The sequence below is a fragment of the Rhodanobacteraceae bacterium genome, assembly GCA_024234055.1.
Taxonomy (GTDB): Bacteria; Pseudomonadota; Gammaproteobacteria; order Xanthomonadales; family SZUA-5; genus JADKFD01.
In genome coordinates, this window is sequence record JACKOW010000003.1 from 1 (window position 1) to 115,343 (window position 115,343).

At 62.5% G+C, this 115,343-nt stretch carries 85 protein-coding genes, 1 tRNA gene and 2 pseudogenes (1 of these 88 running past the window's edge); 31 read left to right on the forward strand and 57 right to left on the reverse strand.

Going from position 1 to position 115,343, the window contains the following annotated elements:
* The 8 genes from H7A19_07460 to H7A19_07495 all read right to left on the reverse strand — a co-directional run.
* Nucleotides 1-402 (reverse strand): hypothetical protein (locus H7A19_07460; protein MCP5474668.1); only part of this gene is annotated, 402 nt, incomplete at its 3' end.
* Between the two features lie 260 nt (nucleotides 403-662).
* The gene (argC, locus tag H7A19_07465) at nucleotides 663-1,715 is read right to left on the reverse strand and encodes an N-acetyl-gamma-glutamyl-phosphate reductase (GenBank protein MCP5474669.1); all 1,053 of its coding nucleotides are present in this window, start codon (nucleotides 1,713-1,715) and stop codon (nucleotides 663-665) included.
* A gap of 219 nt (nucleotides 1,716-1,934) precedes the next feature.
* A complete protein-coding gene (locus H7A19_07470; GenBank protein MCP5474670.1) occupies nucleotides 1,935-2,984 on the reverse strand; it encodes a hypothetical protein in 1,050 nt (349 codons plus the stop codon).
* A 279-nt stretch (nucleotides 2,985-3,263) separates the two neighbouring features.
* Nucleotides 3,264-4,481, reverse strand: a complete 1,218-nt coding sequence (gene argG / locus H7A19_07475) for an argininosuccinate synthase (protein MCP5474671.1) — start codon at nucleotides 4,479-4,481, stop codon at nucleotides 3,264-3,266.
* 428 nt (nucleotides 4,482-4,909) lie between these two features.
* The gene (gene argH / locus H7A19_07480) at nucleotides 4,910-6,274 is read right to left on the reverse strand and encodes an argininosuccinate lyase (GenBank protein MCP5474672.1); all 1,365 of its coding nucleotides are present in this window, start codon (nucleotides 6,272-6,274) and stop codon (nucleotides 4,910-4,912) included.
* A 121-nt stretch (nucleotides 6,275-6,395) separates the two neighbouring features.
* Nucleotides 6,396-7,295: an acetylglutamate kinase gene (gene argB / locus H7A19_07485; protein ID MCP5474673.1), complete on the reverse strand. Its 900-nt coding sequence runs from the start codon at nucleotides 7,293-7,295 to the stop codon at nucleotides 6,396-6,398.
* Nucleotides 7,296-7,429: 134 nt separating this feature from the next.
* A complete protein-coding gene (locus H7A19_07490) occupies nucleotides 7,430-8,428 on the reverse strand; it encodes an N-acetylornithine carbamoyltransferase (protein MCP5474674.1) in 999 nt (332 codons plus the stop codon).
* A 6-nt stretch (nucleotides 8,429-8,434) separates the two neighbouring features.
* Nucleotides 8,435-9,568 (reverse strand): aspartate aminotransferase family protein, encoded by a 1,134-nt coding sequence (locus tag H7A19_07495; protein ID MCP5474675.1) that lies wholly within the window; start codon nucleotides 9,566-9,568, stop codon nucleotides 8,435-8,437.
* A 65-nt stretch (nucleotides 9,569-9,633) separates the two neighbouring features.
* Between H7A19_07495 and H7A19_07500 the strand changes: the two genes are divergently transcribed.
* Nucleotides 9,634-10,053 carry an arginine repressor gene (locus H7A19_07500; protein ID MCP5474676.1) on the forward strand — a complete coding sequence of 140 codons (420 nt, stop codon included), beginning with the start codon at nucleotides 9,634-9,636 and terminating at the stop codon, nucleotides 10,051-10,053.
* 160 nt (nucleotides 10,054-10,213) lie between these two features.
* Here the strand turns inward: H7A19_07500 and H7A19_07505 are convergent, their stop codons facing one another.
* The 4 genes from H7A19_07505 to H7A19_07520 all read right to left on the reverse strand — a co-directional run bounded on the left by H7A19_07505 (nucleotide 10,214) and on the right by H7A19_07520 (nucleotide 16,891).
* Complete coding sequence (locus H7A19_07505) at nucleotides 10,214-11,194, reverse strand: patatin-like phospholipase family protein (protein ID MCP5474677.1); 981 nt, start codon at nucleotides 11,192-11,194, stop codon at nucleotides 10,214-10,216.
* 98 nt (nucleotides 11,195-11,292) lie between these two features.
* A complete protein-coding gene (locus H7A19_07510) occupies nucleotides 11,293-13,431 on the reverse strand; it encodes an EAL domain-containing protein (GenBank protein ID MCP5474678.1) in 2,139 nt (712 codons plus the stop codon).
* On the reverse strand, nucleotides 13,428-14,303 hold the full coding sequence (locus H7A19_07515; protein MCP5474679.1) for a phosphate/phosphite/phosphonate ABC transporter substrate-binding protein: 876 nt from the start codon (nucleotides 14,301-14,303) through the stop codon (nucleotides 13,428-13,430). Before H7A19_07515 ends, H7A19_07510 begins: the two co-directional genes overlap by 4 nt.
* Before the next feature lie 167 nt (nucleotides 14,304-14,470).
* A complete protein-coding gene (locus H7A19_07520) occupies nucleotides 14,471-16,891 on the reverse strand; it encodes a hypothetical protein (protein MCP5474680.1) in 2,421 nt (806 codons plus the stop codon).
* Between the two features lie 197 nt (nucleotides 16,892-17,088).
* Between H7A19_07520 and kynU the strand changes: the two genes are divergently transcribed.
* From kynU to H7A19_07575, 11 genes are all read left to right on the forward strand, one after another.
* The gene (gene kynU / locus H7A19_07525; protein MCP5474681.1) at nucleotides 17,089-18,351 is read left to right on the forward strand and encodes a kynureninase; all 1,263 of its coding nucleotides are present in this window, start codon (nucleotides 17,089-17,091) and stop codon (nucleotides 18,349-18,351) included.
* Nucleotides 18,348-19,721, forward strand: coding sequence for an FAD-dependent monooxygenase (locus H7A19_07530; GenBank protein MCP5474682.1), 1,374 nt, complete (start codon nucleotides 18,348-18,350; stop codon nucleotides 19,719-19,721). Before kynU ends, H7A19_07530 begins: the two co-directional genes overlap by 4 nt.
* On the forward strand, nucleotides 19,718-20,497 hold the full coding sequence (locus H7A19_07535; protein MCP5474683.1) for an RNA methyltransferase: 780 nt from the start codon (nucleotides 19,718-19,720) through the stop codon (nucleotides 20,495-20,497). The genes H7A19_07530 and H7A19_07535 overlap by 4 nt, the downstream gene beginning before the upstream one ends.
* A gap of 279 nt (nucleotides 20,498-20,776) precedes the next feature.
* Nucleotides 20,777-21,655 carry an acyl-CoA thioesterase II gene (gene tesB / locus H7A19_07540; GenBank protein MCP5474684.1) on the forward strand — a complete coding sequence of 293 codons (879 nt, stop codon included), beginning with the start codon at nucleotides 20,777-20,779 and terminating at the stop codon, nucleotides 21,653-21,655.
* Nucleotides 21,656-21,660: 5 nt separating this feature from the next.
* Complete coding sequence (locus H7A19_07545) at nucleotides 21,661-22,404, forward strand: arginyltransferase (GenBank protein ID MCP5474685.1); 744 nt, start codon at nucleotides 21,661-21,663, stop codon at nucleotides 22,402-22,404.
* Between the two features lie 326 nt (nucleotides 22,405-22,730).
* Nucleotides 22,731-23,276: a GspH/FimT family pseudopilin gene (locus H7A19_07550; protein MCP5474686.1), complete on the forward strand. Its 546-nt coding sequence runs from the start codon at nucleotides 22,731-22,733 to the stop codon at nucleotides 23,274-23,276.
* Between the two features lie 9 nt (nucleotides 23,277-23,285).
* Nucleotides 23,286-23,813: a type IV pilus modification protein PilV gene (gene pilV / locus H7A19_07555; protein MCP5474687.1), complete on the forward strand. Its 528-nt coding sequence runs from the start codon at nucleotides 23,286-23,288 to the stop codon at nucleotides 23,811-23,813.
* Nucleotides 23,814-23,848: 35 nt separating this feature from the next.
* A complete protein-coding gene (locus H7A19_07560; protein ID MCP5474688.1) occupies nucleotides 23,849-25,168 on the forward strand; it encodes a prepilin-type N-terminal cleavage/methylation domain-containing protein in 1,320 nt (439 codons plus the stop codon).
* Between the two features lie 15 nt (nucleotides 25,169-25,183).
* Nucleotides 25,184-25,837, forward strand: coding sequence for a pilus assembly protein (locus tag H7A19_07565; GenBank protein ID MCP5474689.1), 654 nt, complete (start codon nucleotides 25,184-25,186; stop codon nucleotides 25,835-25,837).
* A 34-nt stretch (nucleotides 25,838-25,871) separates the two neighbouring features.
* On the forward strand, nucleotides 25,872-29,660 hold the full coding sequence (locus H7A19_07570; GenBank protein ID MCP5474690.1) for a hypothetical protein: 3,789 nt from the start codon (nucleotides 25,872-25,874) through the stop codon (nucleotides 29,658-29,660).
* A 116-nt stretch (nucleotides 29,661-29,776) separates the two neighbouring features.
* On the forward strand, nucleotides 29,777-30,199 hold the full coding sequence (locus tag H7A19_07575) for a prepilin-type N-terminal cleavage/methylation domain-containing protein (protein ID MCP5474691.1): 423 nt from the start codon (nucleotides 29,777-29,779) through the stop codon (nucleotides 30,197-30,199).
* 174 nt (nucleotides 30,200-30,373) lie between these two features.
* Here the strand turns inward: H7A19_07575 and H7A19_07580 are convergent.
* A tRNA-Thr gene (locus H7A19_07580) sits at nucleotides 30,374-30,449 on the reverse strand.
* 178 nt (nucleotides 30,450-30,627) lie between these two features.
* Here H7A19_07580 and guaB point away from each other — a divergent pair.
* The 5 genes from guaB to orn all read left to right on the forward strand — a co-directional run bounded on the left by guaB (nucleotide 30,628) and on the right by orn (nucleotide 35,398).
* A complete protein-coding gene (gene guaB / locus H7A19_07585) occupies nucleotides 30,628-32,085 on the forward strand; it encodes an IMP dehydrogenase (protein MCP5474692.1) in 1,458 nt (485 codons plus the stop codon).
* Nucleotide 32,086: 1 nt separating this feature from the next.
* Complete coding sequence (locus H7A19_07590; protein MCP5474693.1) at nucleotides 32,087-32,608, forward strand: hypothetical protein; 522 nt, start codon at nucleotides 32,087-32,089, stop codon at nucleotides 32,606-32,608.
* Nucleotides 32,605-34,173: a glutamine-hydrolyzing GMP synthase gene (guaA, locus tag H7A19_07595; protein MCP5474694.1), complete on the forward strand. Its 1,569-nt coding sequence runs from the start codon at nucleotides 32,605-32,607 to the stop codon at nucleotides 34,171-34,173. The genes H7A19_07590 and guaA overlap by 4 nt, the downstream gene beginning before the upstream one ends.
* A 198-nt stretch (nucleotides 34,174-34,371) precedes the next feature.
* Nucleotides 34,372-34,830, forward strand: a complete 459-nt coding sequence (tadA, locus tag H7A19_07600) for a tRNA adenosine(34) deaminase TadA (protein ID MCP5474695.1) — start codon at nucleotides 34,372-34,374, stop codon at nucleotides 34,828-34,830.
* Nucleotides 34,831-34,876: 46 nt separating this feature from the next.
* Nucleotides 34,877-35,398, forward strand: coding sequence for an oligoribonuclease (gene orn, locus H7A19_07605; protein ID MCP5474696.1), 522 nt, complete (start codon nucleotides 34,877-34,879; stop codon nucleotides 35,396-35,398).
* A 566-nt stretch (nucleotides 35,399-35,964) separates the two neighbouring features.
* On the opposite strand, the gene H7A19_07610 is transcribed toward orn, so the two are convergent.
* The 13 genes from H7A19_07610 to yajC form a co-directional block, all read right to left on the reverse strand.
* The gene (locus tag H7A19_07610) at nucleotides 35,965-36,663 is read right to left on the reverse strand and encodes a response regulator (GenBank protein MCP5474697.1); all 699 of its coding nucleotides are present in this window, start codon (nucleotides 36,661-36,663) and stop codon (nucleotides 35,965-35,967) included.
* A complete protein-coding gene (locus H7A19_07615) occupies nucleotides 36,660-38,180 on the reverse strand; it encodes a HAMP domain-containing protein (protein MCP5474698.1) in 1,521 nt (506 codons plus the stop codon). The genes H7A19_07610 and H7A19_07615 overlap by 4 nt, the downstream gene beginning before the upstream one ends.
* Nucleotides 38,181-38,307: 127 nt before the next feature.
* A complete protein-coding gene (gene ptsP / locus H7A19_07620) occupies nucleotides 38,308-40,035 on the reverse strand; it encodes a phosphoenolpyruvate--protein phosphotransferase (protein MCP5474699.1) in 1,728 nt (575 codons plus the stop codon).
* Nucleotides 40,036-40,163: 128 nt separating this feature from the next.
* Nucleotides 40,164-40,433: an HPr family phosphocarrier protein gene (locus H7A19_07625; protein ID MCP5474700.1), complete on the reverse strand. Its 270-nt coding sequence runs from the start codon at nucleotides 40,431-40,433 to the stop codon at nucleotides 40,164-40,166.
* Nucleotides 40,426-40,815 (reverse strand): PTS fructose IIA subunit family protein, encoded by a 390-nt coding sequence (locus H7A19_07630; protein MCP5474701.1) that lies wholly within the window; start codon nucleotides 40,813-40,815, stop codon nucleotides 40,426-40,428. Before H7A19_07630 ends, H7A19_07625 begins: the two co-directional genes overlap by 8 nt.
* Before the next feature lie 10 nt (nucleotides 40,816-40,825).
* Nucleotides 40,826-41,716: an RNase adapter RapZ gene (gene rapZ / locus H7A19_07635; GenBank protein MCP5474702.1), complete on the reverse strand. Its 891-nt coding sequence runs from the start codon at nucleotides 41,714-41,716 to the stop codon at nucleotides 40,826-40,828.
* Nucleotides 41,710-42,663, reverse strand: coding sequence for an HPr(Ser) kinase/phosphatase (gene hprK / locus H7A19_07640; protein MCP5474703.1), 954 nt, complete (start codon nucleotides 42,661-42,663; stop codon nucleotides 41,710-41,712). The genes rapZ and hprK overlap by 7 nt, the downstream gene beginning before the upstream one ends.
* 29 nt (nucleotides 42,664-42,692) lie before the next feature.
* Nucleotides 42,693-43,163 (reverse strand): PTS sugar transporter subunit IIA, encoded by a 471-nt coding sequence (locus H7A19_07645; protein ID MCP5474704.1) that lies wholly within the window; start codon nucleotides 43,161-43,163, stop codon nucleotides 42,693-42,695.
* A gap of 9 nt (nucleotides 43,164-43,172) precedes the next feature.
* Nucleotides 43,173-43,490, reverse strand: a complete 318-nt coding sequence (gene raiA / locus H7A19_07650; protein MCP5474705.1) for a ribosome-associated translation inhibitor RaiA — start codon at nucleotides 43,488-43,490, stop codon at nucleotides 43,173-43,175.
* Between the two features lie 113 nt (nucleotides 43,491-43,603).
* Nucleotides 43,604-45,052 carry an RNA polymerase factor sigma-54 gene (locus H7A19_07655; GenBank protein ID MCP5474706.1) on the reverse strand — a complete coding sequence of 483 codons (1,449 nt, stop codon included), beginning with the start codon at nucleotides 45,050-45,052 and terminating at the stop codon, nucleotides 43,604-43,606.
* Nucleotides 45,053-45,542: 490 nt separating this feature from the next.
* Complete coding sequence (gene secF, locus H7A19_07660) at nucleotides 45,543-46,493, reverse strand: protein translocase subunit SecF (protein MCP5474707.1); 951 nt, start codon at nucleotides 46,491-46,493, stop codon at nucleotides 45,543-45,545.
* Between the two features lie 26 nt (nucleotides 46,494-46,519).
* Complete coding sequence (gene secD / locus H7A19_07665) at nucleotides 46,520-48,376, reverse strand: protein translocase subunit SecD (protein ID MCP5474708.1); 1,857 nt, start codon at nucleotides 48,374-48,376, stop codon at nucleotides 46,520-46,522.
* Between the two features lie 56 nt (nucleotides 48,377-48,432).
* A complete protein-coding gene (gene yajC / locus H7A19_07670; GenBank protein MCP5474709.1) occupies nucleotides 48,433-48,759 on the reverse strand; it encodes a preprotein translocase subunit YajC in 327 nt (108 codons plus the stop codon).
* Between the two features lie 548 nt (nucleotides 48,760-49,307).
* Here yajC and H7A19_07675 point away from each other — a divergent pair.
* From H7A19_07675 to H7A19_07685, 3 genes are all read left to right on the forward strand, one after another.
* Nucleotides 49,308-50,714 carry a wax ester/triacylglycerol synthase family O-acyltransferase gene (locus tag H7A19_07675; protein ID MCP5474710.1) on the forward strand — a complete coding sequence of 469 codons (1,407 nt, stop codon included), beginning with the start codon at nucleotides 49,308-49,310 and terminating at the stop codon, nucleotides 50,712-50,714.
* Complete coding sequence (locus tag H7A19_07680; GenBank protein MCP5474711.1) at nucleotides 50,711-51,520, forward strand: alpha/beta fold hydrolase; 810 nt, start codon at nucleotides 50,711-50,713, stop codon at nucleotides 51,518-51,520. The genes H7A19_07675 and H7A19_07680 overlap by 4 nt, the downstream gene beginning before the upstream one ends.
* A 210-nt stretch (nucleotides 51,521-51,730) precedes the next feature.
* On the forward strand, nucleotides 51,731-52,072 hold the full coding sequence (locus H7A19_07685) for a hypothetical protein (GenBank protein ID MCP5474712.1): 342 nt from the start codon (nucleotides 51,731-51,733) through the stop codon (nucleotides 52,070-52,072).
* Between the two features lie 245 nt (nucleotides 52,073-52,317).
* On the opposite strand, the gene H7A19_07690 is transcribed toward H7A19_07685, so the two are convergent.
* Nucleotides 52,318-53,472 (reverse strand): alkane 1-monooxygenase, encoded by a 1,155-nt coding sequence (locus H7A19_07690; GenBank protein ID MCP5474713.1) that lies wholly within the window; start codon nucleotides 53,470-53,472, stop codon nucleotides 52,318-52,320.
* A gap of 311 nt (nucleotides 53,473-53,783) precedes the next feature.
* Here H7A19_07690 and H7A19_07695 point away from each other — a divergent pair, with 311 nt between their 5' ends.
* The 5 genes from H7A19_07695 (at nucleotide 53,784) to H7A19_07715 (ending at nucleotide 58,896) form a co-directional block, all read left to right on the forward strand.
* Entirely contained in the window at nucleotides 53,784-54,812 is a 1,029-nt protein-coding gene (locus H7A19_07695; protein ID MCP5474714.1) for a helix-turn-helix domain-containing protein, read from the forward strand.
* A gap of 216 nt (nucleotides 54,813-55,028) precedes the next feature.
* Nucleotides 55,029-55,574 carry a porin family protein gene (locus H7A19_07700; protein ID MCP5474715.1) on the forward strand — a complete coding sequence of 182 codons (546 nt, stop codon included), beginning with the start codon at nucleotides 55,029-55,031 and terminating at the stop codon, nucleotides 55,572-55,574.
* Between the two features lie 130 nt (nucleotides 55,575-55,704).
* The gene (locus H7A19_07705; protein MCP5474716.1) at nucleotides 55,705-56,520 is read left to right on the forward strand and encodes a pyrroline-5-carboxylate reductase; all 816 of its coding nucleotides are present in this window, start codon (nucleotides 55,705-55,707) and stop codon (nucleotides 56,518-56,520) included.
* Between the two features lie 4 nt (nucleotides 56,521-56,524).
* Entirely contained in the window at nucleotides 56,525-57,076 is a 552-nt protein-coding gene (locus tag H7A19_07710) for a YggT family protein (protein ID MCP5474717.1), read from the forward strand.
* Nucleotides 57,077-57,207: 131 nt separating this feature from the next.
* Nucleotides 57,208-58,896, forward strand: a complete 1,689-nt coding sequence (locus H7A19_07715) for a hypothetical protein (GenBank protein ID MCP5474718.1) — start codon at nucleotides 57,208-57,210, stop codon at nucleotides 58,894-58,896.
* Between the two features lie 246 nt (nucleotides 58,897-59,142).
* On the opposite strand, the gene greA is transcribed toward H7A19_07715, so the two are convergent.
* The 11 genes and pseudogenes from greA to H7A19_07770 form a co-directional block, all read right to left on the reverse strand.
* On the reverse strand, nucleotides 59,143-59,622 hold the full coding sequence (gene greA / locus H7A19_07720) for a transcription elongation factor GreA (GenBank protein ID MCP5474719.1): 480 nt from the start codon (nucleotides 59,620-59,622) through the stop codon (nucleotides 59,143-59,145).
* Entirely contained in the window at nucleotides 59,619-62,894 is a 3,276-nt protein-coding gene (gene carB, locus H7A19_07725) for a carbamoyl-phosphate synthase large subunit (GenBank protein ID MCP5474720.1), read from the reverse strand. Before carB ends, greA begins: the two co-directional genes overlap by 4 nt.
* 4 nt (nucleotides 62,895-62,898) lie before the next feature.
* Nucleotides 62,899-63,300: a four helix bundle protein gene (locus tag H7A19_07730; protein MCP5474721.1), complete on the reverse strand. Its 402-nt coding sequence runs from the start codon at nucleotides 63,298-63,300 to the stop codon at nucleotides 62,899-62,901.
* Nucleotides 63,297-64,457 (reverse strand): glutamine-hydrolyzing carbamoyl-phosphate synthase small subunit, encoded by a 1,161-nt coding sequence (carA, locus tag H7A19_07735; protein ID MCP5474722.1) that lies wholly within the window; start codon nucleotides 64,455-64,457, stop codon nucleotides 63,297-63,299. Before carA ends, H7A19_07730 begins: the two co-directional genes overlap by 4 nt.
* A 189-nt stretch (nucleotides 64,458-64,646) precedes the next feature.
* On the reverse strand, nucleotides 64,647-64,835 hold the full coding sequence (locus tag H7A19_07740; GenBank protein MCP5474723.1) for a hypothetical protein: 189 nt from the start codon (nucleotides 64,833-64,835) through the stop codon (nucleotides 64,647-64,649).
* A 100-nt stretch (nucleotides 64,836-64,935) separates the two neighbouring features.
* The gene (locus H7A19_07745; GenBank protein ID MCP5474724.1) at nucleotides 64,936-65,271 is read right to left on the reverse strand and encodes a hypothetical protein; all 336 of its coding nucleotides are present in this window, start codon (nucleotides 65,269-65,271) and stop codon (nucleotides 64,936-64,938) included.
* A 318-nt stretch (nucleotides 65,272-65,589) separates the two neighbouring features.
* Complete coding sequence (locus tag H7A19_07750; GenBank protein MCP5474725.1) at nucleotides 65,590-66,912, reverse strand: IS1182 family transposase; 1,323 nt, start codon at nucleotides 66,910-66,912, stop codon at nucleotides 65,590-65,592.
* A 283-nt stretch (nucleotides 66,913-67,195) separates the two neighbouring features.
* Nucleotides 67,196-68,575: pseudogene (locus H7A19_07755) on the reverse strand (IS1380 family transposase).
* A gap of 95 nt (nucleotides 68,576-68,670) precedes the next feature.
* Nucleotides 68,671-69,534 (reverse strand): four helix bundle protein, encoded by an 864-nt coding sequence (locus H7A19_07760; GenBank protein MCP5474726.1) that lies wholly within the window; start codon nucleotides 69,532-69,534, stop codon nucleotides 68,671-68,673.
* Nucleotides 69,534-69,899 carry a hypothetical protein gene (locus tag H7A19_07765; GenBank protein ID MCP5474727.1) on the reverse strand — a complete coding sequence of 122 codons (366 nt, stop codon included), beginning with the start codon at nucleotides 69,897-69,899 and terminating at the stop codon, nucleotides 69,534-69,536. The genes H7A19_07760 and H7A19_07765 overlap by 1 nt, the downstream gene beginning before the upstream one ends.
* A 32-nt stretch (nucleotides 69,900-69,931) precedes the next feature.
* The gene (locus H7A19_07770; protein ID MCP5474728.1) at nucleotides 69,932-70,258 is read right to left on the reverse strand and encodes a hypothetical protein; all 327 of its coding nucleotides are present in this window, start codon (nucleotides 70,256-70,258) and stop codon (nucleotides 69,932-69,934) included.
* Between the two features lie 141 nt (nucleotides 70,259-70,399).
* On the opposite strand from H7A19_07770, the pseudogene H7A19_07775 reads away from it, so the two are divergent.
* Nucleotides 70,400-70,773: pseudogene (locus H7A19_07775) on the forward strand (helix-turn-helix transcriptional regulator).
* Here the strand turns inward: H7A19_07775 and H7A19_07780 are convergent.
* Complete coding sequence (locus tag H7A19_07780; GenBank protein ID MCP5474729.1) at nucleotides 70,767-70,988, reverse strand: hypothetical protein; 222 nt, start codon at nucleotides 70,986-70,988, stop codon at nucleotides 70,767-70,769. The pseudogene H7A19_07775 and the gene H7A19_07780 sit on opposite strands and share 7 nt — an antisense overlap.
* Here H7A19_07780 and H7A19_07785 point away from each other — a divergent pair.
* Nucleotides 70,968-71,609 carry a hypothetical protein gene (locus H7A19_07785; protein ID MCP5474730.1) on the forward strand — a complete coding sequence of 214 codons (642 nt, stop codon included), beginning with the start codon at nucleotides 70,968-70,970 and terminating at the stop codon, nucleotides 71,607-71,609. The genes H7A19_07780 and H7A19_07785 overlap by 21 nt on opposite strands.
* 281 nt (nucleotides 71,610-71,890) lie before the next feature.
* Here the strand turns inward: H7A19_07785 and H7A19_07790 are convergent, their stop codons facing one another.
* The 8 genes from H7A19_07790 to H7A19_07825 all read right to left on the reverse strand — a co-directional run bounded on the left by H7A19_07790 (nucleotide 71,891) and on the right by H7A19_07825 (nucleotide 79,253).
* Entirely contained in the window at nucleotides 71,891-72,472 is a 582-nt protein-coding gene (locus tag H7A19_07790) for a hypothetical protein (GenBank protein MCP5474731.1), read from the reverse strand.
* A gap of 4 nt (nucleotides 72,473-72,476) precedes the next feature.
* Nucleotides 72,477-73,361 carry an RHS repeat-associated core domain-containing protein gene (locus H7A19_07795; protein ID MCP5474732.1) on the reverse strand — a complete coding sequence of 295 codons (885 nt, stop codon included), beginning with the start codon at nucleotides 73,359-73,361 and terminating at the stop codon, nucleotides 72,477-72,479.
* Between the two features lie 916 nt (nucleotides 73,362-74,277).
* Entirely contained in the window at nucleotides 74,278-74,586 is a 309-nt protein-coding gene (locus H7A19_07800; protein MCP5474733.1) for a type II toxin-antitoxin system RelE/ParE family toxin, read from the reverse strand.
* Nucleotides 74,571-74,771 carry a hypothetical protein gene (locus H7A19_07805; GenBank protein MCP5474734.1) on the reverse strand — a complete coding sequence of 67 codons (201 nt, stop codon included), beginning with the start codon at nucleotides 74,769-74,771 and terminating at the stop codon, nucleotides 74,571-74,573. Before H7A19_07805 ends, H7A19_07800 begins: the two co-directional genes overlap by 16 nt.
* 28 nt (nucleotides 74,772-74,799) lie before the next feature.
* Complete coding sequence (xerC, locus tag H7A19_07810; GenBank protein MCP5474735.1) at nucleotides 74,800-75,807, reverse strand: site-specific tyrosine recombinase XerC; 1,008 nt, start codon at nucleotides 75,805-75,807, stop codon at nucleotides 74,800-74,802.
* A gap of 2 nt (nucleotides 75,808-75,809) precedes the next feature.
* Complete coding sequence (locus H7A19_07815) at nucleotides 75,810-77,621, reverse strand: hypothetical protein (protein ID MCP5474736.1); 1,812 nt, start codon at nucleotides 77,619-77,621, stop codon at nucleotides 75,810-75,812.
* Nucleotides 77,622-77,665: 44 nt separating this feature from the next.
* Nucleotides 77,666-78,025 carry a four helix bundle protein gene (locus H7A19_07820; protein MCP5474737.1) on the reverse strand — a complete coding sequence of 120 codons (360 nt, stop codon included), beginning with the start codon at nucleotides 78,023-78,025 and terminating at the stop codon, nucleotides 77,666-77,668.
* On the reverse strand, nucleotides 77,916-79,253 hold the full coding sequence (locus tag H7A19_07825) for a toprim domain-containing protein (protein ID MCP5474738.1): 1,338 nt from the start codon (nucleotides 79,251-79,253) through the stop codon (nucleotides 77,916-77,918). The genes H7A19_07820 and H7A19_07825 overlap by 110 nt, the downstream gene beginning before the upstream one ends.
* 141 nt (nucleotides 79,254-79,394) lie before the next feature.
* Here H7A19_07825 and H7A19_07830 point away from each other — a divergent pair, with 141 nt between their 5' ends.
* Nucleotides 79,395-79,769, forward strand: a complete 375-nt coding sequence (locus tag H7A19_07830; GenBank protein ID MCP5474739.1) for a helix-turn-helix transcriptional regulator — start codon at nucleotides 79,395-79,397, stop codon at nucleotides 79,767-79,769.
* Here the strand turns inward: H7A19_07830 and H7A19_07835 are convergent.
* On the reverse strand, nucleotides 79,763-79,984 hold the full coding sequence (locus tag H7A19_07835) for a hypothetical protein (protein MCP5474740.1): 222 nt from the start codon (nucleotides 79,982-79,984) through the stop codon (nucleotides 79,763-79,765). The genes H7A19_07830 and H7A19_07835 overlap by 7 nt on opposite strands.
* Between H7A19_07835 and H7A19_07840 the strand changes: the two genes are divergently transcribed.
* Nucleotides 79,964-80,605 carry a hypothetical protein gene (locus H7A19_07840; GenBank protein MCP5474741.1) on the forward strand — a complete coding sequence of 214 codons (642 nt, stop codon included), beginning with the start codon at nucleotides 79,964-79,966 and terminating at the stop codon, nucleotides 80,603-80,605. The genes H7A19_07835 and H7A19_07840 overlap by 21 nt on opposite strands.
* A 309-nt stretch (nucleotides 80,606-80,914) precedes the next feature.
* Here the strand turns inward: H7A19_07840 and H7A19_07845 are convergent, their stop codons facing one another.
* From H7A19_07845 to H7A19_07865, 5 genes are all read right to left on the reverse strand, one after another.
* On the reverse strand, nucleotides 80,915-81,511 hold the full coding sequence (locus tag H7A19_07845) for a hypothetical protein (protein MCP5474742.1): 597 nt from the start codon (nucleotides 81,509-81,511) through the stop codon (nucleotides 80,915-80,917).
* 4 nt (nucleotides 81,512-81,515) lie between these two features.
* Complete coding sequence (locus H7A19_07850; GenBank protein ID MCP5474743.1) at nucleotides 81,516-88,310, reverse strand: hypothetical protein; 6,795 nt, start codon at nucleotides 88,308-88,310, stop codon at nucleotides 81,516-81,518.
* A gap of 248 nt (nucleotides 88,311-88,558) precedes the next feature.
* Nucleotides 88,559-96,457 (reverse strand): carboxypeptidase-like regulatory domain-containing protein, encoded by a 7,899-nt coding sequence (locus H7A19_07855; protein MCP5474744.1) that lies wholly within the window; start codon nucleotides 96,455-96,457, stop codon nucleotides 88,559-88,561.
* Nucleotides 96,458-96,627: 170 nt separating this feature from the next.
* The gene (locus tag H7A19_07860) at nucleotides 96,628-102,909 is read right to left on the reverse strand and encodes a tandem-95 repeat protein (protein ID MCP5474745.1); all 6,282 of its coding nucleotides are present in this window, start codon (nucleotides 102,907-102,909) and stop codon (nucleotides 96,628-96,630) included.
* A complete protein-coding gene (locus H7A19_07865; protein MCP5474746.1) occupies nucleotides 102,906-107,321 on the reverse strand; it encodes a hypothetical protein in 4,416 nt (1,471 codons plus the stop codon). The genes H7A19_07860 and H7A19_07865 overlap by 4 nt, the downstream gene beginning before the upstream one ends.
* A gap of 511 nt (nucleotides 107,322-107,832) precedes the next feature.
* Between H7A19_07865 and H7A19_07870 the strand changes: the two genes are divergently transcribed.
* Nucleotides 107,833-108,987 carry a hypothetical protein gene (locus tag H7A19_07870; GenBank protein MCP5474747.1) on the forward strand — a complete coding sequence of 385 codons (1,155 nt, stop codon included), beginning with the start codon at nucleotides 107,833-107,835 and terminating at the stop codon, nucleotides 108,985-108,987.
* Nucleotides 108,988-109,279: 292 nt separating this feature from the next.
* Here H7A19_07870 and H7A19_07875 read toward each other — a convergent pair whose 3' ends face one another.
* From H7A19_07875 to purT, 4 genes are all read right to left on the reverse strand, one after another.
* Nucleotides 109,280-109,648, reverse strand: coding sequence for a hypothetical protein (locus H7A19_07875; protein ID MCP5474748.1), 369 nt, complete (start codon nucleotides 109,646-109,648; stop codon nucleotides 109,280-109,282).
* Nucleotides 109,649-110,149: 501 nt separating this feature from the next.
* The gene (locus tag H7A19_07880; protein MCP5474749.1) at nucleotides 110,150-110,575 is read right to left on the reverse strand and encodes an RNA-binding protein; all 426 of its coding nucleotides are present in this window, start codon (nucleotides 110,573-110,575) and stop codon (nucleotides 110,150-110,152) included.
* A gap of 671 nt (nucleotides 110,576-111,246) precedes the next feature.
* Nucleotides 111,247-113,160 (reverse strand): molecular chaperone HtpG, encoded by a 1,914-nt coding sequence (gene htpG, locus H7A19_07885; protein ID MCP5474750.1) that lies wholly within the window; start codon nucleotides 113,158-113,160, stop codon nucleotides 111,247-111,249.
* 580 nt (nucleotides 113,161-113,740) lie between these two features.
* Complete coding sequence (gene purT / locus H7A19_07890; protein MCP5474751.1) at nucleotides 113,741-114,916, reverse strand: formate-dependent phosphoribosylglycinamide formyltransferase; 1,176 nt, start codon at nucleotides 114,914-114,916, stop codon at nucleotides 113,741-113,743.
* Between the two features lie 140 nt (nucleotides 114,917-115,056).
* On the opposite strand from purT, the gene H7A19_07895 reads away from it, so the two are divergent.
* Nucleotides 115,057-115,343, forward strand: partial view of a transglutaminase domain-containing protein gene (locus H7A19_07895; protein ID MCP5474752.1) — the beginning only. Its footprint extends 1,156 nt past the window's final position; only the first 287 of its 1,443 coding nucleotides appear in the window; the start codon lies at nucleotides 115,057-115,059; its stop codon lies off the right edge, out of view.

Below are 115,343 nucleotides of genomic sequence, written 5' to 3' on the forward strand. Positions count from 1 at the left end.
GCTGTTGCCATCACGGCCAATGCCCAGATAGGTTGCTCCATCAATGACGAAGCCCTTGTACAGGTCGCGAAAGATGTTGACCGCGCTGCGTGGGTACGGCGATACGGTGCCGGTTGAGGTTGCGCCGCCCTTTCGCATCAGCACGCGAAAGAAGGCGGGGATGGGATCAGCGAACTGCGCTTCGTTGGCTGGCAGATAGGCCAGATCCTGCTTGGTCAGGCTGTAGTTGCGGTCGTCCCAGGGGCCAATCGTTGCCAAAGCCGCATAGTTCACCTGCGGATCTACGCCTCTGGATTGAACAATGTTCGGCACCAGCCGCGTTCCGCTTTCCTGGGCTGTCGCAGCCCCCGAACCGACCGCCAGCAACACCACCGCCAGCGCCAGAAAACACACATTTCGCATGAACTTTACTCCAGATCAAATGCCGCACTCGCCGCGACGCACAGCAAAGGTAGCGACGGGCATAGATCCCAAGTTTAGCCTGCATTCAGGCTCAAGAGCCGCAAAGGTGCATACAAGTCTCGATTATTGGCAGCTCAAAGCCGAGACGGATGCCACTGCAGACTCCGGTGATCATTCTTGGATAGGACACCGCGGCGCGCCAATGTCAGTAGGCACACATGGAAAAGCACGGGATAGATCAACTGAGAACAAGGAACTGCTCAGCCGGGATAGACCGGCGCCTGCAGCAAGCCCGTATCCTCCGCCCAACCCTGACCCAGATTCAGATTCTGGATAGCCTGCCCGGCCATCCCTTTGACCAGATTGTCGATGGCCACCAGCACACAGGCGCTGCCACCCGACGCGCTGACCGCGATATCGGCGAAGTTGCTGCCGGCCACCGCAGCGATACGCGGGGTGCTGTCGACCAGGCGGATGAAGCGGCACTGCTGATAGCGCTGTTCGAAAGCGGCGCGCAGATCGGCGCCGGTCAGGTCGGGCGCCTGGAAGGTCAGCGTGGCGAAGATGCCGCGAACCAGCGGGGCGGAATGCGGCACGAAGGCAAAGTCCAGGGCTGTGCCCTGCTCTGCCAGCGTGCGTCGGATCTCGCCTTCGTGCTGGTGGGCCAGCATCTTGTAGGCGCGGAAGTCGTTGGCCCGGGTGGGATGGTGAGTGGTATCGCTGGGACTGGCGCCGGAGCCGGATGAACCAGTGATGGCGGAGACAGCGACCCAGGTCGGCGCGTGCGCACCCAGGTCCGCCAGTGGCAGCAAGCCGAGCTGGATCGCGGTGGCAAAGCAGCCGGGATTGGCGATGCGGCGCGCCCCCACGAGCCGCGCGCGGCGCCATTCGCTCAGGCCGTAGACAAACTCGGCCAAACGCTCCGGGCAAGGATGCTCGCCGCCGTAGCTGCGACTGAAACTGGCGGCATCCGCAAGGCGGAAATCGCCAGAAAGATCAATGACGGTCAGTTTTCGATCCAGGCCATGTTCCTGCCATAGCTGTTCCAGCTGCAGCAGTTGCCGTGCAAACTCGCCATGCGGCATGGCCGCGAAAAGTACCGGACAGTCGCTTTGGGCCAGTGCAGCCCAGTCCGGTGCGGCGACAAATTCGCCGGCCACAATGCCGCGCAGATTGGGGTGCACGGCGCCTATGGGCTTGCCGACGTGCTGGCGCGAGATGCAGCTCAAACTGCGAAGACGCGGGTGGCTGGCCAGCAGTCGCAGCAGCTCGCCGCCGCCGTAGCCTGATGCACCGAGAATCACGACATCCATGTTGGCCTCACTAGCCAGTGGTTAGGATCCCGCCAAGAGCGGCCGACCCTGTAGGAGCGACCTTGCGTCGCGACCGGCGTGGCGACACGGGCGGTGCGTCGTGGAAGGCCGTCGTCGCGCAACCATGAAGCTGCGGGTCGCGACGCAAGGTCGCTCCTACAAGAGAAGCATCGCGACGCGAGGTCGCTCCTACAAAAAACGTTTGGCGCGAATCGGCTCTTACGACCGCGCCTTGAACTTCTGTACCAGATCCAGCGCCAGTTCGCCGAGCGATTTGGGATCGACTCGGGCGTTGCGGGCGGGAATGCCCAGGCGCTCGACGAAACGGGTGCCGACGGCGTTGTCGGTGGCGGGGCCGGCGACCACGTCGACATCGATGCCGAAGCTCTCGCGCAGATACTCGACGCCGCCGGCGACGCCGACCGGATCATTGGCGCAGAACACGAAACAGGCGCATTGGGCGCGCAGGGCTTCGTCGGCCAGGATTGCCTGCACGCCGTATTCGCCCATGACGCCGTCGCCAGTTTCGGCAACGATCACATCCACGCCCTTGGCCGCGATCTCGCTGAGCACCTTGTGGGCGGTTTCCGCCGCGGTCTCCGGGCCCGAGCAGACGATGCCGGCATCGGTGAAATCGGCGATGACCTCGGCGCCGTGATCGTAGAGATGCAGGGTGTCGCGCATCAGCGAGATGCCGGTGAGCTTGGCACCACCAACTTTGTATCCGGCCTGATGAAGAGCGCGTACCATGGCCGAACCGGCCAGGGTCTTGCCTGAGTTCATGCACGTACCGAGGATGAAGATGATCGGCACCTTGGGCGCGGTCGGTACGCCCTGCAGGGCGTTGTGGCGGATATGCGCCGGAATGCCCTGGCGCGACTGGAATTCCGGAAAGATCAACACCTGCCCCAGCACTTCCAGCTGGAAGGGTTTGCCGACTTCGGGGTTGTAGGACACGCATTCGCCGATGACGCCGCCGATGTTGAGCATGTTCAGGGTGTCGCCGATCTTGACCGATTTGGGCATCACGCCCTCATAGCCATGCAGCGCATTGCGCTTGCCCAGCACGCCGACCACCAGATCGCCGTCATGCAGCGTCATCCAGCGCCCGTGGGTGTCTTCCAGCTGATTGTAGGTACGCTTTTCGCCATGCACGCGCACGGCGATGGCCGAGCCCTCCTCCACCAGGATGTCCTCGCCCAGCGTCAAGGTGCGCTGCAGATTGAGGTTCCGGGTGACGCTGGCGATTTTGTCGACGGTCAGGCGCATGAGGATGGTCCCTTGGGGAGGAAAAAGGAAAACGGAAAAAGGAAAAAGGGAGGGCGGCGCGCGGCGAGGCTGGAGCCGCCGCATTCGTAGGTCACGTTGGGCGCGCAGCGACCTGCGTGACATCGTCGGGATTGCCGCGTGCCCGCAGATGCGTCATTGCGAGGAGCGCAGCGACGAAGCAATCCAGTGCCTTGTTGTACGCCCGAACCCTGGATTGCCGCGGCCCGCTGCGCGGGCCTCGCAATGACGCCCTCGAAGGTCCGGGGTGCCAGCATTGCTCTACCCATTTTCCTTTTCCCCTTTTCCTTCTTCCCGAGCTCCCAGAGCCACCTGCTGAGCCACGCCGAACAGCTTGCAATAGCCGCGCGCCTCTTCGCCGGTCCAGGCCTTGGCCCCTTCGCCGTAGCTGGCGACCTTGGATTGCATCAGGCTGTGGCTGGAGCGTACGCCTTCCACCTGGGCCACGCGCGGATACAGCGTCATGCGCACATCGCCGCTGACGGCCGCTTGTGAGGACGCAAGAAAGGCTTCCAGATCGCGGCCCAGCGGGTCGAAATAGTGACCTTCGTGCAGCAGGCTGCCATAGAGATTGCCCAGCGATTCCTTCCAGAACAGCTGCTTGCCACTGAGCACCAGCTTCTCCAGCTCGCGATGGGCCTGGATCAGCAGATGCGCCGCTGGCGCCGAGAAGCCGACCCGGCCCTTGATGCCGAGGATGGTGTCGCCGAGGTGAATGCCGCGACCGATGCCGTATTTCTCACCGAGCGCGTTCAGCGCCTCGACGATGGCGACCGCGCCCAGCGCCTCGCCGTTCAGCGCCACCGGCTCGCCGCGCTTGAATCCCAACTCGATGGTCTGCGGCGCCAGATCGCCAGCAATGACGCCACCGGGATAGGCCGACTCCGGCAGATGCTGCCAGGAATCATGGGTTTCCTTGCCGCCGACCGAGGTGCCCCACATGCCTTCGTTGACCGAATACAGCGTGGTCTTGGCGGGAATCTCGACGCCACGCTCGGCCAACCAGCGGGTCTCGTCCTCGCGCGACAGTGCCAGTTCGCGGATGGGCGTGATCAGCTCCTTGTCCGGGCAGAGCGCCCGGAAAGCCACATCGAAGCGCACCTGATCATTGCCGGCGCCGGTAGAGCCGTGGGCGATGGCGCTGGCCCCGAGCTCATTGGCGGCCTGGGCGACGCGCTTGGCCTGGCAGACGCGCTCGGCCGAGACCGACAGCGGATAGAGCTGGCCGCGCAGCACGTTGCCGAACAGCAGATAACGCAGATAATCGTCCCACAGTTCCTGACGGGCATCGATGGTCAGGTGCTGCGTCACACCCAGGCGACGGGCGGAGGCTTCGATACGGCTCAGTTCCGCCGCATCAAATCCGCCGGTATTGACCGACACGGTGGCCACATCGAAGCCACGCTCGCGCAGATGCAGCACGCAGAAGGAGGTGTCGAGGCCACCGGAGAACGCGAGTACGCACAGAGGTTTGGACATTTGAATGGCTTAGGAAAAAGGGAAAAGGGAAAAGGGAAGAGCTTGAAGCGACGGCGCCTGGCAGAACCCAGCGTCATTGCGAGGAGCGAAGCGACGAAGCAATCCAGCGTTCTTGCGGCTTGCGCCATTCTGGATTGCCACGGCCCGCTGTGCGGGCCTCGCAACGACGCCAATTGAGGAATTACCGCAATCGTAGGTCAGGTTGGGCGCGCAGCGACCTACGTGACAACGGCTTACCCTGACGCGCATGACGCTTCGAATACCCGGTCGGCGAATCGAAGCGGCTTCGAGGAGGGACACGCCCCTGCGCGGCCGCTCTTGATCTCCGGGCAAGGCAAAGCGGCGCCGCAGCGCGGCACCCTCCACGGCAACCGCCTGCGCGATGAAGCCAAGCGAGAAATCGCAGCCAACGTGACCTGCCAAAGCGCTCATTGCGCAAACACCCGCGCTTCGACCGCATCCAGCAGCTGCTGGCGCGACGCGAGCCAGGCCGAACCCTCAGCCAGTTCCTGCGCGGCGATATCCAGGCCGAGCGCTCCGAGCCCACCGGTGTGGGTGGCGCTGAGGGCGGCCCTGTCAGGCACGAACTCGCCGGCCATGACCGCCGTGCCGATCTGCTTGTAGGCATCGCGGAAGGTCTGCCCGCCAGCCACCAGCACATAGGCCTGATGGGCGGCGTAGAGCTCATCGCTCATGGCCGCAGCGCTGCGGTTTGCATCGACTTTGAGCACCGGAATCAATCGGGTCAGCACATCGAGCGTGGCCGCAGCGGCATCCAGGCCGGCCAGCAATGGCCGCTTGTGCAACTGGAAGTCGCGGTGATAGCTGCCGGGCACGCCGGTGACGATCTGGCGATGCCATTCGGCGATGCCGCGCAACTCGCGGCAGCGCCCGCGCGCCAGTTCCAGCACGTCCGGATTGCGCTTCTGCGGCATGATCGAAGAGCCAGTGGTGAAGGCATCGGGCAGACGCACGAAGCCGAATTCCTCGGTCGAGTACAGCAGCAAATCCCAGCACAGTTTCTCCAGCGTGCCGGCCACCGAGACCAGCCAGTCAAGCAGCGCCTGCTCGTGGCGGCCACGCGAATTCATGACATCCACCGGCGAGCGCTGCACGCGCGCAAATCCCAGCAGTTCCGCCACACGCTCACGACGCAACGGCAAGGGCACACCAAAGCCGGCTGCGGCGCCCAGCGGGCAGCGATCCAGCCGTCGCCAGAGGCCATCGGCGGCCTGCATTTCCTCGACCAGCCCTTCGACATAGCCGATGGCCCACTGGCCGATACTGGAGGGCATGGCGCGGCGCAGATGGGTGTATCCGGGCACCGGCACCGCCTCGTGGGAGCGGGCGAAATCGAGCAGCGCATTGGCCAGCGCATGCACCTGCGCCACCAGTCCAAGCAAGCGCGAGCGCAGCAGCAATCGCAAGGCCAGCAGCACCTGATCATTGCGCGAGCGCCCCAGGTGGATACGCTTTCCGGCCTCCCCCACCCGCTCGATCAGCGCATGCTCCAGCGCGGTGTGGCCGTCTTCCTGATCGTCCGAAATCATCAGCTCGCGGCGCTCGGTCACGGGCTTCAGTTCGGCCAGTGCCGCGACCAGCGCCGAGGCATCGGCGGACGACAGCAACCCGGCCTCGCCCAGCATTCGCGCATGCGCGGCCGATCCCTGCACATCGAAGGGCAGCAGGGCAAGATCGAGCTGCGGATCCTCGCCCACGGTAAAGCGGTGGACGGCCGCGTCCAGCGGCAATCCCTTGGCCCACAGTGGGGTGCTGGCGGTTGGGCTTGTCATGATCGGTGATCAGAAACCTCGATGGGGAAGTAGGTCACGTTGCCCGCAACGCGGGCTACGTGACGAGTGGTACGACGCCAACGTCACGTAGGTCGCTGCGCGCCCAACGTGACCTACGACACTATTCCTCGTCCTTGACGATCATGGTGCCGGCACCTTCGTTGGTGAAGATTTCCACCAGCAGGGCGTCGGCCTGCACGCCGGACACCAAGTGCGCGGAATGCACGCCGTTCTTGAGCGCATGACGGATCGAGGCGGCCTTGGGCAACATGCCGCCGGCGAGTTCGCCGCGTGCTTCCATCTCGTCCAGTTTGGCCAGTGTGGCGAAAGTGATGAGCGAGGACGGGTTCTTGACGTCCTTCAGCAGGCCGGACACCTTGAGCACATAGAACAGTTTCTCGGCGCCGAGCGTGGCCGCCAGATGTGAGGCGATGGTATCGGCATTGGTGTTGTAGACACTGCCGTCGGGGCTGCCTGACAGCGGCGCGATCACCGGCACATAGTCCGACTCCAGCAGATGATTGAGCAGCGTGGGATCGATCTGTTCGATATCACCGACCAGCCCGTAGTCGAAGAACTTCGGCTTGCCCTCGTCCTCGCCCATGTACATCGGCGCGCGCTTGCGGGCCTTGATCATGCCGGCGTCGACACCGGTGAGACCGACCGCGGGAACGCCTACGCGGTTCATCTCCGACAGCAGATCGGTATTGGTGACGCCATTGAAGACCATCTTGGCCGCTTCCAGCACCTCGGGCGTGGTGACCCGGCGACCGGCTTGTTTCTCGATCGGCAGATTCAGCTGGGTGCACAACTGGTCCAGCCGCGAGCCACCGCCATGGACCACCACGACGCGGATCGACAGCGTCCACAGCACGCCGATCTGCTCGACCACCTTACGCCGGCTTTCCGGCTCATCGAGCACCTCACCACCGAGCTTGATGACGAAGGTCTTGCCGCGAAACTGACGCAGGTACTTGGACAGTCCTTTGAGAGCGTCGTAGGGATTGGATGCGAAGGGCATTTTGGGAACCTCGGAAACGGGGAAAGAAGAAAGTGCGGGGCACGGGGCACGGGGCACGGGGACTGGACTGGGGATTGTGGCCAAGAGGGCCGGCTTTTCCCGTGCCCCCTGCCCCCTTTCCCCTGCCCCCGCTCCTAGGCCTTGCCAAACAGCCAGGCGAGTGCGGCCATTTGTACCCACAGGCGGTTCTCGGCTTCGTCGATCACCCGCGAGAACTCGGAGTCGAGGACTTCGTCGCTGATCTCGACATTGCGGCGCACCGGCAGGCAGTGCAGAAAGATTGCCTCGGAGGTGCAGTGTTCAAAATGCTTGAGCGTGGGCATCCAGCCGCGCAGCGCAGGCGAGGACACGATGCTGTCTTCGCTGGCACGCGGTTCCGGGCCCCAGGCCTTGGCATAGACCACATGGGCACCGTGCAATGCCTCGCGCTGGTCGTGGGTGTAGCGAATCTTCGCGCCGCTTTCGCCAGCGTAGCGCTGCGCCTGTGCTCGCACGGCCTCGCCAAGTTCGAATCCCGGGGGATGCGCTACCGTGATGTCGCAACCGGCAGCGGCCGCATGCAGCAACACCGAGTTGGGCACGGCCTTGGCCAATGGTTTGACGTGCGGCGCCCAGCTCAGGACCACCTTCACGCCCTGGGTCTGACCGAAACTCTCCTGCACCGTGAGCATGTCGGCCAGTCCCTGGCAGGGATGTTCGCGTGCCGATTCCAGACTGACCATGGGTACCTTGGCATGCCGCCGGAAGGCGTTGATGACGCCATCGATATCGTCGTCGGCCTGGCCCATGCCGCGCGAGAACGCGCGCACACCCAGCGCATCGACGTAGCGCGACAGCACCGGTGCGGCCTCACGCACATGTTCGGCCTTGTCGGCGTTCATGACTGCGCCGTCTTCGGTCTCGACCTTCCAGACGCCGCTGCCTTCTTCCAGCGCCACGGCCTGGCCGCCGAGCTTGAGCATCGCCACTTCGAAGCTGGTGCGGGTGCGCAGCGAGGGATTGAAGAACAGCATGCCGAGCACCTTGCCCTTGAGCAGAGCGCCGGGTTCGTTGCGCTTGAAATCGGCCGCCAGCTTCAGCAATGAGGCTTGCCCTTTTGGGCCGAGATCGTCCAGATGAGTGAAATGGCGCATCGATACTTATCCTTGGAATTGCGAAATGGCGAGCTCGAGTGCGCTGATCGCGTCCTCGCTGACATTGAGACAGGGCATCAGGCGCAGAACCTGCGGATCGGATGAGCCACCGACCAGCAGTCTACGTTCGAATAGATGACGCTTCAGTGTGGCGGCCGGCGCCCGCGTACGCAGGCCCAGCAACAGACCCTCGCCAAGCACGCACTCGACCGCGGGTCCGGGCAAGCTCTGTTTCAGGCGTGCACCAACGGCTTGGGCGTATGCGGCGAGTTCGTCGTCCTGGATGACCTGCAGCGTGGCCACCAGCGCGGCCATCGCCAGCGGCCCGCCACCAAAGGTGCTGCCCAGGTCGCCGCTCTGCACCGCCGCTGCACGCTCGGCGGACAGCAGCGTGGCGCCCACCGGCACACCCGAGGCCAGACCCTTGGCCAGGGTCAGCGCATCGGGGCGCACACCATAGAATTCGGCCGCAGTCGGCGTGCCCAGCCGCCCTACCCCGGTCTGGATCTCATCGAAGATCAGCCAGGTACCCGCGGCTGCCGTCAACTCGCGCAGTCGCGCAAACCAGGCCGGGCTGGCGCAGCGGATCCCGGACATGCTCTGGATGGGTTCGACGATGACGGCGGCCACCGAAGCGAAATCGAAACGCTCCAGCGCAGCGAGATCGGCGAAGGGCAGGCGCTGGCACCGCGGCAAAACCGCCGCGTAAGGATCGGTGATCTTCGGATCGTCCGTGACCGACAGGGCCAGGGTGGTGCGCCCGTGCCAGCCGCCGTCAAAGCTCAGCAAACCACTGCGCCCAGTCTGCTTGATCGCCAGCTTCAGGGCGTTCTCGTTGGCCTCGGCGCCGGAATTGCAGAAGAACACCCGGCTCATGCCCGAGCCGGCCACGAAGGAGATCAGGGCATCAGCTGCCTGCTCGCGGATGCGCAAGCGCGCGGCAGCCGAATAGAACAGCAAACGTCCGGCCTGCTCGGCGATGGCAGCCACCACTCGCGGGTGCGAATGGCCGGTAGCCGTGACACAATGGCCACCGTACCAATCGAGGTACTCGGTCCCGTCCTCGGCATGGACCCGGTCGCCACTGGCGTGGTCGAGCACGAAGGGAAAAGCGGCATAGGTTTCTAGCAGCGCTGACATGAATGATGTTGCATAACATGCGAAGGTAACGCATATTATGCACTTTCCATCGAGCGCACAAGCCCATGGCCCGAACCGCTGCAGATCTTGATCAAACGCTGCTGGAGTTGATCAGCAACGATCGCATCTCTGACCAGTTCGAACTGCAGGCGGCCTTGGCCAAGGCTGGCAAGGTAGTCAGCCAACCCACGCTCTCACGGCATCTCACACGTCTTGGAATTTCCAAGCGCAACGGCCGCTACGCGCCTCCCGGCGACGGCAGCCCGGGCGCCACGGCGGTGCTGTCGGCACCACCCAATCTGATCGTGCTCCGGACCAAGCCGGGATTTGCCAATGCCGTTGCCGCCGTGCTCGATCACCAGCCCCTGCCCGGCCAGGCCGGCACCATCGCCGGCGACGACACCGTATTCATCGCCCTGCGCGAAGGTCATGCCCTGCAGACCTTGATCGACGCCGCCCGGTTGCGCTTCCTGGACGAGCCCTGAGCGCGCCTCGGTGCGGGCAGATTCGGGCCAGCGACTGGCCCGGACGGCAGTCGCGACGCAAGGTCGCTCCTACCAGAAGCACTTCTCGTAGGAGCGACCTTGCGTCGCGAACGGTGACTCTGCCCTTTTCCCGATGGCTGATCGCCCACCAAAGGCCAAGCTATCCCAGACGATCCGGCGCGACCGCGTCTTCGTAACGATCAATCGCCAGCTTGGCGGCCTCACGGCCGATCTCGATCATCTCCCTGGCTTTCCAGAATTCATAGAAGAAACAGGATTGATGGGGAATTCGTACCAGCACATCAGGCGGATCCAGGGCCAATTGGGTCTGGCTGATTCGGGACTGCACGGCGTCAAGCGAGCGCGACATCAGATCCAGCAGCCCAGGCTGCGCCGGTTCCGGGCTGCCACGCTCCATCAAGCCCTCGATCCAGGCTTCGATCCGCGCCCGCAAGCCGTTCCCGTTGTTGTCCTTGTCGCCGGATTCCTTGCGGGATTCGGGCTGCTTGCCCTGCTTGACCGGCAGCAGGTATTGAGAATTGGCATCCACCGCCATCACCAGATCTGCCGAAAACATCCGAGTTGCGGCGATAGGGATGGGAGCCAGCAGACCTCCATCGACCAGTTCCCGGCCGTCAACACGATGCGGAGTGAACACCATGGGAATGGCGATCGAGGCGCGCACTGCGTCGAAGAGCTTGCCGCGGGTCATCCAGACCTCGCGCTGACTGGCCAGATCCGTGGCCACGGCGACAAAGGGTGTCTGCAGTTCCTCGATGCGGTGTTCGCCGACCAGGCGACGCAGCTCAGCGATCACACGGTCGCCCTTGATCAATCCGGGATGCCCGAAAGCGAAGTCAAGCAAGCGCATGACGTCGCCCCGTTCCAGCGCACAGGCCCAGTCACGGTAGTCGGCGAGTTTGCCGGCGGCGCAGATGCCGCCGACCAATGCCCCCATCGACGAACCTGCTATGGCGGCGATGCGGTATCCCCGCTGCTGCAGCACGTCGATGACACCAATGTGCGCCAAACCGCGAGCACCGCCCGCCCCCAGCACCAGGGCCACGCTCGGCCGCTTGCGATCACGGACTTCGGCGTTTTCGTCCTGCCCGGCAGGGTCGTCTTTTGATTCAGCGCTCACGGGCCCTTCCCAATCTGATCTCTATCGCGAAGGCTAGCAGCAGGGAGGCTACCGGATGGCGCCAGCACAGGCTCTCACCCGGCAAGGGGCAACCGTATTCACTCAAGATCGGTTCCCGAATCAACCCTGACCCTGCTTGGCTGCTGCACCAGACGCTCGGGACTAACGGCAACGCTCATCCAGAACCCTTGCGCCTGGTCGCAGCCACGCTCACGCAGCAACTGGTACTGGGCCTCGACTTCCACGCCTTCGGCAATGACCTGCATGCCCAGCGAATGGGCCATGGCGATGATCGCGCTGGCCAGCGCCAGGTCTTCGGGATCACTGAGGATGTCGGTGATGAAGCTGCGATCAATCTTGACCCCATCCACGCGGGCGCGGCGCAGATGGCTCAAGCCGGAAAAGCCGGTCCCGAAATCGTCCAGCCAGACTCGAACCCCGGTCTCGCGCAACTTGCCCAGGGCCTCGAAGGCCAGTTGCTCGTCGTGCAGCAGGCTGGATTCGGTCAGTTCCAAGTGCAACAGCTGCGGTGCCAACTGGTGCTTGTCGAGAATGGCGCTGATCCGCCGACCCAGATCGGCCCGTTGCAGCTGACGACCGGACAAGTTGACCGCTACCGACAATCCCGGGCGCTGCGCCTGCCAATGCGCGGCATCGCGGCAGGCGCGATCGAGCACCCATTCCCCGAGTGCGTCGATCAGGCCGCAGGCTTCGGCCACCGGCACGAAGATCGACGGCGGCACCGAGCCTCGGCGATCGTCGGTCCAGCGCAGCAGAGCCTCGGCGCCCACCAGTACGCCGTCCTTCAGGGCATGGATAGGCTGATAGGCCACGTCCAGACGTCCTTGTTCCAGCGCTTCCCGGAGATCATGCTCCAGCCCCAGACGCTCCTCGGCAGCCTCGGTGAGATGCCCGGCAAAGAAGCGATAGCAATTCTTGCCACGCTGCTTGGCCTGATACATGGCCAGGTCGCCGTGCTTCAGCAGCAACTTCGAGGTGTGGGCGTCATCCGGAAAGACGGTGATGCCGATGCTCGCCCCAACCAGGAGCGAGCGCCCCCCGATCAGGAAGGGTTGCTTGAGACTGTCGAGCAGCGCCGTGGCCGCGTACTCGCTCTTGCGGCGCGCGTCGATGCCGGTGACCACGGCCACGAACTCGTCACCACCCAGCCTTGCGATCACTGGCTGCACAGGCAAATCCGGAGTGACCAGGGTGTGCTTGAGTCGGTTGGCAAACTCAACCAACACCTCGTCGCCGGCATCATGCCCTAGTGTGTCATTGATGCGCTTGAAATCGTCCATGTCGACAAACAGCAGCGCCAGACCCATGCCACTGCCGCGGAATTCGGCGATCGCCTCGTCCAGCAATTCGCGCAGCATCAGCCGGTTGGGGAGTCCGGTCAGGCTGTCGTGATAAGCCAGCTTGCGAATGTCATGATGATGTCGACGCACCGCTTCGCTCATGCGCCCGAATGCCCGGATCAGCTCGCCCAACTCGTCACCGCGATGACTGCTGATGTGCCGCTCGAACCGGCCACGCTCTATCTCCTGCGCCTGTGCCGCCAGACGGCGAATCGGACGCACCAACCCGCGCGCAACCAACCAACCCGCCAGCGCCAGCCACAGCAGCAGTACAAGGAATCCCAACCCGAGCATATGTGCCGGGCCTGAAAAAGCTACTCGGAAGCGTTCGCGGGCGCCGGCCTTCTCGACCGCCAGGGCGCCTTCGGTGCGTGCCAGCGACAAACCTACGCGTACGCCGCCCAGGCGCAGATCGCCAATCTCGATCGGTGCACTGGCATCGATCTGCTGCTCACCCCACTGCACGATGGGCGCGTCGGCACCGATGACGGCAGGGGCCAGGGCATCGTCCATGACCTGACCGAAGCGCGGGATATCCCGACTGCCATCGTGGATCAGGCGGCCCTGATGGTCGTAGACCAGTACATAGTCCACATCGGGCTGATCCAGTGCCGATCGCGCCACCTCACGCACGGTCAGCAGATCGGTGTAGTACACCGGATTGGTCAGGGTTTCAGCCAGAAACGCGGCCAGCTGCACACCGCGATCGGCCAGCGACGCGCGGCCCTGTTCGCGCGAGGCCAGCTCATTCTGCATCAGCACGTCGTCCATCGCCTGGGTGGCACTGCGCCAGCCCATGACCAGCACCACCAGCCACACCAGCGTAGTGCCCAGCAGGCTCAGTACGAACTTGGCGCGCAGTCCTACACGCATCATTCAATCTCAGCGCGAACACGGCGCACGCCGTCCCGGAGGCGGCTCAGCACCTGGGAGGTGGCTTCGTCGATGTCATCAAAGCGCTCGGTTCTGGAATAAGCCTGAAGCGCCGCCCTGGCGGCCGGATCCCTGTGGGCTTTCAGCAGAATCTCGCGCAATCGCGCCTGGATGGCCGGATCCAGCCCTGGACGCACCAGTTCCAGTGCCCTGGGGAAACTGGCGCTCTCGTAGAACACTTTCAGGTCGGCGAACACGGCCGGCTGCTCCCGTTGCAGCTGTGCCCAATCCTGATTGCTGAAGACTGCGGCATCCACGAGCCCCTTGTGGACCCAGGTGATCAGATTGCTTTCCGATCGGGAGAAGACGTAGCCGATGAACGCTGGCGGTGGTCGCTCCAGCGGCGAGGCCTGGATGGCCAGCGGCAGACCCAGGTCGAGCAGGATCGCCGCGGGCGCCAGATAGGCACTGGTGGACAAGGGATGCTGAAAACCTAGCGCCTTGCCGCGCAGATCTGTCAGGTCGTGAATGCCCTGATCCTTCCGGGCGAAGAACACGCTGTGGTAGTCGAACTGGCCACCACGACTGGCGCGCAGGAAGATCCTGGCCTGAGCGCGCTCCTGAAACCCCAGCGCGGCGCCGGAGGTTTCGCTGATCCAGTCGACCTTGCCCTGACGGAGATAGCTGACCATCTGCTGGGCATCTCGCGCCATCAGCACCCGCCCCTCGCGAATGCCCACGTCGCCCATGCGGGCCACGACATAGTCGAGCAACGGCTTCAGCTGTTCATAATGGGCCTTGGGGTCATCGCTGACGCGGCCGAGAACCAAGACCGTCTGCGGCCTGCTGTCGGCCCAGGCCAGACTGCCCTGCATGGCCAGCAAAGGCAGCGCGAGCAGCATCAGGAACTTGGGCAGATTCAGGCTGCGCATGCAGACGCGTCATGACGGACGATACGCGAGTATAGGCGCGAAGCGCGCTGCAAAAGGCCCGCAGCTACGGCGGTGCCCAGCGGACCTCTGTGGCGGCGAGTGCCGGACAGCTACTCGAAGCCGTCGTCAAAGATCCCATCCAGCGGCTGCACATAGGCCGTGCCTTCGAGCGGATTGTCGACGCCACGGCCGGGCGCGCCGATGATCGCCGAGGTGGCGTCCGCCGCTACCGCCCGCCCGAACCCGTCGCCGTCTGACCCTGCGGACGCAAACCATTGCGTCGATTCTCGCCAGCCTGTTGCCTGACGACGAAAGGTCCGCACTGTGCCCTGATTGGCGGTGCTGCCAAGGTCAAAGCCGCTGCCACCCAGCAGCGCCTGATTCCCGGCAATCGCCACCGAAATGCCCAGCCCTTCACCGACCTGCGCCTGCGTGGCCCTGAGCTCACCATCCAGCACCAGGTCGGCCAGCCGATAGACATAGCCAGCCCCTTGAGCCGCGTTGCCCTCCTGAAAGGCGCCGATCAGCATTCGCTCGCTATCGGCAGAGACCGAGAAGCCAAAGGCAGCGTTGGCCTTGGGCACGGGGGCCTGGATTCCAGCGACGGGAACCCAGTTGCTGCCGCTGCGCTCATAGACAAAGACGCCGCCCGCCGAGACCGGCTCGGACTCCTTGGTAAATCCAGGCGCTCCGACAATGGCCTTACCCTCGGTCAGAGCCACGCTGGCTCCGAAGAACGCGAAGGCATCTGGTTCCGGCAGATCGAGTCGAGTCTCTTGCACCCACCCAGACGGGTCATGCCTGAAGACATAGGCAGTGCCCTGGTCCGTGAACGGAATCCGGGCTCCTCGCGCCCCAACCAGGACCCGGTTTCCGTGAATGGCCACGGCAAATCCGAACAAATCGCGCGCGCGGCCATCGCTCGCGGTCAACTTGGCATCGAACAGCCATTGTTCGCCCTCTCTTCGGAAGACATAGGCCGAGCCCTGATCGACATTGCCGTCGATCACATCCCAGTAGGCTCCAATCACCGCGTAGTCACCATCGATGGCGACGGAGATGCCGAATCGATCCTCGATCGACGCATCCGGTGCCTCCAGGCGACCCCGGTAGTGCCATTCCGAACCGCTGCGCTGAAACCAGTGCACCGCGCCAGCCTCGGCACCGGCATCGGTCTGTTCCAGATAGGCCCCGACCATGGCGATATCATCTTGCACCGCCACCGCACTACCGAAGCGATCGAACATGGCGCCATCGCCGCTGTCGAGCCGGCCGGCGGCGAAGACCGAATTGCCTTGGGTCAGATACCAGTGCACTGCGCCCTGGGAACGGTTCGGACCTACCCGATCCAGATCCGCGCCGATCAGGGCCCCGTCTGCCGACAAGGCCAGCGCGACACCAAAGTGGTTGGAAACACCGCCATCAGCGATATCCAATTGAGCTATCTCGATCAGTGTCTGTTCGGTACGCTGGTAGACGCTCACCGCGCCCTCGCCCAGCAGAGCGCCGCCCGCCGAGATCAGCGCACGCGTTTCATCGAGCGCGAGGGCGCTGCCAAATCGATCCGCCGGAAGCCCGCCATCGCGACGCAGCACGGCCAGGGGCTCGGCACCGCCGAGGATCTTCAACACCCTCACCTCGCCGACCCCGACGTTGGCCCCCGGCGATCCGATCAACGCCAATCCTCGGTCGACCGCAATGGCTGCCCCCAACTCGGCACCGATTGTGGCCGACAATGGTAATCGGGCTGCAACCGTCCAACCGCCGCCGCCAAGCTCGCTGCGAAACACGGCGCCGGCGCCATCCGCCTCCGGGGCGCCGATCAGCAAGACGCCGTCGGCTATCGCCAGCGCCGCGCCGAAACGCGCAGCGCCAGAGCCGTCCGTCGGCGTCAGGCTGCCCTCGAACTGGTACTGGCCGTTGCCATCGCGTCGATACAGATCCACCCGACCGGCGCCCGCCTGTGGCGCGCCCACCGCCAAGCGATCCTGCCACAGCGCCAGTGCGGCACCGAAGCGCTGATCCGCGGCCACCACCGGGGGCGTGATCAACTGCCGCAGCACATAGCCCTGAGTCGATCTCCCGTAGATGAACACGCTGCCGACCTCGGGCACCTGGTCCACTCGTCGACGCTGCGCCCCCACGGCCAGAAAGCTATCGGCCATGGCGATGGCCACACCGAAGTTGTCGCCGTCCTCGCCGGTCGGTTGCGGAACAAGCTTCTGGCTCTGCACCCAGCCCGACCCGGAGCGTTCGAAGACATAGGCTGAACCCTCGCCGATACCGAAGGTGGCGCCCGGTGCCGCGATGGAGTCGCCGTAGGCACCGATGACCGCCGTGGTGCCTTCCACCGCCACGGCGATGCCGAAGTTGTCGCCGGAGGCGCCATCGCCGGTCACTGGCGGCGGCAACTCGGTGTCGACCAAGGTCACGGTCTGCGCTGGCAAGGTCATGCAGACCAGCAGGCCGATCGCCAGCAGCAGGCACGCGCGGCGGCATCCAGCCCGGATTCCATGGATTGCGATACTCACTCCCTTCATGCCTCCGACTGAATCCCAACCCGCGTTCGCGCCGATCGGCAGAGGATCGCACGGTGAGACGAAAAAGCGCGTGCACCCGATCTGCCCACCTGCCCCCGCTTCAGGAAGCCTGCACAAGCAGGACCCATGAGATTTTGCCCCCAGGCGCGTAGCATCGCGGGCCCGAGCCGCTGCAGGACAAGCACCCCGTGAGCCTGGATCCATCGCATCTGGACGCCGTCGACCCCTTGCGCAGCTTCAGGGATGAATTCGCAGTACCTTCATTGGCCGGGCGCGAGATCGCCTACTTCTGCGGCAATTCCCTGGGACTGATGCCGCGCGCCACAGCAGCGGCCCTGAACCGGGTCACCGAGCAGTGGCAGACCCAGGCCGTCGAGGCACATTTCACCGATGACGACGCCTGGATGAACTACCACGAACTGGTGCGTGACGGGCTGGCCGAGATAGCCGGCGCCAAGCCGATAGAAGTCGTGGCCATGAACACGCTGACCACCAATCTGCATCTGATGATGGTCAGCTTCTATCGTCCGACCGCGCAACGCCGCAAGATCCTCATCGAGGCGCGGGCCTTTCCCTCCGATCGCCATGCCGTGGCCTCGCAGATCGCCTTTCATGGCGGCGATCCGGCCCAGGACCTGATCGAGCTGGCGCCGCTGCCCGGTGCCCATACGCTGGACATGGCCCAGATCGAAGAAGTGCTGGAGCGCGAAGGCGAGCGGATCGCCCTGATACTCTGGCCCGGCGTGCAATACGCCAGCGGACAGCGCTTTGATCTGCAGCGCATCGCCGCGCTCGGCGCCCGCTTTGGTTGCGCGGTGGGCTTTGATCTGGCCCACGCCATCGGCAACGTACCGGTCGATCTGCACGACAGCGGCGCCGACTTCGCTGTCTGGTGCAGCTACAAGTACCTGAATTCCGGTCCGGGGGCGATTGCTGGCTGTTTTGTCCACGAAAGGCACGCGCACGCCCAATTGCCGCGCTTTGCCGGCTGGTGGGGACATCAGGCCAGCACGCGCTTTCGCATGGGGCCGGAATTCGTACCCACCTCGGGGGCCGACGGCTGGCAGTTGTCGAATCCCTCGATACTGTCGCTGGCCCCGCTGCGGGTGTCGCTGGCCCAGTTTCAGCGTGCCGGCCTGCCAGCGCTGCGCGGCAAGTCCGTCGCCCTGACGGGTTGGCTGGCCGAGAAGCTGCTTGTCCGCCTCGGCGATCACATCGACATCCTGACGCCGGCCGATCCCGAGCAACGCGGCTGCCAGCTCTCCATCCGGGTGCGCGCCGGTCGTCAGGCCGGTCGCGATGCCTTCGAGCATCTGGCAGCTGCCGGCATCCTCTGCGACTGGCGCGAACCCGACGTGATCCGGGCCTCGCCGGTCCCGCTCTACAATCGTTACAGCGACTGCCAGCGACTGGTCGATGCGCTGGACGAATTCTTCAGAGGTCAGGCATGAATACCGAAGAATCTCCGATCCTGATTGCCGGCGCCGGATTGGCCGGTGCCCTGCTCGCGGCGCAGCTTTCCGGGCAAGGTCATCGGGTGACTCTGGTCGAACGCCGCGGCGACATGCGCCGCGAGCAGATTGCGGTGGGCCGATCGATCAATCTGGCCCTGGCCGAACGCGGCTGGGAGGGCCTGCGCAGGGCGGGCGCCGTTGAACTGGTGCGCAGCTACGCCCTGCCGATGCGCGGCCGCATGGTTCATGGCCGCGAGGGCGAATGTCAGTTCCAGGTTTACGGACTCAAGCCGAACGAGGTCATCTGGTCAGTCCACCGTGGCCGGCTGAATCAGACACTGATCGATGTGGCAGCGGATGCTGGCGCCACACTGCGCTTCAATGCGCGACTGGACCACGTTGACTTCGACGGTCGCCGGGCACATTTCGTCGACGAACTCGATGGCAGCCAGTTCGAACTCGAATTCTCGGTACTGATCGGTGCCGATGGCGCCGGCTCGGCGGTGCGCGCTGCCATGGAAGCCGAGCAGCCACTGGGCCAGCGCACCGATTTCCTCGATCACGGTTACAAGGAACTGACCATTCCCGCCCGCGCCGATGGCAGTCCAGCCATGGACGTGGAGGCGCTGCACATCTGGCCACGCGGCAGCTACATGCTGATTGCCCTGCCCAATCCCGATGCCACCTTCACCGCCACGCTGTTCCTGCCCAATGAAGGCGAGCACAGCTTTGCCCGATTTGCCGACGTCGGCGCCGCCCGCCGATTCTTCGAGGCAGAGTTTGCCGACGCGCTGGCACTGATTCCCGATTTCGACGAGCAGTACCAGCGCAATCCGGTCGGCCTGCTGGGCACGCTGCGCTGCCCGCACTGGCATCGCGGTGATCGCGCCCTGCTGATCGGCGATGCTGCCCACGCCATCGTGCCCTTCCATGGCCAGGGCATGAACTGCGCCTTCGAAGACTGCGTGGCCTTGCAGGATCTGATCACGGAGGCATCGGACGGGTCTCAGATCCACTGGCCCGACGTCTTCGAGCGCTTCGACGCCGAACGCCGCCCCAACGCCCATGCCATTGCCGAGATGGCGCTGGAGAACTATCTGGAAATGCGCGACGCCGTCGCCGACCCGCGGTATCAGCTGCGCCGACAGCTGGAACTGGAACTGGCACGGCGCGTGCCGGATCGCTTCATGCCGCGCTACAGCATGGTCATGTTCAGCAGCATTCCCTACGCCCTCGCCCGCGAGCGCGGGGAGCAGCAGCTCGAACTGCTGAAAGAACTGACCGCCGGCAAGGACCGCTTCGACGAGATCGACCTCGACGCAGCCGTCGACCGCGTGCATGAGCGCATGACGCCACTGCCCGCATGAGCGAAGCCGCGGATCCAGCCCTCAGCGCTGAAGCATTGCTGCAGCCCATCGCCAGCGTGCTGATGCAAACCTCGCATCCCGGCAACATCGGCTCGGCGGCGCGCGCCCTGAAGACCATGGGTCTGAGCCAGCTGCGACTGGTGTCGCCCCTGCGCTTTCCCGATCCTGAAGCCAATGCCCTGGCGTCGGGTGCCGAGGACATCCTCGACAACGCGCAGCGCTTCGAGACACTGAACGAGGCCCTGGCTGATGCCCGCATGGTCTTCGGCAGCAGCGATCGGGTGCGCGGTATCCGCATGCTCGAAATCGAGCCGCGCGAGTTCGCCCGATTGGCACTGGACGCCGCCGCCGTCGGGCCGGTGGCCGTGCTCTACGGCACCGAGCGCACCGGTCTGACCAATGAAGAACTCGAACTCTGCCAGTACCTGGTGACCATTCCCGCCAACGCCCAGTACAGCTCACTGAACCTCGCCAGCGCGGTGCAGGTGCTCTCCTACGAGTTGCGCGTGGAGGCCCTGAGCCGCAGCGGCCGGCCGCCAGCTGAAGCCCTGCACGTTCCCGCCCCCAACGAACAGCTGGAGCGCTACTTCACGCACCTGGAACAGGTGCTGGAACTGATCGGCTTCTTCGGCGACCGCTCCTCCACCAAGATCATGCGCCGCCTGCGCCGGCTCTATCAGCGCAGCATGCCCGACGAGCGTGAACTGCAGATCCTGCGTGGCATCCTCACCGAAACCGAAGTCACCATCCGCGGACGCCAGCGCCGAAGCCAGTAGCCCCTGGGATCGCCGAGTTGCACTCGGCCGCTCCTGCCCCGGAATAGCGAAGATCAACAGCGCCGACTGCAAGTCGGCGATCCCGGCCCAGCCCCCTGGGATCGCCGAGTTGCACTCGGCCGCTCCTGCCCCGGAATAGCGAAGATCAACAGCGCCGACTGCAAGTCGGCGATCCCAGCCCAGTCGCTTCTGACTCCGCCCTGGCGAAAGCCGGGGTCCTGCGCAGCAGACTCACGCTCCCTGCCTATACTGGACGCTCCCTTGGCCCTGCCCCCACCTATGCCCAACGCCATCGTCGAAGAACTGATCGATCTGCTGCAATTGGAACGCCTGGAAGAAAACCTGTTCCGCGGCCAGAGCCGCGATATCGGCACTCGCTTCGTCTTTGGCGGCCAGGTGCTGGGGCAGTCACTGGCGGCGGCGCAGCGCACGGTCGAAGGTCGAGATGTGCATTCCATGCATGCCTACTTCCTGCGAGCAGGCGACGTCGAAGCACCGATCGTCTACGAGGTCGACCGCAATCGGGATGGCAAGAGCTTCAGCTCGCGTCGGGTGGTCGCTATCCAGCACGGCCAGCCGATCTTCACCATGGCCGCCTCTTTCCAGGAGCCCGAAGACGGTCTGACCCACCAGATGTCCATGCCGGACGTGCCACAACCCGAAGACCTGGCCGAGCCCGAACCGCTCAGTGCCGAGACCCTGGCCAAGATTCCCCCCAAGCTGCAGCGCTGGGTGATGAGCCGTGGTCCCTTCGAATTCCGTCATGTGTATCCGCGCGACGAATTCAAGCGACCCAAGCGCCCGCCCTTGCAGCATGTGTGGTTCCGGCTGGTCGACCGCATTCCCGACGACGCCCTGTTGCATCGGGCATTGCTGGCCTATGCCTCGGATTTTCATCTGATCGGCACCGCCACCCTGCCCCATGGCATCAGCTACCTGCAGGGCAATGTGCAGATGGCCAGCCTGGATCACGCCATGTGGTTTCACCGCTCGTTCCGGGTTGACGACTGGCTGCTGTATTCCTGCGACAGCCCCACCAGTCAGGGCGCACGCGGGCTGTCGCGCGGCTCCATCTACGAGCGCAGCGGTCGGCTGGTGGCCTCCACCGCCCAGGAAGGCCTGATCCGCTTGCTTGAAGAGAAAGCTGATTCCGCGTAACGGCCATGAGCGAAGACAGCATCCGCCTGTATCGCACCCACCTGCACGCCTGCGGCTACTTCCGCGAGCGCCAGGCCAGCAATCATGTGCTCGATCCCGAATCGCCGCGCCTGGCCTCGGTCTACGGTCAGGCCCTGGCCCAGGGCTTTCGCCGGGCGGGTGACGTGCTCTACCGCACCGCCTGCCCCGGCTGCAGCGCCTGCGTGCCCTATCGCATCCCGGTCTGGCAGTTTGTCCCCAAGCGCAGCCAGAAGCGGGTGCTGGCCCGCAACACCGACATCCAGATCCACTGGCGCCCGGCAGCGCTCGGCGAAGAACACCTCGCGCTCTACCAGCGCTACCTCGGCCACCGCCATCGCGGCGGCGGCATGGACGGCGCCGGCGCCGAGGATTTCAGCCGTTTCCTGCTGAGCACCTGGGCCCAAACCTGGTTCATGGAATTGCGCTTCGCCGACAGACTGATCGGCTGCGCCGTGACCGATCTCTGCAGCGACAGTGCCTCGGCCGTCTACACCTATTTCGATCCCGATCTGTCGACCCGATCGCTCGGCACACTGGCCATCCTCAAGCAGATCGAACACTGCAGAATCAACGCATTGCCACACCTATACCTCGGATTCTGGATCCAGGGCCATCCCAAGATGGATTACAAGCGCCAGTTCGGGCCCGGCCAGCAATACCTGAACCAGCACTGGCAGCCCTTGGGCGATCCAGGTCTTCAGCCTGCGCTGGCGGTCACCCCAGACTGAATACGACGCCACACCTCCGGTACGCCGATCAACCGCGGGCAGCGAAGATCTCGCACTCGCCCGCTTGCAAGACAGAAGCCCGTTCAGACACAGACTCAAAACCTCCGATACCGATCAAAGGCGCCGGACAAATGCGCGACCAAGCACGGCGTGATGAATCCCAGGCCCGTATCGACAAAATGAGACTTGCATCACACCACCCGACCATGCGCGCTTCGCGGCCCGCCATTCGTCCGCTTCTTGATACCTCGCAACTGAGGATGCTTGCCCAGCGCCAGCTCAAGCACTAGCTTGAATGCATTACTCCAAGCACCAGTCAGGATGTCATGACTCCTCGTTGCAACAGGTCGGCTCCAGGGCATCGTCGAGACCAACGCGGCTTTACGCTGCTCGAACTCATCGTGGTGTTGTTCATCGTCATCGTGTTGGCCGCACTGGCAGCTCCGTCCTTGCGGGAAATGAATGTCCGTTCGATCGTCAAGGCCAATACCAATGATCTGGTCACTGCGCTGAATCTGGCGCGTGCGGAAGCCGTCAAGCGCGGTAGTGACGTCGCCGTGGTCGCTCAGGGCGGGGACTGGAACAACGGTTGGGCGATTCAGACTGTGGGTGTTGTTGAAACGCTGGTGACCCACGACGCCATCCAGCCGGATTTCCGCGTCATGGGCGCGGCCACGGGCGGCGGAGCCAATGATCGCGTGGTGTTTACGGCGACGGGCGCTCTGCGACTTGCCACGGGCTACGACTTCAATGTCTGTCGCCCGAGCTACAGCCCTGGAGAAGCTGAATCCCGTCGGATCATTGTCTCGGCCACCGGGTCGGTTCGCTCACGACGTGACACCACCAGCTCGCCCGCCGGCAACTGCTCCTGAGGTGCACTGATGTCGATCGCCCAACGCCAAACCGGTTTCACCCTGATCGAGGTCATGATCGCGGTTCTCATCTTCAGCATCGGCCTGATGGGGATGGCCGCGTTGATGGTGTTATCGGTCAAGACCAACCAGAGCGCCTACCTGCGCACCCAGGCGTCCTTTCTCGCGCAGGGTTTCGCCGATCGCATGCGCGCCAACATGAGCCAGATTCCCAACTACAACGGCACCTACGACGCATCCACCGTCGCTCCGGACCCGTGCAGCGGCGGCGTGGTCTGCATCCCGACCGAAGTCCTGAATCGGGACCGTGCGCTGTTCAGCCAGCAGCTGGTCAACACTTTGCCCAACCCCACCGCAACCGTGAACTGCGTGGGCACCATCCTGGGCGCGGCGGGTCAACCGACGACGCCCTATGCCGGGCAGTGCACCTTGACCATCCAGTGGGACGAAGCGACCTTGTCCAGAGGCACGCTCTCAGCCACGCCGGGAACTGCGGCGGCTGACCTGCAGACCTTCGCCTGGGTATTTCAACCATGAGAGCCAAGATGTCTTTCCACATGCGAGAAACCGGGATGCGCCATTCCAGAGGCTTCACGCTGGTCGAACTGATGATTGCCTTGCTGATTGGTTTGATTGGCACTATCGGCATCGTCAGTCTGTTCAGCGGCACCAGCAAGACCAACCGATTCCAGGAAGCCTTGGCGCGCCTTCAGGAGAACGGTCGCTACGCAACACTTCGCATTGAAAGCGATCTGAGAATGTCAGCCGCTCAGTACTGCTCTGCCTACAAGGGCACCTTGCTCACCGGCACGGTCACTCCCATGGCGACCGAACGCCCACCCGCAGTCTATGCGGCCAATCTGTTTCTCCCGGATTCGGGGAATATGCGCAGCGTTGACGCGGCTGGATACGCCTCAACTTCAAATGCCACCAGTGGCTACGGTCTGAGCCAGCGCTTCTTCATGCAGGGATACACCTGCACCACCGGCACGAGTTGCACACCCGCCTTGCCGAATCCGGCCATGTTCCCGCCGGCAGGTCTTTCCGCTGGCAATCGGGTTCCCAACAGCGACATCCTGACCACGAGATATCAACGCGGCACCGGTTGGCCCGTGGTTGGCCCAGAGGCGGATTGCGTCAGTGGTGGAACGATCGAGATCAGCCCCCAGCCCGGTGATGATCTGGTCAATTTTTCACCAACTCCGCTGGAGTTGGCATATCTGAGCGACTGCAATTCGCCCGCCATCATCCCGATCACCGGTAGATCCGGGAACACCCTGACCCTTGGCACCTTGCTGGGCGGTCCTTATCCCCCAAATTGTGGTGGAGCAAGTGGGCGCGACAAGCGCCTGTTCAATTTCAGCACCGATTTTGTGACCATCACCTACTACCTTGCCTTCAGAGCCGATGACAATCCCGACGCAAGACCGAACAGCGGTGCAGATCGACTAGTGCCGGTGCTGATCCGCCGTGTCAACGGGGTCGAGCAGGAACTCGTGCGCGGTATTGATCGGCTGGATTTCCGCTATGGCGTCAGAGACAACCAGGGAGCGTTGCGATTCCTCAACGCCGAACAAGTCAATAACAACCTGGGCGGGACGATCACCTGCACCCCAAGTCCAGCCAACGTTCCACCGCAAACCGCCGAGAACGCGCCAGGTGTACCAGAACCACAATGCCTCTGGAGATCAGTGCAACGCGTGGAGGCGCACTTGCTGGTAGGTCCGGGTCAGGAAGTACCGTCCATGGACTCGATCTCACGCGGCTATCGCTACCTGGATGTGGAGTACAACCCGGACGAGAACACGCCCTTGCCTTCGGGAATCCTGAGCATGAATGTGCCTCGTCGTGAGTTCATTGCCCACGCCGCCAATCGTAACCGTGTCCTTTGACAGGTCAGAATCGTCATGAACCCGATCCGCAATCATCGCAAACGTCAGAACGGTGCAGTGCTGTTCCTGGCACTGACGTTCCTGCTGTTGTTGACCATCCTCGCGGTCACGGCCAGCAGCACCTCCATCATGCAGGAACGGATGGTCGGCGGTATGCGCAATCGACAACTGGGACTGATGGGCGTGGAGAGCACGCTGAGAGGTGCGGAAGAGACGCTTTGGAACCTGAATTTCAACAACGCCAGACACCCCTTCCCACCGTGCCTTGGACCGACAAGCACCACCCTTTGTGCCATCAAGGTGCGGTCTGACGGTACGCTTCCGCCCTATGCCCAGAACTTCCGCACCAATCGCAGCTGGATCGATCCGAGCAGTGATGGTGCCCAGACCTATGCCCGCGACATGTCCGCCATGACGGGCGATCAAATCACTGCCAATCTGTCAACCCAGCCCCGCTTCATCATTGAGAATCTGGGCGACGTTCTGCCTGACAGCGCCGGCAAGACGGGTGGCGTAATCCAGCCGGCCGGCGGCGGGGCCAGTGCAAGCACTCTGGTGTTTTACCGCATTACCGCGCGCAGCCAAGGCGGTACTGACGCAGTGGTCCGAATCGCCGAGAGCTACTACGCCGCCATTGATCTGGGCAATACCGGCATCAACCCCAACTAGCTGCAATCCATCGACCTCGTCGCAGGGATTTACCATGTCATATTCCATCTTTTCGCCGTCCAGCGCCACATCAGGCCGAGGCCCGCGGGCGCAGCGGGCGCTGTTTCTGGCGCCGTTGTTGGCCTACGCCTCCCTGGGCGCCGCTCAACCCGCGCCCGGCACGGTCGATCTCCTTCCTACCCCGCCGGAGATCACCTCCAGCGTGGCACCCAATCTGATGATCTCCTTCGACGATTCGGGTTCCATGGGCCGAAACTACATGCCCGATCGCCGGCCCTTCGACAACAACGGCTGGGGCGCAGACGACTCGCAGAACTTTCTGGGCTCTGCCGACTACAACAGCGGCCGCCCGTGGCTGTGCGCGGGTGTGATCGATCATCGGGTCACCGATCCGACCGATATTCGCTCACGGCCGATGAATGGCGTCTATTACAATCCGAATGCCGACTACCAGCCGCCCTACAAGGCCGATGGTGTCACCTTGTTCCCCGATGCCTCCTTCAGTGCGGCCTGGGACAACGGCATTACCGCCAATTGGCCCACCAACGGCGCCAACACGGTAACTACCCGAAACTTGGGGACAACCAGCAGAATCTGCGGCAACAGTGCCGGTTACTATCGCCTGAAATCCAATGTGACCCTGAACGTCGATGCCGACGGCAATGTCACCAATACTGGCACGCTTTACACGGCGAACAACTGGGAATGGGTCAGCTTGCCCGCCAGCGAAAGGCAGAACTATGCCAACTGGTATTCCTATTACCACATCCGCTCACTGGCAGCTCGCTCTGCGTTTTCTCGCGCGGTTGCGCCTTTTGATGAGAACATCCGGGTAGCCTGGCAGAATTTCAACAGCAACAGACTGGTCAGTGGCACCGACATTTACAAGTTTGTCGATGTTCCCGCCACCAACAATGTGCGCTCCCGCTTTTACGACTGGCTCTATACGCATCCGGTACGCGGCGGCACGCCCAATCAGGCCACCACAATCCGAGCAGGCGACTTCTTCACCCGGAACAATGGTGCGCGGGACGAAAACCCCTATTGGGATCGCGATCTCAACCGTGAACTCAGTTGCCGCCAGAATTTCCATCTGAATATCACGGACGGTCTCTGGAACGGTGGCACCGTGACAACAACGACGAATGACCGGGTTCCGGCTACACAGACGCTGCCGGACGGGCGCACGTATTCGACGTCTGATAGTCAGTCGCAGATCATGTGGAACGAAGACACGCCGGTCAATCCGACCATGGCCGACCTTGCGTGGCATTATTGGCGAACTGACCTTCGGCCCGACTTCGCAGCGAACGTGGCAACGCGGTTGAAAGTGCCTCCTTTCCTGCCGGATCGATCCACCAATCTGTTTGGGATACCTCTCGGATCGGGGCAGGATTCTCGAGACAACAAGGAGATCTATTGGAATCCCGCAAATGACCCTGCCTCGTGGCCACATCTGGTGCAGTTCTTCATCAGTTTTGGCGCCGACGGCACCGTGCCCAGAAACCCGACCAATTTCCTGCGCTACCGGCAGGGAACGTTGGCTTGGCCGGCGCCCGTCGCCGGCACCGACGATGGCAAGAAGATTGACGATATCTGGCATGCCGCCATCAACAGCAGAGGCAAGTTCTTCTCAACCGCCAATCCCGATGACCTGATCGTGGCGCTCAACGAGATCGTGTCCAGCATCATTGCCCGTCGCGGCGCCTCCACCGCAGTCTCGGTGTCCTTGCCCATCATCACCGACGGCACTACCGGCTACACCGCAGGTTATGACACCGCCGATTGGTCTGGCTTCGTCACTCGCGTGGACCTGGATCCCCAGACCGGCGAACGTCTGGGCATACGCTGGGATGCCGCCTGTCTGCTGACTGGCGGGGCCTGCCCCAGCACCGCCCAGACCAATCTACCCGTGCGCGATCCGAATACCCGAGTCATCGTGACATCCGACGGTGTTCCTGGATCCGGCAAGCCGTTCCGATATACCAACCTCAGCACCCGTCAACGAGACCGCTTGAACGTAGATCCATCCACGATACGTCTGGATCTCGGCACCTGGGCAGCCGATACCTTTGGTTCGGCGCGCGTGGACTATATCCGCGGACGACGTACCAATGAATCAACCTCCAGTCCGCGCTTCCGTGCACGCAGTTCGGTGCTCGGTGCCGTCATTCGCGGACAGCCCGTTTACGTCTCATCGCCAGTTTCCGGCTACGATGACAACTTCCCGGCCGGCAGCCCGGAGGAAGTCGCCAATCAGGCCGGCTTCTCCTATGCCCGCTTCCAGAATGACTACAGTGATCGCCGTCCAACCGTTTATGTCGCTGCCAACGATGGCATGCTGCATGCGTTTGACGCGCAGAATGGACGGGAACTCTTCGCCTACGTGCCCAATGCGGTCATCGAGAACTTCAGACTGACCAAATCGACTCAAGTTGAATCTGGATTCACGCCGTCGGTGGACGACAAGCCGGTATCGGGCGATGTGTTCATCAACGGTCGCTGGCGCACGATCATTCTCGGCTCCATGCGACTGGGCGGACGGGGTGTCTACGCGATCGACGTCACCAATGCACCGTCAGCCACCTCTGCGACCGAAGATACGGAGAAGCTGAAACCGATGTGGGAGTTCACCAATGTGCCGCCGCCGGGAAACACGGCCAGCGACTGTGCACAAGGCGCTCGCCACTGCTCTTCGCTGGGCTACACCTATGAATCGGTGAACTTCGCACGCATCAAGTACCAGGACAAATGGGTGGCTTTCGTCTCCAGCGGCTATTTCCCCAAGGAATCTCTGGATCCAGCCAGTCGCGAGGCGGCTGCAAGCCGAACTTCGCTGTTGGTCATTGACCTTGCGACAGGAACCCTGATCCGCGAGATTCGAACCACTTCCGCGCCACAAACCGCCACCGCGACCTTTGGCTTGTCGCAACCCATCGTCTATGACATTGGCAATAACCAGACCGGCGATGTCGTTGTTGCCGGTGACCTCGCTGGCAATCTGTGGCGCTTCGACGTGTCCTCCGACACGCCGAGCGACTGGAAGGTGGATCTGATGTTCCGCAGCTATGGAAATGGCGGAGCAGCCCAGCCCGGTGACCAACCCATTTCCTCCGGGGCAATTCCGCTGGCAGATCCCTTGACTCGGGGACCGATCTGGATATTTGGCACCGGCAAATTCCTTGGGCTGCCCGATAGAACTGCCGCCATACCCGAGCAAGCCTTTTACGGCGTCCGCGACTACGGCACCTGTCAGACCGGCAATCCCACGGCCTGCGCGCGCTATCCGATCCAGGTCAACCAATTGGTCACTCAGACCCTGGTTCAGGATGGGGATGGCGTACGCCGCGTCACCACCGCCAATCCGGTACCCGAGACGACGACCAGTGCGGGCAGACGTGGCTGGCGCATCCGGCTGAACCTTTCGGCCGAGCCCGGTGAGCGCGCCTTCACCATTCCCTTTGCCTTCTACAGTGCCAATGCCGTGCTGCTGCGCTCAATCATTCCCAAGGGCGTGGACCCTTGCGATCCAGGCGCACGCTACGGCCTGATGTTCGTGAATGCGGCAGACGGCACGGCTTTCGTGGACCTGAACGATGCCAGTCCCTCGCGCGTGGTCGGCGGTGTCGTGAGTACATCCACGCCGCCTGGCGACCCGATTACCGTACGTGGAGGTGGCAAGCTGATCATTCCCGGCGTTCCTCCCAATGATCCAACAGTTGGTTCCGGATCTGTGCTCGACGCGATCCTGAACGGACCAGGCGCGGGGATCGCCAATCCACCCTGGCACCGCGGGGCGTGGCGCGAACTTCAGGATCAATAGTTGCACGATGCCCCGGGGAGAATTCTCTCCGGGGCACGACTCCAGCCAGAGGTTCTGGTGACGTTTTCAGGATCGACCAGACTGATGCCGTCCATCCTTTCCAACATTACAGGGGCATGTCAGTGAAAAACCGGACCCATTCCGGCTTTACCCTCGTTGAACTGGTGGTCGTCATGGCCATTCTGGCAATCATCGCCGCCATCGCGCTGCCCGCTTATCAGAACTATGTGCTACGGGCACGACGCGTAGAGGGACGAGAAATGCTTCAGCGCATCGCCTCGGCCCAGGAACGCTTCTATACGAATCGGAATCGCTACACCGATGATCTGACCACCAACGCCGGATTGAACCTCGCCACCACCACCTCTGAGGGCGGTTACTACGTGGTGGGAGTGTTGGTTGCCGCAGACGGGCAATCGTACACGCTGACGGCGACACCTCAAGGGGCTCAAAGCGTCGATCAGTGTGCCAACCTGACGGTCAATAACGTCGGAGCCAGAGGCTTCTCGGGAAGCCAGACCAACGGCAAGTGCTGGTAGGTAAGCCCCTGGCAGTTTTCAGATGTACTACCGCGACGCGCAGTACACTGACGCTCGCTGTGGTCCGTAAGGTAAATCACGCAAGTTGACAACGCGGACTTCTGAAATCCGCCACCGAGAATTTCGGCGGGAAGGACGACCTGAGAGGCTAAAGAGCAGCGTCTCAGACGATCTTGGTGCCGCTGGCCCGAATCGAACGGGCGACCTACTGATTACGAATCAGTTGCTCTACCAGCTGAGCTACAGCGGCGCGCGCAGAGCCGTACATGTTAGTGCGGTACGCTGGCTTTGACAAGCGCGACGACCTAGGGCGCGGGCGCTGGCTGGCCGCGAATCGGATGGATCAGCTGAACAATCCCGATCCGCCCGCAAAGCGCCCGACCTTCAGCGGTTATACTGCCGCGCCTCGCGACACCTGAGGCAATCCCATGCGTATTGTGGCCGAGGCGCTCACTTTTGATGACGTCTCGTTGGTACCGGCTTATTCCAACGTGCTGCCGCGGGATGTCGATCTCGCCACGCGCTTCTCGCGCCAGCTCAAGCTCAACATCCCCATCGTCTCGGCGGCCATGGACACGGTCACCGAGTCGCGCCTGGCCATCGCCATGGCGCAGATGGGTGGATTGGGCATCGTCCACAAGAACATGACGATCGAGCAACAGGCGGCTGAAGTGCGCATCGTCAAGAAGTTCGAGGCCGGCGTGATCCGTGATCCGATCACGGTGCCGCCGGAAGCCAGCGTGCGCGAGGTGATGAAGCTCACGCGCAAGCACCAGATCTCCGGTGTGCCGGTGGTCGACGGCGCCGAGCTGGTCGGCATTGTCACCAGCCGCGATCTGCGCTTCGAAACCCGCATGGACGAGCCCGTCAGCCGCATCATGACGCCCAAGCCGCGCCTGATCACGGTGCGCGAGGGCGCCAGTGATGACGAGGTACTGGCGCTGCTGCATGAGTACCGCATCGAGAAAGTGCTGGTGGTCAACGATCAGTTCCAGCTGCGCGGCATGATCACGGTCAAGGACATCCAGAAGGCCCGCGACAATCCCAACGCCTGCAAGGACGCCCAGGAGCGCCTGCGCGTGGGTGCCGCCGTGGGCGTGGGTGGCGATACCGAAGCCCGCGTGCATGCGCTGGTCGAAGCGGGTGTGGATGTGATTGTCGTCGACACGGCGCACGGTCATTCCCAGGGCGTGATTGATCGCGTGCGCTGGGTCAAGCAGGCCTTCCCGCAGTTGCAGGTGGTTGGCGGCAATATCACCACGGGCGATGCGGCCATGGCGCTGGTCGACGCTGGCGCCGATGGCGTCAAGGTCGGCGTGGGTCCGGGTTCGATCTGCACCACCCGCATCATTGCCGGCGTGGGCGTGCCGCAGATTACGGCGGTGTCGATGGTGGCCAAGGCCATCGGCGACACCGGCGCGGCGATCATTGCCGATGGCGGCATCCGCTACTCCGGCGATGTCGCCAAGGCGCTGGTGGCCGGCGCCCATTGCGTGATGATCGGCGGCCTTTTTGCCGGCACCGAAGAGGCGCCGGGCGAAGTGGAGCTGTATCAGGGCCGCAGCTACAAGTCCTATCGCGGCATGGGCTCGCTGGGCGCCATGCAACGCGGCTCCAAGGATCGCTATTTCCAGGACGATTCCGACGCCGACAAGCTGGTGCCCGAAGGCATCGAGGGCCGGGTGCCTTATCGCGGTCCGCTGCGCAACATCGTCCATCAGCTGCTGGGCGGTGTGCGCGCCAGCATGGGTTATGTCGGTTGCGCCACGGTGGCGGCCATGCGCACGGAGCCCAGCTTCGTGCGCATCACCAATGCCGGCGTGCGCGAGTCTCACGTCCATGATGTGCAGATCACCAAGGAAGCGCCCAACTACAGGCTCGATTGAGATGCATGGCGACCAGGGCCACGAAGACGAAGAACAACTGCTGACGGTCGAATCCGGGCCCTATGTAGCCGATGCCGGTGGCGTCTACACCCGGGAGCGCGGTTCCGAACAATGGCTGGTTCTGCTGTTGTGCCTGGTCGGTGTAGGCATTCTGGCGCTGTTGCCGATCTCGCTGGAATCACGCATGCAGGCCTCGCTGTCACTGGTGGGTGGCTGTGGCGTGGGCAGCGTGTTGGCCACCTGGTGGCGCCGCCGCCGGCCCTTGCCGCTGGTGCTGCTTCAGGGCGACGTGCTGATGTGCTTTGCCCCCGGATTGGTGCCCAAGTTGCTGGCGCGCTTTCCCACCGAGGCCGTCACCAGCGTGGCCATGTCGCCCTCGCCTGCCGGCATTCAACTGGAATGGCTGTTCCGCGGCGGCGAACAGGGTCGATTCACCCTCAATCCTGATCCGCGCCTGGGGCTGCCCCTGGCCTTCTTCCTGGCTCGACGTTTCGGAACCCGCTTCAAGGATCATCGAACATGAGCGTCAACATTCATCAGGATCGCATCCTGATCCTGGATTTCGGTTCGCAATACACCCAGCTGATCGCCCGCCGCGTCCGCGAGATCGGGGTCTATTGCGAGATCTGGGCCTGGGATCACAAGCCTGAAGACATCGCCGAATTCGCGCCGCGCGGGGTGATCCTGTCGGGTGGTCCGGAGTCCGTGACCGAGGCCGATTCGCCGCGGGCGCCGCAGGCAGTATTCGATCTGGGCGTGCCCATCCTCGGCATCTGCTACGGCATGCAGACCATGGCCGCTCAGCTCGGTGGCCAGGTGGTGCCAGGGGACGAACGCGAGTTCGGCTATGCCGCGGTGCTGCAAACCGCTGCTTGCTCCCTGCTGGACGAGCTCACTGTGGATAACGAGCAGCCGGCACTGGACGTCTGGATGAGTCACGGCGATCGCGTCAGCGCGCTGCCTCCGGGCTTTACGGCGGTTGCGGCGACCCAGAATGTGCCGATCGTGGCCATGGCCGATAGCGAACGTCGCTACTACGGCCTGCAATTCCATCCCGAAGTGACGCATACCCAGCATGGCGAAACCATTCTGCGTCGCTTTGTGGTCGACGAATGCGGCTGCGCCACGCTGTGGACCGCAGCCCTGATCATCGACGACGGCATTGCTCGGGTACGCGAGCAAGTCGGCAAGGACACGGTCTTGCTGGGCCTTTCCGGTGGCGTCGACTCCTCGGTGGTGGCAGCGCTGTTGCACCAGGCCATCGGCCAGCAGCTGTTGTGCATCTTCGTCGATACCGGATTGCTGCGCTTCCAGGAAGGCGACCAGGTGATGGCGCAGTTTGCCGAGCACATGCACCTGCGCGTGATCCGGGTCGATGCCCGCGAACGTTTCTTCGCAGCGCTGGCCGGCGTTGAAGATCCAGAGGCCAAGCGCAAGATCATCGGTGGACTGTTCATCGAAGTGTTCGAGGAAGAAGCCACCCGCCACGGCGATGTGCGCTGGTTGGCCCAGGGCACCATCTATCCGGACGTCATCGAGTCGGCCGGCTCCCGAACCGGCAAGGCCCATGTGATCAAGTCACACCACAATGTCGGCGGCCTGCCTGCGCGCATGCGCATGGGCCTGGTCGAACCGCTGCGCGAGCTGTTCAAGGATGAGGTGCGGCGCATGGGTGTCGCCCTGGGACTGCCGCATTCGATGGTCTATCGCCACCCCTTCCCGGGGCCAGGCCTGGGCGTGCGTGTGCTCGGCGAAGTCAATGCCGCTGCAGTGAATGTGCTGCAGCGGGCCGACCATATCTTCATCGAGGAGCTGCGCCGCGCCGATCTTTACGACAAGGTCAGCCAGGCCTTCGCCGTGTTCCTGCCGGTACGTTCGGTGGGCGTGGTCGGCGACGCCCGCGCCTACGAACCGGTGATCGCCCTGCGCGCCGTCGAGACCATCGATTTCATGACCGCGCACTGGGCCCACCTGCCCTACGCCTTCCTCGACCACGTCGCCCGGCGCATCGTCAACGAAGTCCGCGGCGTCTCCCGCGTGGTCTACGATATTTCCGGCAAGCCGCCGGCGACGATCGAGTGGGAGTGAAGCGGTAAAAGGTCAAACGTAAAACGTCAATTTGCGTTTTCCTCAGACCGTCGTTCCCGCGACAACGGGAGCGACGAGACCCGATCCTCCACTTCCCTTTCACCTTTCACCTTTGACGTTTTGCGTTTTACGTTTCACTCATCAACCCTCCAGCCACGAGTTTCGCGAAACGTGAGTGCAGCCGACCACTCCCTCTGGATGACCGAAGCGCTGGCACTGGCCGACGCTGCCGAAGCCATGGGCGAGGTGCCGGTGGCGGCGTTGGTGGTGCTCGACGGAGTGGTCATCGGCCGCGGCTACAATCGCAATATCGTCGACTGTGACCCGAGCGCGCATGCCGAGATCGTGGCCCTGCGCCAGGCCGGTCAGGCCGTCGGCAATCACCGTCTGGTAGGCGCCAGCCTGTATTGCACGCTGGAGCCGTGCATCATGTGTGCCGGGGCGATCATCCACGCGCGGCTGGCGCAACTGGTGTACGCGGCGGATGATCCGAAGACCGGCGCGGTCGGCAGCGTCTTCGACATCATCGCTGACCCGCGTCACAACCATCGCGTGGAAGTGGTCCGCGGCGTTCTGGCAGACCAGGCCAGCGAGCGCCTGCGGGAGTTTTTCCGGCGCAAACGACAACTGGAAAAGGAACAGCGAAACCGTGACTGAAGCCGTGCAGATCCAAGCGGACCACCTGATCTGGATCGACCTGGAAATGACCGGGCTGGATACCGATCGCGACGGCATCCTCGAGATCGCCACGCTGGTCACGGACAAGCAACTGAACGAACTGGCAGAAGGGCCGGTGCTGGCGATTGCCACGCCGCTGGAACGCCTGCAGGCCATGGACGACTGGAATCGCAACCAGCACGGCAAGAGCGGCTTGTGGCAGCGCGCGCTGGACTCCACCGTCACGCTCGCCGAGGCCGAAGCGCAGACGCTGGCCTTCTTGCGCCAGTGGCTGCCCGAGCGCGCATCCCCGATGTGCGGTAATTCAATCTGCCAGGACCGCCGCTTCCTGCACCGGGAAATGCCGCAGCTGGAGCAATTCTTCCACTACCGCAATCTGGACGTCAGCTCGATCAAGGAGCTGGCCAAACGCTGGGCACCCCAGATCATGAGTGGTTTCCAGAAGTCCGGCGCCCATCTGGCCATGTCCGACATCCGCGATTCCATCGCCGAGTTGCGTCATTACCGCCAGTTCATGGGGGAGCTGGGTGGGAATGTGGTTTTGTAGGTCACGCTGAACGCGCAGCGGTCTACGTGACGCGCGGCCTTCAGACCTCGTAGCCCGATGTGCGGCGCAGCCGCTCACCCGGGCTTTTGGCACCGCGCTCCCGAACCGCGCTGCACGCCGCAGAGCCGTCACGTAGACCCTTCGGGTCAAGGTGAACTACCTCCAATCGTCAAATCAACAAACAACAAACCGCTCTGAAGATCAGGGTTCTGGCTTGATGCAGGAAAGGCGTCCAGACGAGTCTGGACCTACAGAAGCCGGGTGCCCTTCTCCGCGCCCTCCGCGTCTCCGCGTGAGCCCGCTCTCACCAAACATGCCGCAAGTACCTGAATCAAAATATTTTCCGCGAAGGACGCAAAGTAGAGCGATTCCAAGTTGTCAGCCGGTTGTATCGTCAGAGATCGCCGCTCAGCCGACCAAGCTTTGAAATCTTCGCGTCCTTTGCGTCCTTTGCGGACAAAAATGAAACCCTGAGATCGCCGACAGTTTGATGCGCGAATAAGCGCACCGCCAGTGGCGACCGGGACTCCTACCAACAACCGACAACCAACAACCAACAACCGCTCTCAGAGCTCGGGCTCATACTTGTAGCCCACGCCGTAGATGGACTTGATCGGGTCGCTGCCGGCTTCCATGTCCTCGAACTTGCGCCGGAGGTTCTTGATGTGGCTGTCCACGGTGCGGTCCGACACCACGCGGTGATCCATGTAGAGATGCTCCAGCAACTGCGCGCGCGACATGACGTGCCCGGGTCGTTGCACCAGGGCCTTGAGCAGGCGGAATTCCACCGGCGTCAGATCGAGCTTGCGCCCGCGCCAGCGCGCCTCGAAGCGGTCCTCGTCCAGATCGAGTCCGCTCCGGGCACTGTTTCCGGCGGCGCGCTGCCAATCGTGACTGCGCCGCAACAAGGCCCGGGCTCGGGCCAGCACTTCCCTCGGGCTGAAAGGCTTGCAGACATAGTCATCGGCACCCAACTCCAGTCCCAGCAGCCGATCGATCTCCTCCACCCGGGCGGTGATCATGATGACTGGCACCGTGGAAAACTGTCGCAGCTCCTTGCAGATCGTGAGGCCGTCGGTGCCCGGCAGCATCAGATCGAGCAACAGCAGATCCGGCGGATTCAGGCGCAAGGCCGGCAGGGCATCGTCGCCGTGTTCGATCAGCTCAACCACAGCGCCGTCGGCCAGCAGATAGTCGCGAAGCACGGCGGCCAACTTGGGCTCGTCTTCCACGATGAGTACGCGCTTGCCGTGAATCTGAGTCATGACTGCGGCCATAGAATGTGAATGGCAACACCACCCAGCGCCGACGACTCGGCATGGATGCTGGCACCGTGGGCATCGACAATACGCCGGGCGATGGCCAGGCCCAGGCCGGCGCCGCCGGCCGCCCGCGAGCGCGAAGCATCGACGCGATAGAGCGGATCGAACATCAGTTGCAGGGCCTCGGCCGATACACCAGGCGCCGAATCCTCCCAGCACAGCCGCCAATGGCCATCGCTCTGCCGCAGAGATACTCTCACCCGGCCGCCACGATCGGTGTAGCGACAGCTGTTCGCCGCCAGATTGGCCCAGAGCTGCGCCAGGCGGCCGCCATCACCGCGCACCGGCGCGGACTCGGGCAATTCCGACTCCAGGGTCAAGCCCGCCTGGGTGAAAGCCGACTGCTGTGACTGCAAGGCCTGGCGCAGCAGGTCGGCAAGATCGACTGACTCAAAGCGATAGGCCAGCGCTCCGGCATCGGCCAGCGACAGCTGATAGAGATCATCGACCAGCCGCGACAGGCGCTCGGCCTCCGCCGACAGCGACTTCAGGGCCTCGCGATTGACCGGGCGCACGCCGTCTTCCAGGGCATCGAGTTCCGCACGCATCACGGCAATCGGGGTGCGCAATTCGTGGCTGATTTCCGCGGTCCAGCGCTGACGGGCGTTGCGGTTCTGCGCCAGCGCCTCGGCCATGGCGTTGAAATCCCGAGCCAGTTCGCCGATCTCGTCACTGCGATCCATGGACACCCGCGCCGCATAGTCACCACCCGCAATGCGCTGGGCGCTATCGGCCATACCACGCAAGGGCTCAGCCAGGCGCCGCGCAAAGACCATCGAAGCCAGTGATGCCAGCAGCAGCACCAGCAAGGCCGTCACCACGCCGCTGCGCAATTGCGCCTGGGCGAAATCCAGATCGAAGCTGCTTTCCAGCCTGGGCAGGGGTTGATACGCCAGCACGCCGACCTGCTGTTCGTCGACATGAATGGGCAGCAGCACCGAGCCCGGCCAGCGCTGGGGCGGGCCGATCACGGCAGCATTCTGAGCATCGTAGAGCCCGTAACGCGCGACCAGGTCGGCGCCACCGCCGGGACCACGCCCCGGCGGTGGTGGCGGCCGCTCGGGCGGCGGCCGCCGACCCGGCCCTGGACGCTGTCGATCTTCCGGGCCGAAGCCGCGCTCACGGCCCGGCGGTGGACCAGCGCCGCCCGGGCCCCAACGCCCGCCCTCGGGCGGACCTAGGGGTAGCCCGTCTTCCTGCCGCGGCGGCGGTGGCCCGTCCATTCGCGACTCGAGGTTGTCAGGATCAAACAGCTGCCGGAACCGCCGCGGATTACGACGCAGCCGCTCCCATCCACCCTGATCACGGTATTCGGCCGCCAGTGCCGGAATCAGGGCCTCGGCTCGGTCCCGGTTCAATTGGTTGACATAGCCCAGCAAGCCGCTCTGAAAGCTGCGCTGCTGGACCCACAGCAATGCCGACAGGGCGAGCAGAACCGCCACCGCAGTCAAGGCAAACATTCGCTGCCAGAGTCTGATTCGTAGCATGAGTGCAGACGCATTGATCAACGCGCAAACTAACGCGAATGCACGAGGCTCACCACGGCTTTGCCGCGAATCCTCGGATTCTCCACAATCTCACGCCACCCTAGCGCGCCTGCCGCAGTATCTCGGCGACATCCTCGGGTAGCCCGGCATCCAGGATGCGCCGCTTGAGGTTCAACAGCGGCTTGCGCTGGAGCCTCGACAGGGTCTCTTTCAGTTCGAGGATGCCACGCGGGTGCAGGCTGAAATCGCACAGGCCCAGCGCCAGCAGCAGTGCCGTGAAGCGGGTATCGCCGGCCATCTCCCCGCACAGGGTCACTGGCTTGCCGAGCGCGTTGGAGGTGTCGATGACGGCGCTGATCAAGCGCAGCACCGAGGGATGCAAGGGCTGGTACCAACGCGAGACGGCCTGGTTGCCACGGTCGATGGCCAGTGTGTACTGGATCAGGTCATTGGTGCCGATCGACACGAAATCGAGGATCTCGACCATCCGGGGTGCCGCGATCGCCGCCGCCGGGACTTCGATCATACCACCCACCGGCACATGGTCCTGGTAGCGGATGCCGGCGGCGCTCAGTTCCTCCTCGACCTCCCGGATCAGCGCCCGCGCCTGCAAGGCGTCTCCGGGTCCGCCGAGCATCGGCAGCAGCATGTTCACCGGCCCGTAGATGGCCGCACGCAGAATCGCCCGCACCTGGGTCTTGAACAACTCCGGAAACTTCAGACTCAGGCGGATGCCACGCAAGCCCAGCGCCGGATTCGGTTCATCGTGATCCTGTCCCAGCGGCAGTTGCTTGTCGGCGCCTATATCCAGCGTGCGCAAGGTCAGCGGATGCGCATCCATGCGTTTGACGGCCTCGACATAGGCCAGATATTGCTCTTCCTCTTCCGGTGGCGTCTGCCGGTTGAGATAGAGAAATTCGGTGCGGAACAGGCCGATACCGGCAGCGCCGTGCTTCAGCGCCAGATCCAGATCCTTGGGCTGCTCGGCATTGGCCCACAGGCGGATGGCCTGTCCATCACCGGTCAAGGATGCCGCGCCGGCCAGACGCAGCAACTGGGTGGCGCGCCGCTTCAGCTCGTACTGGCGCTCGCGGTAGCGGGTCAGACGTTCGCCATCGGGGTCGATCAGGGCAAAGCCACGGTCGCCGTCAACAATCAGCAACTGGCCTTCATGCACCATCTGCCGGGCGCCGCGCACGCCGACCACACAGGGCACGCCCAGTGAGCGCGCCAGAATCGAGCTGTGCGAGAGCTGACCACCGGTTTCGATGATGAAGGCCGCCAGACCGCGTTCGGCCAGTCCGCTGAGCTCGGCCGGCTCGATGTCGTCAGCGACGATGACGGTGTCATCGAGCGCGTCCTCGTCGGCAAACAGGCTGCGCACCGAGCGATTGGCCAGGGCCGCCTGGATGCGCTTGACCACCTGATCAACATCATCGCGGCGGGCGCGGAAATAGTCGTCCTGCATCTGCTCGAATGCCGCAAACAGCTGGTCGCGGGCCTGTTTCAGGCCCCATTCGGCGTTGCAGGCCCGGGCCCGGATGAACTCCACCGGTGCCTCGACCAGGGCATCGTCCTCGAGCATCATCAGATGCGTACCGATGAAGTCCCGGACTTCGCTGGCCACCTGCGCACCGAGGCGCTCAGCCACCACCGTCAGCTCCACCCGCGCCGCAGCGACAGCCGCCCGGTAACGGTCGATCTCGGCACCAACGTGATCCGGATCGAGCGTGTATTCGGGAATCTCGATGCCGCCGCTTTCGAGCACGCGGGCGCGGCCGATGCCGATGCCCCGGGAAGCGCCCTGCCCGCTCAGGATCAGGGCCATGGCGATCTCCAGCTCGGAGCAGCCAGCGTAGCCCAGACCTTGGCAACGACACAGGCATCACCGATGCGGTCGCTGCTGCGCCGCAGGTCGAAGGTCGCTGCTGGAGCACCTGCGCTGTTCAATGCCTGTCAGTCCGGTTCGTCAAAGCGGCGCTCGAACAGATCGATCACCGCAGCCAGTGCTGCTTCCTCATCATCGCCGTGGGCGCGTACCGCTACTGTGACACCTTTTGCCGCCGCGAGCATCATCACCCCGAGGATGCTCTGGGCGTTGACTTCACGGCCGCGGCAGATCAGCGATACCTTGGAGGCGTAGCGCCCGCTCAGCTGGACCAGCTTGGCGGCTGCACGCGCATGCAGCCCCAGGCGATTGCTCACTACCAGTTCGTGTTCAACCATCGATCACCACTCCCGATCGGCCACCATCGCGGGCCACCTCGGCCAGTTCCTGCAAACCCTTTTCCGGATAGGTGAGCACCCGCAGCAACATCGGCAGATTCAGTCCTGCCACACGCAACAGCGTGCGACCTGGTTCGTGCTCGGCGGCCAGGTTGAACGGCGTGGCGCCGTAAATGTCGGCCAAGACCAGCACCCCCTGTCCCTCGTCCAGATCACGCAATTCCTGGCGCAGGGTTCGCGTGCAGATCACGCCATCGCCCACGTCCCAGGGTACCTCGAACACGCCGACCTTGAGGGGCATGACGCGGATCACCCGACGCGCAGCCGCCAGCATGCAGCTGGCGATGCCCTCATGCGTCACCAACAGCACGCCCACGCTCAAGCGGAAGCCCTCATGCCAACTCGCGGTGAAAACACAACACTTCGCCGCCGAGCTCCCGGAATCGCTCCTGCAGCCGTTCGGCGATGTACACCGACCGATGGCGGCCGCCGGTGCAGCCGATCGCAATCGTCAGATAGCTGCGCTCGGAGGGATCGAAGCGCGGCAGCCAGCGCTTCAGGAAGCGCTCGACGTCATCGATGAACTCACCCACTTCGGGACGGGCCTCGAAAAACTCGCCGACGGCAGCGTCGCGACCGGACAAGGGCCGCAGGCGCGGTTCCCAGTGCGGGTTCGGCAAGGCCCGGGCATCGAACAGGAAATCGGCCTCGTTGGGCACGCCGCGCTTGAAGGCAAAGGACTCGAACATCAGGGATACGCCACTCGCGCTGATTCCCAGCGACTCCAGTATCCGCCGCCGCAGCTGATAGACATTCAATTCGCTGGTGTCGATTTCAGCATCGGCAATCTGCTTGACCGGCTTCAGGACCACACGCTCGCGGGCGATGGCATCGCTGAGCGACATGCCCTCGCAACCCAGGGGATGCCTGCGTCGGGTCTCGCTGAAGCGTTTCAGCAGCACCTCGTCACGGGCATCCAGGAACACCAGAAAGGGCGGCAGCCCCAGCTCTGCCAGTTGCGAGAAGGCCCGAGGCAGTTCGCCGGGGTCGCCACCGGCGGTGCGCGCATCGATACCCACCGCCACGCGCGGATATCGCGCTTCACCGGCGCCCAGCGCATGTTCGGCCAGCGCCGGCAGCAGGCTCGCCGGCAGATTGTCGATGCAATAGAAACCCAGATCCTCCAGCGTGCGCAGTGCCACGCTCTTGCCCGAACCGGAAGTACCGCTGACCACCGCAAGGCGCACCTTGCCGGCCGATGGTGATGTCGGGTGCTCTACCATGTCCGCTGCCGCTTCATCGTGTGTGCCTGACGATCGACAAAAGTCTGGGCCGCGTCGATCCCCTTGCTCTTCAGCACATGGTTGCGTACCGCCGCTTCCACCAGCACTGCCAGGTTGCGGCCCGCGGCCACCGGCAGCACCAGACGCGGCACATCCACCTCGAAGACCTTGATGCTGCTGACGTCACCGTACAAGCGCTTCATCGCATCGTGCTCGCCGTCGTCGACCGTGGGACCGAGGTGCACGATCAGACGCAGGTACTTGTTGCGCTTGACCGCGGTGTCGCCAAACATCTCGCGCACATTGAGCACGCCGAGGCCGCGGACCTCCAGGCAATCGCGCAGGATCTCCGGGCAGGTGCCATCGATGACATCCGGCGCCACCAGCGTGAACTCGGGCGCATCGTCGGCCACCAGGCGATGCCCGCGCGTGATCAGTTCCAGGGCCAGCTCGCTCTTGCCGGCACCGGCGTCGCCGGTGATCAGTACGCCGATGGAATAGACCTCCAGGAACACGCCGTGCAAGGTGGTCTGCGGCGCCAGTGAGCGTGCCAGATGGTATTGCAGATAGGTCAGTACATCGTGGCCGCGCTTGCCGGTGCGCCAGATCGGAATCCGTGATCGCCGGGCTGAGCGCAGCACATCGTCCGGCGGCTCCAGCCCCCGCGCGAACACCAGTGCCGCCGGCTGCAGCTTCATCATCCGCTGCACATTGGTGCGTCGGGCGGTCACGCCGAGCGCATCCAGGAAAGCCAGTTCCTCGGCACCCAGAATCTGGATCTTGTTGGGGTGAATCAGGTTCAGATAGCCCACCAGCGAGGGCCGGCGCTGCTTGCCTTCGGCAATCTCGATCTTGCGATCGGCGCCCACCGACTTGCCGACCCAGTTCAGCTCAAGCCGCGCGCTGACATCGTCAAACAGCTCCTGCGCAGTCAATGAACGCGTCATGGGCGAATTCCGGGCCGGGGCCTTATGACTCAAACCGTGCTGAACTGCAAGGTGCGCTCGCTCAGGCGTTCGAACAGCTGCTGCGAATCGGTGGCCGAGCGCAACTCCTCGCACACTTCCGGGTGACTGAACAACTCGGCCACCTGCGCCAGCAGTGCCAGATGCTGATCGGTGAAATGTTCCGGCACCACCAGCGCCAGCAGCAAATCGACCGCCTCGCCATCCGGCGCATCGAAGTCGATGCCATCCTTCAGCCGCACGAAGGCGGCTGTCGGCTGGATATCGCTGGCGACGCGTCCATGCGGAATGGCCACACCCTGCCCCAGACCGGTGGAGCCCAGATGCTCGCGCGCAATCAGCGCTTCGAAAATGGAACGCTGCACGCCAGCATCATGGTCGGCCGACAGCAGATCGGCCAGTTGTTCCAGCAGCCGCTTCTTGCTGCTGACGCGCAGATCCGCAACAACCCGATCTCGGGCCAGGATATCAATGAGTTGCATGGTCAGTGATCAGAGGTCAAATCCATCGGCCACGGTGCTGCGGTGTTCGCTGACCCGCTCCTTGTGACGAACCAGTTGCCGGTCAAGCTTGTCGACCAGTCCATCGATCGCAGCGTAAGCATCCTGTCCTTCCGCCTTGGCAAACACGGTCTTGCCTCGCAGATTGACCGTGGCCTCGGCATATTGGGCCAGTTTTTCCGTCCCCATGATGACGTGCATGTCGATCACTTTCTCGAAAGGCTCCACCAGACGAAGCATCTTGCTCTGCGCGTAGCTCTTGAGCGCGTCGGTGATGTCCAACTGATGGCCGGAGATGGTGAGGTTCATGGATAGACTCCTCTGCAGATGAGCGGTTTCAGGGACGAAACCGCGGAGGCATGCGCCAGGGCCCGGGCTGGGGTCCCTGTGATCCGAAATCGCCTGGATGCCATGGACTCATGTCAGCCTGACCGCACACGTTCGTTGGATGAGGGAATACGCAGGGCTTCACGATACTTGGCGACGGTACGTCGCGCCACCAGAATGCCACGCCGTTTCAATAATTCCGAAATGCTGCTGTCAGACAAAGGCTTCTGCGGCGGTTCGTCCTCGATGAGCTTCTTGATCATGGCCTGAATCGCGGTACTGGAGGCTTCTCCGCCATCGCGGGTGGCCACATGGCTGGAGAAGAAATACTTGAACTCGAATGTACCGCGCGGCGTGTGCATGTACTTGCGCGTGGTCACACGGCTGACGGTGGATTCATGCATGCCGATCTCCTCGGCCACCTCCCGCAGAACCAGGGGCCGCATCGCCTCAGGACCGCGCTCGAGAAAAGCTTCCTGTCGATCGACAATCACGCGTGCCACCTTGAGCACGGTCTGATCGCGCTGTTCCAGGCTCTTCAGCAACCAGCGAGCTTCCTGCAACTGGCCTTTCAGGGCCGTGCCTTCGTCGCGACCGCACTGGCGCAACAGATTGGCGTAGTGATCGTTCACCCGAAGTTTGGGCGCGGCGCCCGGATTCAGCCCCACCTCCCAGCGACCGCGCAGCTTCTGCACATACACATCGGGCACCACATGTTCGGCGGTCATCGCCGAAAACCGTGAACCGGGCTTGGGTGAGAGCGAGCGAATCAGCGAGATCGCCGCCTCCAGTTGCGCCTCCGAGACGTCCAGATCCCGCGCCAGACGGCCACGGTCCTGTCTCGCCAGCACCTCCAGATGCGTCGCCACCAGACGCAGGGCCAGCGTCTGTGCAGGATGATCCTCGTACTGATGCAACTGCACCGACAGGCACTCACGCAAGTCGCGGCTGGCGACGCCCACCGGATCCAGCTGCTGCACAAAATGCCGCACCGCCGCCACTTCATCGGCACCTACGCGATGCTCCGGCGCCACGGCCGCGATCAGCGCCTCGTCTGGCTCGGTCAGATAGCCATCGTCGTCCAGCCCCTCGACGATGGCGTGAGCGATCGCCAGATCACAGGGGCTGAGGTGCGACAGGTGCAGCTGCCACAGCAGGTGATCGCCGAGATCTGGCACTGCAGCGAAACGCGAATCACCCTGGCCGTCGTCGTCGTGGTCGTTGCGCGAGCCCGAGGCGTATTCGGGCATTTCGAAGTCGGCCTGATCACGCCAGTCTTCCTCGGCCGCGGCCTCGGCGGCGGATTCGGGGCTGTCGCTGTCCGCGGAACTCTCGGCCGGGGCCGCCTCAAATTCAGCGGCGCCTTCCGATTCGTTGCCTCCACCCTCGACATCGTCCCATTCCAGCATGGGATTGCTCTCGATGGCTTGCGACAGCTCGGTTTGCAGTTCCAGCGTCGACAGGGTCAGTAGTCGGATCGCCTGCTTCAGCTGCGGGGTCAACGTCAGCTGTTGGCCGATACGGAGTTGGAGACTTGGCTTCATGCTCTTAGTCTGCGTGCCGCGCGCAGCGGATGCCAGTGGTTGGAGTCCAAAACGTCCGTTTTTGATGCGTCATTGCGAGCCCTCTCTATCGGCCCGATGCTGCCCACGGGCCATGAACCACAAGCTGTTTGTAGGAGCGACCTCGCGTCGCGACCGGCCGACCTCACGTCCGCAGCAGCGGTCGCGCCACAAGGGCGCTCCTACAGGTGGATGAATCCGGCGCTGCGCTCACGCGGACGGCAAATCAATAAATTACGACATGGGTTCATGGAGAGGAGGGCAGCGACCAAGCAATCCAGTGCCCTTGAACCAGAGCGACTGGATTGCTTCCCCCGGATCAAGTCCGGGCTCGCAATGACGCCGGTTCAGGGCCCATGGGCGATGTCAGGACTGGCTCATCGCGACGTCGATGGCGCCGCAAGGACGCTCCGACTGCAACAAAGAAAATGGCGCCACGCAGGCGCCATTTTCAGTCCCGTCAGCTCTGGCGTCAGGGACGCAAAGCCAGCGCCGGATCTTCCTTCTTGACCACCTGCAGGTCGCTCTTGGTGACACCCAGCCACAACAGGATCGGGTTGCAGAAGAAGATAGACGACAGCGTGCCGATGAACACGCCGAAGATCACGGTGATGGCAAAGCCTTCCACCGCCGGACCACCGATCAGATAAAGCGAGAACAGCGCGAAGAAGGTGGTCAGTCCGGTGATGAACGTACGCGACAGCGTGTTGTTCACCGCCTTGTTGATGGTTTCTTCCGGCGGCAGCTTGCGTGCACTGCGGAAAATTTCACGCACGCGGTCAAACACCACCACCTTGTCGTTGATCGAGTAACCGGCCACGGTCAACAAGCCCGCCAGCACGGTCAGATCGAAGTTCAAGCCCAGCAAGCAGACGAAACCCAGACTGATGATGACGTCATGAACTTCACCGGCGATGGCGGCCAAGCCAAAGCGCCATTCGAAACGCATGGCCACGTACAACATGATGGTCAGGATGACAAAAACGACCGCGATGACGCCGCTTTCCGTCAGTTCTTCACCCACCTGCGGCCCGACGAATTCGCTGCGCTTGACGGTGGCTTCGAGCCCGGCGTCATTCAGGGCCTTGCCCACCGATTCCGCCATCTCGCGCTGACGGTCGGCATTGGCCTCACCCTTGGCAATGGGCGGCAGGCGCATGGCGGCTTCCCGGGCGCCGCCGATGCTCTGCACGGTGAAGTTCACGAAACCGGCCTGATCCAGCGCCGAGCGCACCTTGTCGATTTCCACCGGTTGCGCAAACTCGGCTTCGACCAGCGTGCCGCCCGTGAAATCCAGCGCCAGATTCAGGCCGCGCACGCCGAGCAGCACGATCGAGGCGATGAAGAGGAACGCGGAAATCGCCACCGCCACATTGCGCCAACGCATGAACTGGATGTTGGCATTCGGATTGAAAAATTCCATGTTGAGCTCCTGGTGTCGTTCGCGGATCAGACCGAGATCGACGAGACTTTGCGGCGGTTGCCGTAGATCAGCGACATGATCATCTGGGTCACCATGACGGCGCTGAACATCGAGGTCAGGATGCCGGTCAGCAGCGTGACAGCGAAGCCCTTCACCGGACCGGCGCCGAAGGCAAACATCGCCACCGCCGCAAACAGGGTGGTCAAATTGGCGTCCAGAATCGTGCCCCAGGCCTTCTCATAGCCGGCACGCAGCGAGTTGACCGGTGAATTGCCCGAGCGGATTTCCTCGCGGATACGTTCGGCAATCAACACGTTGGCGTCGACCGCCATGCCCAGGGTCAACACGATACCGGCGATACCCGGCATGGTCAGCGTCGCGCCCAGCGCACTCAACACTGCCAACAGCAGCAGCAGATTCACCATTAGCCCGACGACCGCAACCACACCTACCAGCCGATAGTAGATGACCACGAACACGCAGATCAGGACAAAACCGATGACGGTGGCCTCCATGCCGCGCTTGATGTTGTCGGCACCCAGGCTCGGACCAATGATGCGTTCTTCGATGATGTCCACCGGTACGGCCAAGGAACCGGCGCGGAGCAGCAGGGCGAGATCCTTGGCATAGGTGGAGCTTTCGAGCCCAGTGGTCTGGAACTGATTGCTGAAGACGCCGCGAATGGTGGCGACGCTGATGACGGTCTGGGTTTCCTTGGAAGATCGAACCTCCTTGCCATCGACCATCTTGAACTCGGGGATGCGCTCGATGTAGACCACCGCCATTGGTCGGCCGACGTTCTCGCTGGTGAAGTCCAGCATGCGCGAGCCGCCGACACTGTCGAGGCGCACGGAAACCATCGGTGTGCCGCTCTGCTGATCGTAGCCGCTGGTGGCATCGACCAGCTGGTCGCCGGTGGCGATGACTTCCTTCTTCAACAGCACCGGACGGCCGTTCTTCTCGTAGTAGAGCTTGGAATCGGGCGGTACGCGGCCGGTGGTGGCGGCTTCCTCGGCGTTGGCCGTGTCATTGACCGCGCGATACTCCAGCGTTGCCGTGGCACCGAGGATCTTCTTGGCTGCGGCCGTGTCCTGCACGCCGGGCAGCTGCACGACGATACGGGTCTGGCCCTGCTGGGCAATGATCGGCTCGGCCACACCCAATTCGCTGACGCGATTGCGCAAGGTGGTGACGTTCTGCTCGATCGTGTGCTTCTGCGCCTCGGCAATCTTCTCGGGCTTGATCCGTGCCAGCAACAAGGTATCGGAGCTGACCGCTTCTTCCACGAGCAAGTCGGGCGACTTCTCGGCCAGCTCGGTCAGCGCCTTGTCACGATCGGCATTGGTGATCAGTTGAATGGAGAGGCCATCACGGGTCGGCGTGACGCTGCGATAGGCGATCTTGGCCGTCCGCAGGATCTGGTAGACCTCGGTAACGTAACGCTCTTCCAGCTTGGTGCGTGCTGCCACCTGATCCACTTCCATCAGGAAGTGCACGCCACCCTGCAGGTCCAGGCCCTTGGTGACCGGGCGCGCATGGATCGCGCTCAGCCAGCCCGGCACGGTAGAGGCCAGATTCAGGGCCACGATGTAGTTCTGACCCAGATCTTCCTTCAAGGCTGTTGATGCCTTGAGCTGCAGGTCGGCATCGTCAAAACGCACCATCAGGCGATCTTCGGTGCGCTTGACGCCGAAGTAGGGAATTTCCTTGCCCTTGAGCGTGCCTTCGACACGGCCTTCGAGCGCGGCGTCGATGGTCGCACCGCGGCTGGCGGAAATCTGGATGGCCGGTTGCTCAGGAAAAGCGTTGGGCAGCGAATACAGGGCCGCCAGTACGATCAGCACGACCACCAGGCCGAGCTTCCACTTAGGATATTCGAACATCGATCACCCCGATCGAGGCTACAGAAACGTAGGGATGGTTAGGAACCTGGCAGAGCTCAGGCGGATTTGTAGGTGCCCTTGGGCAAGACCGCGCCGAGCGCGTGCTTCTGCACCTTGATGCGCACACCCTGAGCGACTTCCAGGGTCACGAAACTGTCGCCAACCTCTTCGATACGACCGAGAACGCCGCCGGTGGTGACGATTTCATCGCCGCGGCCTAGCGCCTCGACCATCTTCTTGTGGTCGGCCATGCGCTTCTGTTGCGGGCGAATCAGAAGAAAATAGAAGATGGCGAAGAACACCAGCAACATGATGAGACTGGGCCACATGCTGGGCTGTTGCCCGGCGGCCTGCGCGTACGCGGGGGAGATCAAGAAATCCATGAAGTCCTGCTCGTTGGCGATGATGGGGCGCGACAAAGTCACGGAATAGCCGCCTAGTATGCCACAGCCATGGGCTGCGGTTTCAGGCCTGCGGTTGTTAGATCAGGGCGACTCGGGAAACATCAAGAGCCGATGAAGAGAGAAATGCGGCGGCATGCCACCGCTGCAAACAGACACCGTTGGGGGCGGACTCTTGTTGTGGGAGTCCCGGTCGCACCTGGCGGTGCGCTTATTCGCGCAACAAACTGGGGCGAGGGGCAGGGGCCCAAGCTTGCTGCATGGTCAGATCGTGCGGCGTGGTGGGTCCCCTGCCCCTTGCCCCCCGCCCCTATCATGTGACCCTGAAATCAATGTTTCACGGTGTGTTTGGTGAGAGCGGACTTTGTCCGCGATCGGCCTTGCGGCAGTCCCGGTCGCGGACCGAGTCCGCTCCCACTGGGCGCTGAGAACGCCCTTTCCGGGGGCCGAAAAATGCCGCAGCGCACAACAAACACTCGGACGGCGTGGAATATGCTGCGCGTACGCCTGCGCAGAAGGATTCTGATCGAGTGCGACTGAGGAGCTTGAGCGGCCTGGACGCTGGTTTCCTGTACCTGGAGGCCGCTGGCACACCGATGCACGTTGGCAGCCTGATGCTGCTCACACCGCCGAAGAAGCGCGGCTACGATTTCCACAGCGCGGTACAGGCGCTGATTGCCGAGCGCTTGCCCAAGGCCCGCGCCCTCAAGCGGCAACTGGTCGAAGCGCCGCTGGAATTGGCGCATCCGATGTGGAGCGAGGCGAGGCACCTGGATCTCGACGCCCATATCGTGCGCGTGCGCCTGCCGCGCGCTGGCACCGAAGCGCAATTGCTGCGCTGCGTCTCCGAGCTGCACGCCGAACAACTGCCGCGCGATCGGCCCCTGTGGCAACTGGTGGTCATTGACGGTCTGGCCAGTGGCGAAGTGGCGCTGTACTCAAAGATTCACCATGCACTGCTCGATGGCCAGGGCGGCATTGCCCTCGCCCAGGCGCTGCTCGATCTGGAATCGCATATACCCAAGCCGAGAGAGCCGGAGGCCGCATCGGCGGACGACGATGCGGCGCCGCGCAAGCGCGACCGCGCCAACACCGCGGTTCGGGCCACGGTCAGCCAGTTTGCGCGTCTGATCCAGGCTGTCCCGGCGACGCTGAAGATGGCGGGCCACGCACTCAGCGAGGCCGGCAGTCTGGTCGGACGATTGCGTGAGACCGTGCTGCTGGCGCCGAAAACCGCCTTCAATGTTCACATCGGCCCTGATCGGGCCTTTGCCGTCGCCAGTTTCGATCTGGCCCGGATCAAACGCGTCACCAAGGCTTTCGGTGTGAGCCTGAACGATGTGGTGCTGGCCATGGTCGCCCATGCCCTGCGCGAGTACCTGCGCAAGCACGAATCTCTGCCGGACGAGGCGATGGTGGTCGCGATGCCGATCTCGCTGCGCGGCGCCGGTGATGGTGAAGCCAACAATCAGGTTTCCATGGTCCAGTGCCCCCTGCCCACGCACCTCGCCAACGCGTTGCAGCGCTTGCGGTCTATCCATGAATCCACGGCCGGAATCAAGAATCGTGTGGCCGCGGTCAAGGATCTGATTCCCACCGACTTCCCGGGTCTCGCAGCGCCGATCTGGGCCTCCGGGCTGAGTCGACTATGGGCCCGCGGCCGAATTTCCGAGCGCTTGCCGGCCCTGGCCAATCTGGTGGTCTCCAATGTGCCCGGCCCACCGGTTGATCTCTTTCTGGCCGGCGCCCGACTGCGGCACTACTACCCGGTATCGATCGTGACCCACGGTCTGGGCCTGAACATCACCGTCCAGAGTTATGCCGGTCAGCTTGAGTTTGGCCTGATCAGCGCCAGAGATGTCGTGGAGCGACCGGACAACATCGCCCGAGGCCTGTCCCGCGGCCTCGACGCATTGGAGCGGAGCATCAAGGCATGAGTGAAACCAGAACCCGGCAGGTCAGGTCTGCGCAAAGCCCCCAGGCGCCCTCGCGTCTGCTGTTGGCGCTGGAATCGCGCGCCGTATTCGAGTGGGCGTCCTTTGCACTGGCGTGGCCCTGGCTGAAACGTGCACCCAAAGGCGACGGTCACCCGGTACTGGTATTGCCTGGCCTGGTCGCTGGCGACAGCAGCACCTGGCCATTGCGCCGCTTTCTGGAAGAACTCGGCTACGTGGCCTATCCATGGAAACTGGGTGTGAATTTCGGCCCGCGCGGTGAGACGGTGCCCAAATTGCTGACTCGGGTGCGCAACATTCACCGCAAGCACGGTCGCAAGGTCAGCGTCATTGGCTGGTCCCTGGGTGGCGCCATGGCCAGAGCATTGGGCGCACGCATGCCCGATCAGGTGCGCAATGTAGTGACCCTGGGCTCGCCGGTGCAGCCGCATCCGCATGCCACCAATGCCTGGAAGGTCTTTGAAGCCGTGAGCGGCTGGCGCAGCGATGATCCGGAATTGCACGAAATGGCCAGGGCGCACCCGTTGATGCCCAACACCTCGATATTCAGCAAGGCCGACGGCATCGTCTCCTGGCGCGCCTCACTGGCGCCGGACGCGCCGCACAGCGAGAACATTGAAATTGCCGCCAGCCATCTGGGCATCGGCGTCAATCCGCTGGCGCTGTGGGCCATAGCCGATCGGTTGTCGCAGCCCGAAGGCGGCTGGAAACCCTTCGAGCGTGACGGACTGCTGCGCTGGCTGCTGTTCCGGCAGCCGCATCAGTTCCGGTTTGCGCAACTGCTCTGAGCCGCCGCGGCCGCACGCCACCGATCTGGCGCAGCCCTCAGTGCGCGCAGCGCGCCGGGGGCGATGAAGCGCAAGGCGCCAACGCAGCTGTTGAACCCTGGGCGACGCGTTTTCTGCGCCATTTGTTCCCTGCTTCTGCAAACTCGCTCCACAGTTGCCGAGCACACTGTGCTCACTGCCGAAGACACGATCGGCCAATAGGAGATGAGGATGAGCCGTCACTGGATATTGCTTGCAGCACTGCTGTTCGCCCCGATGCTGCAGGCCCAGCCTGCCCCCGAGCGCGACCCCAACCGCTTGCCGCCACCGGTGGAACGGGTGCTGGAACAGCTGTCACTGGACGACGCCACCCGCAGCCAGGTCAGGGAAACACTGCTGCGCCAGCGTGCCGAGCGTGAGCAGGCTGATCGCAGCCTGCGCGAGCGTCACCGAGCCGAACTGGCGGCCTTGCTGACCCCAGACCAGCTGGTCGCCCTGGATGCCGCGCGTCCGCCACCGCCGGGACATCGCGGCGAAGACGGTCGTCGCCCGCCGCCCCCGCGAGCGCCCTGAGGCCAGATCCACGGGCGCAGGGCAGCACACCCTGCCGAGCAAGCTCGGCACTTCAACAGCCTCCCACACTGACGCTCTCGTAGAGCGGAGCTTGCTCCGCTGCTTTGGCTGGGCTTGTACTTTTCGCCTTGAAAGAAAGGCCGAACACCCTGCCGAGCAAGCTCGGCACGTGACAGCCTCGCACACCGTGCCCTCGTGCCCTCGTGCCCTCGTACCCTCGCACACCGTGCCCTCGTGCCCTCACCCTACAACCCATACCGCCGCATCAAATCCTCTCGCCGTGCCGGATCGAAATTGATGCGCTCGATGTCGTCGCCGACCAGATCCAGCAAGCGTCGATCCATGACCTTGAACCATAGCGGTGGAACGTAGGCCAGCAGGAACATGCCGAAATAGCCACTGGGCAACTGCGGCAGATTGTCAAAGGTGCGCAGCGACTGATAGCGCCGGGTGGCATGGGCGTGATGATCGGAATGGCGTTGCAGATGGAACAGCGCCCAGTTCGACACGATGTGGTTGCTGTTCCAGGAATGCTGCGGCTTGCACGGCTCGAATCGACCATCGACCAGCTGCTTGCGGGCGATGCCGTAGTGTTCGATGTAATTGGCGCTGGTGAGCTGGAAGTTGGCCCAGAACGAGGCCAGCAGCAGGAAAGGCAGCACCGCGATGCCCAGCCACAGCATCAGCGTCAGCCACAGCCCGGTGGTGATCAGCGTGGTTTGTACGATGTCGTTGCTGAGGCTCCACCAGGGCTTGCCCAGACTCGCCATGCGCTCGACTTCCAGGGCCCAGCCTCGGCGCCAGGCGCCCGGCATCTCCCGCAACAGGAAGCGATAGATGGTCTCGCCCAGGCGCGACGAGGCCGGATCCGATGGCGTGGCGACATCACGGTGATGGCCGCGATTGTGTTCGACGTAGAAATGACCGTAGCCAGTGGGGGCCAGCACCAGCTTGGCCAGCCAGCGTTCCAGGGCCTCGCGCTTGTGCCCGAGTTCATGGCCGACATTGATGCAGAAGCCGCCGACCACTCCGGTGGCCATGGCCACGGCGAGCCAGCCATGCCAGGGCAGTTCGCGGCTGCTGACAAACCAGGCGGCAAAGATGAACTCGGCCCACAGCATCGGCACCAGCAGCCAGGTGATCACGCGATAGTAGCGATCGGCTTCCAGCGCCGGCACGGCCGATTCCGGCGGGTTGCTCTGATCCACGCCCATCAGGTAGTCGAAGACCGGCAAGAACAGATAGACCAGCACAATCGGCAGCCACAGCAGGCGCGTGTCCGGGAGTGCCAGGTACAGCAACGGACCGGCACCCACCAGTGCCGGCACGGCCAACGACAGCAGCCACGCATAGCGCTTGCGATCCCGGTAGTGCGTGCCGTCGTCCAGTGGCTGAATCATCGTCGTCATCATTCTTCTCTCACCAAATACACGCTAACGCATTGTTTTATAATCATTCAATAGAAGGGGCAGGGGGCAGGGATCCAACCTCGACGCATGATCAGACCGTGCCGCAGCGTGACTCCCCTGCCCCCTGCCCCCCGCCCCCTGTTTGATGCCCGAACTAGAGCACCGCCAGGGGCGACCGAGTGCGAGCCGCTTCGAGCCTGGATACAGCTTGGCGCAGAGGCTGCTACCGAACCACCGCCCGAGCTGGCAGAGAGTCGTCATTTTGTGCCACGATCGGCCATCCCACGACCAGCCAGTCCTTGATGGCGACCAGTCCCGCGCAATCGGCCTTGCACCCGGTCTATGTCAGGCTGCTCGGCGTGCTGCTGGCGCGTCGTGGCATCGACACCCAGGCCTTGCTGAGCGCCGCGCAGATCACCCGCCATGAGCTGCAGAAGGACACGCTGCTGCCCTATGCCCCGATCGAGCGCCTGATCCTGGGCGCGATCGAGGCCAGCGCCTGCCCCTGGCTGGGCCTGGAATTCGGTGCTGCCGCCCAGATTCACACCCACGGACTGGTCGGCAACGCCACCATAGCCAGTGGCACCCTGGATGCCGCCCTGCGTACCCTGTCCCGCTTCGCCAGCCTGCGCACCGGATTGGTTCGCTTCGAGATTTGCCGCGGCGCCCACAGCACCGAGGTGCACATCCTGCCGCAACTGCCGCTGGGAGCTGCAGCACGCTTTGTTCATGACGCCCTGCTGGTGATTCTGGAGCGCATGCTGCAAACCCTGTCGCCGGCGCCATTCCAGATTGCCCGATACACCCTGCCCTTTGCGGCACCGGAATGGGTCGCGCGCTATCGCGACCATCTTTCCGGCGAACTCGCCTTTGTGCCCGCCTCCGTGGCCTGCATGGAATTCGACAACCTGACACTGGACAGCGATTGCCTGACGGCAGACGCACAGGCCTGCGCCCAGGCGACTCTGGAGTGCGCACGGCAACTGGATCTGGCCAACGCCGAGCCCGGACTGGCCAGCCGTATCCGCAGCTGGCTGGCTGCCAGTGATGCCGAGCTGCCGTCGGCCGAGGACATGGCCCGCAAGCTCCACTTGTCGCCACGCAGCCTGTACCGACACCTGAAAGCCATCGGTCTCAGCTACCAACAACTTGTCGACGACCATCGGCTGGAGCGCGCCCGCTGGCTGCTGGCCCATACCGATCTGCCGGTCGAGCGCATCGCCGAGCGTCTGGGCTATGCCGACAGCTCCAACTTCAGCCGCACCTTCAGGCGCTGGACCGGAGGCACGCCGCGAGAATATCGGCAGAGCGCGCGGGCGAGCGATACCTGAGCCTACAGATTCGGATTTGTCCGGGCACTTCTGACCCTACGAACAGCGTCCAGACAAGTCTGGACCCACGACAGCCTGGACTGCGGGCCGAGGCGACTGCCCTGAACTCGAACAGCTGAATGCCAGCTGCACCGGCTCCAAAGACGTGCCTTCCGGCACAGCCGAGCCTGGTTCGGACGGGACTAGCATCAGCGCTCCTTGCACGGAGTTACATTCATGATTCGTCGCGCCATTGCTGTGTTGCTGCTGGCCGCTGTGGGTTCTGCCCCGGCCTTTGCCGAAACCAATGTCTACGCCGGCCTGCGGGTCGGCACCAACCTCGACGGCCGCTTTGCTGACGCTGGCGGAAAGCTCGATACCGACACACCCTTCGGTGGCTATCTGGGGTGGAACATCAATCCCAATCTGGCCATCGAGTTCGCCGCCACCAACCTCGGCAGCAGTCAGCGCAGCAATATCGCCGACGGCGGTTTTGACGTTGACGGCGCGCTCTATCAGCTCGGCGTGGTCGGCAGCTTTCCGCTGTCAGACCAGTTCAATCTGCTGGCCGGCGTCGGCGGATTCCGACTGAACGAAGATGGCGACGGCTCCAGCATTGCCGGCCCGGTCAGCGTCGATTTCGGCGACACCGGCGTCTACGCCGAGGTCGGCGGGCGCTTCCAGCTCAACCCGCAGTGGGCCCTGCGCGCCAGCTACACCTGGTTCGACTTCGAATCCGGCAGCGACGGCAACTTCTGGGGCGGTGCCGAACTCAGGTTCTGACACCGAAAGTTGTAGCCCGGGGTGCCGCGCAGCGGTTCCCCGGGGCTGTTCGGCTCGGCAGCACGTCCGCCCCTGCACTCACCGCCCCGAGCGTCTATGCTCTCCGGCTTTGTTGGCGCGGACTTCCGGCATGACGACTCGTATTGCATTCATCGGCGGCGGCAATATGGCCCGCAGCCTGATCGGCGGCCTGATTCGCCAGGGTCGCAGTCGCGCGTCCATCCACGTGGCTGAGCCGAACGCGGCACTGCGCGACGCGCTGACGCAGGATTTTGGCGTGATCACGCACCGCGACAATCTGGCCGCGGCGCTGGCCTGCGACATCTGGGTGCTGGCGGTGAAACCCCAGGTCATGCCCCAGGTGCTGACCCAACTGGCGCCAGCGGCGACCGACCGGGCCCCTCTGGTGGTGTCGATTGCCGCGGGCGTCACCCACCACAGCATGGCTGCCGCGCTCGGCGAGCGTGCGCGGGTGGTGCGCAGCATGCCCAATACGCCGGCGATGATCGGTGCCGGCATCACCGGGTTGTACGCGGGTGCTGATGTCAATGACGAGGAACGATTGCTGGTCGAGCAACTCCTCGCCACCGCCGGTGCCACGGTGTGGATTGCCGACGAGTCGCTCATGGATGCGGTCACGGCGGTCTCGGGCAGCGGACCGGCCTATTTCTTCCTGCTGATCGAAAGTCTGATCGCCGCCGGCGTGAAACAAGGCCTGCCGCCGGACACAGCGGCGACGCTGGCCAAGCACACGGCACTGGGAGCGGCGCGGATGACCCTGGAATCCAGCGAGCCGCCGGAGATTCTGCGTCAGCGCGTGACCTCGCCGGGCGGCACCACGGCTGCGGCGCTCGACACCTTTGCCGCCGGCGGTTTTGCTGAACTGGTCGATCGTGCCGTGGCCGCCGCCACCCGGCGCGGTCGCGAACTGGCGCAGGGAGGCTGAGCCCATGGGCTACATGATCTACGGCTACCTGATCCAGTTCCTGATCTGGATTCCACTGACCATCCTGTTCCTGCGTATCGCACTGCCGCTGGTGCGGGCGCCGTTTTCCGACCCAATGGTGGGCTGGGTGTACTCGGTCACCACGCCGGTACTGCGGCCAATCGAGAAGATCGTGCCGCGCTGGCGCAATCTCAGCCTCGCCGCCGTGCTGCTGTTCTGGCTGGTGGCTAGTCTGGAACAGGCGCTGCTGATGCTGTTCAGCCGCAATCTTCTGGTCTGGTTGCTGGGTGGCCTGGCCGGCGCCATCAGTTTTGCGCTGGGATTCATGATCGTCGTGATCTTTGTCTGGGTGCTGTTCACCTTCTTTCAGCCCCGCGCGGGATCCTCGATCGTGTCAATCGTGCAGCGCCTGGCCAGTCCGATCTGCAATGTCTTCCGTCGCCGGATTCCCGCCATCGGACCCTTCGATCTGTCCCCCGCTCTGGCGATTCTCACGTTAACGATTCTGCGGCTGATCGTGCCTTGGGCGATCTACTCGCTGATTCAGGGGCCCTGAGCAACGACATCGTCTGACCGGCTCTGAATCGCGTTGCTGGCGAGCCCGTCGGACTCGGCGCATCGGCCTGGATTCGAAACACCAGACGCAAACCCTTACAATCGCAAAAATTCTCAATCAGGAGTCTGTTCATGATGCTCAGCACCCGCCGCGCCCTGCTTGTGGCGTCCATCGCATTCGGTCTGGCCGCGTGCGGCAAGGATGAAGCCACCGATCCGCTGGCCTACGTTCCAGCCGATACGCCCTATGTGGTGGCCAACCGGATCGTGGTTCCCAAGGCCGTCACCGAGGCCTGGATGGGCATGTACGGTTCCGATTTCGGCGAGATCTACCAGAACCTCGCCGAAGACCAGCAGGTGAAGAAGATCGACGGCGAAATGGGCGTGTGGCTGCGGGCCAGTCTGCCGGAATTCGCCAACATGACGTCGATCGATGGCATCGAAGGTCTGGGTTTGAAGATTGAGGCGCGCCTCGCCTTCTATGGTTACGGCTTGATGCCGGTGTATCGCCTTGAACTCGCGGATGCCAAGCGCTTTACCGAGACGGTCGCCCGCATCGAAAAGCGCGCCGGCAAGGCCCTGGCCAAGCGCAAGATCGACGATGTCGAGCTGTGGCAGTTCAGCGACGACAAGGCCACGGTGCTGTTCGGGCCTATCGGTCAGTTCCTGGTCATCACCCTGGCGCCGGCCGGTGCCGACGAAGCGCGCCTCAAAGCCCAACTCGGCCTCACGCTACCCGAGTCCTCGCTGGCCAAGAGCGGCGGTCTCGAAGCCCTGGACAAGCAATACGGCTATGACGGCCATATGTCGGGATATGTCGACATCCGCGGCCTCACCCAGCGCCTGAGCGGTCGCAATCAGGATGACAATGCCGTCATCACCGCCTTTGGTGGCGAGATTCCCAAGCTCTCCGATGCCTGCGCATCGGAACTCGACAGCATGACCCAGAAGTTTCCGCGCATGGTCTTCGGCTCCACCGATTTCAGCGCGAAGCGGCTGAAGTTCAACGGCGTGGTGGAAATGGAGCAGGCACTGGCGGCCTCGATGCAGAAGCTCTCCGCCCCCATCCCGGGTGCAGACAGCACCGATCCGATGATGTTCCGCCTGGCACTGTCGGTCGACCTGCCGGAAACCGTGCGTTTCCTCGGCGGTATTGCCGACAGCATCGCCGCTGAGCCCTTTCAGTGCGAGGAACTGGCCGATCTGAATGCCAGTGCGGCGGAAATGAAGCAGAACCTCGCCAATCCTGGTCTGGCCATGGCCGGCGCCATGACCGCCATCCATCTGGGCGTGCGTACTCTGAAGATCGATCCCGGTGCCAGCATGCCCACCGAACTGTCGGCCTTTGCCACGCTCGGCTCCAGCTCACCGGTGATGCTGTGGGGCTTCGCCCAGCAGGGAGTCCCGGCGCTGGCCAAGGTGCAGATCACCACCGACGGCAAGATCGTTGCGCTACCAGCGGATGCCCTGCCGATGCCCATGCCCTTGGAACTGAAAGCCATCATGACCGACAAGAGCTTTGGCGTGGCCACCAGCGATATCGCCGATGCCAGCTTCACCGCGGCCGCGACGATGCCAGCCAACAAGGATGGCACCATCCTGCGCTATGGCGTTTCCGGCGACTTGTTCAAGTTGATTGCCGCCAGCATGCCCGAAGAAGATGTCGACGCCGATGGTGATGAAGCCAAGGCCAAGGCCAAGGAAGCCGAGGATGCCCGCAAGATGCTGACAAACCTGAGTGAGCACCTGGACCAGGTCGATGTTCGCCTCGGTCTCACCGACAAGGGCATCGTCTTCAGCGAAGAAGTCACTCTGAAGTAGGCACCCGCTCGGCCACCGCGCCCTTCTCCGCTGAGAGGAGAAGGGCGTGGGCGAACGCTGCCCGCGAACGATACCCCTGTGGGAGCGGGCTCTGCCCGCGAATGTCGTTGATTCAAGGACGCATGTTCGCGGATGAATCCGCTCCCACAGAAATGCTCCACCCCTGTGGGAGCGGATTCATCCGCGATCGCCACGCAGAGCGAGACCGCGACTCAAGTAGGCCCAGAGGGCCCACGTCACCGCAGCTCAGGCCTCGTACCGCACCTCGACCACCTCGAAGCTCTTGTTGCCACCCGGCGTGACGATGTCGACCACATCGCCCTCGCTCTTGCCGATCAGCGCCCGCGCCACCGGTGAGCTCACCGAGATCATGCGCAACTTGATGTCGGCTTCGAGGTCGCCGACGATCTGGTAGCTGACCGTCTCGTCGCTGTGCAGATCCTGCAGCTCCACGTAGGCGCCAAAGACGATCCGCGAGCCCGGATTGAGCTTGGCGGTGTCGATGATCTCGGCATTGGCGAGCGTGTTTTCCAGCTCGTTGATGCGGCCTTCGGTGAAGCTCTGCTGCTCACGGGCGGCGTGGTACTCGGCGTTTTCCTTCAGATCGCCATGCGCGCGCGCTTCGGCGATGGCAGCGATGATCTGCGGCCGGATCACCGATTTCAGGTGATCCAGCTCTCCGCGCAGGCGCACGGCGCCCTTCTGCGTCAATGGTGCTCGTCTCATGATTCCTGTGCTTCCTTGCGGGTGCCAGCCGTGCCCTTGGGTCCACGGTGGCCAACCAGTTCACTATGTAGCTTCTTGAGCGAATAAACCGTCTCGATGGCGCCAAAATCCAGCGCGTGCACTATCGCACGGGCGCCGGAAATCGTGGTCGAGTAGTTCAATCGATGTTGCAGCGCTTCGCGCCGGATCGAGAAGGAGTCGTTGATGGCCTGACGCCCCTCGGTAGTGTTGACGATGAAGGTGATCTCATCGTTCTTGATCAGATCAACGATGTGCGGCCGCCCTTCCATGACCTTGTTGATGCGCTGACAGGGCACACCGGCCGCGATCAGCGCATCGCAGGTGCCGCTGGTGGCCACCAGACGGAATCCACGCGACACCAGATCGCGCGCCAGCGGCACGAGGCGCGGCTTGTCGGCATCGCGCACCGAGAGAAAGGCCTTGCCGATCGCTGGCGCCGCCACGCTCGCCGCCAGCTGGGCGCGGGCGAACGCCGCCCCGAAGGAAGGTCCGACACCCATGACTTCGCCGGTGGAGCGCATTTCCGGGCCGAGGATGGGATCGACACCCGGAAACTTGACGAAGGGGAAGATCGGTTCCTTCACCGAGAAATACTTGGGGATGACCTCGTGGGTGGCGCCCTGCTCTTCCAGGGTCTGCCCGACCATGCAGCGCGCCGCGATCTTGGCCAGGGCCACGCCAGTGGCCTTGGCGACGAAGGGCACCGTGCGCGAGGCGCGGGGATTCACTTCGAGGATGTAGATGTCCTCGCCCTGCACCGCAAACTGGGTGTTCATCAGGCCGACCACATTCAGCCCGCGCGCCATCATCACCACCTGCCGGCGCATCTCGTCCTGCATCGCCGGCGACAGCGAGAACGGCGGCAGCGAGCAGGAGGAATCGCCGGAGTGCACGCCAGCCTCCTCGATGTGTTCCATGATGCCGCCGATCAGGGCCTCGCGACCGTCACAGATGCAATCGACATCGACTTCGATGGCGTGATCGAGAAAGCGGTCCAGCAGCACCGGTGAGTCATTCGATACGCGCACGGCATCGGTCATGTAGCGGCGCAGATCGGCCTCGGCATACACCACTTCCATGGCCCGACCGCCGAGCACATAGGACGGCCGTACCACCAGCGGATAGCCGATCTCGCGCGCCAGCGCCACTGCCGCCTCCGGCGTACGCGCGGTGCGATTGGGCGGCTGCTTCAGGCCCAGCTCTTCGATCAGCTGCTGGAAACGCTCGCGGTCTTCGGCCAGATCGATGGAATCGGGCGAGGTACCGATGATCGGCGCGCCTTCCTTCTCCAGCGCCCGCGCCAGTTTCAGCGGGGTCTGACCGCCATACTGCACGATCACACCCTTGGGCTTTTCCTTGTCGAGAATCTCGAGCACATCTTCCAGCGTCACCGGCTCGAAATACAGGCGATCCGAGGTGTCGTAGTCGGTGGACACGGTCTCCGGATTGCAGTTGACCATGATCGTCTCATAGCCATCCTCACGCAGCGCCAGCGCCGCATGCACACAGCAATAGTCGAACTCGATGCCCTGACCGATGCGATTGGGGCCGCCACCCAGCACCACGATCTTGTTGTTGCTGGTCGGCGCCGCTTCGCATTCTTCCTCGTAGGTGGAATACAGATAAGCGGTGCTGGTCGAGAATTCGGCGGCGCAGGAATCCACCCGCTTGTACACCGGGCGCACGCCCAGAGCGCGTCGCAGCTGCCGCAGCGCGCCCTCGTCGCTTCCCACCAGGGTGGCCAGCCGCGAATCGGAAAATCCCTTGCGCTTGAGTTCGCGCATGCGTTCGACATCCAGCGAGCTCATGCCCTGCTGTTCGACCTCGCGTTCCAGCCGCACCAGATCCTCGATCTGCACCAGGAACCAGGGGTCGATGGCACAATGTTCATGGACCTCATCCACGCTCATGCCGGCGCGGAAGGCATCGGCGACATAGAAGATGCGGTCCGGACGCGGCTCACGCAGCTCGCGCCGCAGCACCGCCACCGCATCGTCGTCGTAGGGCGGCTCTACGCGCGGATTGAGGCCATCGTTGCCGGTTTCCATGCCGCGCAGCGCTTTCTGCAGCGACTCCTGGAAGGTGCGCCCCATGGCCATGACCTCGCCCACCGATTTCATCTGCGTGGTCAGGCGGGCGTCGGCCTTCGGGAACTTCTCGAAGGCGAAGCGCGGAATCTTGGTCACCACATAGTCGATGCTGGGCTCGAAGGAGGCCGGCGTCAGACCCGAGGTGATGTCATTGCGCAACTCGTCCAGGGTGTAGCCGACCGCCAGCTTCGCCGCGATCTTGGCAATCGGAAAACCGGTGGCCTTCGAAGCCAGCGCCGAGGACCGCGACACCCGCGGGTTCATCTCGATGACCACCATGCGCCCGTCCCGGGCATTGATGCCGAACTGCACGTTGGAGCCACCGGTATCGACGCCGATCTTGCGCAAGACCGCGATCGAGGCATCGCGCATGCGCTGGTACTCGCGATCGGTCAGCGTCTGCGCCGGCGCCACCGTGATCGAATCGCCGGTGTGCACGCCCATCGGATCGAAGTTCTCGATCGAGCAGACGATGATGCAGTTGTCGGCGCGGTCACGCACCACCTCCATCTCGTACTCTTTCCAGCCGAGCACGCTCTCTTCGATCAGCACTTCGGTAGTCGGCGACAGATCCAGACCGCGGCTGACGATCTCGACAAACTCCTCGCGGTTGTAGGCAATGCCGCCACCGGAACCACCCAGAGTGAACGAGGGCCGGATGATGGTCGGGAAACCCACCTTCAACTGCGCCGCCAGCGCCTGATCCAGTGATCGCGCGATTTCCGCCCGCGGACATTCCAGCCCGATCTCGGCCATCGCATGACGGAACAGCTCGCGATCCTCGGCCAGGTTGATCGCCTCCCGCGAAGCCCCGATCAGCTCGACCCCAAACTCCTTCAGCACCCCGCGATCCGCCAGCTCCAGCGCCACATTCAGCGCCGTCTGCCCGCCCATGGTCGGCAACAGCGCATCGGGGCGCTCCTGCTCGATGATCCGGGCCAGCGACGACCAGTGCAGCGGCTCGATATAGGTGGCATCGGCCATGTCCGGATCGGTCATGATGGTCGCCGGGTTGCTGTTGACCAGCACCACCCGGTAGCCCTCCGTCTTCAGCGCCTTGCAAGCCTGCGCCCCGGAGTAATCGAACTCACACGCCTGTCCGATGACAATCGGGCCAGCGCCGATGATGAGGATGGATTGGATGTCGGTACGCTTGGGCATGGGATTACCGGGACTCGGGACTCGGGACTCGGGACTCGCCATTGATGCGGCGCAACAGTGACTGATTCAAGCGAAGCAGCATCTGTCCTACGCGATCACAAAGGTCGAGCGTTTGTTCTAACGACGCAATCTGACCCAGCCCCAAGTCACGGGCAAGAAGCAGTTGCGTCTGCAATTCCGCACAGGATCCCTGCGCAATAGACACAAATCGGCAGTAATCACGCGTTGTTCCGCGAGCATTGCCTTCAGCAATATTGGACGGTACCGAAACGGCTGATCGCTGGACTTGCGAGCGCAATCCATAGCGCTCTTCGCTCGGGAAAGTCGCGGCCACCTCGTACGCGGATTTGGCCAACGTCATCGCAAGCTGCCACACATCCAGTTCTCGAAAGTGCGAAACAGTCACGCGCGCTTTCCCGAGTCCCGAGTCCCGAGTCCCGAGTCCCGCATCAAGAGCACAAACCGATCAAACAACCCCTCCACATCCCGCGGCCCCGGGCTCGCTTCCGGGTGTCCCTGGAAGGAAAATGCAGGGGCGTCGGTCACGCGGATGCCCTGGTTGGAGCCGTCGAACAGTGAGCGGTGGGTGACTTCAACGTTGGCCGGCAGCGTCGTCTCGTCAATGGCAAAGCCGTGATTCTGACTGGAGATCATCACCCGGCCAGTGGCCAGATCGATCACTGGATGATTGGCGCCGTGGTGGCCGAATTTCATCTTCAGGGTGCGGGCCCCGGCAGCCAGGCCGAGCAGCTGATGACCCAGGCAGATGCCGAAGATCGGGACCTTCGCGGCCAGGAATTCGCGAATGGCGGCGATCGCGTAGTCACAGGGCTCCGGATCACCGGGACCGTTCGACAGGAAGATGCCGTCGGGCTTCATCGCCAGAACCTCGGCGGCCGGGGTCTGCGCCGGCACCACGGTGACACTGCAGCCGCGATCGACCAGCAACCGCAGGATGTTGCGCTTGACGCCGAAATCGTAGGCCACCACCTTGAACTCACCCGAGCCGCCCTTGAACTGCGAGCTGCCGAGGTCAAACACGCCTTCATTCCAGCTGTAGCGTTCGCTGGCACTGACCACCTTGGCCAGATCCATGCCCTTCAGTCCCGGAAATGAGCGCGCCAGCGCCAGCGCCTGCTCGGCCGTCGCGTCCGGGCCGGCAACGATGGCACCGTTCTGAGCCCCTTTCTCGCGCAGGATGCGGGTCAGCTTGCGGGTATCGATGTCGGCAATCGCCACCACATCGCGGGCCTGCAGATAGCTCCCCAGATCACCCTCGCTGCGCCAGTTGCTCGCCACCAGCGGCAGATCACGGATCACCAGGCCCGTGGCGAAGATGCCGCGCGACTCTTCATCGGCGGCGTTGCAGCCAGTGTTGCCGATATGTGGGTAGGTCAGCGTCACGATTTGCTGCGCGTAGGAGGGATCGGTGAGGATCTCCTGGTAGCCGGTCATCGAGGTGTTGAACACCACCTCGCCGCTGCGCGCCCCCACGGCACCGATCGACAAGCCATTGAAAATACTGCCATCTGCCAGGGCCAGGATTGCCGGAACACGCGCCATTCATCACTCCAGGTGCGACAAGACCCACGGATACACCATGACGGTGATCCGGCGGCCTGCTCGATAGGGACCGGCGGGATGATAACTGCTGAAAGCTGAGTCGTGCGACCAATCCGCTTTATTCAGATTCTATGTAGGGCGCGTGCAGTGCAGCACTATCTATCGGCGATCAGGGCGATCAGAGGGCGATCAGGACATCCACTTCCCGAGGATCGCCCGAGCGGCGCCCACGCCCGTCACCAGAGCGCCCGCGAACAGAAATACCAGCAACACTCCTTCCCACAGCTGCAGAGTGCGGTCGTAGGTCCAGCGGGAAGCAAGCAAGGACAGCAACACGAACCCGAAGAACAGCAAGATCCAGCGAACTCGGTGGCCCATGTCTACTCCATGTACCGGGTTGCAAGGAAATTCCCGAATCTGCCATGCCGATACCCGCAGGATCGGGCGCCCGCGCGGACCCAGACTGGCACATGGACACTCAATTCATCCACCACCTTGCGCCCGCGACCACCATCGAGATACCAAGGCCGATCACCAAGGCGACAGCGGCGGTCAGGAAGGGAGCGCAACTTTCCGCTGTCTGTTCACACTCTCGTCTCACTGCGGCCAGGGCACGCAAATCCGCGGGGCGATCCGGAACCTTCGCCCTGCCGGAAGCCGCAATCTGCAGCCGGAACTCGGAGCCCAGCGCATGCTTGTCGATCGACGGAACCGTCGGCCAGTGGCCCGGCGCGCGGTCTACCCCACCGTAGACGTTGATATGGCCAACAACGAGAAGTAGCAAGGCCACGCCCAGCGATTTCACGATTCTCATGTCAGCCCTGGAACCCGCGGTTCGAAATGAGCTTGGGTTCACCCACCCAAAGTCAAGCGGAAGTACACGCCATTCAGTTTCGCCGCACCGTCCAGACAGCCGGGGCCGGCGGGGATTCTCCGGTGTCAGCGCGAGCCCTTGGTTGGGCTTGCTAGGAGCGTGCGCGGCAGAAGGAAAACGGCACCGATACCGTTTGTCGAACCGGCATCAGGTGGGGCGAGCGCGATGCCGTGGGATGAACGGCGCTCCGGACGTGCCCATCGTGACGAGTGTCGAGCTTGCCGGGGGCTTGGATGCGTGCTTTCCCCCGGTTTTCCTTCATGCCCAAGCTGCCATCCGCCGCAGATTCATTGCCAGGCACACCAGCTTCCATTCCGCCCGCACTTTTTCGATGCCGCGTAAACTGAACTGACGGAACCCGAGCACCGACTTGATCCAGCCGTTGGGGGCTTCCACGATCGCCTTGCGCCGGCGGTAAGCCGCCTGGCTCGCCTCGCTTTTCAGGCTGTCGGCCATCTTCGCGGTGTGCGGGTACTTCTCCGCATCAATTCGCGCCTGCTCCCGTCCTTCACGGCCCAGCGCCACGATGACTTCGCATGGTTTCTCCGCCAACGCTTCCAGCGCCGCTTCGCTGCGATAACCCGCATCCGCCAAAACCGTGCGGGGCACCGCGCCCAGTGTGCGTTCCATCGCTTCCACCATCGCCGGCAACTGGCCGCTGTCGGCGGCGCAATCGGTCAGCTCCGCCGCCACGATGATCTGGCGCTCGGCATCCACGGCTGTCTGCGCGTTGTAACTGTGCTCGAAGCCGCCGTTGCTCTGCTTCATGATCCGGCTCTGCGGGTCGGTGAAGCTGGTCTGGGTCGAGTCTTCTGGCACACCGAAGTCGCGTTTGAATGGCTTGCACCGCTTGGGCGTTCCATCCGGATGGCGCGGCTTGCGCTCGTCGCCCTCATGCCGTCCGCGCGCCTTGTCGGCCTCGCGCTGCTGCGCTTCCAGGCGCCTCTTCGCCGCTTCGATGGCAACCAGACGCTGCTCGCGCCGAACAATCTCGGCGGGCAGGTTTTGCTCGACTTCGTTCGCTTCCGCTGCATCCGTGGCGCGGGCGCGTTCCAGCAAGGCCGCGATCTGCTGCTTCAACTCGGCTTCAGCCTGCACCATCCGTCCGTAGCTCATCGCCTTGTGCCGCGACGCGTTGGCCTTCACCTTGGTGCCATCCACCGCGATCGTGCCCAGCTTCACCAGTCCGCACTCGCGCGCCAACTTCACCACCTGCACGAACAACGCCGACAACTCCGCCAGATGCAGAGCACGAAAATCGCTCAGTGTCCGATGCGCCGGGAAGTTGCCGGCCGCCAGAACGCGGAACGCCACGTCGTCGTGCAGTCGCGTGGCCAGCTTGCGCGAGGAGAACACGCCAGTCGCGTAACCGTACAGCAGCACCTTCACCATCATTGCCGGATGAAATGGCTGGTTACGTGGCCCGCCCTTGGCATAGCGCGCGTGGAACGCCGACAGGTCGAGCGACTCCACGGTGTCAGCAATGAAGTAGGCCAGATGGCCCTCGGGAAGCCAGTCCGCCGCCGACAGCGGCAGCAAATGAGCTTGATCGGGGTGGTACGGTCGGTAGGACGTCTTCATGTGGCAATTGTCGCGCAATTCCTGCGCGACTTGGCTTCTGCCGCGCACGCTCCTAGCCCGCATTTCTCACACCCCCTCGCTTCAACGGTTGCGGGACGTTGTTTCTTGCGGTGGTTGAAGATCGTTCGTCCGCACCGGCGGCAGAACGGCGCTTGGTGTTCGATTTCCGCTCATTTTGGCGCGGGATGCCGTGGCTTTTCTTGCTGATTTGTTTGACTTTATTGCCCGCCGCCGACGGCCGTAGCCCCGGAAGGGGCCGTTGACGCAGGATCGCTGGTTTCAATCAGCCGCTGTCGGCAAGACGAGCGTAGCTGGCGCTCCACAAGTCCTGGTACGGGAAACTCGACGCCATCGCGATACGAACCCGACGAACGCTCCGAACGACCCAGGCGCCGATCTTCAGCAACTTCAAACGCAGCGTGCCGCAGGTTGCCTGAGCCAATTCAGTGCCGGCGAGTGCTTTTCGCCGCAGCGCGTCCATCAGGACATAGGCAAACGACGACAACCACAGACGCAACTGGTTGCCGAGCATGGTGGCCGTCGACGTGCGATCCGCGAACAGGTCCCCTTGGCATTCCTTGATGCGGTTCTCCATCTCCCCGCGAGCGCAATACAGATCTTCGTACAGCGCTCGCGCTGACCACGTCTCGGATGTCAGCGAGGTCACCACAAAGCGCGGATTGCTTAGACCCGGTAACTGTTCTGCCTTGCCCACCACGCGGCGCTCACGACTCCAACTCTTGCGCGTCGAATAACGGAAATCCGTGAACTCCGCGCTCCGCCTTTCCGCTGCGCGCCTGGCGCGCCTGAGCCCGCGCCAAAGCCGGCTCGAGCACCTCGATCAAACGCGCGTTCTTGGCCAGTCCAAACACGTAGTCAACGGCGTTGCTCTCGCACCACGCCATCAGCTCCTCGCGTGCAAAACCGCTGTCCGCCCGAAGCGTGATCCGCACCTTGGGCCAGCGCTTGCGGATCTGTCCCACCACCCGATCCATCTCTTCAACCGCGCCCGCGCTGCCGTCGATGTTCGACCGGCGCAGCTTCGCTGCCAGCAGATGCTTGCCGCAAAACACGTACAACGGCAGGTAGCAGTAACCATCGTAATAGCCGTGAAAGAACCGCCCCTCCTGATCCCCATGGAGCGGGTCGTCGGTCGCATCAAATCCAGAACGATCGACTCCGGCGGCGTCTCGTGCGCCTCAAAACAAATCCACAAACAACGACTCGATCTGCTCCGGATGATGCGCAATCTTTCGATAACGCTCACCCGGCGTCGCCTTCGGCGCATGCTCCAACCGATTCAGCGTTGACTTGCCCGCCAACGGCGCACAGTCCTGCGCTGCGCTTTGAGCTTGCCCGCCAGCACCGCCAACACCGGATCGTGCCGCAACTGATCGTGATCGTTCAGATCCTCGTAGCCCAGTGCGATCCCAACCACACGCTGCATCACCAGCGTCCGCACCGAATGCTCGATCAACTCGGGATCTCGACCATCTTGAAAGCACCCGGCCAGCCGATCCATGAGCTTGATCGAATCATCGACGCGACCCAGAAGCAGTGCGCCCGCATCCGACGTGATCTCGCCGCCATCAAATCCGACAACCACCTGACGACCATCCACTTGCTCAAAAATCGTGCTCGTCGCGCTACACTGTGTCGGCATCGGGGTTCTCCGCAAATCTCAGCTAAGTTGTTCTCGCAACTCAACTTTATCTGATTTGAGAACCCCGGTGCACTACTTAGTGTGAGAAATGCGGGCTAGCTCAGGCTGCTCATCAAGCCCACCAGTGGGCGCCGAATGTCGCTCAGCAGGCTCTCGACCTGCTCGAGTTGCGCCAAGCTCAGATAACCCAGTCGCTGCGCCACAATCAGCAGCGTGTGAACCTCCGCCAGGCTGCCCTTCGCAATGCTCAGATGTTGAAGGAACTCCTTGCGATGCGCGCGCGCCTGCCCCTCCGCGATGTTCGCCGGAACACTCACCGCCGCTCGCCGCAGCTGGTCCGCCAACTCATAGGTCTCCGCCTTCGGGAAGGTCGACAACAGCCGATAAATCTCCGGCACCATCGCAATCGCGCGCTGCCAGACCACCAGATCCTGATAACTCTGCTTCTCGTCCATCGCCTTTCTCCCGCAACCCAGAACCCACACAACCGACAACCCACGGCCCATCCACTCCGCCTGCCGGATCACCACGCCCAGCGACTTGATCGCCGGCTTCACCGCCAGCGCATACGCGTTCGCGTCCATGCCCTTGGGGAACCGACAGCGATAGCACTCGAACCCGTCCACCAGCAGCTTGCCGGCGAGCTTATCGGCTGCGCCGTTGCCGGCCTCATCCGCGTCATAGGCGATCAGCACCCGCTTGATTCCATGCCGATGCAGTGCGGCCAGGATCTCCGCCGTAAACCCCTCAATGCCGAAGCTCGATGTGACGTTCCGATAGCCCGCACACCAGAACGTCAATGCATCGATCAGCGCCTCGCACAAGATGACTTCCTCATGCCCGACCAGGCCGGATTCGTTGAACACGCCACGATGCGGACCCGGCAGATACAAGTGCAGCGGCGTTCCCGCCCGCAACTTCGATGTCGGCAGGATCTTCCGACCGTATACCTCGACCACTACAGGCTCTCCTGAGCCGGTACGCTCACCCCTTCTCCCACAACCGACAACCCAGAACCCATAACCCGCGCCGCAGGCGCGAACACCGGTACCACCAGCGAACCGTTGAAGTGCTCATGCCCCGATTCGCGCAACACCCCGATCCGCTGCAGCGCCCCACGGATCTCCGCACCCGCCTTCAACTGCTTGATCGGCAGCTGGTAACCCAGCGTCCGGTTCGCGTAGCCCAGCCGGAACGCATCCACCAGTCCCGGGTGATCCAACCCGCGCGACTGCAAGTAAGCCTGCGCCTCCGGCGACTGCTTCAGCGTCGCGTGGTAATAGTCGATCACCCGTTCCAGTAGCGCCGCATCGTCGCCTGCCATCAGCGCCGGCTCGGCCAGCGCAGTCTCAGCGGCTAAAGAAGGAAGGATTCACCCGCGACACTCGCCGGCGCCTCCCCGATCTCCTGCCGCAACAGCTCCACCGCCCGCCGGAACGACACGCCCTCGAACTTCATCACCCAGTCGATCACCGACCCACCCACCTGACACGCACCCAGGCAGTGCCACAGGTTCGTTTTCGGACTCACCACCAGACTCGGCGTCTTGTCCTCATGGAACGGACAGCGCCCCACCCGATCCTTGCCGTGCGGCTTCAGCTCGATCCCCGCCGACTCGATGAGCCGCTCCACCGACACCCGCCGCTTCAGCCGCTCGATTTCGTGATCCGGGATGCGTGCCATGGCGATTCCTCCAAAACCCTGTCAAGTGTAATATTGACTCTTTATAGGATCATTTTATATCCTTGACAGGAGCAATCGTCAAACCCTTTCAGGACCATGGCCAGATACTGCGGAGGTCTCGTGCTACAACCCTTCGCCCTCATGCAAGACACCGAACTTCGAAAGTCCTTCGGCGCCAGACTCAAGGCGCTGCGCAAGGCCAAGCATTGGTCGCAAAAGAGATGGCCAGCAAGGTCGACATCCGCTTCCAGCAACTCAACAAGTACGAGGGCGGACTCAATGTCCCGCCCGCCGAGATGCTGGTCAAACTCGCAGACGTCCTCGCGACCAGCGTCGATTACCTGCTCACCGGCACCGCCAGCGAAGAATCACCCCTCACCAGCACTCGGCTCTACAAACGCTTCCAACATGTCGAAGCACTGAGTACCGATGATCAGGAAACGGTCATCAAGGTCATCGACGCCATGCTCGCCAAGCACCGCGTGGAGTCCGCCCTCGTGCCTGTCGATCAGTGACCCCGGCCACCGCGATCTACAACGAGGACCACCTGGTCCACGATCTGCAGCAATTGGGTTACCACGCCCAACGCATCCCCGAAGCCCCGCCCAAAGAACAGCCCGATGCCATCGCCCAGCGCGGCGCTGAGACCCTGCTCGTTGAACTCAAGTGCAAGGGTGACGACGAGGCCTTCGTTACCACCATCGAGCAGATGGCCAATGGCGATCACCATTACGACAGCCGCACGATCGGCCTGCACGGCCCGTGGAACCGCATCGTCGACAAAGCAGTCAGGCAACTGCGGCAACACACGCAAGCCGACACCACCATCAAACTCCTCGCCGTGGTCTGCGAAGGCATGGATCCCAACGACCAGGCAGCGCAGCTACAGCAATCCCTGTACGGCCTGCGAGCGATCACCCACGACAACTCGCCGATCGCGCCACCCGAGTGCGTGTTGGACATCGCCGCTCACCGGCCCATCGCCACCCTCTGCTACCACTTCGCACCATCGCTGTTCGCATTCCACCGACACGCCCTCGCCGGCGTGATGCTGCGCGTCCAAGGCCAGTGGCAACTCCTCGCCAATGCGCTCGCCACCGACCACGACAAACTGCGCGCCAGCCACCTCTACGCCATCGCCCGCAACCATCAAGCCCTGATCGACCCCGCCGATCCCACCACCCTCGATCACGATCAATACGTCATCGACCCACGCCACAACGGCGAAACAGACCCCTCAGCCCTCTTGCGACTCGCCAGCAAGTATCAGCTCAGCAACCCGAAAACCTGGACCCTCCCGCGACATCGGATCATCGGGAAGGCCAAACCCCTGACACCATCAAGCGCCTGATACCAGCGCACAGCGGTAAGCCGATGGTCTGACGAGCACTCGTCGTCGAGAAGCATGGTATGGACGACGATTGACAACCCACAAAGTGGGTGTCCCAGTCTTCGTCCCAGTCTTCGCCTCGCAATCTCTCGCCATGTCTTCCCATGTTCACGCCGCAGGCGATCCGCCTGCACGCGAAGGAGGCGGAGGGAGTCGTCGGAAAGCTTGCGTGCGTCGGGTCTGTTCATGCCAGAATACTAGCACATATTTGATTGCCGGGTTAATAACGCACCCTACGCGGGTTATTCTTCCAGAAGACCCCTGAGTCCAAATCGGTTCTCATCGAGCTCTTTCTCCAACAAAGAAACGTCCTGACTGTCGATCACGTGCTCAATAATGAATACCAACTCCATATGCAGGCTCTCACGCCAACCTTGCTCTGAAATCCGACAGGCTCGGATAATAGATCGCTCACTCGATCGCGATCGTCCATCTCGCGCGTTTTTAATATTTTGCTCAATGCTCCGAAGCAGAACACCCTTTAAACGCTCCTTTACGAAACCAACCTGCGAGATTCTCTGGAGGCATTCTTGACGCGCTGAGGCATTGTTCCCAATTCGAGCTCTCCTAGCCGACAGCGCCAGACCAGCTTCGACAAAAGCCCATCTATCGTGATTTCCACTAAACATGCAGCCCGTGAGGACTCTTAAACAAGCATCCGTGCGATGGTGCCCGATAATGTCATAATAAATACAAATAAGACAAAGGTCCCTCAAGCTATTTTTCTTATCACATGAAAAATTCTCGGACACCTTCTTCTTGAGCCTCGCAAGTAGTTTGGGCTCTTGGGGCTCTAATGCCAATATTGTTGATAATTCCTTCACGATCCTATTTCCTCCTTACAACGCGAGTGATTAACGTGCCGAGAGGGGTTGATCTGAGCTGATTGCCAATCTGCGCGCCGAAGCTTCTATTCACACGTCGACTGGTTGAGAAGAGATTCCCTCCACACTTTTCACATCCTCCGAGTTGTAAATCAATTACGTGATCGGCCTCCTGTCCCGGAGCAGGTGCTTTGCCGGTTGCCGCCGAGTAATGAGATCCGGCACTGCCGGTTCTAACTGGCGTTGTCTTCCGCAAACGCCCCCCTCTCGCTGCATTCTTCAGGCACTTGATCTTGGCGTTTGCATAGTCTTTTTCTGCCTGACTCCAGCCTGGACGAACGCGCAAAGCTAGAGTCTTTGGGCCGTCGGGATCAATCGCCCCAATAACCTGAGAATCAACGTACTGATAAAGATCATCGCTACCTTCCAACCCCAACGGATCCGCTTGCACATACCTCCCACTCCCCGCCTCATAATCTCGGAAGTAGTTGTAGTGCGTCCCCGTTTCCCGATCGTACTGCTGACCGGGGAACCGCAGGTTGAACGTGAACCTGGGTAGGCCTCCGGTGGGCTGCTCGTTGGCGTCGGTATCCCCGAACGGCGCGCTGTCCCAGCGCCAGATCGTGGTTCCTGACGTGGACTCTACCAGTGGAGGGGATTTTTGCCAGATGCGGCAATGGGTTAGCGCGGCATTTTCGCTGGGCGCGGTCTTTCCAGGGTTCGCGCGCGCGGGAAGTGCGGTTTCGGATGGTTGCGCGAGCTCGCCAAGAGGCGCGGTTACGTCGGCGAGATCGACCAAGTTGGCCACACGTTCGATGTGCACATGCGCGCAGGCCTGGGCACAGGCGAGCAGCAACGCAGCAACGGTAGCGATCCAGCAGGCAAGCATCGGCAGCGGCGATCTCCTGCAGAGCGACGCCGGTCTATGCCCGTCGGACGCCGCGCAGACTGCGCCAGCGCGGCCAAGTGAAGCTTTTCCTTTTAGCGGCTAAAGAGATTGGCCTGTTGCCCTGCCCTTCCGCAGGCGCCGCACGCTGCGCGCTTGGTGCGCCAAGCCGCGGCGGGCGGTGCCGGCGCGCGGCACGGGGACTGGCCGAAGCCGCGCAACGCATCCGCGCGCAATGACCGAGCTGGCAGATGGCGAGGCAAGCCATGGATGGCGCGCAGGAAGCGCAGCGCGCAGGGACAGCCAGCAACTGTGCCGCAGGAGCGGCGCGCCTTGGCAAGCGCATGGATGCGCTGGCGGCCCGTTGCACATAACGCGGGTTGGACGGGCGCGGGATTTCGCGCGGCAGGAGCCGCGCGCCGCGCCATCCAGGCAGGACGCCTGCGACCAACAACGCGTTATGTCATGGGCCGCCGATAGCCCCGTGAGCCGCCGCCGCTGGCGCGATGCGGAGCGTGGACTACCGCGGCGACACGGGGATGGGGGCTCCATCCGATGAGCGAAGCGGTAGGCACGCAGGGGCACCGCTGCTGCGTGCCTGCTGGACCGGACTCGTGCACGCGCGCATCGGGTGCACGCAAGCGCGAGGCAGGAAGCCGAGCGTGTGCGGTCGGAGCGCGATGTTCAACGAAGACGGGCAGGACCGCCCGCAGGCAGCCGGCGCGGCGCTTGCTGCGTAGCGCAACGGAGCCGCTGAACGCGGCGCAGTGGAGCGCAGCTTCGCAAGCGGCGTGACGGCAGTGAGACCGCGAACAGGACTCCACGATCGCCCCGCAGCCAAGCCGGAGCGTGCTCTCCTTCAAGCTGGCCGCAGTGCCAGTTCAGCGTCGGCTTCAACGCGCAGCGTTAAGCCGCGCCGCTACGGCTCGAACCGCTCTGCGATGGACTCCAGCAACCGGCGTCCGTGGATCACCGCCACAACAGCGATTTGCTCGCTGCCGATGTCATAGATCACCCGGTAGCTGTAGAGGAACCGCTCTCGCATCTTGGGTTTCTGCAGTTCCGGAACAACGCGGCCGATCATCGGCTGTTCGCCGATCGAATCGCTCAGCTCGAACATCGCCTCCACCACCCGACGGGCGTGATGCGGCGAGTCGCGGGCGATGAACTGTGCGATGGCGTCGACATCGTCGAGCGCCTCATGTGTCCAGATCAGCTCTGCAGCCATCGTCCCAGACGCTCACGGGCTTGCGCCACGGTGTAGACCCGTCCGGCGGCGACATCGTCCATGCCGCGATTGATCTTTTCCAGCACGTACAGGTGGTACTGGATGTCCTCCAGCGTCGCATCGTCGGGCAGGTTCTGCAGCAGGTGCTCGACTTCCTGCTTGGCGGTGGCAGTTGCGCTGTTCATCAGTGGCTCCGGTGATGACAGACCCATTCTACGACTCCTCGTCCTTATCCCGCTTGATGTTCCCGCCCTTGCAGCTTTTCTCCAACAACCCAGAGCCCACAACCGACAACCCGAGTTTCGCCCCCGGATGTGTCGCCGCATGTACCGCCTTCAGCGCCTCGATCGACACATGCGTGTACACCTGCGTGGTGCGCAAGCTGGCGTGGCCCAACATCGCCTGGATGAACCGGATATCCGCGCCGTTCTCCAGCATCGCCGTGGCCGCCGCGTGCCGGAACAGATGACAGGCGCCCGGCTTGCCAACGCCTGAGCGTTTGACGTAGCCGCGCACCAGCGCGCTCAGGCGCTCCACACCGATCGCCGTGCCCTCCTGGCTCAGGAACAACGCCGTTTCCTGTGGGTTCGCCAGCCAACCGTCACGCACCTCGTCGAGGTATCGACGCAGCCACGCCAGTGCACGCTCGCCGGTCGGCACCACGCGGTCCTTTCTGCCCTTGCCCTGGCGCACGAACAGCGTGCCACGACCGTGATCGACATCGAACACGCTGAGCTGCGTCAGCTCACGCCGGCGGATGCCAGTGGCGTAAAACACTTCCAGCAGCGCCCGGTCGCGCAGGCCCATGTCGGTCTCGATGTCCGGCTGCGCCAGGATGATCTCCACTTCGGCCGCGCTCAGCACCTGCGGCAGCCGTTGCCGCGGCACTCGCGGCAGTTCCAGGTCAGCCGCCGGGTTGCCCGCCAGTTCGCCGCTTTTGACCAACCAGCGGAACCAGTCCTTGATCCGCGCCAGTGCTCGCGCCTGGGTGGCCGCCGACAGCGGCTGACCATTGGGTTTGCGGGCGTAGTACAGATGCCGCTGGTAGCGCTCCAGCACCGGCCGACCGATCTCCGATGCCTGCTCGATGCCGCGCTCGCGGCACCAGTCGACCAGCCGCTCCAGATCATTGCGCACCGCACGCTCGGCCTGGGTGTCGAAGCCCAGCATCCGCCGATGCGCCAGATAGCGCGCCAGCGCGGCGCCGAGCCGGTCTGTCACCGTCAGTTCCGCGCGGCAGCTACGACGGCGCCATTACGACGCGACGGCGGTGGCAGCGGCGCTTCTAGAACTACGCTTTCCGGCTTCGCGGCGGCTAAAGAGAGATGATCCGCGGCCAGATGCGCTGGAACGGCCATTTCGTCAACCCGACCGACACCCGACCAAGCCCCGACCGAGGGCCGACCAGACCCCGCCCGTTCTTCGTTTCGCCCCGACCGATCACCACTCACCCCCGACCGATCCGTCGACGTAGCCACAAGCCGCTCCGCCTCCTGCAGTCCGACCAGTTGCGGCGAGGCGTCGCCGATGCGGCAATCGAACAGCAGTTCGTAGTCGTGCCGCGTGCCGCGCCGGTGTGCGATCAGGTACTCGTGATCCTCCAGCCGCGACAGATGCACCTTGAGTTGCGTATCGCCCCAGGCGATCGCCTCGCGCACCTCACGCCGCGTGAACCGGATCGCCGCACGGTCCACCCGCTGCTCGCGCGCGCGGCCTTCGGCCAGTTCTACCAGATGCTGCAACAGCCGCCGCGTCTGCGGCGGCAACTCATCCAGCGAACGCCCGAGCACCTCATGCGCCAGCCGGTTCGCCAGCGCAATATCCGCCAGCGTGACCTCGATGTATTCGACACGCTTGCCCTGCGCCTCGGCAGTCCCCACCGGCCTCTGGTACTGGTGCAGCAACGCGATCGCATCGATCAGCGCCAGGTACTTCGCGTGATCCCGCCGCAGCCGCACCCGATCACTCGCGAACGACAACGGCTCTGCATACGGGTTCACCACGGCGAGCGGCCGCAGCAGCGCCTGCGCGGCCCGGTGCGTCGCCAGCACCTCGCTCGCCCGCGTGCGCGCAAGCAGGCCATCGAGCGTCCTCGATGCCCGCTGCCGCTGCTGGATCGCCGCCGTCTGCGCCCGGCTCTCGTCGATGGTCAGCACCAGACAGCGGTTCAATAGCTCCTCATCGATATCGATCGCGGTCGTCGTCAGGAACAACATCACCGGGCCCTCGACCCGATATTCCTGCGTCACCAACTGGCCCGTGATCGGATCTTTGCCGGTGCTGGCAATGGTCAGCTCGCCCTGACTCTGCAGCAGCTTCAACGCATACGCCGCCTGCCGCACGCCCTCTTCTTCCGCGATCGCCAACACCTTGTGCTTCATGCTGGTCTCGCCGAGGTAAAACAAGCTCTGCCCGGTCATCGCCGAGTACTGCACGCGCTCGGCTTCCGGCATCAACGCCAGCACCGCGTCCATCAGCGTCGACTTGCCGGCGGCCGAGGTCGACTGGATCAGGATCGCCAGCGGCTTGTCGAGCTTGCGCGATACGCATGCCAGATACGCCACCAACGCATTGCTGGCTTCACCGACCACGCCCGTTGCCTCGACGTCGGCGACGATCCGCTCGATCAGCCGAGGGTCTTTCAGCAGCACCAGCGCGCCTTCCCGTTGCTCTTCGCTCAACGCCGGCGCCGCATCCTCGGGCGCCTTCGGTTGCAGCTTCGCGCGGATCAGCGCGTCCTGGCGCTGTTCGACCACGCGCAGCAACTTGCCCAGATCGCTGCGCAGCACCTCATCGCTCAACCCAAGCTCGATGCTCGCCTGCTTGAGCCAGCCGCCGCGCTGTTTCGCGTGGTACAGCTCGACCGTATCGACATGGAAGAACTCGCCCCGCGCAACTTTGAGCCACACTCGAAGCTGTTCGTAGCTCGTGTTCTTCTCGATCCCGCGCACCGTGTACACGCGATCACCCAACACCAGGCGCAACTCGCCGTTTTCGGAGATCTCGACCGGGATTTCTGGCACGCTCGGCGGCACCCGATACGCCGGTTCTGGGTTGTGGGTTCTCGGTTGTGGGTCGGCTAGCTCAGGCTGCTCATCAAGCCCACCAGTGGGCGCCGAATGTCGCTCAGCAGGCTCTCGACCTGCTCGAGTTGCGCCAAGCTCAGATAACCCAGTCGCTGCGCCACAATCAGCAGCGTGTGAACCTCCGCCAGGCTGCCCTTCGCAATGCTCAGATGTTGAAGGAACTCCTTGCGATGCGCGCGCGCCTGCCCCTCCGCGATGTTCGCCGGAACACTCACCGCCGCTCGCCGCAGCTGGTCCGCCAACTCATAGGTCTCCGCCTTCGGGAAGGTCGACAACAGCCGATAAATCTCCGGCACCATCGCAATCGCGCGCTGCCAGACCACCAGATCCTGATAACTCTGCTTCTCGTCCATCGCCTTTCTCCCGCAACCCAGAACCCACAACCGACAACCCACGGCCCATCCACTCCGCCTGCCGGATCACCACGCCCAGCGACTTGATCGCCGGCTTCACCGCCAGCGCATACGCGTTCGCGTCCATGCCCTTGGGGAACCGACAGCGATAGCACTCGAACCCGTCCACCAGCAGCTTGCCGGCGAGCTTATCGGCTGCGCCGTTGCCGGCCTCATCCGCGTCATAGGCGATCAGCACCCGCTTGATTCCATGCCGATGCAGTGCGGCCAGGATCTCCGCCGTAAACCCCTCAATGCCGAAGCTCGATGTGACGTTCCGATAGCCCGCACACCAGAACGTCAATGCATCGATCAGCGCCTCGCACAAGATGACTTCCTCATGCCCGACCAGGCCGGATTCGTTGAACACGCCACGATGCGGACCCGGCAGATACAAGTGCAGCGGCGTTCCCGCCCGCAACTTCGATGTCGGCAGGATCTTCCGACCGTATACCTCGACCACTACAGGCTCTCCTGAGCCGGTACGCTCACTCCCTTCTCCCACAACCGACAACCCAGAACCCATAACCCGCGCCGCAGGCGCGAACACCGGTACCACCAGCGAACCGTTGAAGTGCTCATGCCCCGATTCGCGCAACACCCCGATCCGCTGCAGCGCCCCACGGATCTCCGCACCCGCCTTCAACTGCTTGATCGGCAGCTGGTAACCCAGCGTCCGGTTCGCGTAGCCCAGCCGGAACGCATCCACCAGTCCCGGGTGATCCAACCCGCGCGACTGCAAGTAAGCCTGCGCCTCCGGCGACTGCTTCAGCGTCGCGTGGTAATAGTCGATCACCCGTTCCAGTAGCGCCGCATCGTCGCCTGCCATCAGCGCCGGCTCGGCCAGCGCAGTCTCAGCGGCTAAAGAAGGAAGGGATTCACCCGCGACACTCGCCGGCGCCTCCCCGATCTCCTGCCGCAACAGCTCCACCGCCCGCCGGAACGACACGCCCTCGAACTTCATCACCCAGTCGATCACCGACCCACCCACCTGACACGCACCCAGGCAGTGCCACAGGTTCGTTTTCGGACTCACCACCAGACTCGGCGTCTTGTCCTCATGGAACGGACAGCGCCCCACCCGATCCTTGCCGTGCGGCTTCAGCTCGATCCCCGCCGACTCGATGAGCCGCTCCACCGACACCCGCCGCTTCAGCCGCTCGATTTCGTGATCCGGGATGCGTGCCATGGCGATTCCTCCAAAACCCTGTCAAGTGTAATATTGACTCTTTATAGGATCATTTTATATCCTTGACAGGAGCAATCGTCAAACCCTTTCAGGACCATGGCCAGATACTGCGGAGGTCTCGTGCTACAACCCTTCGCCCTCATGCAAGACACCGAACTTCGAAAGTCCTTCGGCGCCAGACTCAAGGCGCTGCGCAAGGCCAAGCATTGGTCGCAAAAAGAGATGGCCAGCAAGGTCGACATCCGCTTCCAGCAACTCAACAAGTACGAGGGCGGACTCAATGTCCCGCCCGCCGAGATGCTGGTCAAACTCGCAGACGTCCTCGCGACCAGCGTCGATTACCTGCTCACCGGCACCGCCAGCGAAGAATCACCCCTCACCAGCACTCGGCTCTACAAACGCTTCCAACATGTCGAAGCACTGAGTACCGATGATCAGGAAACGGTCATCAAGGTCATCGACGCCATGCTCGCCAAGCACCGCGTGGAGTCCGCCCTCGTGCCTGTCGATCAGTGACCCCGGCCACCGCGATCTACAACGAGGACCACCTGGTCCACGATCTGCAGCAATTGGGTTACCACGCCCAACGCATCCCCGAAGCCCCGCCCAAAGAACAGCCCGATGCCATCGCCCAGCGCGGCGCTGAGACCCTGCTCGTTGAACTCAAGTGCAAGGGTGACGACGAGGCCTTCGTTACCACCATCGAGCAGATGGCCAATGGCGATCACCATTACGACAGCCGCACGATCGGCCTGCACGGCCCGTGGAACCGCATCGTCGACAAAGCAGTCAGGCAACTGCGGCAACACACGCAAGCCGACACCACCATCAAACTCCTCGCCGTGGTCTGCGAAGGCATGGATCCCAACGACCAGGCAGCGCAGCTACAGCAATCCCTGTACGGCCTGCGAGCGATCACCCACGACAACTCGCCGATCGCGCCACCCGAGTGCGTGTTGGACATCGCCGCTCACCGGCCCATCGCCACCCTCTGCTACCACTTCGCACCATCGCTGTTCGCATTCCACCGACACGCCCTCGCCGGCGTGATGCTGCGCGTCCAAGGCCAGTGGCAACTCCTCGCCAATGCGCTCGCCACCGACCACGACAAACTGCGCGCCAGCCACCTCTACGCCATCGCCCGCAACCATCAAGCCCTGATCGACCCCGCCGATCCCACCACCCTCGATCACGATCAATACGTCATCGACCCACGCCACAACGGCGAAACAGACCCCTCAGCCCTCTTGCGACTCGCCAGCAAGTATCAGCTCAGCAACCCGAAAACCTGGACCCTCCCGCGACATCGGATCATCGGGAAGGCCAAACCCCTGACACCATCAAGCGCCTGATACCAGCGCACAGCGGTAAGCCGATGGTCTGACGAGCACTCGTCGTCGAGAAGCATGGTATGGACGACGATTGACAACCCACAAAGTGGGTGTCCCAATCTTCGGGTGCTGAACAAAGCGAACCATATCAATCGAGAAAACGTGATTTAGATTATCACGACAGATGCGGTTCGCTGCGCTCACCGGCATCCTACCCGGTTACCGCATCTTGCGCGGGTTGGATCCGGGACTACGAGCCGAAAAACAACATCAACAGCACAAGTCGGCAGGGAGTTGACGGAGGCGTCCATACGTGTCCCGTTGTTGTCGTCATTGTTGTTCGCTTTCCAACATCGACAAGAATTTATTCTTGAAGCTCTCAAAGTCGGCTAACAAGGGCATACCCGGCGCCTTCAAAGACTCTTCGCTGTCTGCAATTCGGCGAGCCGCAGTGTCGCGATGCCCCATCAAAAAATAGATCACAGGCAACTTCCAAATAAACCTCACCCCCCATCGCCTTGTTTCCAAAAGACTGGCCAAGTAAGGCAAATTAGGGGGCTTAGCCCTATGCTCCGCCAAAAAGCCTTCTAACTTTGAAGAGATAAGACTTGCCTCACTGCTGCCACTAGACGTCTTGGGCACGCCCCACAGACGCTCGTCAATCCCGAATAGAGTGGAGAACAGACACTCGCACGTATATAAATCACCAGATCTCCTTAATTCGCTGTAAAGACCCTCAACCACCTCACTGCGAAATCCAAATCTTGGGTTAATGATTTGCGACCTCCCTTTGCTAACTATGTTTGTTTGAACAACAATTGAGCAATCGCCGCTCAACTTCTGTGCGTAGTATTCACCAAATCCGCTCATTGAGCTTTTTTCCAGCCCAAGATCAACCAGCGATTTTGCAATTGCGTCTTTAATCATAGTTCTATAGCCAGCGATCGATAAATACAGGCATGGGTCCAAAAGCGCCAGAAAGCCCGGCAGCCGCCGCATTGGGCCCTCGACCAGAACCACCAGCCGCCTGAATTACCGGAAATGCCTTCCTCTGGTTCTTGGTTAATCCTGCGCACGGACCGCACTTTGATTCTACGGCGAACGTTCCGCCAGTTGAGGGGTCAAGAAATACCGAGTCTAGCCTCGTAGTTACCCCTCCAGCGTCGATTACCACTTCTTGGGCCAACAGAATGCAACCCTTCCCCGTCCATTTCGCAACCGACTTTGCCACTCCCAACGCACCCTTCTTGCAGGGACAGCTACCTCCAGGCATCAATCCAAAAGGATCGCTGTATGCCGTTGGCGAACCATGGGAATAGCTGAAAGTTGCAAGGCCTCCGAAGATCCCCATCGGATCACTCTGCACATACCTCCCACTCCCCGCCTCATAGTCCCGGAAGTAGTTGTAGTGCGTCCCCGTTTCCCGGTCGTACTGCTGCCCGGGGAACCGCAGGTTGAACGTAAAGCTGGGTAGGCCTCCTGTGGGTTGCTCGTTGGCGTCGGTATCCCCGAACGGCGCGCTGTCCCAGCGCCAGATCGGCTGGTTGTCAGCATTGACGATTACTCGCGGTGTGTCGAGATGGTCGGGGTGGATGTAGTAGATGTCGACGCCACCGGCGGCGGTGCCGGACCAGGGGCTGGCGCTACCGCCACCGCCGGGGCCGCCGTCGCTGGATCCGGGGCGGCGTTTCAGGATGGCGACGGGCGTGTCCTCGAGCCACAGGATTTCGGTGCTGTCGGCCGGGTTGGCGGGGTATTCGCCGATCAGATGACCGTCGTCGTCGTAGACGTATTCGCTGCGATCGGCGCTTTGCGCGCAGTTGGGCCCTCCGCTGGCCTTGCACACGCGCTCGCCGAAGGCGTTGTGGGCGTAGTGGGTGCTGAGGCCGGCCTTGGTGGTCTGGATCAGGCGGTTGCGTGCGTTGTAAACACTGGTGAGGCCAGCGCCATCATTGAGGGTGTTGCCGACGGCATCGTATTGGCGGCTTAGCGCATTGACACTGCTCAGGCGGTTGCTGGTGGAGGCGATGACATAGGGCACCGGCGGGTTGACGCCGCGGGTTTCCTGGGTGCGATTGCCGGTGGGATCGTAATCCCAGCCCAGCGCCAGATTGGCGATGGCGCCCTGGGTGCCGGCATTGGTGGCGGTCTCCAGTCGATCGAGATTGTCGTAGTCGTAGGCCCACTGATTGGGGCCACCGGCGCTGTCGGTCTGGCTGCGGATGCGGCTGGCGGGATCAAAGTCCAGCGTGCGGATCGCAGGGCCGGCCGTGTGTTCCTTGACCCGGCCATCCAGATCGAAGCTGCGCTGGTAGCTGTCGGCCGCGCCGTACTGCCAGGATTTGGCTTCGCCGAAGGCGAAATAGTCGATCTGGCGAAGGATCTCGACGCCATTGACGCGAATACTGAGCATGCGGCCATCGGCGCGATAGCTGTAGCGCACCACCGCCCCGGAAGGCAGCACATGGCCCTCGGTCTGTCCGTTGGGCAAGTAGCTGGTCTCCAGGGTTTTCGGTGACCCTGCACCCACCGTCTGCGCCTTGGCGATCACCCGGCCGTGGATGTCGTAACGGAAGGCGGTGCTGCCCGAGCCGTCGCTGAGACTCGTCAAGCGACCCTTGCCGAAGTTGCCTCCGGCGGTTTCGTCATAGACGAAGCTCAGCGTTTCCGGCGGCTGACCTTGGAAGGCCGGATAGTTGATCGCGCGCAGGCGTTGGTTGGCGTCGTAGTCGTAGTCCGAAACCACCATACGGGCATCGGTGCGGGTATCGAGGTTGCCCGCGGCATCGTAGGTGTAGCCGGTATTGCCGGTGTCGGGGCTGGTCAGGGTCTGGAGCTCGTCGAAGCCGGTGTAGTCATACACCGTGGTCAGATCGCGCGGATCGGTGACTGTGCGCAGATTGTCCTGGGCGTCGTAACTGAACTCGATCTCGTTGTGATCGGGATCGGTGGTTTTCTTCAGGCGGTCCAGCTCGTCGTAGTCATGCTCGGTGAGGCGCAGCAGCGGATCGAGGATGGTCTTCTTGTTGCCATTGCCGTCGTAGGTGTACACGGTTTGCTGGGCCTCGGCGCCGAAGGTGTCCTTCAAACGACCGAGACCGTCGTACACCCGGCTCATGGTCTGCACCAGCGCGCCGTTGGGATCAAAGGTGTCTTCCTGGATGCGATTTCCAAGGCCATCGAGGCCGTAGACAATGGAATGCCCCAGGTTGTCCTCGACCTTCTCGATGCGTTCGGCGCCATCCCAGGTGTATTCGACGTAGCTGGCGTCGGGCAGCGTGATGCGGGTCAGGTTGCCGGCTTCGTCGTAGCCGTACACGGTGATCTCGCCGCCTTCATCGACCTCGGTGAGGCGCTGGCGCGCATCGTAGGTGTAGGTGGTGATCAGGCCGTTCGGATCCTGCATGCTGCGCAACTGGCCGTCGTTATCGTATTGGGTGTAGAGCCAGACGTGGCCTACCGCATCGGTGCGGGTTTCGAGGTTGCCGGCGGTGTCGTAGGTGTAGGTGATGACATCGTTGACGTCAGTGCGCGGGCCGTCCTCGGTGAGCATCTGGCCGTCGGCGTTGTAGGTGTAGGTCCACACCCGCGATTGGCCGTTCGCGGTCACAGTGCGGGTTTCGACATTGCCTTCGGCATCGTAGGTGAAGTCGATGATACGCACGCCGCCGGCGATGGGCTCGCGGCGTTGGCGCGGCAGATGCCAGTTCGATTCCCAGGTGGTGGTGGTGGTGCGCGCGACGGGGGTGTTGAGGGCTTCGGTCATGGACGTGACCAGCGCGCGATCATCACGCTGATAGACCATCTCGTTGCCGCGGAAGTCCTTGCGCGAGACGATCAGGCCGCGGGCATCGTAGGTGATTTCGGCCGTGGTTCCTGCCGAACAAGAGGAACAAGGCTCCGTCACCACTTTCAGATAGGGCCGATCATTGATGCGCTGGTATTCGTAGGTGCGCGTGGTACCCAAAGGATCGAGCACCGTGGTGCGATCGCCCTGATAGCTGAATTCGTAGCGATCGGCACCGCCGGCGCGGAAGTAACGCTTCACCCGCCCCTGATGATCGTAGACCCAGGTGGATACGCGTACGCCGCGTTCGTCGGTAATGCCGGTGAGCCCGTAGAGGTTGCCGATGTCTTCGTAGTGATAGGTGCGTGTGCGCGTATCCGGGTAGCGGACGCCCGTCAGATTGCCCGATTCATCGTGGCTGTACGCGGTCACGCGTTGCATCGGATCGGTGATCGACTGCAGGTAGCCGCTCACTGGATCGTAGGCGAAAGTCAGCGTGCGACCGTAGCTGTCGGTGACCTGTCGCGGTCTGAACAGTGTGTCGTAGCTGATGGTGTGGGTGATGCCGTTGCGATTGCTGATCGAGAGCAGGCGACCTTGGGCATCGTAACGCTCGACTTCGTCTTGTGCTGAGGTGTAGATCCAGCCGGAAGTTGCCCCCGCCGTGACCAGTCGCTGGACCTTGCCGGGCAGATTGCCCTCGGTCACGTAAGCGCCATTGCGCCAATCGAATTGGTACCAGCCACCTTCGGGACGGGAAATCAGGACCGAATCAGGTCGATCACCGGGCTGGGCATTGACGTTCGGCGCGCTGCGGACAGACTGGAAGTAGCTCGCGGTCCATTTGGCGCCGACGAAACCTGCCGTGCGCGGTGCCGCCGAGTTGTAGGTGCGCGCGAAACGAATCGGGAATGGTCCGGTGGCCTCGAAATCCAGCTCGTGCTGCCACTTGGCGCCAGTGCCGACTGCCACCGGATTGCCCACCGCCGGCAGACCCGCACCGCGATCATCATCGCCCGAGCCCGAGCCCGTGCCCAATCCGAAGCTGCTGGCACTGAGCCCGGGCAAGCACGGCGGAGAATAGGAACAGGCAATCTCGTTGATGGCCTTGACGCCGAGTTCGGCCAGATCGGCTTCGGACAGCTTTTCAATGCCATCCATGATCTCCCGGACCCATTTGGTGATCTCGGCCACCGCCTGGGCAATGCTGATGGCGATGTAGACCGCGTTGATGATGGCCAAGCCAATGGCAACGCCCGGAACCATCGCTGCCAGGATGGCACCCAGACCCATGCGCTCTACCAGCTGAGCGCCCAGGTTGAGCAGAAATTTCTGCGCCAGGGCCAGTATCTTGCTGTCGCACAGCACCTTGAGCGCCAGTGCCACAGCCACGCAGCCCCATTCGATACCGCCCGCCAGGCCACCCTCTACCCGCTGAACCGAGGCACCGGTATTCGGATCGAAGATGACGTAGCCAGAGCCATGCCAATCGCGAAACTGGATCTCACGCTCCGGGGCGACCACGATGTTTCCGGCCTGCACCGATCGGCGAATCTCGTTCTCGGCATCCGGCGACAACTGCATCTGCGCCAGCGCGCTGTTGAGGTTGTCGTCGTCAATCTGAAACAGCCGCTGGCCTTCATCCATGGCCCGCTTGAGGATGGTTGAAGCCGACAGCCCCAGCCCGGACTTCCAGGTACCCGTGAGAATGGCCCAACTGGCACTTTCCGCGACGGACCCGCCCGAGCCGATGCGAATGGCTGCCTGCAGATAGTCATCGGCATTGGGCAAATTGAGCGCCGCTCGCACTGCCTTGACATCAGTGTAGCGCCCCTTCACGAACCCGGTGCGCGGAACACCGAAGAAGTAGCTCACCTGATAGGGCTGGGCAAAGGCTCCGACAGATGGCAATCGCAGGGCACGGCCACCTCCGGCGCGTGCAATCTGCTCATCCAGATGGTCGTGCAGCATCCAGAAGGTCAAGGATCCCAGATACAGGGCATCCTTGATGTCGTACATCGCCGCGCCCTGGGGGAGCGATAACGTTTCGCGTTCGGTGCGATCGCCTTTGATGCCTGCCAGATCAAATCCGAACACCACCGAACTGCCGGCCGCAAATCGGTAGGGTTCCGTCGAACTGATATTGCCGTGGGCGTCACGAATGTCAGCTTTCCAGTACTGCAGTGTGCCCATGCGGGAAACGCCTGCGTCAAACAGCTGTTCGCTACCCAATCGAAGCACGGCGCGGACATTGATCTGACCGATGGGCATGGTCGCGGCGCGCGACTCAGCATATTGCGCCAGGGTCTGGGCATCGGCGGCCGTTGCCGGGTCGTAATCGATCGCGAGCTTTTTCGTACCTACACGCGCCAAAGGAAGGGTGATTTCCTCCGACGGCGAATCGAGATTGACGGAGGTTTGATCAGCGTAGAAACGCATGCGCACCGTCTGGCGTGCGGTTGCAGGCAGTTCGGAGTAGCGATTGACGGTGCTGGAACGCAGCGGAAACGGGAGCGAGCCTTCCAGGATCATGCTGTCGATGGGGCGCACTGTCCGGCTGTCGTAGAGATCCTGTCCTTCCAGGGAAGGATTGCCAGCGGTGTACTGGTTGGTGAAGTTGGATGCGAGGGTCTTGCTGGCTTCATCCAGCTGATCGAAATCGAAACCACGAACGCCCCTGGCCGCGTCGATCTGCAGCGGTTGAACGAATTGCTGCACCGCTGCCAGGCGCGGCTGGAGCGAGTCCTGCCGCCAGGGCAGCGCCGCTTGGTAGTCAAACTGCTTGAACGCCACATCCAACGGCACCCACTGATCGGGCACACGGTTGATGGCGCCGCGGGAGGGGATAAAATCGACGTAGGCTTCGATCCAGACATGCTCGAAGCGGATGGCCTGGATGCGGCCACCCTGGATCACGGCGGCGCTGGGGATGCCGCCCTTCTGCATCAGATCGAGCGCCATCTCGGGCGTGGGGGCGTCGAGCCAGTTCTGCACCTGGGCGACCGGAATCTCGATGACGCTGCGCACGTAGCGGGCTGGGGTGCCGGCGCTGCGCAGCAGGGCCAGGGTCAGGCTGGCGATATCGAAGGCGTTGCCGCGACGGTTCAGCAGGGTGAGATCAGCGCCCTGGATGGAACCGAAGGTGGGCATGAACTCGATGTGGTCGTAGACCCAGTTGCGGATGGTGATGGGATCGTTGCCCAGCGATTGCGCCAGCGCCTGGATGTCCGGCGTGAACTGGATATCGATGGTTTCGGCCAGATCGGCGGGTGTCGGCGGATCGGTGAAGGCCTTTTCGCCGGCCTTGTCGGTGGCTGCTACCAGGGTGGTGCCGGGCGCCGGTGTGGTGTCGGACTTGGCGAATTGCAGGGGTAGTTGGTCGGCTGCAATGGCTTGGTAACCGCGCGCCGTGTTGAGCTTGGAGAACCAGTCGCTCAAGGACACCAGGGTGCTGCTGGTGCCAGTGAGTGAGCGCTGTGCCGTCTGGTTGCGCAAGGCGCCAGTGAGTTCACGGAATTCTGTGGCGCGTTGGTTGACCTCGTCGATCAAGGCGAGATGGCGACGCACGACTTCGTCGGGGATGCCTTGCGCGGCCATCTCGGCGGCTTCTTCGCGCCATTGCGCGGCCATCTGCGCTTCGAAGTCGCCCAGCTCATCGACGCTGGCGAGTACTCGATCGCCAATGTTCAGCGGTGCCAATTCGCCCGTGCCACGGGCGACGTCGGTGGCATTGGGTGCGGCCGAACCCGCCGGCTGTATGCGCCGCAACTCGGAAGCGATGGCCTCCAGGTGCTCGGACATGGCCTTGATGTTGGCGTCGCGCTGCATCAGCTTGTGGGCTTGAACCAAGGCTTCGCGGTCGCCGGGCAGGTCGACGGCCATGGCCCGGGTGGGTTGCCAGGCGCCGATGATGAGGATGCCGGCGGTGGCGAGGGACAAGATGAAGCTGTGGAGAAGGTGGAGTTTGTCGGGGTTGGGTATCGGGCTGCGGGTGGGCTTTCCTGGCAGAGCAAGAGCCAAGGCATCGCGGCTGAAGCCGCTCCCACAGGTGGGCTGGTCGCGACGCGAGGTCGCGCCGGTGGATGGGTCCTCCGGTGCATGCGTCACGTAGCCCGCTGCGCGGGCAACGTGACCTACGAGAGCGTCGAGGCGCTGCCGAAACGTGGTGGTCGTGTGCTTGGGCAACATCATGCGCTTCTGCCTTGAATACGGGGCACGGCCAGCAGGCCGAAGATGAGGGTGAGCAGCGCCAGCAGCGGCATCCAGCGATTGATCGGGATTTCCTGCAGGCCGTAGGGTCCGCGGTCGATGACGTCAATGGCGACATCGGGTGCGCTTTGGCCGGCGTAATTGGGATCAGCGCTCTGCACCTGGGTCAGGCGCACGTCGACGATCTGGTCAAGGTTGTCCAGTCCGTTGTCCGTAGTGAGCAGGCGCAGGCTCAGCGGGTTGTTCCACTGACTGGGCTGGATGGTCGCGCTGAGCGGCACGAGTTCGAACAACAAATCGCCAGTCTGGCCTGGGGGCCTCAGCGTGGCCTGCAGTATGACGCTGACTTCTGCCGTGGGCTGACTGGTCAGCGTCAGGGCCAGCGTGGTGGACTCGCTCTCGAGTATTCGTTGCGGCCCGGTGAGATTCAGTGTCAGACCGGCGGTGTCGTTGTCGATGTTGAGCACACTCAGGCTGGTGGGCGGCAGTGCAGCGAAATCGGGATCGCTGTCGGCGCTGACGGCGATCTGTACCAACACAGTCTGGTCGCCGTCGTCGATGAACTCGTCGACACCGGACAGGATGATGGCCTGCGGCAGGGTGGCGTTGTTCTGATCGAACAGCAACTCATGCGGCAGCGCCAGCACTTCTCCAGGATTGGCACTGGTGACCAGCAAGCGCACGGGTGTGGTGCTCACCGGCGGCCGGTTGAGGGAGATCTCGATGCGTCCGCCCTCGCCTGCTTCCGATACCACCAGATCGAGTGCGTTAATCTGCAACTCGGCAGGCGCGACAAAGTCGTCGTTGAGGTTGATCACTGGCATGTCGCGCGGATCAATGCCCTGATAGCGATTGTCGGCGCTGACAGCCGGCGCCAGGCCGATGGCTGCGCTGATATCGCCATCCAGATCGGGGTCGTCGACGCCGGTGACGGTGACCGTCTGCGGGGTTTCCCAACTTGCCAAGGCGAATACGATTTCAGTGCGATCGAGGCTGAACTCGGTGCTGTCCGGGTTGCTGAGTGCAATGCGCACTTCGGCGCTGGGCTCGGTCGACAGGCTCACCTGGAAGCTGGCGCTGCCGCCGGCCTCGGTGGTTTGAATCGGGCCTTCGGGGCTTACAAGAATGGCCGCAGGCACATCGTTGTCGCGATTGACGGCCGGGATGTCGATCGGGTCCAGGCCCTGATAGCGCGGATCTGCGCTGGCGATCGGTGCCAGTCCGATCACGCCGACGATGTCGCCATCGATGTCCAGATCATTGACGCCGGTGACGGTCAAGCGTTTGGGTGTCGCCCAATCGGCCGGTGTGAAGCGCAACTCGGTTGCGTCGAAAGCCCACTCCGTGGTGTCGGGATTCCTGAGTGCAATCACCAGATCCGCGGTCGGCACCGTGCTGACGCGGACTTCCACGAAAGCACTGGTGCCGGCCTCGCTGGTTTCGATGCTGCCCATGGGCGTGACCAGCACCTGTACGACTTCGTCGTCGAGATTGGTGACCAGCACATTGGGCGGATCGATGCCGGCATAGCGCGAATCGGCGCTCACCGCGGGATCGAGCACGATGCTGCCGACGATGTTGCCGTCAACCTCAGTGTCATCGACGCCGGCGACGATGACGGTACGTGGCGCGTAGTCCTGCGGCGTGAACTGGATCTCCGTCACGGCGAGGGAGAATTCGCTGGGATCGCCGCTGCTGATCGCGACTGTGACCGGGTCTGTGGGTGCTTCGGTCAGACTGACGGTGAAGCTGTCGCTGCTGCCGCCCTCGTTGACGATCAAGCCGCTGGTCGGATTCACCAGGATCTGCGGACCATCGTCGTCGAGATTGGTCAGGCTGACGTCAGCCGGATCCAAACCGTTGAAGCGCACATCAGCACTCTGTGCCGGGCCGAGTACCAGCACGGCCGTCTGATCGCCATCGACTTGGGCATCGTCGATCGGGGTGACCAGCACGGTGCGCCCGGTTTGCCAGTTGCTGGCGTCGAGGCGCACGTCCAGGTCCAGAATCTGCCACTCGGTGCTGTCGACCGGGCCAATCGGCACCAGCACTTCGGCACTGGGTGGCGCGTTCAAGCGCACCGTGAAGCTGCCTGCGGCGCCGTTTTCGGCAGTGACCACACTCAGCGGATCCACCGTGATGCCGGCGCCGTCATTGTCGGTATTGCGGGCCACCACATCGGGCGGATCGATACCGTTGAAACGCGAGTCGGCACTTTGCACCGGCAACAGCTCGATGGTGCCCATCTGCAGGCCATCCAGTTCTACATCATCGAGGCCGGTGACCAGCACGGCTTGCGGCGTCTGCCAGTTGGCGCTGCTGAAGGTCAGCGTGCTGCGATCCACGGACCACTCGGTGGCGTCCGAACTGGTTACCGGAATCGTCACCGCATCGGTCGGCGCCGCATTGATCGACACCGTGAAGCTGGCGCTGGTGCCGTTCTCGCTGGTCTCGACCAGTAACGGCGATACATGGACGGCGACCGCATCGTCATCCAGATTGGTGACGCCGACATCCGGTGGATCGATACCGCTGTACGCCGGATCCGTGCTCTCAGCCGCAGCAATAAGGATGGAACCGGCGATATCGCCATCCACCAGCGTGTCATCGATGCCGGCAACGCCCACCAGGCGCGGGATATCCCAGTTCGCCGGCGTGAAGGTCAACGAGGGGCTGGCCAGCGCGAACTCAGTGGCATCGCTGACGCTCATCGGAATGGTCACGTCGGCTATGGGTGCAGCGGTGAGGCTGACCGTGAACTGCGCGGACTGACCGGCTTCGCTGGTCACCAGTCCGGTCACCGGGGTCACCAGAATATCGGGCGGCGGCAGGCCCTCCAGCACGAAGGGCTCGGAATCCAGGACGCGCCAGTTGCTGCCATCCGATACTTCCAGCACGCAGGCGTGATCGCCCGCACTGAAGCCCATGGTGGGCACCGTGTCATTGGCGACAAAGTCGGCTCCGGGCACCAGATCGGCGATGAAAGCCTGCTGCGAGAGCACGGCTCCCGTGTCGAGGTTGACCACACCTCGGCGCAGGTTCATGCCCAGTTGCGGCGCCGTTCCGCGATTGCGGGCCGTGTACAGGCAATTCTGTTGCTGGCCCAGCGTGAGCATGGGAATCGCCACATCCACAAAGCCTTGAATCAGCGCGCTGGTGTCGGCGAATCGCTCGAAGCTGCTGCTGTCGGTCGCGTACTCGAAGTTGGTCAAGCGCGATCGCAGTCGGCCGGTGGCGGTGTAGCTGCCGGCGGCGCCTGAGCCATCGATACCGAGCGTGCCCTCAACGAAGCCAGCCACAAACAGATCGCCGTAGGGGAAGCTGCGCTGCAGCGTATAGCCACCCGGACCCGTCACCGTGATGACGACCTCCGGCAAACGGATCACTTCGGACGAGGACAGATTGGTAGCGCGGAAGCTCAGCGTCACCACTTCGCCGGGTGTGTAGGTGGCGCGGTCAAAACCGAGTGCCAGGCCACCCGCCGGACCGGAAACATCGCCAGCGATGGCGAAGCTGGCGGTCGCCGTATCGATCTGTACACCCTGCGCATTGAGCAGTGCGCCCGCGAGCACATAGCTGCCGGCGAGCACACCGTTGCTGGGCCAGTTCAGCGTACGCAGTAACGATTCACCGGCCGCCACGCTGGCGATGTCCAGGTCGTCCAGTGTCGTGGTGGTTTGGCCCTGACTGTTTCGGATCGACCAACGCACACGGAATCCCGCGGGCAAGGCACCCGTGTTCGATACGGTGGCGCGCAACTCGGCCGTTTCGCCCGGCACGTAGCTGAGTTTGTCGGTACCCAGTTGCAGATCGCCCAAGCCATTGGTGGCCGTGAACGCAATGCTGCGCTGGTTGTTGATCTCACGACATTCCCTGGCCTTGTTGGACACATCGGCAACCGCGTAGAGCTCGCCGCTGCCAGTCAACGGGATCGTCCCCAGATTCACGATCTGGAAGCGCGCCGGCCTTAGCGTATCCAGGCGCAACTGCTTGAGCAGAAGGCCGCCGGAAGCAGGATCACCGCGGAAAATGCTGATGAACGGCGGCTCGTGGGCATCGACCGGGCCGGCATTACCGACGCGCACCTGCACCACCGGATCCAGACCCGGACCCTGATCAATCAAACGCAGATCGCCAACGCTGAAGTCCGGCATGCCGAGCGGATCGGGCAGTGGACTGCGCTGCGTGCGATAGGTGTTGTGAGTCAACCAGGACGGTGTTTCCAGCAAGGGAATGATGCTGTTCTCGGCGACATCGTCGATGTGGAAGGCATGCGAACCCCACACTGAGCCAGCGTCGGCGAAAGCGCCGTTGCGGGCTTTGAAGACACGGATGCCGGGGGTGACGCCTGCGATCAGATCGTCATCAAAACCGGTCAGGATGATCTCCGCCTGCTTGTCGCCATCGATATCCGCAACAACGGGATATTCGAATACGGTTCGCGAGGTATGTCGAGTCTTGAACAATTCTTGACCGCTGAGCGCATCCAGCACGCGGAAATCCTGCTCATCGACGTGCAGGATTTCGTAGCGGCCGTCGTTCTGAAAATCGAAGACCGCGGGGCTGGTCACACCCGATCCATCACGGATGGCGACGGTCCGCTTGACCGTGCCATCCGATTCAAAAATGGTCAAACGGCCTTTGTTCTCATCCCCCGGACCGGGGCCGCGTGATGAGACCAGAATCTCAGGCAAACCATCTGCATCGATGTCAATGACGACCGGCGCGCCCATCTGCTGATTGTCCGGCGAGTATTTCGGACCCCAGATGGTCTGCCCCGTGTGTTCCAGCAGATACATGCGGTCGCCGATGATCAGGACGATCTCAGCTTGATCATCGAGATCAAAATTGCCGACTGCGGCGTACATCGGGTCGGTGTAGACCGTTCCAAATTTGTCCAGGTTGAAGCCAGGTTCGATATCACCGCGGTGCCATATGGTCCTGCCCTCGAAGTCATAGAGGGTACGACCAGCGATCACTTCCATTCGCCCGTCGAGATTCACATCTGCCGCAATCGAAGCAATGTTGCTGGCGATCATCAGCGGGCGGGTTTCAGGCACACCGCCATCGCCACCCGCATCGAATTCGCCCTCCCACAATTGTTCGCCAGTCAGTCCACGGAAGGCCTCGCGGCCGAGAACGATCTCGGCTTCGTTGTCGCCTTCCAGATTGACGATGATGGGCTGATCGTAGACATAGCCGGTCGGCGGGATCACAGGAATTGGCACGCCTGGTCCATTCAGCGGCGTGCGCCACTTCAGCGTACCGTCGTTCTCGAAGGCAATCAGCTCCTGGCGGTAGTTGCGCACGACGATGATCTCGGCAACCCCGTCGTTGTCGATGTCGCCAGTGGCCACCGACGAGAACGGCGAGAGCAGGATATTGGTGCGCGACCACAGTTCATGGCCATCATCACCGCTGATGGCCACCAGCGCGGTGACATTGGGCGCTTCGGTGGCGCGCTGACCGGCAACGAAGACGAGGTCGGGGATGTCGTACTGGTTGATGACGCCGTCGCCATTGTCATCAGTCAATTGCGTGACTGAGGGCACCTGATTGATCGAGTTGACCAGCTGATTGCTGGCCAGTCCGTTCCAGTGCCACGCTTCGTAAATGGTCCCTGGATTAATGGGCGTTTGCTCGATTCGGCAACCGAGCAAACTGGTCGCCACATTGTTGTTCTCGATCTGCTCCGGGATTTCATTCTCTGCATCCACCCAAAATGCCACCGGCGCATCGCGGAAGGCCAGTAGCGCGGTCACGGCAATATCGACCGACACACTGTTGCCAATGGGCATATCCCGATCGACGCGAACTCGGCCGATTTCAGGCTCAACGCCGACATCAAAGACGCCGTTGGCGTTGGCATCAACAAACGCGACCAAGGTGAAGTCCTGGGTAGTCGCCGAGGTACCACGATTGGCGACTTCAACTGTGAAGTGGTCGGTCAGGGCGAATGTGTCGGGTTCGGTAGTTGACAGCGTGCTGTCAACAATCACCAGATCGGGGAAGTAGTAGTCAATGGTGGTGGGCTTCAGACCTACGCTGCCAATATTGCGTTGTTCCAGCGGCAGCAGAGGCACCAACACCGTAGCGGGCACGAAGGCATCGGCCGTAATGGAAAGCTGCACCGTAGGTCCGGCCAGACTGGTGATGACGAACAGGCCCTGTGTATCGGTCTGGATCGTTTGCTGTCCGGAGGCGTCCACCGCCACCACCAATGCCCTCTCGATCGGCTGTCGATTGGCCTGATTGACGATTCGACCGGTGATTCGCGCGCGATTGGCGCCGTTCGGAGTGGTTCCGCTTGGATACAGGCGCGGGGAGAAGATCAATACCTGGTTGTCAACCAAGGGAACCTGGATGGTCACGGGATCGTAGTCGACCAGAGTAGCCGTGATGGTAGCCATCGCGCTGGCGGCCACGGTCAACTCATAGGCACCCATCGCATCGGTCTGTGTGGCCACAGGCGGAACACCCGCCGTGGCCGCAATGCTGACGCCGGGCAAAGGTTGACCGGTATTGGCGTCAACAATCACACCGCGGATCCTCGCCCCTGCTCCGGTGGGATTCGGCGACAAGGACATGGAAAACTCGATCACGGTTCGCGGTGTGGCGGTCAGCTGCACGCTGCGACTGGAATAGCCCGTCGCTGTGGCCGAAATCTCGACGGGCCCGACAGGCACTTGCAGGAACTGGTAGCGACCATCGGCGTCGCTGACGACCTGTGTCGGCGGGTTGGCTAGCGCCATCAGAGCGCCCGGAATCGGCAAGTTGGTCTCGCTATCCGTCACCAGTCCGTGGATCACGGCATAGTCACCGGTCGGCGAGCTACCCTGGATCATGCGCAAGGTGCCAAGGTCCAACGTACGCCCGTTAACCAAGGTGATCTGGAACTCGATGCTGCGCATGCCGGCGAAGCTCAGTACCGCAGTGTAATTGCCGCCTTGCAACGTGGAAGACTGCAGCATGCCGGTGCTGTTGGTCACCAAAGTGGCCGTCGATGCGCCGGTCAAGGCGAATTGCGCCCCGGCAATGGCCAACTCGGTATCCGCCGATATCACCCGACCGGTAATGCCGGACAGGGTCGGGGAAACGTCCGGCTGCTCGTACCGCCACAAGGCACGCAGCGCCAGGGCCGATACATAGGCATCATCCGAAAAGCTGCCGTTGCTGAGTTGTTGAGCAGCGAGTGCCGTCGCAACCGGCGCCAATGCCGCCCGATCCGCTCGCAACGCCAGCAGTGCATCTAGCGCCAGTCCTGTCTCGAAGGCCTCACCGAAGCTCTGATCAGGCTTGCGCATGCTCTCAAGAAATGCCTTGGTGCGATTGATCGGCAAGGTCAGATCAAAGCGATTCCGATAAAGCGCAAAAGCCTGAGCCACATGGCTGCTGGCGAACACTGACGGCAAATTGCCAGTTGCAGACAAATGGCCGCCGTTGCTCTGCTGCGAAGAAATCAGATAGCCGATGGCGCGGGCTGCCGGGGTACCTTCGCCCTGCCCTGCGCGTTCCAGGGCCAGCAAGGTCCAGGCGGTCGTGAGCGGCTCACTCTGGAAGCCGGCCTTGGCCGGAAATCCGCCATCGGCCAGTTGCGCCGCAAGAAGCACACTCAGCTGTGCAGTTGCCGACTGGCCTTGATCGAGCCGGGTCTTGGCAAGCCGCGCCAGCGACGTCAGTGTTCCCGCGCTCTGGTCGCGCACAACCGCATCCAGCTGCGGGAATTCAGCAGTCCGCGACAGGAGTGAGATCGTGATCCAGGATTCCGCATTGCTGTCATTGGCATTCGCCAGATCCGTCGCCCGATGGACGCCGGAAGCGCCGTCACGCGAGATCAGCCATTGCACGCCGCTGTCAATATCGGCATGGGCCGGCATTGCGCAAGCAAATCCGAGTAACAGCACGGCCAACAGCGCAAGCAGCCTGGTGCCCGCGCGATCGCCAGGGGACGACGCTTCTGGAGTGTGCCTGCCGTCGGCGCAGGCGACTGATGAGAGAGCGTCGTTGGATCGCAAGATGTGGATTCCCGATGAAGTGCGGCTTCGGTTCATGGCACTGACTCGAAACCGGATTGAAACAGCTGATCTCCGACAGGCTGGCCGTTGAGCAGAATCTGAACGGGTGCGTCGGCGCTCAGGCCGGCAGGGTCTGTGACTCGGTAGGTGAATCCATCACTCGGGGGTCTGGGCTCAGCAGGCGTGTAGATCAGTCCGCCATCCAGCGACAGATTCAAAGTGCCTGAACTCGGCGGCTGGATCAGCGTGACCAGCAGCGTGTCGCCATCCGGGTCGTGGTCGTTCGCAAGCACACCGGCTGCTGAATCGAGCACCAGTGGCGACACGCCGGGTGCCAGCGAGTAGAGGTCTGGCTGCGCCTGCGGCGCATCGTTCACGGGCAGCAGCAAGATCTCGACCTGAACCGGCAAGGATTCCAGTTCGCCGTCGCTGACGGCGTAGTCAAATCGAATGCTGCCGGTGACATCGCGCGCCGGCGTGTAGCGAACGTGCCCAGCGCCCAGATCCTCCAGCTGACCGCTAGGCGGCTGGCTCAGGATGACCAGCGTCAGGGTCTGGCCGTCGGGATCGACATCGTTGGCCAGCAAGCTATCCAGGGACCGCGTATCGAGCACGCTGTCTTCGGGAATCGCAAAGACTTCGCCGATAGCCAACGGACGCTGGTTGGGGCCCTGAGTGACGTCTATCACCGCGCGCCCAACACTGCTGTCGATCCCGTCACTCACGCGATAGGCGAACTCATCTCGGCCATGGAAACTGGCGTTCGGCAGATAGACGAATCCACCATCTGTCGCCAAGTTCACCGCTCCGTGTCCCGGCACAGACTCCAGCATCGCAGTCAGCGGCTCGGCCTCTACGTCCGTGTCGTTTGCCAGCACGCCATTGGCAGCCGGCACCGTCAAGGTTTGGGATTGCAGGACCTGATAGGTATCGGCAGCCGCGAGCGGTGGATCGTTGACTGGCTCAACTGCGATCGATGCCGTCACCAGATTGGAGCTGAGCGCTCCATCCGTAACTCGATAGGTGAACTCGTCAGAACCGAAGTAGTTCAGGGCTGGCCGATAACTGAAGTCGCCGCCGTCGAGCGTGAGTACACCGTGCAGAGGCGCATCTGCCAGCACGACTGACAGTTGATCCCCGTCTGGGTCCGAATCGTTGTTGGTCAACGCCCCTACATTGGAACTCTGGAGCAACTGATCCTCGTCGATGACGAAGCTCTCGCCCTGGGCCACCGGCGCTCGATTTCCCGGTCCGACGACTGAGACGGATACGCTGGCAATGGTTCGGGCGGCGCCATCGCTGGCAGCATAGCGGAACGACACAGCACCGATGAAGCCGGGTTGCGGCTGATAACTGAAACCACCATCGGCAGCCACTAACACCTGCCCGTACACTGGCGCATCAACCAGTTCAACGACCAGCGGATCGCCATCCACATCACTGTCGTTCGCGAGCAGACCCTGTGCCGATCCAATGACCAGAACTTGATCGACGACAGTCTGATAGACGTCATTGACGGCAGTCGGTGGATCATTCTGCGCGAATACGGTGATGGCGGCCGTTGCGACATTGGAACTTAGCTGGCCATCGCTGACCGTATAAGTGAACTGATCAGTTCCCGCAAAATTGGCCGCAGGCTGATAGGTAAACTGTCCATCCGCTTGCGCATTCAAGGTGCCATGCTGTGGTTGAGACACCAGTTGAAGAGACAAGGGCGCTCCCTCGAAGTCGCTGTCGTTCCCAAGCAAACCACCCGAGGAACGCGAATCCAGGAGTGTGTCCTCCATGACCCCAAACTGCTCTCCGACAGCCACTGGTGGCACATTGCTGGTACTTTGGATGTCCAAGGTCACCAATCCCAACTCGGCGCTGCCGCCTGCATTGGCCGAATACGTGAATGTGACGACGCCACTGAAACCCGGCTGACCGAGATAATTGAAGCTGCCGTCGGCATTCAAGACAACGCTGCCGACTTGCGGCGCCACGATCAGCGCCGCACTCAAGCTGGGCGCGCCCGAGACCGAGTCGTTGGACAATACACCTGGGGCAGTTTCAAAAAGGTCCGGACCTGAGAAAGAGTAGAAATCATCAGTAACGGTGATCTCGACGGGTGAATTGACATCGCGAACCGTAATGGTAACCACACCCACATCAACCTCACCCAGCCCATCATCTACCTGATACTGGAACTGGTCGATCCCCACGAAGACGCCATCGGGCTGGTACGTGAAGCTCCCATCGCTCGCGAGCGTCACCTGTCCGTGCGCAGCGGGACCGATCAATGCAGCTGACAGCGAAGGCCCATCGACATCCGTATCGTTCGCGAGCACACCGCTGGCAGCGCCAACGGCAAGCGACTGATCCCTGTCCACGACGTAACCATCATCCAGGGCCACAGGCGCGTCGTTGACAGGTGTGACCAGAACTTCGACATCCTCGTCCGTATAGAGATTGGATTCGTCGTACACCCGATAGCGAAAGGTATCCCGCCCGTTGAAATCGGGATCAGGCGTATAGCTGAAGCCTCCAACAGCCGAAACCGTCACAGCACCGTGCTGAGCCGGTGCCAGAAGAGAGGCATTGGTCAGCGCCTCACCGTCGACCTCTTCATCGTTGCGCAACAAACCCAGCGGCTCGTCGGCAATCAGTACAACATCTTCATCGGTACGATAGGTGTCGGGCTCGGTCACTGGAGCGTCATTGATTGGCAAGATTGTCAGAGAGACGTGTCCAACCACCACACCCGCCACATCATCAATGACCCGATAGTTAAAGCCATCGGTTCCGTTGAAATTTGAATCTGGCGTGTACCTGAAGCCACCATCACGCTGCAGAACGAGCCGACCATGACACGGCCCACAACCCCCTGGGGTGCCGGCAAACTCGACGTGAAGTGCATCCCCGTCGATGTCCACGTCATTGGCAAGCAAGCCGTCGCCCGGGAGCACCACCAGAACCACGTCTTCGTTCGATACATAGACATCATCTACCGCGACCGGGGGCGTATTGACGCGGATGCTCACTGTGGCAGGCGAACTGTAACGCCCGGTGCCGTCCAGAACTCGATACTGAAATGAATCGGTACCGGAGTATCCGCTATTCGGCGCATAGCTGAATGTCCCGTCCGGTGAGAACAGCAGCGTTCCGTGGGCGGTCGCGCTGACCAACTCTGGAACGATCGGAATCAAGTCCAAGCCACTAGCGCCGGGGTATATCGGCCTGCTTGGCCCAGGCCGCATGTCTGGATCATAGTCATTGGCCAGCACTCCCTGTGCAGCAACAGGGATAAGCAGCGATGTATCTTGTTGCGTCAAATAACTGTCGGCGCCGGCAATTGGATCATCCGGTATCGGCAGAACGGACAATGTAATCTTCCCGCGACCTATGGCGAGACCGTCAGTAATTGCATAATTGATCTCGCGTGTCCCGTAGTAGTTGTATTGGGCCAGTGCAGTAGTAACCGTTGGATTCTGCGCACGATCTACAAAAATCGCCACCGTACCGTCGGCAACTCCGAATGCTGTACTTGTCAGCCGTATTGAGTCCCCATCGGGATCGCTATCATTCGCTAACAGGCTTGGGAAGACTTCGACCGTGGTGTCTTCGTCTATGGTGTAGGCATCCGGGCCGGCCACCGGTGGACCGTTGGTGCGAAACGTGACCGTCGCCGTATCCGAAATACCAGTGGTTACCTGAAAAACCCGATAAACAAAGGTGTCGATCCCGGAAAAATCCTGTGGTGGCGTATAGCTGAGAGCCCCTGTCTGCGAATTCAAGATGACCGTCCCGAAGTGCGGGGGATCAAAAATCTCGAAATTTACTTCAAAATCTGGATCATAGTCGTCATTTGCTTTAATAGAGTCATTGTATCCGGTTTGGAATACCGTATTCCTGATGACGCCAAAGGCATCATCTTCGGCCTCAACACCGTCATTGACTGGCTCAACTGTCAAACGAACGAGAGCTTCGTTGCTGACACTTGTGCCATCGTATATTCGGTAGAGAAAGAAGATTTCCCCGTAGTAGTTTGGCACAGGGCGAACTCGAAAACTGCCGTCTGGCGCCATCACCAGAGATCCCGGCTGAATACCGTATTCTGGAATATAGGTCACGGTCGGTCTCAACTGTTCCCTCGGCGTGTCAGCGTCCTGATCATTGGCAAGAACACCATCTTCGGCCAAAACCACGAGTTCCTGATCCTCATACATCGTGTAGGCGTCTGGGAACGCCCGAGGTAAACTGGTTATACCAACGGCAAGCGTTACCGTCGCGACATTCGAAAGGGACTTGCCATCGGTCACCTGGTAATTGAAGGTATCGAGGCCGACGAAACCGGTATCCGGCAAATAGTTGAAGGTACCATCTTCCCGCAAAATAAATTCACCGTGATTCGGCACGCGTGACAACACGGCTGTCAACGGGTCATTTTCCGGCGCATCATGATCATTCGCCAAAAGGCCTTCATCAGTGTCAATGACCGCAAGCAGCGTATCAACGTCAACCAGATACACGTCGTTGGTTGCAGTCGGCGGCTGCGTGACGGTGATGCTCACCGTGGCTGGTGTTGCCCCGCCGTCCGCATCAACCGCACGATATTCAAAGGTATCGACGCCACGAAAGTTGACTTCCGGCACATAAGTGAAGGCACCATTCGCGGATAGCTGAACCGACCCGTGCGCCGGTTGATTGACGAGTTCCGCTTGTAGCGATGCGCTCTCAATGTCGGAATCGTTGACCAGAACTCCTGGCGCAGCGATTTCGATCTGCACATTCTCATCCGTCATGTAGCTGTCTGGGCGTGCCACCGGCAGATCATTGACGGACCGCACGGTCAAGGTGACCGGCACTTCCGGTGAGGTCAATCCATTCGAAACCAGGCGATACCGGAATGTCGTGACCCCAAACCGATCTGGCGAATCAGGCTCAAACCTGAAGCTGCCATCGTTGGCTACCAGCAGTGTGCCCCAAGCGGGCTGGGCTCTTACCTGGATCTGTACACCGACAGGCGAGACAACGTTGTCGTTGGCGAGCAATCCCGGAGCGTCAACGAACAGCACTTCGCCTTCGTCAAACTCATAGGCGTCCGGTCGAGCAAGCACACGCTCAAGCAAGACGTTACGTGTCGCCTGACCGATACGTCCTTCGCCGTTGGTCACCACAACCATGATTTCGTAGACGCCGTCGGATGTGGAAGAGATGTCCCAAAGCCATTCGTAGGGCGCGGAGTTGACAGTACCGAGCGGTACGCCGTTGGCACTGAAGGCCACCTCGGAGATACCCGCGGCATCACTCGCCGCAACGCGAATCAGCGTATTGGTGGTCAATACTGCGCCCGATGCCGGCGCCAGAAAGCTCACCACGGGAATACTCGGCGTCAGGACGATCGGACGTGGCGTGCTCACTGTACGAGTGTGGCCCTGGGCGTCTCGATATTCGGCATGAATCGTCTTTGCGCCAGCTGATTCGGAGAGGAAGAAACTGGCCGTAGCTGCCATCGGCAAAAACGGTATGCTCCCGAAGTCGGTTGATTCCGAAAGGCGATACTCAGTGGCACTTGAGCAGCTGAGCCGTACCGTGAGCGCCCGCAACACAACTTCATATCGGCCATCCGCCGGGAATATTCGGCAACCAGCTAACGTTGGCTCGATGAGAAACTGACCGTAGTCGACACCCTCCGAGACCGCGTCACCCAAGCCCTGTGGATTGCCAATCGGATCCTGCGGACCGCTGGCGTCGCCCCACCAGTTGCCGCGAGCATTCACAATGCTGGAGGGCGACTGGTTCTCTGCCCCGTACTGCAGGTTTCCCGTGATCACCGAGTTCGAGATCTGCAGATTGGAGTGGTCTTGCGCCTCCAGCCCAACACCGTTGTTGATCAGGCGCAGGTCAGAGAGTCGCGCACCACTTCCGCTCTCGGCGCGTGCACCAACCAGGCTGTCGGAAATGGTGATTGCGTTGAATACATAGGGTAAGCGACCGAAGCGCAGAGCCGCTTCGCCGCTTGAGCCGGCGTACCGGATCCGGGCGCCATCAAGCTGTACATCGGCCACTGCAGCCCCGACCTCAATCGAGATACCACGCCAGTCACCGGGAGTCGCGGGCGGCGCACCAGTTATGGTCACTCCACTGAGTTCCGCGTCGCCGACGCTGGTGAATACGGTATCGCCTTCGAGAACGATTCGATCTCGCACAACCAGACCAGCATCCGTCCCAAATTTCACTTCGACGCCGTCGGCTAAAGTCAATTCTGCAGGCAGCGCCGTCTGCGTAGTAGTGGTTAGTGCCAATAGTAAAGCAAGCAAGGTTCGCTTCATGGCCGTGGCACCGAATTGCCGCCGCCACCGGTAGCTGATGAAGCCCAAACGGAAACCCAGATACGCGGGCTTGTCGTTGGCTGAGCCCCGATTCCCGAGGCCGTAATTCGCGTTTGCCCCGAACTGATGCCGAGCAAGTCAAAATCGGCACTGATATTGCTGCCAATCGGAATCACCACGAACGACGGAACACTTGCGACACCGGGCAAGGCGCTACTCAGGTCTACCTGGAAAGGACTGACTGGGGATTGATCGGGATCATCCGACTCCACCACCATAATCTGAGCAGTGAGAGCAATACTGGTCCCAATCTCTATCCTCTCGGGTGGCTCGGAGATCGCGACGTGAGGCATTACTGTGCGAATATCCACATCGGATGGCGCCGCTGCAAAGATACCGCCGCTCGAGGCGACCAGTCTGGTCGCGCCGAGCGAGCCCCCGGTTACCGGAACCCCAACACTGTATATGCCAGGGCCCAGCACAAGGCTCGCTGGAACGCTACAGACGCTGGCGGCAATGCAGTTGAGATTGACCGTCAAGAGTTCGTTCGGTGCCTCCGGGATATATCCTGACACCAACCGTCGAAGCAGAAGGGAAGACGAAATCAACCCGGCCCCCACGTAGTGTTCGGATCTTGTGAATTCGAGCGTGGCCAGCTGGACCGTCTGGACCGGCGAATCCCAAGTCCCCACCCCGGGGACGCTGGCGCGCACTCGGTAGGTTCCCGTTGCGCCAGGACTGCCAATATAGAGATAGTCAATGTCACCAGAAGCTGTAAGGCTAATACCGGTCCCCGCGGGAATCTCCAATTGGTGCCTGAGAGAATTTCCGGCACTGGCTTCGTAAATGCCGTCGACGATATTGCCAGGCGTGCTGTCCACCAGCTCAAAGTCGATCATCGTCGACACCTGCGAGATCGGCTGGTCTTGGTATCCAGGATATACGCCAGGCACATCCCAGCGCACGTAAAACGCATCCCGTTCACCTGCCACTCCCCGGACACCTCGCAATTCGACGAACTTGATCGCAGGTTGGACGACATATACGCCCAAGCCGCCAATTGGTTCGGTCATCCCCAAGGGCTTCGCAGAAATCCCCACCAAAGTCGGCGACAGATCAACACCTGTAATCGGCACCTGCACGTAACGCGCCCCCGGCGGAAAGGTTAACTGGGCGGGAACGGTGACCTTGTCCGGGTCGGAACTCGTCAACTCCACTATCAACGAGTCCTCCAAGCTAAACCCTCTTCTTTCGAGCCTGACGTAGCTCGACGTCAATCCCTTTCCAATCGGCGCAGAGAATTCATTAAACAAGAGATATTGATTGCTCGGCTGAACCTGCACAATGGGGGACAACCAAGTTCCCATTCCAGGCACGTCTACCTGAACTTGGTAGCTTCCCGTCAGAGCAGGCGCCCCAACATAAATTGTTGCAGGATCTGCATCCGCTGTGCTGGCTTGATTGGTGCCGGTTTTCAACGTCAAGATTCCGATCGGATCCGAACCTGAATCGTTCGAGTAAAGTCCTTCTACTACACCCGCAGGATTCTGATTGACAAGAGTAATCAACACTGGCCGATCCACAGGCGAAGTCCCGGAACTCCACTGAAGTTCAAAAGAATTGCGCGGGTCTCCCACGGCTTGGTAAGACCTCAGCCCCTGGAATCCCAGAGACGCGGGGGAAACCGTGATTGACAGAGGCGAAGATGATTGGTACCCGGGCGCGTCCGCGCTGATGTTCACGGGTGACCCTGTCAGGTCAAGACCGACCAGAGGGATAGTCGACGAATCTTCGTTGGCTGAAATCTCAACAGTTCCCGGAATCCCAACCGGGCCTGGAATGTTCGGCGTAAGTGTTACCGCAAGCGCGTCGGGCGTCGCAAATCCCCTCGCGATTTCATAGTCCGTATTCTGCAGCCCCTTGCTGAGCTGCAGATTTGTACTCGGATTGAAATATAGGTACGAACTGTCGTCGCCCGCGTCCTGCTGTTCCGATATTTCACCAACCATCCCGTCCGCCTGCGCCGAGATCCGATAAGAACCTTCTACTGTTGGCGTACCGACATAAGCCGAGTTTGTGGTCAGATAGGCTCCCGCAGGCAAAATCACCGCTGAAATCTGATTGCTACCAGCAATGGCGCCGTAGATGCCATCCACGACGCCCATCGGATCCTCATCAACCACGGCTACAGACAAACTTCGGTCCGCGATCGCCACTTGATCCCAACCACCGGGCACGTCGACGTCCAGGGCGAATTCGTCCCGTATCCCGCCCACCGTCCGGCTGCCATCAAGATCGCGAATCTGGATTACCGGCTCAACCACATTTACGGTCATCGGGACGTCAACGACATACCCGGGTGCTGTCATTTCTACCGTCACCGGTGAGTTCGACGTTTCCAAGCCGGTCATTGTGAAGCTGGCTGAGACCGTGTGCGCCGGCATCGTGACCGTTGGCGGCACCTGGAGCCTGCTGGGATCAGAGCTTGTCAAAGTAACGGTAACGTCGTCAGGGGGGTCTTCCCCATACCGCTGAATCTCTACGTCTGTCTGCATTCCCTTGCCTACTACGTCCGATCCCTGAAAGCTGAGTGTTGCTGCTGGAACGACACCTACATCAAGGCTGGCGGGAAAAGCTCCAACGGCGGTCGCTCCAATTGTTGTCGAGCCAATTGCGACCGCGAGGACCTCAGCGCGTACTCCGGCGACAGTTTGACCTTCGGGAATGGTTATCGCAGACGGAGTGACGCTCGCGATCGCGGAATCTGCGCTGTCCAGATTTACTGACAGCCCACCTTCGGGTGCCGGCTTGCTGGATCGCACCGAGAATCGGCCGACTGTCCCTGCCGGCAGCCCAGTCGAATACTGAGGATCAAAACTCAACGCGATCTGCTCGACCGCAATGGTAATCTGACTGCTTGTATATCCGGACGCGGAAGCCGTCAAAGTAGCGGTTCCGGAAGCCAGGCCCGTCACATACAGTGTTGTCGAAGTCGCTCCGCTTGCGATCAGTGCGCTGGCGGGTGCCGCAACGATTGTCGGGTCCGAATTCGCCACTGCAATCGTGATGCCTCCTGGCGGCGCTGGCACTGACGAGGTGATCGTCAGGTCCCCGCCAACCCCCGGCGCCAACACACCGAAGGGTCCGAAAGCCAGAAATCGGTCTCGGACTCGCAGAGTCGCGCTACCAGACATCAGGCCTGGCGCAGACCCGCTGAGCGTTGTGTCTCCAGCGGCAATACCGTTGACATTGAATGTTGCGCTGGCAGAGCCACCGGGTACGAAAACGCTGGCAGGCACTGTCGCAACGAGTGGATCGGCACTACTCAGGTCCACACTTATCCCCGGAGTCGTTGCCGGCTCGCTCAGACTCACGCCCATGCTGAGCATTTGGCCAATTCCGACCGTCAGGACGGCTGGCGCAAACGAGATCGAGATCTTTGGCAACACCGTGATTGCGGCAACCGCGGCGCCCAAATCCGGGTGACTGACCGTGACGTTGGCTTGCCCGGCTGTTCCTGCTTGCAGTGGAAATGAAAGGGTTCGGGCGCCTTGCGGCACCGTGACCGTCGACGGCGCTGAAATGACCGACGGCACACTGCTCGCCACGTTGATTTGCAGGCCCCCGATCGGTGCCGGGCGAGCCAATTCCAGGGTCAACTCACCAGTCTCGTGCGCTCGAAGGGTCAATGTAGTGGGCGAGAGCGCCAGCGGCGGAAGCCCAACCGCAACGATTCCCTGAGCAACAACATACGGGATACCGACCAAGCCCCAGCGTACGACACCTGTGATCGTTCCGGGCGGAACGAGAATCCCGTTCAATCCATTGTTCGCGGCTGTCAGGCCAATGCCAGTGGGTGAAGAGTCCAAGTCCAGTTCGATCGCCGGTCCGGCGTTCTGCTCGAATCTGACACGGCTGATGGTCGGCGATGCGCTCGCCAACTTGAGTCCATGACCGTGTCGAATGACCACACCGTCGAATACAGTGCCCGAGTCTGATGTGCCATCGTCAAGAAAGATCGGTCCCCAATCGCCAGGCTGAGGTACTGCTTGTCCTGAACCAAACACGATGGGCGCGCCCTCGCTGCCGATCGCCGAGATCGAACCGCTGTCGATGACCAACTGCTTCCCCCCGTCGAAGTTCACGACGACTCCGGCTTCGATCACCAATCGCGCACCGTTGATGATTTGAAGGTTCGAAACGACTCGAATCGGTGAGTCAGCCAAGGACCAGGTTGCGTTTGCGCTCAGCTGACCGCCGACTTCAAGTGCCGAAGCCTGAGAAACCATCGAACCGACGCAGACCACGGTGAACAGCGCACGAACTATCCCGGATGAGCGCAGCACCCGACCGAGGACGCCAACCCCTCCCAGCGACCATGCGGCCCACTGACTCTTTGCAAATTGATCCACCGGTCCCCCCGACGATTTGGTCAAGCATCCCCAGCTACGTTTTGACTTCAAGCGTGCCGCTGACTCAAGGAGGAGACAGAGCGAGCATGGATCTCACGTAAGACAGACAATGATTGTAACTTGTGAAAGGTACTAGATTGCAACTGAGCTGCGACTCAGGCTCCTTATCTTCAATCTCGACCAATCTTGCGCGCGGCTCACCTGGGATACGTCGCTCAGGGCTGCAGTCACGCTGACGAGCGGATCCTCCAGAGAGTTGGATTCCGTGGGCAGCAACACTCAGGCAGCGAAAGCTTCCTCAGAAAGTTGCTGAAGAGAGTCACCCTCGCCGCAGAGGCTCCATGTTCGAAGGTAGCGTCCTCATTCTTGACGAAACGCACTGAGGAGAATCTGCATCAGGCGCCCGCCCTTGCTCTGTTGGCAAAGTTCTCCCGTCCGCGATAGCATCGCAACAGATCGTTGCAGTTACATACGTTCAAGAACTTGCTTCGGTTCACGGGCCACCCTTGGCTTGAAGGATCGTCCATGGCTGAATGCCGCAGCCGAAGAACTTGAGTTTGACGTGAGCCGTTGCCGGAAGACGAGCGACGGCAATCAAACCCCCAATGAGACGAGGTACTTGATGTCCAGGATGACTTTCTTGCTCGCACTTCTGGCACCAGCCTTCGCAAGTGCCCAGGATGAGTTGGCGATAGATCGCGACGCCGGCGCAACTCCGAATGCCAGCAGTCAGAGCTACAACACCGGCACGATGGTTGTGAACAACTCCGGGTCTGGATTGTCGATCGGTTCTCCCAACAGCGCGAATCCCTTTTGGTCCATCACCTTGCAGCCACCAGCAGGGCTGCCACTAGTCGCTGGGTGTTATGAACGTGCCAAGCGATCTAGCACTCAGGGGCGACCAGCGTTCGCCTTTGGATTTGGAGGCAGCGGATGCAACGCCTCCTACAGTCGTTTCAAAGTGTTGGATATCCAACGTAATGGCAGCAATAACGTGACATCGCTTGCCTTGGATTTTTCGCAGCAATGTGAAAGTTACGGCGGTGCAGTACGAGGACAGTTACGATTCAATTCTGCCATCCCGATCTCGCCAACATTTCTGCGCCCGGTGGTTGATTCCACAGGTACGTTGGCCTTCACTGCCCAGCCAGGCGCGGTTGGATCGAGCGCGCCAAGTGGCATGGCGAGCATCCAGCTGCTACGTCAGGTGCTCAGGCCTTCCATCAACGGGGATAATGGCACGTCGTTCTCCTATTCTGGTCCGCTACCTGGTGGCATATCGACCGGGTTCTTCGGTTTGGACTTCGCCGCTGCAGGCGATGTCGTTCTGGTTCCTGGAAGCTATCCCAACGCAACCCGTTACCCGTTTCAGGCTTCCAACGCGCCGGGTTTGGCGTTCTCCTATAACGGAAGTGGCTGCAACACGCTGGCCGGCTCGTTCAATGTCAGCGATGCGGTGATGGACGGACTGGACCCGGTGCCGCTCTCATTTTCGGCAACGTTTCAACAGCACTGTCCAGACGCCGCCGGGCCGCTGACGTCCGGAACGATCAACTTCAGTGCAAACATCCTCGGCCCGGTGACTTTACCGCTCTTCTCGAATGGCTTTGAAGATGCGAGCGCCGCCGGCAGCCATGGCCTATACACGGCAACTTGCGCCGAGTGATCTCGGGGCGTGCGGTGACGGCAAACGAAACTTGGGTCTGGTGCGTAGCTTGACCCAACCTGATTCGTACCAATCCTCATCAGCCTCAGGTTTGGAGGCCCATCGAGCGCTTGATCACGCCTCTGGCGGGCCCAACTCATTGGCCCGAGCCTCTTTCCCGGCGGGGAACGGAGCTCTGATGAGGATTGGTACGAATCAGGTGACCCAATGACACTCGGCGCGAGTGGGAATCCGGTCACGTCAAACCTGTGAATACACTGGATTCCCGCTTTCGCGGGAATGACGAATGTCCCTAGGGTTTCAGCAGCAGGAACGGCAACCCCACCGTCAGCCCGATCAGCAGTGCCACGGCCAGCAGTTGCATCAGCATGCGTCCTGGATTGGCTTTGAGTTCGCTGAGAAACGTGGGTGCCCTGCCCTCGCGGATTTCCTGGGCGCGTTCGGCGCGGACTCGGGTGAGGCGTTCGCTCTGGTATTGCTTGAGCAGCGCTTTGACTTCGGCGGCACGTTCGAGGTCGCGTAGCCAGATGCCGCCGGCGGAGATGCCCCAGAAGCCGGGTTGGGTTTCGTACCAGTCGACGTTGTGCTGATCGAGCAATTCGCGGGTTTCGGCGGCTTCGTCGTCGGTGGCGAGGCGCAGGTTGAGCAGGAGTTTGGGCACCGGGGTTCCGGATGGCGATGGTTGCGGGGTGAATGATGCCGTACGGCGCGTGGACGGGCGAGGAAATCGCGTGCGATGTGTGCGAAGCGTGTTTGGATAGTGCGTGGCAGTGAGTTCGCAGAGCGAGCCGTTGGTAGGAGCGACCTTGCGTCGCGACCGAGGATCGCTGATGCACGGCGAGAATCGGAAGTTGCCGTGAGCTGCTGCCAACGGCGGCACGCACTGGACACGGAGTAGTGCGAGGGCGATCGGATCAAATCTTCCCTGCGCTTTGCGGGCCAGCGTTGATCCTTGCCGTCGCCGGGCTGGGTGACGCGGTTGCGCCGCAAGGGCGCTCCTACGGGCGCGGGATTGATGGGTGGGTTCAGGGCGTCCAGACAAGTCTGGGCCGACAGCGGCGACGCTGCCTCCGACTTGCTCAAGGCATGGACGCGCGGTCCTCAAGCCGTAGATGAAAAGCGTCCAGACAAGTCTGGACCTGCATCGGTAGCGGCCTGGCCGTCAGATATCGATCTTGTCCAGGCCCTGATTTCGCTCGAAGCTGGCCATGTCGCGGCGGTCGCGTTTGCTGGGTCGTCCGGGTGGGGGCTGGAAGCCCATGCGGGAGAGGCGCTGGGCTTCGCGCTCGCGTTCGCGGCGGGCGATGCTTTCTTCGGTTTCCTGGTACAGGCCGACGGCCTTGGTGGCGGGCCCGCGGATGGCGGACAGGGCGGCGACGACGACTTCGAAGCGTTCGATGCCGCGGGAGATGCTGAGGGTATCGCCGATGTGCAAAGTCTTGGCCGGCTTGCAGCGGGCACTGTTGACTTCGATCTTGCCGCCTTCGATGGCCTGCTTGGCCAGCGAACGGGTCTTGAAGAAACGCGCGGCCCAGAGCCATTGGTCGGCTCTGACAGAGGCGGTGGACGAATCTGAAGGCTGTGACATGGGTACCTATTCTCGGGGATCCGCGGATATGGCGCCAGGGCAAGCCGTTTTCGTTGGATCTGGAGCTGGGTCCAGGCCGGCTTCCTTGCTCATGGGGCCAGGTATTGCAATTCCGGACTCGTCTGCGCGCTTGGTCACGAATTCGCAAAGAGCGTCCAGACAAGTCTGGACCTACCAGAGCACGGCTCCCAGCCGCTGGAGCGCCGGGGGGCCGCTGCGCGGTGCCCTCGGCTTCCATAGATCTAGCCCGAATTTCTCACACCTGCGCGTGCAGATGCCGTGATCCCGTTGTGGCGCAAGGCGAATCGGTGGCCACACAGCACGCAGAGTGTACGGCTGCATCTGCCCGCTTTGCGGCCCTCGCTGGTTCTTTGCGACTATCGCGGCGTTGCTCCTCCTCGCCATGGCATCACCATGTCTCGTCGTCGCGCCTTGCGCTAGTCGCAAAGCCCTGCGCGATCTTCCGCAACAGGTGTGAGAAATGCGGGCTAGAGCAGCCGCGCAGGCGCGCGGCCCTCGTCGAAGCCGCTTCGAGCTCGCCGCCAGGTGGATGGCTCCCAAGCAGTGAGGCGGAAGAGCCCCGGTGAGCCGCTGCGCGGCACACCGGGCTACGCGCACCCATTGTCGGCCATGCTGGACTCGGCTGTCTCTCGGAAAACGCCCGTCCTGTCTCAGGCGGCAAACAGCAGTCCATTCAGTCGACGCACGAAACCACTGGGATCTTCAAGCTGGCCGCCTTCGCTGAGGACGGCCTGTTCGTAGACCAGTGTGGCCCAGTCAGCGAAGCGGGCTTCGTCGGTTTCGGCAGCCAGCTTGGCAGTGATCGCATGCGCGGGGTTGAGTTCCAGCGTCGGCGCGCCGCCGCCGCCGGCGGCTTGTCCGGCCTGCTTCAACAGGCGCTGGGTATGCAGGCTGAGCTCGTGCTGATCGACCACGAGCACCGCAGCCGAATCGCGCAGTCGCGAACTGCCGCGCACGCCCTTGACACGCTCGCCGAGCACGGACTTGAGCCGATCCGCCAGACCTTCGGGCAGTTCGGCGGTCGGCGGTGGGCTCACGCCCTCGACGTTGTCGATATTGCTGAGATCGATGTCACCCTTGGCCACCGACACGAAGGGCTTGCCATCGAACTCATGCAGATAGGACAACGCCCATTCGTCGATGCGATCGGAGGCCAGCAGCACTTCCACGCCCTTGGCGCGGAAGGCTTCCAGATGCGGCGAATGGCGCGCAGCCAAATGGCTTTCGGCAGTGATGTAGTAGATGGCGGTCTGGTTGGGTCGCATGCGACCGAGATAGTCGGGCAACGACACCGTCTGCGCAGCACCTTCGCTCTGGGTGGAGGCAAAACGCAGCAGCTTGGCGATACGCTCGCGGTGGGCGAAGTCTTCGGTCAGGCCTTCCTTGAACACCTGGCCAAACTCGCGCCAGAAATCGGCGAACTTCTCGGGTTGATCCTGCGCCAGCTTGTCGAGCTGATCGAGGGTGCGCTTGATCACGGCCGAGCGGATCTGCTGGGTCAGGCGGTTGTCCTGCAGCAGTTCGCGCGAGACGTTCAGCGGCAGATCGTCGGAGTCGATCACGCCGCGGACGAAGCGCAGATAGGCCGGCAGCAACTGTTCGGCCGCATCCATGATGAAGACGCGCTTGATGTACAGCTTCAGGCCGTGGCGCTCGTCGCGACCACCGCCAAACAGATCGAACGGTGCCTTGCTGGGGATGTACAGCAGACTGGTGTAGCTCTGGTTGCCCTCAACCTTGTTGTGGCTCCAGCACAGCGCCTCGCCATCGGAATGCGCCAGATGCTTGAAGAAGCCCTGGTAGTCCTCGTCGCTGAGATCTGCCTTGGGTCGAGCCCACAGCGCGGCGGCCTGGTTGACCGTTTCCATCTCGGCGGCGGCCGGTTGCGGCGCCTCGGCGCCCTCCTCCGCTTCCGGTGCCGGCGGCACTTCGCCGCGCATGCGGATCGGGAAGGCGATGTGCTCGGAATACTTGTGGATCAGCGAACGCAGGCGCCACGAGGACAGGAACTCGCTCTCGTCTTCCTTCAGATGCATGACGATTTCGGTGCCGCGACGCGGATACTCGACGGTCTCGATGGCGTACTCGCCCTTGCCATCGGAACTCCAGAACACGCCCTCGCTGACCTCCAAGCCGGCGCGACGGGTGCGCAGTTCAACCTTGTCGGACACGATGTAGGCGGAATAGAAGCCGACGCCGAACTGGCCGATCAGCTGCGCGTCCTTGCGGGCGTCGCCGCTCAGCGCATCCAGGAATCGGCGGGTGCCGGAACGGGCGATGGTGCCGATGTTCTCGACCACCTCGTCATGGCTCATGCCAATGCCGTTGTCGCGGATCGTGAGCGTGCGGGCGGTTTCGTCGAATTCGATCTCGATGGCCAGTTCCGGGTCTCCGGCGAGCAGCTCGGGCTTGCTCAGGGCCTCGAAACGCAACTTGTCGAGGGCGTCGGAGGCATTCGACACCAACTCGCGCAGAAAAATTTCCTTGTTGGAATACAGGGAATGGATGACGAGGTTCAGAACCTGCTGGACTTCGGCCTGAAAGGCACGGGTTTCGGTGGTCATGGACTCGGAACTCGAACAAAGAGGTGAACGGGAATTGGGGATCGATGCCCGGGATTTCAATGGTGGTGTGCATGCTGCAACCTCATCGCGGGCCACCTGAATCGGCCAGACACTGCATCCCGAGCCGTGAACAAGGAGAGGCCGGAACCTTGCCCGATGTGCCGCGTAGCGGCTCACCGGGGCTGTGCGCGTCACGGCCCGGAGAGCGCTGCGCGCACTTCGGGCTACGAAAAGCGGCGCCGCAGCGCGGCGCCCTCCACAGTGGCGGCAAGAACCACCGGATTTCGGTTCATGAAGAGCGCAGCAAAGCAATCCAGCCCTGCGCTTTCAAAAGCTCTGGATTGCTTCGCTGCGCTCGCAATGACGCCGGGAGTTCATAGCTCGTAGGCAGTTTCGGGACGGGAGGGTGGCTTGCAAAGCCGAATCAAGCCTCTCTCTGCATTCTCCTCGCTACTCTGCGTTCTCCGCGTTGAGATCCTTGTCCGCATTTGGGCGAGTGAGACTGGGCGATGCGTTCCGAACGCGACGGTCGCGCCGCAAGGGCGCTCGTACCGGTGTACCCACCCCGATAACTGCTCTTCTACAACTCTATCCGCAAGGCCGCCGCGGCGCGGCGGGCCTTTTCGCGGGCGGCGAACAGGGTTTCGCCGCGGGCCAGGGTGACGCCGACGCGGCGGCGGCCATGGACATCGGGCTTGCCGAACAGGCGGATTTCGGTGTCGGGCTCGGACAGTGCCTGTTCCACCCCGTGGAAGCGTGGGCCCTTGCCCTCGCCTTCGGCCAGCACTGCCACCGAGGCGGCGGGGCCCCGCTGGCGGATCACCGGTATCGGCAGGCCGAGGATGGCGCGCACATGCAGCGCAAACTGCGACAGATCCTGCGAGGCCAGCGTGACCAGGCCGGTGTCGTGCGGTCGCGGCGAGACTTCGCTGAACATGACCTCCTCGCCGCGGACGAACAGCTCGACCCCGAACACGCCCCAGCCGCCGAGATTGTCGGTGATTGCCCGTGCGATTTCCTGAGCACGCTTCAGCGCCACCGGCGACATCGGCTGCGGCTGCCAGGACTCGCGATAGTCGCCGTCTTCCTGAAAGTGGCCGATGGGCTCGCAGAAGCTGGTACCGGCGCGGTGCCGGACCGTCAGCAGCGTGATTTCGAAATCGAAGGGCACGAATCCTTCGACGATGACCCGGCCGGCGCCGGCGCGGCCACCACTCTGGGCATAGTCCCATGCGGGGCCGATGTCGGCTTCGCTGCGCACCACGCTCTGGCCCTTGCCGCTGGAACTCATCAGCGGCTTGATCACGCAAGGCATGCCCAGCCTGGCGATCGCCGCCTGGTATTCCTCGCGGGTATTGCAGAACTGATAAGGCGAGGTCGGTAGCCCCAGTTCTTCGGCCGCCAGCCGGCGGATGCCCTCGCGATCCATGGTCAGTCGCGCCGCCCGCGCCGTCGGAATCACGCGCAGGCCTTCGGCTTCCATCGCCTCCAGGGTGGGCGTGTGGATGGCCTCGATCTCCGGCACCACCAGGGTCGGACGCTCCTGCTCGATCAGGGCGCGCAGCGCATCCGGATCGAGCATGGGCAGTACGTGGGAGCGATGGGCCACCTGCATCGCCGGCGCGTGCGCGTAGCGGTCGGCGGCGATCACCTCGATCCCGAGCCGCTGCGCCTCGATGGCCACCTCCTTGCCCAACTCGCCCGATCCAAGCAGCAGCAGGCGGATGGCGTTGTCGGTGTAGGCGGTTCCGATCACGGTGTCGACTCCTCAATGGACCGGCACATTCTATGCCGGTGTCGTGCCTGAACAAGGAATGTGACTGACGGCACCCTGCCCTGATCAAGTGTCCATGCATTTGGCACAATAGCCGGCCCTTGGACCCTAGCCGAAACCTGATGCGTCTTGCCGCACTGCTGTTCGCCATCGGCCTGTGCGCCGCTACCCTCGCCGGTGCGGCCAATCCAGATCCCACCGAACGCACCTGGCGTGCCGTGCTCTTTGACGGGCGCAAGGTGGGCCTGTCGCTGACCGAGCGCGAAGTACAGACCGACGGCGCCGTGCGCAGCGCCGAGATCCTGGAGCTGGAGATTCAGCGCGAAGGGGTATCGGTGTCGATGCGCTCGCTCGAGGAAACGCTGGAATCGGCCAGCGGCGAAGCCCTCAGTTTCCGCGCCGATATCCG

Coding starts and splice junctions, on each gene's coding strand:
- H7A19_07645 (MCP5474704.1), bottom strand. CDS start 43,163: ATGCAACTCATTGATATCCTGGCCCGAGATCGGGTTGTTGCGGATCTG.
- H7A19_07570 (MCP5474690.1), top strand. CDS start 25,872: ATGTCATATTCCATCTTTTCGCCGTCCAGCGCCACATCAGGCCGAGGC.
- carB (MCP5474720.1), bottom strand. CDS start 62,894: ATGCCCAAGCGTACCGACATCCAATCCATCCTCATCATCGGCGCTGGC.
- H7A19_07840 (MCP5474741.1), top strand. CDS start 79,964: ATGGCCAATGGCGATCACCATTACGACAGCCGCACGATCGGCCTGCAC.
- H7A19_07680 (MCP5474711.1), top strand. CDS start 50,711: ATGAGTGAAACCAGAACCCGGCAGGTCAGGTCTGCGCAAAGCCCCCAG.
- rapZ (MCP5474702.1), bottom strand. CDS start 41,716: ATGGTAGAGCACCCGACATCACCATCGGCCGGCAAGGTGCGCCTTGCG.
- secF (MCP5474707.1), bottom strand. CDS start 46,493: ATGGAATTTTTCAATCCGAATGCCAACATCCAGTTCATGCGTTGGCGC.
- H7A19_07795 (MCP5474732.1), bottom strand. CDS start 73,361: ATGCTTGCCTGCTGGATCGCTACCGTTGCTGCGTTGCTGCTCGCCTGT.
- tesB (MCP5474684.1), top strand. CDS start 20,777: ATGCCCAACGCCATCGTCGAAGAACTGATCGATCTGCTGCAATTGGAA.
- argG (MCP5474671.1), bottom strand. CDS start 4,481: ATGTCCAAACCTCTGTGCGTACTCGCGTTCTCCGGTGGCCTCGACACC.
- H7A19_07615 (MCP5474698.1), bottom strand. CDS start 38,180: ATGTTTGCCTTGACTGCGGTGGCGGTTCTGCTCGCCCTGTCGGCATTG.
- H7A19_07695 (MCP5474714.1), top strand. CDS start 53,784: ATGGCGACCAGTCCCGCGCAATCGGCCTTGCACCCGGTCTATGTCAGG.
- H7A19_07545 (MCP5474685.1), top strand. CDS start 21,661: ATGAGCGAAGACAGCATCCGCCTGTATCGCACCCACCTGCACGCCTGC.
- H7A19_07490 (MCP5474674.1), bottom strand. CDS start 8,428: ATGCGCCATTTCACTCATCTGGACGATCTCGGCCCAAAAGGGCAAGCC.
- greA (MCP5474719.1), bottom strand. CDS start 59,622: ATGAGACGAGCACCATTGACGCAGAAGGGCGCCGTGCGCCTGCGCGGA.
- H7A19_07560 (MCP5474688.1), top strand. CDS start 23,849: ATGCGCCATTCCAGAGGCTTCACGCTGGTCGAACTGATGATTGCCTTG.
- H7A19_07805 (MCP5474734.1), bottom strand. CDS start 74,771: ATGAACAGCGCAACTGCCACCGCCAAGCAGGAAGTCGAGCACCTGCTG.
- H7A19_07740 (MCP5474723.1), bottom strand. CDS start 64,835: ATGGGCCACCGAGTTCGCTGGATCTTGCTGTTCTTCGGGTTCGTGTTG.
- argB (MCP5474673.1), bottom strand. CDS start 7,295: ATGCCCTTCGCATCCAATCCCTACGACGCTCTCAAAGGACTGTCCAAG.
- orn (MCP5474696.1), top strand. CDS start 34,877: ATGACCGGGCTGGATACCGATCGCGACGGCATCCTCGAGATCGCCACG.
- H7A19_07500 (MCP5474676.1), top strand. CDS start 9,634: ATGGCCCGAACCGCTGCAGATCTTGATCAAACGCTGCTGGAGTTGATC.
- H7A19_07535 (MCP5474683.1), top strand. CDS start 19,718: ATGAGCGAAGCCGCGGATCCAGCCCTCAGCGCTGAAGCATTGCTGCAG.
- guaA (MCP5474694.1), top strand. CDS start 32,605: ATGAGCGTCAACATTCATCAGGATCGCATCCTGATCCTGGATTTCGGT.
- H7A19_07880 (MCP5474749.1), bottom strand. CDS start 110,575: ATGTCACAGCCTTCAGATTCGTCCACCGCCTCTGTCAGAGCCGACCAA.
- H7A19_07690 (MCP5474713.1), bottom strand. CDS start 53,472: ATGATTCAGCCACTGGACGACGGCACGCACTACCGGGATCGCAAGCGC.
- H7A19_07820 (MCP5474737.1), bottom strand. CDS start 78,025: ATGGACGAGAAGCAGAGTTATCAGGATCTGGTGGTCTGGCAGCGCGCG.
- guaB (MCP5474692.1), top strand. CDS start 30,628: ATGCGTATTGTGGCCGAGGCGCTCACTTTTGATGACGTCTCGTTGGTA.
- H7A19_07855 (MCP5474744.1), bottom strand. CDS start 96,457: ATGCCGGCCCATGCCGATATTGACAGCGGCGTGCAATGGCTGATCTCG.
- H7A19_07495 (MCP5474675.1), bottom strand. CDS start 9,568: ATGTCAGCGCTGCTAGAAACCTATGCCGCTTTTCCCTTCGTGCTCGAC.
- H7A19_07685 (MCP5474712.1), top strand. CDS start 51,731: ATGAGCCGTCACTGGATATTGCTTGCAGCACTGCTGTTCGCCCCGATG.
- H7A19_07780 (MCP5474729.1), bottom strand. CDS start 70,988: ATGGTGATCGCCATTGGCCATCTGCTCGATGGTGGTAACGAAGGCCTC.
- H7A19_07845 (MCP5474742.1), bottom strand. CDS start 81,511: ATGATTAAAGACGCAATTGCAAAATCGCTGGTTGATCTTGGGCTGGAA.
- H7A19_07835 (MCP5474740.1), bottom strand. CDS start 79,984: ATGGTGATCGCCATTGGCCATCTGCTCGATGGTGGTAACGAAGGCCTC.
- pilV (MCP5474687.1), top strand. CDS start 23,286: ATGTCGATCGCCCAACGCCAAACCGGTTTCACCCTGATCGAGGTCATG.
- H7A19_07860 (MCP5474745.1), bottom strand. CDS start 102,909: ATGAAGCGAACCTTGCTTGCTTTACTATTGGCACTAACCACTACTACG.
- H7A19_07610 (MCP5474697.1), bottom strand. CDS start 36,663: ATGACTCAGATTCACGGCAAGCGCGTACTCATCGTGGAAGACGAGCCC.
- H7A19_07575 (MCP5474691.1), top strand. CDS start 29,777: ATGTCAGTGAAAAACCGGACCCATTCCGGCTTTACCCTCGTTGAACTG.
- H7A19_07705 (MCP5474716.1), top strand. CDS start 55,705: ATGACGACTCGTATTGCATTCATCGGCGGCGGCAATATGGCCCGCAGC.
- yajC (MCP5474709.1), bottom strand. CDS start 48,759: ATGGATTTCTTGATCTCCCCCGCGTACGCGCAGGCCGCCGGGCAACAG.
- H7A19_07830 (MCP5474739.1), top strand. CDS start 79,395: ATGCAAGACACCGAACTTCGAAAGTCCTTCGGCGCCAGACTCAAGGCG.
- ptsP (MCP5474699.1), bottom strand. CDS start 40,035: ATGGCCCTGATCCTGAGCGGGCAGGGCGCTTCCCGGGGCATCGGCATC.
- secD (MCP5474708.1), bottom strand. CDS start 48,376: ATGTTCGAATATCCTAAGTGGAAGCTCGGCCTGGTGGTCGTGCTGATC.
- H7A19_07510 (MCP5474678.1), bottom strand. CDS start 13,431: ATGATGCGTGTAGGACTGCGCGCCAAGTTCGTACTGAGCCTGCTGGGC.
- H7A19_07550 (MCP5474686.1), top strand. CDS start 22,731: ATGACTCCTCGTTGCAACAGGTCGGCTCCAGGGCATCGTCGAGACCAA.
- carA (MCP5474722.1), bottom strand. CDS start 64,457: ATGGCGCGTGTTCCGGCAATCCTGGCCCTGGCAGATGGCAGTATTTTC.
- argC (MCP5474669.1), bottom strand. CDS start 1,715: ATGGATGTCGTGATTCTCGGTGCATCAGGCTACGGCGGCGGCGAGCTG.
- H7A19_07515 (MCP5474679.1), bottom strand. CDS start 14,303: ATGCAGGGCAGTCTGGCCTGGGCCGACAGCAGGCCGCAGACGGTCTTG.
- H7A19_07745 (MCP5474724.1), bottom strand. CDS start 65,271: ATGAGAATCGTGAAATCGCTGGGCGTGGCCTTGCTACTTCTCGTTGTT.
- raiA (MCP5474705.1), bottom strand. CDS start 43,490: ATGAACCTCACCATCTCCGGCCATCAGTTGGACATCACCGACGCGCTC.
- H7A19_07655 (MCP5474706.1), bottom strand. CDS start 45,052: ATGAAGCCAAGTCTCCAACTCCGTATCGGCCAACAGCTGACGTTGACC.
- H7A19_07715 (MCP5474718.1), top strand. CDS start 57,208: ATGATGCTCAGCACCCGCCGCGCCCTGCTTGTGGCGTCCATCGCATTC.
- H7A19_07825 (MCP5474738.1), bottom strand. CDS start 79,253: ATGGCACGCATCCCGGATCACGAAATCGAGCGGCTGAAGCGGCGGGTG.
- hprK (MCP5474703.1), bottom strand. CDS start 42,663: ATGACGCGTTCATTGACTGCGCAGGAGCTGTTTGACGATGTCAGCGCG.
- H7A19_07700 (MCP5474715.1), top strand. CDS start 55,029: ATGATTCGTCGCGCCATTGCTGTGTTGCTGCTGGCCGCTGTGGGTTCT.
- H7A19_07800 (MCP5474733.1), bottom strand. CDS start 74,586: ATGGCTGCAGAGCTGATCTGGACACATGAGGCGCTCGACGATGTCGAC.
- H7A19_07590 (MCP5474693.1), top strand. CDS start 32,087: ATGCATGGCGACCAGGGCCACGAAGACGAAGAACAACTGCTGACGGTC.
- H7A19_07530 (MCP5474682.1), top strand. CDS start 18,348: ATGAATACCGAAGAATCTCCGATCCTGATTGCCGGCGCCGGATTGGCC.
- H7A19_07565 (MCP5474689.1), top strand. CDS start 25,184: ATGAACCCGATCCGCAATCATCGCAAACGTCAGAACGGTGCAGTGCTG.
- H7A19_07770 (MCP5474728.1), bottom strand. CDS start 70,258: ATGGCACGCATCCCGGATCACGAAATCGAGCGGCTGAAGCGGCGGGTG.
- H7A19_07750 (MCP5474725.1), bottom strand. CDS start 66,912: ATGAAGACGTCCTACCGACCGTACCACCCCGATCAAGCTCATTTGCTG.
- H7A19_07765 (MCP5474727.1), bottom strand. CDS start 69,899: ATGGCAGGCGACGATGCGGCGCTACTGGAACGGGTGATCGACTATTAC.
- htpG (MCP5474750.1), bottom strand. CDS start 113,160: ATGACCACCGAAACCCGTGCCTTTCAGGCCGAAGTCCAGCAGGTTCTG.
- H7A19_07470 (MCP5474670.1), bottom strand. CDS start 2,984: ATGCGCCTGACCGTCGACAAAATCGCCAGCGTCACCCGGAACCTCAAT.
- tadA (MCP5474695.1), top strand. CDS start 34,372: ATGACCGAAGCGCTGGCACTGGCCGACGCTGCCGAAGCCATGGGCGAG.
- H7A19_07710 (MCP5474717.1), top strand. CDS start 56,525: ATGGGCTACATGATCTACGGCTACCTGATCCAGTTCCTGATCTGGATT.
- H7A19_07625 (MCP5474700.1), bottom strand. CDS start 40,433: ATGGTTGAACACGAACTGGTAGTGAGCAATCGCCTGGGGCTGCATGCG.
- argH (MCP5474672.1), bottom strand. CDS start 6,274: ATGACAAGCCCAACCGCCAGCACCCCACTGTGGGCCAAGGGATTGCCG.
- H7A19_07785 (MCP5474730.1), top strand. CDS start 70,968: ATGGCCAATGGCGATCACCATTACGACAGCCGCACGATCGGCCTGCAC.